The sequence below is a fragment of the Mycoplasma struthionis genome (assembly GCF_003855455.1).
Lineage (GTDB): Bacteria > Bacillota_I > Bacilli_A > Mycoplasmatales > Metamycoplasmataceae > Metamycoplasma > Metamycoplasma struthionis.
This window is the reverse complement of record NZ_CP034044.1, coordinates 461,372-576,714: the sequence shown is the minus strand read 5'-3', so window position 1 is coordinate 576,714 and position 115,343 is coordinate 461,372. Positions and strand designations below refer to the sequence as shown.

At 26.9% G+C, this 115,343-nt stretch carries 115 protein-coding genes, 10 tRNA genes, 2 rRNA genes and 1 other RNA gene (2 of these 128 running past the window's edge); 50 read left to right on the top strand and 78 right to left on the bottom strand.

The features are described 5' to 3' along the window. From EGN60_RS02555 to ruvA, 10 genes are all read right to left on the bottom strand, one after another. A protein-coding gene (locus tag EGN60_RS02555; protein ID WP_124724512.1) for a DUF2188 domain-containing protein crosses the window boundary here: on the bottom strand, positions 1-158 show its 5' portion. The gene continues 19 nt to the left of window position 1, outside the view; the window shows 158 of its 177 coding nt (coding positions 1-158); the start codon lies at positions 156-158; its stop codon lies beyond the left edge, outside the window. A 181-nt stretch (positions 159-339) separates the two neighbouring features. After that, positions 340-724: a transfer-messenger RNA gene (ssrA, locus tag EGN60_RS02550) on the bottom strand. Continuing rightward, on the bottom strand, positions 724-1,155 hold the full coding sequence (smpB, locus tag EGN60_RS02545) for an SsrA-binding protein SmpB (protein WP_140701213.1): 432 nt from the start codon (positions 1,153-1,155) through the stop codon (positions 724-726). Before smpB ends, ssrA begins: the two co-directional genes overlap by 1 nt. Positions 1,156-1,200: 45 nt before the next feature. Continuing rightward, complete coding sequence (rnr, locus tag EGN60_RS02540) at positions 1,201-3,357, bottom strand: ribonuclease R (RefSeq protein WP_124724511.1); 2,157 nt, start codon at positions 3,355-3,357, stop codon at positions 1,201-1,203. Beyond that, positions 3,358-3,609 (bottom strand): preprotein translocase subunit SecG, encoded by a 252-nt coding sequence (gene secG / locus EGN60_RS02535; protein WP_124724510.1) that lies wholly within the window; start codon positions 3,607-3,609, stop codon positions 3,358-3,360. Positions 3,610-3,612: 3 nt separating this feature from the next. Further along, a complete protein-coding gene (gene aspS / locus EGN60_RS02530; RefSeq protein WP_124724509.1) occupies positions 3,613-5,286 on the bottom strand; it encodes an aspartate--tRNA ligase in 1,674 nt (557 codons plus the stop codon). 10 nt (positions 5,287-5,296) lie between these two features. Then, on the bottom strand, positions 5,297-6,553 hold the full coding sequence (gene hisS / locus EGN60_RS02525) for a histidine--tRNA ligase (RefSeq protein WP_124724508.1): 1,257 nt from the start codon (positions 6,551-6,553) through the stop codon (positions 5,297-5,299). A gap of 15 nt (positions 6,554-6,568) precedes the next feature. Then, positions 6,569-9,211, bottom strand: a complete 2,643-nt coding sequence (gene secDF, locus EGN60_RS02520) for a protein translocase subunit SecDF (RefSeq protein WP_124724507.1) — start codon at positions 9,209-9,211, stop codon at positions 6,569-6,571. 71 nt (positions 9,212-9,282) lie between these two features. Beyond that, positions 9,283-10,230 (bottom strand): Holliday junction branch migration DNA helicase RuvB, encoded by a 948-nt coding sequence (gene ruvB / locus EGN60_RS02515; protein WP_124724506.1) that lies wholly within the window; start codon positions 10,228-10,230, stop codon positions 9,283-9,285. Continuing rightward, the gene (ruvA, locus tag EGN60_RS02510) at positions 10,214-10,825 is read right to left on the bottom strand and encodes a Holliday junction branch migration protein RuvA (RefSeq protein WP_124724505.1); all 612 of its coding nucleotides are present in this window, start codon (positions 10,823-10,825) and stop codon (positions 10,214-10,216) included. The genes ruvB and ruvA overlap by 17 nt, the downstream gene beginning before the upstream one ends. 97 nt (positions 10,826-10,922) lie before the next feature. Between ruvA and EGN60_RS02505 the strand changes: the two genes are divergently transcribed. Both EGN60_RS02505 and EGN60_RS02500 read left to right on the top strand, forming a co-directional pair. Beyond that, positions 10,923-11,471, top strand: coding sequence for an inorganic diphosphatase (locus EGN60_RS02505; protein ID WP_124724504.1), 549 nt, complete (start codon positions 10,923-10,925; stop codon positions 11,469-11,471). A 747-nt stretch (positions 11,472-12,218) separates the two neighbouring features. Next, positions 12,219-13,367: an MHO_1580 family protein gene (locus EGN60_RS02500; RefSeq protein ID WP_124724503.1), complete on the top strand. Its 1,149-nt coding sequence runs from the start codon at positions 12,219-12,221 to the stop codon at positions 13,365-13,367. A gap of 17 nt (positions 13,368-13,384) precedes the next feature. On the opposite strand, the gene nadE is transcribed toward EGN60_RS02500, so the two are convergent. Continuing rightward, the gene (nadE, locus tag EGN60_RS02495; protein WP_245979649.1) at positions 13,385-14,146 is read right to left on the bottom strand and encodes an NAD(+) synthase; all 762 of its coding nucleotides are present in this window, start codon (positions 14,144-14,146) and stop codon (positions 13,385-13,387) included. 103 nt (positions 14,147-14,249) lie between these two features. Here nadE and efp point away from each other — a divergent pair, with 103 nt between their 5' ends. From efp to EGN60_RS02480, 3 genes are read left to right on the top strand one after another with little or no spacing between them, the layout of a single operon-like run. Beyond that, on the top strand, positions 14,250-14,807 hold the full coding sequence (gene efp / locus EGN60_RS02490) for an elongation factor P (RefSeq protein ID WP_124724502.1): 558 nt from the start codon (positions 14,250-14,252) through the stop codon (positions 14,805-14,807). A 3-nt stretch (positions 14,808-14,810) separates the two neighbouring features. Beyond that, positions 14,811-15,125, top strand: a complete 315-nt coding sequence (locus EGN60_RS02485) for an MMB_0454 family protein (protein ID WP_124724501.1) — start codon at positions 14,811-14,813, stop codon at positions 15,123-15,125. Then, positions 15,112-16,938, top strand: a complete 1,827-nt coding sequence (locus EGN60_RS02480) for a transketolase family protein (RefSeq protein ID WP_124724500.1) — start codon at positions 15,112-15,114, stop codon at positions 16,936-16,938. Before EGN60_RS02485 ends, EGN60_RS02480 begins: the two co-directional genes overlap by 14 nt. Before the next feature lie 14 nt (positions 16,939-16,952). Here EGN60_RS02480 and EGN60_RS02475 read toward each other — a convergent pair whose 3' ends face one another. Then, the gene (locus EGN60_RS02475) at positions 16,953-17,651 is read right to left on the bottom strand and encodes a pseudouridine synthase (RefSeq protein ID WP_124724499.1); all 699 of its coding nucleotides are present in this window, start codon (positions 17,649-17,651) and stop codon (positions 16,953-16,955) included. A gap of 101 nt (positions 17,652-17,752) precedes the next feature. On the opposite strand from EGN60_RS02475, the gene EGN60_RS02470 reads away from it, so the two are divergent. The 5 genes from EGN60_RS02470 to EGN60_RS02450 all read left to right on the top strand — a co-directional run bounded on the left by EGN60_RS02470 (position 17,753) and on the right by EGN60_RS02450 (position 20,378). Then, positions 17,753-18,082: a hypothetical protein gene (locus EGN60_RS02470; protein ID WP_124724498.1), complete on the top strand. Its 330-nt coding sequence runs from the start codon at positions 17,753-17,755 to the stop codon at positions 18,080-18,082. Continuing rightward, positions 18,060-19,193: an MHO_1580 family protein gene (locus tag EGN60_RS02465; RefSeq protein ID WP_124724497.1), complete on the top strand. Its 1,134-nt coding sequence runs from the start codon at positions 18,060-18,062 to the stop codon at positions 19,191-19,193. Before EGN60_RS02470 ends, EGN60_RS02465 begins: the two co-directional genes overlap by 23 nt. Before the next feature lies 1 nt (position 19,194). After that, on the top strand, positions 19,195-20,043 hold the full coding sequence (locus EGN60_RS02460; protein WP_124724496.1) for an MHO_1590 family protein: 849 nt from the start codon (positions 19,195-19,197) through the stop codon (positions 20,041-20,043). 8 nt (positions 20,044-20,051) lie between these two features. Then, positions 20,052-20,276 carry an acyl carrier protein gene (locus EGN60_RS02455; protein ID WP_124724495.1) on the top strand — a complete coding sequence of 75 codons (225 nt, stop codon included), beginning with the start codon at positions 20,052-20,054 and terminating at the stop codon, positions 20,274-20,276. Positions 20,277-20,303: 27 nt separating this feature from the next. Continuing rightward, positions 20,304-20,378: transfer RNA gene (locus EGN60_RS02450), tRNA-Trp, on the top strand. A gap of 97 nt (positions 20,379-20,475) precedes the next feature. Here the strand turns inward: EGN60_RS02450 and EGN60_RS02445 are convergent. Then, positions 20,476-20,550 (bottom strand) — tRNA-Thr (locus EGN60_RS02445). Positions 20,551-20,634: 84 nt separating this feature from the next. Between EGN60_RS02445 and prfA the strand changes: the two genes are divergently transcribed. The 10 genes from prfA (at position 20,635) to EGN60_RS02395 (ending at position 30,340) form a co-directional block, all read left to right on the top strand. Continuing rightward, positions 20,635-21,714 (top strand): peptide chain release factor 1, encoded by a 1,080-nt coding sequence (prfA, locus tag EGN60_RS02440; RefSeq protein ID WP_124724494.1) that lies wholly within the window; start codon positions 20,635-20,637, stop codon positions 21,712-21,714. Beyond that, the gene (gene prmC / locus EGN60_RS02435; RefSeq protein WP_124724493.1) at positions 21,714-22,427 is read left to right on the top strand and encodes a peptide chain release factor N(5)-glutamine methyltransferase; all 714 of its coding nucleotides are present in this window, start codon (positions 21,714-21,716) and stop codon (positions 22,425-22,427) included. Before prfA ends, prmC begins: the two co-directional genes overlap by 1 nt. Before the next feature lie 35 nt (positions 22,428-22,462). After that, the gene (locus EGN60_RS02430) at positions 22,463-23,578 is read left to right on the top strand and encodes a DnaJ C-terminal domain-containing protein (protein WP_124724492.1); all 1,116 of its coding nucleotides are present in this window, start codon (positions 22,463-22,465) and stop codon (positions 23,576-23,578) included. An 80-nt stretch (positions 23,579-23,658) separates the two neighbouring features. Further along, complete coding sequence (gene topA, locus EGN60_RS02425) at positions 23,659-25,524, top strand: type I DNA topoisomerase (protein WP_170149954.1); 1,866 nt, start codon at positions 23,659-23,661, stop codon at positions 25,522-25,524. A 181-nt stretch (positions 25,525-25,705) separates the two neighbouring features. Beyond that, positions 25,706-26,695 (top strand): hypothetical protein, encoded by a 990-nt coding sequence (locus EGN60_RS02420; protein WP_124724491.1) that lies wholly within the window; start codon positions 25,706-25,708, stop codon positions 26,693-26,695. A gap of 4 nt (positions 26,696-26,699) precedes the next feature. Then, positions 26,700-27,053, top strand: a complete 354-nt coding sequence (locus EGN60_RS02415) for a hypothetical protein (RefSeq protein WP_124724490.1) — start codon at positions 26,700-26,702, stop codon at positions 27,051-27,053. A gap of 10 nt (positions 27,054-27,063) precedes the next feature. Next, positions 27,064-27,738 (top strand): (d)CMP kinase, encoded by a 675-nt coding sequence (gene cmk / locus EGN60_RS02410; RefSeq protein WP_124724489.1) that lies wholly within the window; start codon positions 27,064-27,066, stop codon positions 27,736-27,738. Beyond that, positions 27,731-29,050: a ribosome biogenesis GTPase Der gene (gene der, locus EGN60_RS02405; RefSeq protein ID WP_124724488.1), complete on the top strand. Its 1,320-nt coding sequence runs from the start codon at positions 27,731-27,733 to the stop codon at positions 29,048-29,050. The genes cmk and der overlap by 8 nt, the downstream gene beginning before the upstream one ends. Before the next feature lie 4 nt (positions 29,051-29,054). After that, entirely contained in the window at positions 29,055-30,044 is a 990-nt protein-coding gene (locus tag EGN60_RS02400) for an NAD(P)H-dependent glycerol-3-phosphate dehydrogenase (RefSeq protein WP_124724487.1), read from the top strand. Between the two features lie 20 nt (positions 30,045-30,064). Next, positions 30,065-30,340: an HU family DNA-binding protein gene (locus EGN60_RS02395; RefSeq protein WP_124724486.1), complete on the top strand. Its 276-nt coding sequence runs from the start codon at positions 30,065-30,067 to the stop codon at positions 30,338-30,340. A gap of 43 nt (positions 30,341-30,383) precedes the next feature. Here EGN60_RS02395 and recU read toward each other — a convergent pair whose 3' ends face one another. Genes recU through EGN60_RS02380 form a run of 4 tightly spaced genes read right to left on the bottom strand, consistent with a single transcriptional unit; the run spans position 30,384 to position 33,848 of the window. After that, positions 30,384-30,833 carry a Holliday junction resolvase RecU gene (gene recU / locus EGN60_RS02390; protein ID WP_245979647.1) on the bottom strand — a complete coding sequence of 150 codons (450 nt, stop codon included), beginning with the start codon at positions 30,831-30,833 and terminating at the stop codon, positions 30,384-30,386. A gap of 48 nt (positions 30,834-30,881) precedes the next feature. Continuing rightward, positions 30,882-33,038, bottom strand: coding sequence for a UU173 family protein (locus EGN60_RS02385; protein ID WP_124724485.1), 2,157 nt, complete (start codon positions 33,036-33,038; stop codon positions 30,882-30,884). Continuing rightward, a complete protein-coding gene (locus EGN60_RS03535) occupies positions 33,010-33,294 on the bottom strand; it encodes a hypothetical protein (RefSeq protein WP_245979645.1) in 285 nt (94 codons plus the stop codon). The genes EGN60_RS02385 and EGN60_RS03535 overlap by 29 nt, the downstream gene beginning before the upstream one ends. Then, positions 33,255-33,848, bottom strand: coding sequence for an MAGa7180 family putative nuclease (locus EGN60_RS02380; RefSeq protein ID WP_245979642.1), 594 nt, complete (start codon positions 33,846-33,848; stop codon positions 33,255-33,257). Before EGN60_RS02380 ends, EGN60_RS03535 begins: the two co-directional genes overlap by 40 nt. Before the next feature lie 128 nt (positions 33,849-33,976). Here EGN60_RS02380 and EGN60_RS02375 point away from each other — a divergent pair, with 128 nt between their 5' ends. The 4 genes from EGN60_RS02375 to EGN60_RS02360 are packed head-to-tail and all read left to right on the top strand — an operon-like array spanning position 33,977 to position 37,433. Next, entirely contained in the window at positions 33,977-34,726 is a 750-nt protein-coding gene (locus EGN60_RS02375; protein WP_124724484.1) for a variable surface lipoprotein, read from the top strand. 1 nt (position 34,727) lies between these two features. Then, positions 34,728-35,684 (top strand): ABC transporter permease subunit, encoded by a 957-nt coding sequence (locus tag EGN60_RS02370; protein ID WP_124724483.1) that lies wholly within the window; start codon positions 34,728-34,730, stop codon positions 35,682-35,684. After that, positions 35,677-36,846: an ABC transporter permease gene (locus EGN60_RS02365; protein WP_124724482.1), complete on the top strand. Its 1,170-nt coding sequence runs from the start codon at positions 35,677-35,679 to the stop codon at positions 36,844-36,846. The genes EGN60_RS02370 and EGN60_RS02365 overlap by 8 nt, the downstream gene beginning before the upstream one ends. A 44-nt stretch (positions 36,847-36,890) precedes the next feature. Continuing rightward, positions 36,891-37,433, top strand: a complete 543-nt coding sequence (locus EGN60_RS02360; protein WP_124724481.1) for a hypothetical protein — start codon at positions 36,891-36,893, stop codon at positions 37,431-37,433. An 83-nt stretch (positions 37,434-37,516) separates the two neighbouring features. On the opposite strand, the gene EGN60_RS02355 is transcribed toward EGN60_RS02360, so the two are convergent. Then, the gene (locus tag EGN60_RS02355) at positions 37,517-38,497 is read right to left on the bottom strand and encodes an HxHSH motif-containing lipoprotein (protein WP_124724480.1); all 981 of its coding nucleotides are present in this window, start codon (positions 38,495-38,497) and stop codon (positions 37,517-37,519) included. Between the two features lie 10 nt (positions 38,498-38,507). After that, on the bottom strand, positions 38,508-40,355 hold the full coding sequence (locus EGN60_RS02350) for an MAG3240 family lipoprotein (RefSeq protein WP_245979638.1): 1,848 nt from the start codon (positions 40,353-40,355) through the stop codon (positions 38,508-38,510). Between the two features lie 101 nt (positions 40,356-40,456). On the opposite strand from EGN60_RS02350, the gene EGN60_RS02345 reads away from it, so the two are divergent. From EGN60_RS02345 to EGN60_RS02330, 4 genes are all read left to right on the top strand, one after another. Continuing rightward, on the top strand, positions 40,457-41,380 hold the full coding sequence (locus EGN60_RS02345; protein ID WP_124724478.1) for a ZIP family metal transporter: 924 nt from the start codon (positions 40,457-40,459) through the stop codon (positions 41,378-41,380). 1 nt (position 41,381) lies between these two features. Then, complete coding sequence (locus tag EGN60_RS02340; RefSeq protein ID WP_124724477.1) at positions 41,382-43,724, top strand: OppA family ABC transporter substrate-binding lipoprotein; 2,343 nt, start codon at positions 41,382-41,384, stop codon at positions 43,722-43,724. A gap of 12 nt (positions 43,725-43,736) precedes the next feature. Then, positions 43,737-44,138, top strand: coding sequence for a hypothetical protein (locus EGN60_RS02335; protein WP_124724476.1), 402 nt, complete (start codon positions 43,737-43,739; stop codon positions 44,136-44,138). A gap of 105 nt (positions 44,139-44,243) precedes the next feature. Further along, entirely contained in the window at positions 44,244-44,774 is a 531-nt protein-coding gene (locus EGN60_RS02330; RefSeq protein ID WP_124724475.1) for a hypothetical protein, read from the top strand. Positions 44,775-44,803: 29 nt separating this feature from the next. Here EGN60_RS02330 and EGN60_RS02325 read toward each other — a convergent pair whose 3' ends face one another. The 5 genes from EGN60_RS02325 to EGN60_RS02305 all read right to left on the bottom strand — a co-directional run bounded on the left by EGN60_RS02325 (position 44,804) and on the right by EGN60_RS02305 (position 49,562). After that, positions 44,804-45,892, bottom strand: a complete 1,089-nt coding sequence (locus EGN60_RS02325) for an XRE family transcriptional regulator (RefSeq protein ID WP_124724474.1) — start codon at positions 45,890-45,892, stop codon at positions 44,804-44,806. 189 nt (positions 45,893-46,081) lie between these two features. After that, complete coding sequence (gene ftsZ, locus EGN60_RS02320) at positions 46,082-47,215, bottom strand: cell division protein FtsZ (protein ID WP_124724473.1); 1,134 nt, start codon at positions 47,213-47,215, stop codon at positions 46,082-46,084. Positions 47,216-47,226: 11 nt separating this feature from the next. Beyond that, complete coding sequence (locus EGN60_RS02315) at positions 47,227-48,210, bottom strand: hypothetical protein (RefSeq protein WP_124724472.1); 984 nt, start codon at positions 48,208-48,210, stop codon at positions 47,227-47,229. Between the two features lie 12 nt (positions 48,211-48,222). Next, positions 48,223-49,113, bottom strand: a complete 891-nt coding sequence (rsmH, locus tag EGN60_RS02310; protein ID WP_334198917.1) for a 16S rRNA (cytosine(1402)-N(4))-methyltransferase RsmH — start codon at positions 49,111-49,113, stop codon at positions 48,223-48,225. Positions 49,114-49,121: 8 nt separating this feature from the next. Further along, a complete protein-coding gene (locus EGN60_RS02305; RefSeq protein WP_124724470.1) occupies positions 49,122-49,562 on the bottom strand; it encodes a division/cell wall cluster transcriptional repressor MraZ in 441 nt (146 codons plus the stop codon). A 134-nt stretch (positions 49,563-49,696) separates the two neighbouring features. Between EGN60_RS02305 and EGN60_RS02300 the strand changes: the two genes are divergently transcribed. From EGN60_RS02300 to EGN60_RS02270, 7 genes are all read left to right on the top strand, one after another. After that, positions 49,697-49,772 (top strand) — tRNA-Thr (locus EGN60_RS02300). Positions 49,773-49,974: 202 nt separating this feature from the next. Then, positions 49,975-50,049, top strand: a tRNA-Asn gene (locus EGN60_RS02295). A 4-nt stretch (positions 50,050-50,053) separates the two neighbouring features. Then, a tRNA-Glu gene (locus EGN60_RS02290) sits at positions 50,054-50,129 on the top strand. A gap of 2 nt (positions 50,130-50,131) precedes the next feature. Further along, positions 50,132-50,207, top strand: a tRNA-Val gene (locus tag EGN60_RS02285). 1 nt (position 50,208) lies between these two features. Next, positions 50,209-51,681 (top strand): MnuA family membrane nuclease, encoded by a 1,473-nt coding sequence (locus tag EGN60_RS02280; RefSeq protein WP_124724469.1) that lies wholly within the window; start codon positions 50,209-50,211, stop codon positions 51,679-51,681. A gap of 145 nt (positions 51,682-51,826) precedes the next feature. Continuing rightward, positions 51,827-52,744, top strand: a complete 918-nt coding sequence (locus EGN60_RS02275; RefSeq protein ID WP_124724468.1) for an ABC transporter ATP-binding protein — start codon at positions 51,827-51,829, stop codon at positions 52,742-52,744. Continuing rightward, the gene (locus EGN60_RS02270; protein WP_124724467.1) at positions 52,744-53,889 is read left to right on the top strand and encodes an ABC transporter permease; all 1,146 of its coding nucleotides are present in this window, start codon (positions 52,744-52,746) and stop codon (positions 53,887-53,889) included. The genes EGN60_RS02275 and EGN60_RS02270 overlap by 1 nt, the downstream gene beginning before the upstream one ends. A gap of 15 nt (positions 53,890-53,904) precedes the next feature. Here EGN60_RS02270 and EGN60_RS02265 read toward each other — a convergent pair whose 3' ends face one another. After that, positions 53,905-54,282 (bottom strand): hypothetical protein, encoded by a 378-nt coding sequence (locus EGN60_RS02265; protein WP_124724466.1) that lies wholly within the window; start codon positions 54,280-54,282, stop codon positions 53,905-53,907. Positions 54,283-54,452: 170 nt separating this feature from the next. Between EGN60_RS02265 and EGN60_RS02260 the strand changes: the two genes are divergently transcribed. The 10 genes from EGN60_RS02260 to EGN60_RS02215 all read left to right on the top strand — a co-directional run bounded on the left by EGN60_RS02260 (position 54,453) and on the right by EGN60_RS02215 (position 64,265). Then, positions 54,453-54,737 carry a hypothetical protein gene (locus EGN60_RS02260; protein ID WP_124724465.1) on the top strand — a complete coding sequence of 95 codons (285 nt, stop codon included), beginning with the start codon at positions 54,453-54,455 and terminating at the stop codon, positions 54,735-54,737. A gap of 78 nt (positions 54,738-54,815) precedes the next feature. Beyond that, positions 54,816-54,891, top strand: a tRNA-Thr gene (locus EGN60_RS02255). Between the two features lie 3 nt (positions 54,892-54,894). Beyond that, positions 54,895-54,978: transfer RNA gene (locus EGN60_RS02250), tRNA-Leu, on the top strand. Between the two features lie 67 nt (positions 54,979-55,045). Then, positions 55,046-55,897: a tRNA pseudouridine(55) synthase TruB gene (gene truB, locus EGN60_RS02245; protein ID WP_124724464.1), complete on the top strand. Its 852-nt coding sequence runs from the start codon at positions 55,046-55,048 to the stop codon at positions 55,895-55,897. A gap of 10 nt (positions 55,898-55,907) precedes the next feature. Then, a complete protein-coding gene (locus EGN60_RS02240) occupies positions 55,908-56,714 on the top strand; it encodes a YcsE-related riboflavin metabolism phosphatase (protein ID WP_124724463.1) in 807 nt (268 codons plus the stop codon). Between the two features lie 55 nt (positions 56,715-56,769). After that, positions 56,770-57,531 carry a TrmH family RNA methyltransferase gene (locus tag EGN60_RS02235; protein ID WP_124724462.1) on the top strand — a complete coding sequence of 254 codons (762 nt, stop codon included), beginning with the start codon at positions 56,770-56,772 and terminating at the stop codon, positions 57,529-57,531. Further along, entirely contained in the window at positions 57,518-58,396 is an 879-nt protein-coding gene (locus EGN60_RS02230) for an FAD synthase (protein ID WP_245979636.1), read from the top strand. Before EGN60_RS02235 ends, EGN60_RS02230 begins: the two co-directional genes overlap by 14 nt. Before the next feature lie 142 nt (positions 58,397-58,538). Beyond that, positions 58,539-60,080 carry a transglutaminase-like domain-containing protein gene (locus EGN60_RS02225; protein WP_124724461.1) on the top strand — a complete coding sequence of 514 codons (1,542 nt, stop codon included), beginning with the start codon at positions 58,539-58,541 and terminating at the stop codon, positions 60,078-60,080. Between the two features lie 32 nt (positions 60,081-60,112). Further along, complete coding sequence (locus EGN60_RS02220; RefSeq protein ID WP_124724460.1) at positions 60,113-61,354, top strand: hypothetical protein; 1,242 nt, start codon at positions 60,113-60,115, stop codon at positions 61,352-61,354. Positions 61,355-61,451: 97 nt separating this feature from the next. Next, positions 61,452-64,265, top strand: a complete 2,814-nt coding sequence (locus EGN60_RS02215; RefSeq protein WP_124724459.1) for a hypothetical protein — start codon at positions 61,452-61,454, stop codon at positions 64,263-64,265. 37 nt (positions 64,266-64,302) lie between these two features. Here EGN60_RS02215 and EGN60_RS02210 read toward each other — a convergent pair whose 3' ends face one another. The 41 genes from EGN60_RS02210 to rpsJ form a co-directional block, all read right to left on the bottom strand. Further along, the gene (locus tag EGN60_RS02210) at positions 64,303-64,677 is read right to left on the bottom strand and encodes a hypothetical protein (protein WP_124724458.1); all 375 of its coding nucleotides are present in this window, start codon (positions 64,675-64,677) and stop codon (positions 64,303-64,305) included. After that, positions 64,677-65,402: a triose-phosphate isomerase gene (locus EGN60_RS02205; RefSeq protein WP_124724457.1), complete on the bottom strand. Its 726-nt coding sequence runs from the start codon at positions 65,400-65,402 to the stop codon at positions 64,677-64,679. Before EGN60_RS02205 ends, EGN60_RS02210 begins: the two co-directional genes overlap by 1 nt. Positions 65,403-65,411: 9 nt before the next feature. Next, positions 65,412-65,912, bottom strand: a complete 501-nt coding sequence (locus EGN60_RS02200; RefSeq protein ID WP_124724456.1) for a hypothetical protein — start codon at positions 65,910-65,912, stop codon at positions 65,412-65,414. 82 nt (positions 65,913-65,994) lie between these two features. After that, positions 65,995-68,502 carry an ATP-binding cassette domain-containing protein gene (locus EGN60_RS02195; RefSeq protein WP_124724455.1) on the bottom strand — a complete coding sequence of 836 codons (2,508 nt, stop codon included), beginning with the start codon at positions 68,500-68,502 and terminating at the stop codon, positions 65,995-65,997. Beyond that, complete coding sequence (locus EGN60_RS02190; protein ID WP_124724454.1) at positions 68,489-69,628, bottom strand: ABC transporter ATP-binding protein; 1,140 nt, start codon at positions 69,626-69,628, stop codon at positions 68,489-68,491. The genes EGN60_RS02195 and EGN60_RS02190 overlap by 14 nt, the downstream gene beginning before the upstream one ends. Continuing rightward, a complete protein-coding gene (locus EGN60_RS02185) occupies positions 69,628-70,938 on the bottom strand; it encodes an ABC transporter permease (RefSeq protein WP_211324453.1) in 1,311 nt (436 codons plus the stop codon). The genes EGN60_RS02190 and EGN60_RS02185 overlap by 1 nt, the downstream gene beginning before the upstream one ends. A 5-nt stretch (positions 70,939-70,943) precedes the next feature. Beyond that, a complete protein-coding gene (locus tag EGN60_RS02180; protein WP_245979634.1) occupies positions 70,944-72,002 on the bottom strand; it encodes an ABC transporter permease in 1,059 nt (352 codons plus the stop codon). A 92-nt stretch (positions 72,003-72,094) separates the two neighbouring features. Then, positions 72,095-74,923: an OppA family ABC transporter substrate-binding lipoprotein gene (locus tag EGN60_RS02175; protein WP_124724452.1), complete on the bottom strand. Its 2,829-nt coding sequence runs from the start codon at positions 74,921-74,923 to the stop codon at positions 72,095-72,097. 265 nt (positions 74,924-75,188) lie between these two features. Then, positions 75,189-75,380, bottom strand: a complete 192-nt coding sequence (locus EGN60_RS03435) for a hypothetical protein (protein WP_124724451.1) — start codon at positions 75,378-75,380, stop codon at positions 75,189-75,191. A gap of 169 nt (positions 75,381-75,549) precedes the next feature. Then, positions 75,550-78,445, bottom strand: a 23S ribosomal RNA gene (locus EGN60_RS02165). A 187-nt stretch (positions 78,446-78,632) separates the two neighbouring features. Beyond that, a 16S ribosomal RNA gene (locus EGN60_RS02160) occupies positions 78,633-80,152 on the bottom strand. Together the 16S and 23S rRNA genes form the textbook arrangement of a ribosomal RNA operon. Positions 80,153-80,344: 192 nt before the next feature. Further along, entirely contained in the window at positions 80,345-80,542 is a 198-nt protein-coding gene (gene rpmF / locus EGN60_RS02155; RefSeq protein ID WP_124724450.1) for a 50S ribosomal protein L32, read from the bottom strand. Positions 80,543-80,561: 19 nt separating this feature from the next. Beyond that, complete coding sequence (gene rplQ / locus EGN60_RS02150) at positions 80,562-80,927, bottom strand: 50S ribosomal protein L17 (RefSeq protein WP_124724449.1); 366 nt, start codon at positions 80,925-80,927, stop codon at positions 80,562-80,564. Continuing rightward, a complete protein-coding gene (locus EGN60_RS02145; RefSeq protein WP_124724448.1) occupies positions 80,927-81,973 on the bottom strand; it encodes a DNA-directed RNA polymerase subunit alpha in 1,047 nt (348 codons plus the stop codon). The genes rplQ and EGN60_RS02145 overlap by 1 nt, the downstream gene beginning before the upstream one ends. A gap of 30 nt (positions 81,974-82,003) precedes the next feature. Then, entirely contained in the window at positions 82,004-82,378 is a 375-nt protein-coding gene (gene rpsK, locus EGN60_RS02140) for a 30S ribosomal protein S11 (protein WP_124724447.1), read from the bottom strand. Between the two features lie 2 nt (positions 82,379-82,380). Beyond that, a complete protein-coding gene (rpsM, locus tag EGN60_RS02135) occupies positions 82,381-82,749 on the bottom strand; it encodes a 30S ribosomal protein S13 (protein WP_124724446.1) in 369 nt (122 codons plus the stop codon). 3 nt (positions 82,750-82,752) lie between these two features. Next, a complete protein-coding gene (rpmJ, locus tag EGN60_RS02130; protein WP_002881082.1) occupies positions 82,753-82,866 on the bottom strand; it encodes a 50S ribosomal protein L36 in 114 nt (37 codons plus the stop codon). 14 nt (positions 82,867-82,880) lie between these two features. After that, complete coding sequence (infA, locus tag EGN60_RS02125) at positions 82,881-83,096, bottom strand: translation initiation factor IF-1 (protein ID WP_124724445.1); 216 nt, start codon at positions 83,094-83,096, stop codon at positions 82,881-82,883. Beyond that, a complete protein-coding gene (gene map, locus EGN60_RS02120) occupies positions 83,096-83,848 on the bottom strand; it encodes a type I methionyl aminopeptidase (protein WP_124724444.1) in 753 nt (250 codons plus the stop codon). The genes infA and map overlap by 1 nt, the downstream gene beginning before the upstream one ends. Next, a complete protein-coding gene (locus EGN60_RS02115) occupies positions 83,836-84,546 on the bottom strand; it encodes an adenylate kinase (RefSeq protein ID WP_124724443.1) in 711 nt (236 codons plus the stop codon). The genes map and EGN60_RS02115 overlap by 13 nt, the downstream gene beginning before the upstream one ends. Positions 84,547-84,580: 34 nt before the next feature. Further along, complete coding sequence (gene secY, locus EGN60_RS02110) at positions 84,581-86,005, bottom strand: preprotein translocase subunit SecY (RefSeq protein WP_245979631.1); 1,425 nt, start codon at positions 86,003-86,005, stop codon at positions 84,581-84,583. Beyond that, positions 86,005-86,439 carry a 50S ribosomal protein L15 gene (rplO, locus tag EGN60_RS02105; protein WP_124724442.1) on the bottom strand — a complete coding sequence of 145 codons (435 nt, stop codon included), beginning with the start codon at positions 86,437-86,439 and terminating at the stop codon, positions 86,005-86,007. The genes secY and rplO overlap by 1 nt, the downstream gene beginning before the upstream one ends. Before the next feature lie 12 nt (positions 86,440-86,451). Further along, the gene (rpsE, locus tag EGN60_RS02100; protein WP_124724441.1) at positions 86,452-87,087 is read right to left on the bottom strand and encodes a 30S ribosomal protein S5; all 636 of its coding nucleotides are present in this window, start codon (positions 87,085-87,087) and stop codon (positions 86,452-86,454) included. After that, positions 87,087-87,437: a 50S ribosomal protein L18 gene (rplR, locus tag EGN60_RS02095; protein ID WP_124724440.1), complete on the bottom strand. Its 351-nt coding sequence runs from the start codon at positions 87,435-87,437 to the stop codon at positions 87,087-87,089. Before rplR ends, rpsE begins: the two co-directional genes overlap by 1 nt. Positions 87,438-87,458: 21 nt before the next feature. Further along, a complete protein-coding gene (rplF, locus tag EGN60_RS02090; RefSeq protein WP_124724439.1) occupies positions 87,459-87,998 on the bottom strand; it encodes a 50S ribosomal protein L6 in 540 nt (179 codons plus the stop codon). A 14-nt stretch (positions 87,999-88,012) separates the two neighbouring features. Beyond that, positions 88,013-88,420: a 30S ribosomal protein S8 gene (gene rpsH, locus EGN60_RS02085; RefSeq protein ID WP_334198914.1), complete on the bottom strand. Its 408-nt coding sequence runs from the start codon at positions 88,418-88,420 to the stop codon at positions 88,013-88,015. Positions 88,421-88,428: 8 nt separating this feature from the next. After that, positions 88,429-88,614: a type Z 30S ribosomal protein S14 gene (locus EGN60_RS02080; protein ID WP_124724437.1), complete on the bottom strand. Its 186-nt coding sequence runs from the start codon at positions 88,612-88,614 to the stop codon at positions 88,429-88,431. Positions 88,615-88,628: 14 nt separating this feature from the next. Beyond that, on the bottom strand, positions 88,629-89,183 hold the full coding sequence (rplE, locus tag EGN60_RS02075) for a 50S ribosomal protein L5 (RefSeq protein WP_124724436.1): 555 nt from the start codon (positions 89,181-89,183) through the stop codon (positions 88,629-88,631). Between the two features lie 11 nt (positions 89,184-89,194). Then, positions 89,195-89,530: a 50S ribosomal protein L24 gene (rplX, locus tag EGN60_RS02070; protein ID WP_124724435.1), complete on the bottom strand. Its 336-nt coding sequence runs from the start codon at positions 89,528-89,530 to the stop codon at positions 89,195-89,197. 1 nt (position 89,531) lies between these two features. Beyond that, complete coding sequence (gene rplN, locus EGN60_RS02065) at positions 89,532-89,900, bottom strand: 50S ribosomal protein L14 (protein WP_124724434.1); 369 nt, start codon at positions 89,898-89,900, stop codon at positions 89,532-89,534. Then, positions 89,893-90,177 carry a 30S ribosomal protein S17 gene (gene rpsQ, locus EGN60_RS02060; protein ID WP_124724433.1) on the bottom strand — a complete coding sequence of 95 codons (285 nt, stop codon included), beginning with the start codon at positions 90,175-90,177 and terminating at the stop codon, positions 89,893-89,895. The genes rplN and rpsQ overlap by 8 nt, the downstream gene beginning before the upstream one ends. Then, a complete protein-coding gene (gene rpmC, locus EGN60_RS02055; protein ID WP_124724432.1) occupies positions 90,177-90,380 on the bottom strand; it encodes a 50S ribosomal protein L29 in 204 nt (67 codons plus the stop codon). Before rpmC ends, rpsQ begins: the two co-directional genes overlap by 1 nt. Next, positions 90,380-90,820, bottom strand: coding sequence for a 50S ribosomal protein L16 (rplP, locus tag EGN60_RS02050; RefSeq protein WP_124724431.1), 441 nt, complete (start codon positions 90,818-90,820; stop codon positions 90,380-90,382). Before rplP ends, rpmC begins: the two co-directional genes overlap by 1 nt. After that, positions 90,798-91,532: a 30S ribosomal protein S3 gene (rpsC, locus tag EGN60_RS02045; protein WP_124724430.1), complete on the bottom strand. Its 735-nt coding sequence runs from the start codon at positions 91,530-91,532 to the stop codon at positions 90,798-90,800. The genes rplP and rpsC overlap by 23 nt, the downstream gene beginning before the upstream one ends. Then, positions 91,532-91,909: a 50S ribosomal protein L22 gene (gene rplV, locus EGN60_RS02040; protein ID WP_170149953.1), complete on the bottom strand. Its 378-nt coding sequence runs from the start codon at positions 91,907-91,909 to the stop codon at positions 91,532-91,534. Before rplV ends, rpsC begins: the two co-directional genes overlap by 1 nt. Before the next feature lie 2 nt (positions 91,910-91,911). Next, positions 91,912-92,187, bottom strand: a complete 276-nt coding sequence (gene rpsS / locus EGN60_RS02035; RefSeq protein ID WP_124724428.1) for a 30S ribosomal protein S19 — start codon at positions 92,185-92,187, stop codon at positions 91,912-91,914. Next, on the bottom strand, positions 92,187-93,032 hold the full coding sequence (rplB, locus tag EGN60_RS02030) for a 50S ribosomal protein L2 (RefSeq protein ID WP_124724427.1): 846 nt from the start codon (positions 93,030-93,032) through the stop codon (positions 92,187-92,189). The genes rpsS and rplB overlap by 1 nt, the downstream gene beginning before the upstream one ends. A 90-nt stretch (positions 93,033-93,122) precedes the next feature. Continuing rightward, entirely contained in the window at positions 93,123-93,548 is a 426-nt protein-coding gene (gene rplW, locus EGN60_RS02025) for a 50S ribosomal protein L23 (RefSeq protein ID WP_124724426.1), read from the bottom strand. Continuing rightward, a complete protein-coding gene (rplD, locus tag EGN60_RS02020) occupies positions 93,548-94,519 on the bottom strand; it encodes a 50S ribosomal protein L4 (RefSeq protein WP_124724425.1) in 972 nt (323 codons plus the stop codon). The genes rplW and rplD overlap by 1 nt, the downstream gene beginning before the upstream one ends. 2 nt (positions 94,520-94,521) lie before the next feature. Then, complete coding sequence (rplC, locus tag EGN60_RS02015; protein WP_124724424.1) at positions 94,522-95,322, bottom strand: 50S ribosomal protein L3; 801 nt, start codon at positions 95,320-95,322, stop codon at positions 94,522-94,524. A 34-nt stretch (positions 95,323-95,356) separates the two neighbouring features. Beyond that, on the bottom strand, positions 95,357-95,662 hold the full coding sequence (gene rpsJ, locus EGN60_RS02010) for a 30S ribosomal protein S10 (RefSeq protein WP_124724423.1): 306 nt from the start codon (positions 95,660-95,662) through the stop codon (positions 95,357-95,359). Positions 95,663-96,109: 447 nt separating this feature from the next. On the opposite strand from rpsJ, the gene EGN60_RS02005 reads away from it, so the two are divergent. After that, entirely contained in the window at positions 96,110-98,491 is a 2,382-nt protein-coding gene (locus EGN60_RS02005; protein ID WP_124724422.1) for a phosphoketolase family protein, read from the top strand. 69 nt (positions 98,492-98,560) lie between these two features. Then, on the top strand, positions 98,561-98,779 hold the full coding sequence (gene rpmE / locus EGN60_RS02000; RefSeq protein ID WP_124724421.1) for a 50S ribosomal protein L31: 219 nt from the start codon (positions 98,561-98,563) through the stop codon (positions 98,777-98,779). A gap of 28 nt (positions 98,780-98,807) precedes the next feature. Here rpmE and EGN60_RS01995 read toward each other — a convergent pair whose 3' ends face one another. After that, positions 98,808-99,056, bottom strand: coding sequence for a hypothetical protein (locus tag EGN60_RS01995; protein ID WP_124724420.1), 249 nt, complete (start codon positions 99,054-99,056; stop codon positions 98,808-98,810). Positions 99,057-99,214: 158 nt separating this feature from the next. Between EGN60_RS01995 and EGN60_RS01990 the strand changes: the two genes are divergently transcribed. From EGN60_RS01990 to EGN60_RS01980, 3 genes are all read left to right on the top strand, one after another. Further along, the gene (locus EGN60_RS01990) at positions 99,215-100,957 is read left to right on the top strand and encodes a hypothetical protein (RefSeq protein ID WP_124724419.1); all 1,743 of its coding nucleotides are present in this window, start codon (positions 99,215-99,217) and stop codon (positions 100,955-100,957) included. Between the two features lies 1 nt (position 100,958). Then, positions 100,959-101,366 carry a pyridoxamine 5'-phosphate oxidase family protein gene (locus EGN60_RS01985; RefSeq protein WP_124724418.1) on the top strand — a complete coding sequence of 136 codons (408 nt, stop codon included), beginning with the start codon at positions 100,959-100,961 and terminating at the stop codon, positions 101,364-101,366. A gap of 90 nt (positions 101,367-101,456) precedes the next feature. After that, entirely contained in the window at positions 101,457-101,858 is a 402-nt protein-coding gene (locus tag EGN60_RS01980; RefSeq protein WP_124724417.1) for a pyridoxamine 5'-phosphate oxidase family protein, read from the top strand. Between the two features lie 56 nt (positions 101,859-101,914). Here the strand turns inward: EGN60_RS01980 and EGN60_RS01975 are convergent, their stop codons facing one another. From EGN60_RS01975 to EGN60_RS01925, 11 genes are all read right to left on the bottom strand, one after another. Further along, on the bottom strand, positions 101,915-102,514 hold the full coding sequence (locus EGN60_RS01975) for an FMN-dependent NADH-azoreductase (RefSeq protein ID WP_124724416.1): 600 nt from the start codon (positions 102,512-102,514) through the stop codon (positions 101,915-101,917). A gap of 56 nt (positions 102,515-102,570) precedes the next feature. Beyond that, the gene (locus EGN60_RS01970; RefSeq protein WP_124724415.1) at positions 102,571-103,236 is read right to left on the bottom strand and encodes a signal peptidase II; all 666 of its coding nucleotides are present in this window, start codon (positions 103,234-103,236) and stop codon (positions 102,571-102,573) included. Beyond that, positions 103,229-105,895 (bottom strand): isoleucine--tRNA ligase, encoded by a 2,667-nt coding sequence (gene ileS / locus EGN60_RS01965; protein WP_124724414.1) that lies wholly within the window; start codon positions 105,893-105,895, stop codon positions 103,229-103,231. The genes EGN60_RS01970 and ileS overlap by 8 nt, the downstream gene beginning before the upstream one ends. An 8-nt stretch (positions 105,896-105,903) precedes the next feature. Continuing rightward, positions 105,904-108,285: a leucine--tRNA ligase gene (gene leuS / locus EGN60_RS01960; protein ID WP_408632029.1), complete on the bottom strand. Its 2,382-nt coding sequence runs from the start codon at positions 108,283-108,285 to the stop codon at positions 105,904-105,906. A gap of 120 nt (positions 108,286-108,405) precedes the next feature. Next, positions 108,406-108,480, bottom strand: a tRNA-Gln gene (locus EGN60_RS01955). Positions 108,481-108,483: 3 nt separating this feature from the next. Further along, positions 108,484-108,567, bottom strand: a tRNA-Tyr gene (locus EGN60_RS01950). 51 nt (positions 108,568-108,618) lie between these two features. Next, a complete protein-coding gene (locus EGN60_RS01945; protein ID WP_124724413.1) occupies positions 108,619-109,542 on the bottom strand; it encodes an NAD(P)/FAD-dependent oxidoreductase in 924 nt (307 codons plus the stop codon). A gap of 48 nt (positions 109,543-109,590) precedes the next feature. Further along, a complete protein-coding gene (lgt, locus tag EGN60_RS01940) occupies positions 109,591-110,523 on the bottom strand; it encodes a prolipoprotein diacylglyceryl transferase (RefSeq protein ID WP_124724412.1) in 933 nt (310 codons plus the stop codon). Between the two features lie 68 nt (positions 110,524-110,591). Continuing rightward, on the bottom strand, positions 110,592-113,411 hold the full coding sequence (gene uvrA, locus EGN60_RS01935; protein WP_211324452.1) for an excinuclease ABC subunit UvrA: 2,820 nt from the start codon (positions 113,409-113,411) through the stop codon (positions 110,592-110,594). A gap of 1 nt (position 113,412) precedes the next feature. After that, the gene (locus tag EGN60_RS01930) at positions 113,413-114,477 is read right to left on the bottom strand and encodes a hypothetical protein (protein WP_124724410.1); all 1,065 of its coding nucleotides are present in this window, start codon (positions 114,475-114,477) and stop codon (positions 113,413-113,415) included. 1 nt (position 114,478) lies between these two features. Continuing rightward, positions 114,479-115,343: the 3' portion of a Cof-type HAD-IIB family hydrolase gene (locus tag EGN60_RS01925; protein WP_124724409.1), read on the bottom strand. The gene runs 47 nt beyond the window's last position; only the last 865 of its 912 coding nucleotides appear in the window; its start codon lies beyond the right edge, outside the window — the gene reads right to left on this strand; its stop codon occupies positions 114,479-114,481.

The window sequence follows — 115,343 nt, the reverse complement described above, 5'->3', positions numbered from 1 at the left end:
CCTTCTTTGCTTTGAACAATAACTGATGTTGTATCACTTAATGATTTAGCATAGTCAATGGCTTCTTTTTGTGTTTTAACAACTCTTAATGCTTTTTTACCTTTTGGGTTTTTTACAGCTCATCCATCTGGATGATTAACAACGTATCTAACTGGCATAATAGCTCCTTAAATATATTTTTATAGTATAAGTAATTTACTTATTACTATTATTTTATATAATTTACCCTAATTTTAAACAATTTTTATATTTTTTTATTATCAAGGTTATAAGAAAATTAAGCTTTGATTTTATTAAAAGCAAACAAAAAGACGCATTTTTATTTGCGTCTTTTTGATATGGTGGAGATGCGGGGAGTCGAACCCCGGTCCACATACCCTTTTTATTATGCGTCTACAGTTTATTCATTTTTAGTTTTAAGAATCTAGATATATAAAATAACAAACTCAAAATAGATTCTTTAGGTTAAGATTTTCAAAGCAATAACAACCTAAAGTTATTTGCATCTAGCTCTCCGACGGATGATTGTAAACCGAGCTATTTACAGTCCGCAACTCGCTAAAATTAGTATGCGTAGTTGTATTGTGCTCTTGACATCATAAAGTTTGAGTCTAAAGCGATTTCATTGTTTTCTTCTGCATTTAAAGAAGCCTAGTAGCAATTATAGTCTGCCACACTACTGCAACATAATAAATTAGATATCTGTCAAAACCAGTACACCCCCTAGTATACAATTTTTAAATTACGTTTTATTTCTTCTTGTTTAATTTTTTCTCTTTTGTCATATTTACGTAATTTTTTAGCCAAGGCAATTTCTAATTTTATATGATTATTTAATCAATAAATTTGTAATGGAATAATTATTAGTCCTAAACTATCAGCTTTGTTTTTTAATCTTAATATTTCATATTTATGCATTAAAAGTTTTCTTGACCGATCGTTTTGTCCTTTTACAAGCATGTATTGAGAAATATATAAATTATTTAATCATAATTCATTTTTATTACTTATAGAACAAAAAGCATTTTCTAGTTTTGCATTCTTTGCTCTTAAACTTTTTACTTCTCAACCTAATAATGAAATTCCAACTTGATATGTGCTATGGATTTCATAATCAGACTTAGCAAATTTATTAATTATTATTGTCTTAGGCATAATTTAAATTATAATAAAAAACTAGTTTTTTAAACTAGTTTTAGATTATTTTGCAACAACAGCATTTATATTACCTTTATCATTTTCTATAGAGGTAATTTTTATTTTATATTTATTGCCTACTTTAAAGTAATTGTTTTGTCCTTTTGCTTCAAAGTCTGAAATTTTTAAAGTTCCATCTTCAAAATTTTCAAATCTAATTAAAACACTTGCTTGGTATTCTTCAATATTAAAAAATAAACCAAATTTTTGTATTGATACTAATGGGGCTAAAAATTCTTTATTTATTAAATTTTCAAAAAATTGAGCTTTTCTTATATCAACTATATCTCTTTCAATAGTCATAGCTTCTTTTTCAGATTCTGAATTTAGTTGAGCAATATGTTCTATTTTAGATTCTAAAGCTTCATATTCTTCATTTTTGAATTCTTTATTAGTTAATAAATACTTTTTAATTAATCTATGTAAAAGTAAGTCAGGATATCTTCTAATAGGACTTGTAAAATGAGAATAAGCTTTTGAAGCTAAACCAAAGTGGCCTATATTTTTAGCTGAGTATTTTGCTTTTTGCATTGTTTGAAGTAAAGTCATTTTTACAAAATCATCAAAGTTTTGTTCTTTAATTTTAGCTACTACTTTAGCAAATGAAAGTGGTTCATTGTCTAAAGGAACTGTGCAACCTTTTAAGTTTAAATAGTTTAAAAAAGTTTGTAAATTTTGTAATTTTTCTAAGCTAGGGCAATCATGAATTCTATAAATAGATGGAATTTGTTTTTCTTGCATTTTTTCAGCTACAACTTCGTTTGCTCTAACCATAAAATCTTCAATCATTTTTTCAGATATTCCATCTTCACTGATTTTAATATCTACGACTTTATTGCCTTCCATTATTACTTTAGATTCTTTTATTTCAAAATCAACATAACCTTCAGCTATTTTTTTATCTCTTATTAATTTAGTTAAAGATAAAGCACAATTTAACATATCTGAAATTCCTTTATTTAAAGAGAATTCCTTATTTTCAAATAGTTCATTTACTTGTTTATAAGTTAATCTTGCATCAGATTTAATAATTGAAGGATATATTTCAGAACTTATATTATTTCCTTTATTATCAATTTCTAATTCTAAAGTTAAACATGCTCTATTTACATTAGGATTTAATGAACAAATTCCGTTTGATAAACTAAATGGAAGCATAGGAATAACTCTATCAGGTAAATATATACTTGTACCTCTTTTTAGAGCTTCTAAATCAATTGCTGAGCCTTCTTTTACATAATATGAAACATCAGCTATGTGAATATATAATTTATAGTTATTATTTTCTAATTTAAAACAAGAAATGGCGTCGTCAAAATCTTTTGTATCTAATCCATCGATTGTTACAGTTAGTATATTTGTTAAATCTTTTCTATTTTCAAAATCCTCTTTTTGTATTTCTAAAGGCATATTCTTTGCTTCTATTAATACTTCTTCGGGAAAATCACTTTGTACATCGTTTGAGCTTAAAATATTTTTTATAGGCAACTCTTTATCATCTATTTTGGTTAAAAAATGAGAAAATTCTATAATAACAAATTTACTATTTGGTTCTTTTATATTAAATACTAATATATCTTTTTCTGTAAAATTTTCTAGAGTTTTAAAATCAGATATTATTCTATAATCAGCTGCATCTCTAGAATCGTATGCTTTAAAAAAGAAAATATTTTTATTTTTAGAAATTGTTCCAGATACTATTTGTTTTTTATGTTCAATAATCTTTTTTAAATTCGCTTTATATAAAGTTTCATTAGTTTTAGATAAATAACAAAAAATATCAGCTTCTACAATATCTTCATTCAAAGCTGCTTTTAATTGAAAAGGTGCTAAAAAAGCACTTTTTGGATTTTCTGTATCTTCATCAAAATCAATAAAACCTAATCTTTTAGGTGTTATTGATATTTTGGTTTGAAGTGTTTGAAGAAATTCTAATGCATAATATTCTTCATCTTTTGTGCTATCAATTTTATTTTGACTGCTTAAGTCTCTTAAAGTTTTTGAAACATCTTTGTTTAAAAAACCTGGAATTTTTAAAGTTTTAACTATATCAAGAAATTTCTTGTATGGGTTTTTTTGAATAAATTCAAGAATTTCAGCTTCATTTACAACTCTTTTATTTATTTTACTGTCTCTTAATTTGCTTTTGTTTTGATACATTTAACCCACCTGAATAACTACTCTTAAAGTAATTGAAAAAATAAATAACAATAAACCTAAACTTATCATTGACCATTTTAAGACTTTTTTAATTCCTCTTTCTTTAGAAACTTTAAATAAGTCAAGGTCATTACTTCCTACTAAAGCACCACTGAAACTGTTTGAATCTGGAGCCATCATAAATGAAATAAATATGATTGCTAGTGATACTATCATTAAAATTGTTATTAAAGCTATTGCTGCTGCATTCATATATTATTCCTTTGTTTTTAATTTTAATCCATATTCTTCTAATTGTTCAGTTGTAACAGTTGAAGGAGCTGAAGTTAATAAATCAGTTCCTTTTGCATTTTTAGGAAATGCTATAACGTCTCTTATAGACATTGATTCAGTTAAAATCATCATTATTCTTTCAATTCCAAAAGCTACACCATTGTGAGGAGGTAAACCATAGTTAAATGATTTTAAAAAGAAACCAAAACGATCTTGTTGTTGTTTTTCTGAAATGTTTAATATATCAAACATCATTTTTTGAGTTTCTAGATCATGAATTCTAATTGAACCAGAACCTAATTCAAAACCATTTAAAACTAAGTCATATGATTTTGCTCTAACTTTTGCATATTCTTTAGTTTTTAAAAATTCTAAAGTGCTTTCTTCGAATTGTGTAAATGCGTGGTGTGCTGGTGCGTAGCTTTGAGTTTCTTTATCATATTCAAACATAGGTCAATTTACTATTCATAAAAAGTTTAATTGTTTTGGATTTGCTAATTGATATAACTCATTTAATAATGTTCTAATTGCACCTAATGATTTTAATGCGTCTTCATTATCATCATTTGCTGAAATAATTGCTAAGTAATTATCTTTATTTTCTAATTTACCATTTAATAATTTAGCAACTTCTGAATCACTTTCTTTTATATTTATAATTTCTAAAATTTGACCATTATTTTTTCTAAATGTTTCTTTAATGATTGCTTCATTTTCTTTTATGTCTCTATCAAATAAAACTACTTTTACATATTCTTTATTATATTTAGAAGCTAGTAAATCTGAATAATCATTAATTAAATATTCATATCTTGTATCTGGTTTATCATTTCCATAGTGTTCTAATGAATAGAAATAATCCATTCTTTTAAAAGGGGCTTCAATTTTAAAACCTAATTTGCCTAAAACTTCAACTCACATTCTTTCACATAGTTCAAATAAAACTTCTTGATTTGCAAAAGATAATTCGATATCTAATTGTGTAAATTCAGGTTGACGGTCTTTTCTTAAGTCTTCATCTCTAAAAACTCTAGCTATTTGGAAATATTTTTCAAATCCAGCAGCCATTAATAATTGTTTAAATAATTGAGGTGATTGAGGTAAAGCAAAGAAGCTTCCTTTTTTTCTTGTAGGAACTAAATAGTCTCTTGCACCTTCTGGAGTTGATTTTCCTAAAATAGGTGTTTCAATTTCACTAAATCCTTCTTTATCAAAAAAGTTTCTAATTAATAATAGTAATTTACTTCTTAGTTTAATATTTTCAGCAAGTTTTTGTCTTCTTAAATCTAAAAAACGATATTCTAATCTTAAATCTTCATTTCCATTGTTATCGTTTTTTTCATTAATTTCAAAAGGTATTTGTTTTGAAGAATTTAATATTTTATAATCATTAACTAATACTTCTATTTCACCTGTTTTAATTTGTGAATTAGCTTCATGTCTTTTTTTAACTACACCTTTTATTTCTATACAGCTTTCTTTTGTTAATAAAGGATCACTTACATTTTCAAAAACTAGTTGAACAATTCCACTTGAATCTCTTAAGTCAATAAAAGTTTGTTTTTTCATTTTTCTTTTATTAGCTATTCAACCATATAAATGAACTTCTTTATTTTCATAAGCAATAGATAAATCATTGTTATATATTTTTTTCATATTATTTCCTTTATTTATTTTTTAATATTTCAAATAAATTATTGATATTTTCATAGTTAATGATTTTTTTGAAATCTTCATTTTTTACTTTAATTTCATATTTTTTTGAATTTAGTTCTTTAAATAATAAATATTTAGGTTTATATTTAAAGTTGTTTTTAAATAATTGTTTAATAGAAACTTTTTCATTTAATAAAATAACTGAAAAATGTTTTCTTAATTCATATGCTAATTTAATTATTTCGCTAGCTTCATCTTCATTTAAAAAACCGATTAATATATCAGTTTGATTTGAAATTTCTGGATAGTTTGAAATATTATAATTAATTATTTCACTTAATCTATCAACTCCAAAAGCAAAGCCTATTGAATTCAAATCAGGTCCGCCAAAAGATTTGATCATTCCATCATATCTTCCACCACCTAAAATTGTTGATTGAGAACCTAAGGCCTCTGATGTTGAAACAAATTCAAATACAACATCATTATAATAATCAAGTCCTCTAACTAAATTAGGATTAATTTTATATTCAATATTAAATTCTTTTAAAAGTTTTGTTAAATGCTCAAAATCTTCTTTTTCTTCTTTTGATAAATAATCTAATAATTTAGGAGCATTTTTAACAAAATCTTTTTGTATTTCTTCTTTATCATCTAAGATTCTTAATACATTTTTTTCTAAACGGGTTAATGAAATCTCAGTTAACTCATTTTTATAGTTTAAAAAGTATTCTTTTAAAACTTTTATGTAATTATTTCTTGTTTCAAAAGAACCAAGATTATTTATTTCTAAAACAAAATCTTTTATTTTTATTTCATTTAAAAAATCATATGCTAATTTTATTATTTCAAAATTGCTGTATACGCTTTTTTTATCAATCAATTCAATTCCACCTTGAATAAATTGTCTAAAACGTCCTTTTTGTGGTCTTTCATAGCGAAACATTGGACCAAAATAATAAAGTTTAGTAGATTCAAAATTATTAATTTTATTTTCTACTAAAGCTCTTATAGCTGAAGCAGTTCCTTCTGGTCTTAAAGCAATAGTTCTTCCACCGTTATCTTTAAAAACATACATCTCTTTTGAAACGATATCACTAGTCTCACCGACTGTTCTTATAAATAAATTTACATCTTCTATTATTGGAGTATTAATGCTATTGAAGCCATAATTTTTGGCTACTTTTATAAATTTTGATTGAATAAAATCTAAAATATTAGCTTCTAAGCCATAAATATCTTTAGTTCCTTTTAATCTATTAAACATAAATACTCCTTAAATTTATATAGCAAAATCGTTTATTCCGCTAAATGTTTCTTCTTCTATTTCTTCTGTTTTTCAGTAGTTGTTTTCAATTCTTTTTGCTTTAATTTGATATTTTCTAATTACTAATTCATTTCAAATATATGGAATAAAGAATAAATTAATTAAGCTTAATGAAATAATTGCAAAACCAAATCCTAAAACGAATGCTGAATCTAAATGTCTTATTAAATTTAATTCAAGTCAAATAAATACAATTGCTAAAACAATGTTAAATACTTGTTGTCCAAAAGTTTCCGCAAAGTGAAGTTTAAATATTCCTTGTATAGTTTCGTTATTGTAAACAAAGTTTTTGTAAATCAATTCTTTTTTAAATTCATCATAAACTTTTGCAGCATGTAAAGTTGTATCAATAATGTTAATTAATGTAATGAAAATTAATACTGTTAAAATTGCATTATTAAATCTTGCTCTAGTTATTAACATAAATGTAACTGTTAATGCAACTAAGAAAAATTCTTTTATAAATAATATTCCAGCTGTTATTAGTGAATATCTTATAGCTAAATAAATTGAAATTATTAGTAATGATGATACAGAGATAATAACTGAAAAAGCTACGTTTACTAAAGAATCTTTTGATGAAATAAATACTTCATTTAAATTAAATAATACTGTGTTATCTTTTAATAATTTTTGTGCACTTAATAATAAATCATTATTTATAAAGTCAGCTAAGTTTTTATCTGAAACTATTCCAATTACATAATCATTATTAGCTAATGAATTTTGATAAATTTCAGCTGAAATTATATTAGGTTGTTTTTGAATTATTTCAAGAAGTTTTTTAGCTGTTTTTAAATCAAAAGTAATATTTGTATTTGCAAATTCAGGTGTTATTATATAGTAATTTGAATTAACAAATTCTTTTCCTAAATTAATTCCTAATTTTGGTGTTTTATAAACTCCTGTATAAATTCCAAATAAAACTAAACCTAGAACAATAAATAAACCAAAACCAATAAAGAAGTATTTAGATTTTGTTATTAAATCAATTTTTTCTATTATTGTTTTCTCAACTTTATTACCTTGTGAAATTACTTTTTGATTTTTTTCAATTTCTTCAAGTTGAGCTCAAGAACGTAACATTAATACATTTAAAACTACAGGGATTATAGCTAAAGACAATGCTAATATGAAATTAAGTATGCTTATTGTGTTTAAGTAATTTCTAGCTATAAAAATACCTAAACAAGATAAAACTATGATTCCTACAGATACGTCTAGACCTGAAATTAAGCCTTGTTTTGTTAATTTATTTATAGCTCTTATATTTGTTGCTTCATCTAATTTTTCTTTTCTATAAATGTTTAATTGGTTGTAAAGCATGTTTATAACAATAAATAAAGCTGCTAGGATTGCAAATGAAATAATAGGATTCATTGCTAAATTAAATGCAGTTATAATTGCTAGATAAACAAATACAAAGAAACCTAGAGTTATAGAACTTATTGCACCGAATAGACGATGTCTTGCAATTAAAAATAAAGCAAATAGTGAAAATAGAATTAATAAAACAACTAAATAACGGTTTTGATTACTATTTTCTGAAATAGTATAAAAACTGTTTTGTTTTTTAAATGTAAAATCAGCTTGTGAAAAATTAACAGCTGCTTTAATTTCTTTATCAGTTAAACCACTGGCATTATTATTTAAAATATAAAAAGCTGATTCAGATTTAATTGGTGATAATAAACCGATTGGTGAAATTGCACTAATTAAATATTTTCTTGCATTTATTCCTTCAAGTTTTAAAACTGGGTTTTTTGAAGAAATAACATTATTTTGATTATCTCTTTTTACTTCAGGATTTGCTGAGTTATTTATGTATGCAAAGTTAACAGGGTTTTGTCCTGAAGCTTCTCATTCTTTTGGAAATCTAGTTTTAGCTTCATGAATAAATTGTTTTAGATTAATTCAGAAGTAAACTTGATTTTGAGGATTTACTGAGCCATCATTTGAACGATTGAATAAATTTAAAAAGTTGTATTCATTAGACATCTTAATAAATTCATTTCATCCTTGATTATCAACTTTAATTTTGATTCTATGTGGAACTGCATTTAGTTCTATTGAATCAGTTGGTTTTTTATCCAAACTAATTTCAAAGTCTTTCGGATCACCATTAATAAAATCTTGTAAAGTTTTTTTTCTATTTGGTGAAGTTTCATTTTTTGAAATATAAAAACCTTTGTAAAATAAAGGATTTCCTTTTTCGTCAGTCAATGTTAGATAAGGTTTGTTTTCTAAACCGAAAACTAATCTATCACGACTTTCATCATCTCTATCTTGAAGACTTTTTAATAAAATAGTATTATCATTTGCTAAACTTACATCATATGATGAAGCAGTAGCGTCTGCTTTATTTAATAAAAAATCTTTTGTTAATTTTAGAATTCTATTGCTTGATAAATTTTTAGGATCTTTATTATCAATTTTTAAAGTTACATTAGCTGCAACTATTTTAGAATTATCTTTTTTAATTAGTCTAGGCGCTAAATAAAAAATTGAACCTAAAATAATTGTTAATAGCATAACAATAACAACAAAAATATTAATAAATCATCTAAATTTATTTCCTATTAGTTTTGTCTTTTTCATAATTTCTATATTATACAATAAATTATTAGATTAGGGCAATAATTACTAATATTAGTAATAAATAAAGATAATTAATATTGAATAGTTTCTAAATACTTTATACCTTCTTGAGTTATTTTTCTTCCTCTTTGAGTTTTTTCAATTAATTTATGAATTAATAAAAGTGGTTCAATTTCATTGATAATTGTATATCTATCATCTTTAATTATTGAACTTATAGCTTCTAAAGAAGCTGTCTTTTTATTGAATGTTAAATTCAAAGTTTTTAAATATTCTATTTGAGGTATATAAAGCCCATATAAATAAATATCTAAATACTTGAATGTTTCTTTTACTGTTTTTAAATTAATAATTTTTTCATTAGAATAAATTGCAAAATCATTAACTCTTTTTAATAAATTATTAGCAATTCTAGGCGTTTGTCTTGAATGTTTTGCTATAAAATTTATTGCTTGATTATCTATATTAATTTTGTTTCTTAAAGCTGATTTTTCAATAATTTTTTCTATTTCATTTTCTTCATATGGAAGCAATTTTCCAACATAACCAAACCTATCTTTTAAAGGTTTAGAAATGTTTTGAAATTTAGTTGTAGCACCTATTAAACTGAAGTTTTTTAGTTGCATTCTCATTATTTTTTTATCTCCATCAACTCCCAAAACAACATCAATAACTTTATCTTCTAAAGCTGAATATAACATCTCTTCTATATTTTTATTAATGCCATGAATTTCATCAATAAAAATAATGTCATTTTCATTAATTGAAGAAAATAAAGTGAGAATATCACTTTTTTTCTCTAACATAGGGCCTTGAACATAAATTATTTTTGCATTAGTTTCATTTGCAATTATTTTAGCTAAACTTGTTTTTCCTAGACCAGGAGGACCATAAAAAAGAATATGATCTACTGGCTTTTTTTGAGCTTTAGCAGCATTTATCATTACTTTTAATGTTGAAGTAATTTTATTTTGACCAATAAAATCTTCAAAATTATCAACTCTAAACTCTTGTTTCATTTGCTCTTTGACTAATTAATTTAATAGCTTCTTCTACTGATTGCTCAATGTTTTCAGATATTTGCATTTTAGACATAGCATAAGAAATTTGTTGATTTTTAAATCCTAACATTTTCATTGTTTCTTCAAATTTTGAAATTAATGAATTTTTTGTATTTTTTTCTTTTATTTTAGTCATATCTTCATTATCCATTTTTGCTAAAAACTTATTATATTTTTCTTTATAAGCAAAAATGATATTATTAGCGATTTTAGTTGAAACATAAGGTATATTAGCAAGCGCTTCGCTATTTCCTTCAGCTATATAATTTAATACTAATTCTCAGCCTGCATTTAAAATAGAAATAGCTGTTTTAGGCCCTAAACCTTGAAGCATAATTAAATCTTCAAAAATTACTAATTCTTTAAAGTTTTCAAAACCGTAAGTTACTTTATTATATTCATTAATAAAATTAGATATAAATATTTTTTTATTTTCATCTTTTTTAAATCTTTGAATATTAGGCACATAAATTAAGTCGCCTTGACCGTGGTGTTCTAAAATTAAATAATTTGTATTAACGTGTACAATTTTTCCATAAATATATATTTTCATTTTTTTACCTCACAATAATTTTTATAAATATCTTTTTTTATTAAGTGAAATGATGAAAATATAAAGAAAAAGTAAAGAAATGATAAAATAAATAATTATGAAAAACATTGTAGTAAATATAGAAATATCAAAAGATTCAAAAATTAAATATGAATATGACAGAAAAACAAACAAAATTAAAGTAGATAGAATTTTAAGAGGAGATTTTAATTATCCTGCAAATTATGGATATATAGCAGAAGCATTAGACTGAGATGGAGATGAGTTAGACGTTTTAGTATATTCTCCAGAAGTGTTTATGCCTGGAACTTCTTTAGAAGCTAGAGTAATTGGAGCTATGAAAATGATTGATTCAGGTGAAACTGATACAAAATTAATTGCAGTTCATGCAGATGACTATCGTTTAGATCACATTAAAACTTTAGATGACTTAGATCAAATGTGACTTGTTTCAGTTAGAAACTTCTTTTCAACTTATAAAGAATTTAAAGGAAAAGATGCAACTTTAGTTACAGGTTTTGAAGATGTTAAATGAGCTGAAAAAGAATATGAAGAATGTGTTAAATTAATGCAAGAATATGGTTCTTTAGATAAAGAAGAGTTCATTAACAAAATGAAAAAAGAACATCCTGAAAAATATATGTAATGTGAAAAAAGTAATTGAAAATTCCCAAAATGGGAATTTTTTTATGTAATTTGTGTTAAGTTTTACAAATGGGATTTGTAAGCCCTGGATGAAGGTCTTTTTTTCAAAAAAATGCCTTAATTTATGATAATTTTTTAGATGAGAGTTCCATTTAAAACACTACAAAATATAAAGGATACTCAATGTTTTTTTGAAATAGAAAATCTAAAAAACGTTGTCAATATAAAAATTGATAAAAAAATATAAACCCAAAGAAAATCAAAGGGATAAGTAACATAGAAGCTTTGCTAAAATTAAGAAAATTATACTTAAATGTAAAAAATGAACTTATGAAACTATTCTATAATTCAATTTCTGAACAACTTCAGATAATATTTGATCATTTTATGAAATATAGAACTTTTAAAAATTTTGATTATAAGTCATTATACATATCTAAATCGACTTTTTATAGAAGAGTTTCTTCATTGGTTTGTATATTAAGTTGATTATTTTGATAATAAAAATTAATTTTATTTATTAAATAAATAAGAAAAATTGGAATTCTCAAAAAATAAAAAAATTTAAAATTTATTATCAAATTATTATGCACGGTCAGTTATCCGTGCAGATTGGAAATTATGAAATCAAAATTAGCAATTTCTAAAATTAAATTGTATCTTTGAATGTTCACAAACTATTTTTATACTAAATTATATTTAACCAAATCAGTCAATAATTTGGAATTAATGAGTTTAAATATACCTGATGTTAACTAACGATCCTCAAGTTGTAAACGTTGTTAAAGAAGAACAAGTTTTTAAAGATGATTTTGATGCCCAACTCGAACCTGTAGAATATATTTTACATAGAGGTGGTGTCGCAACTACTAGGGACATTGAAAGAAAGAGTACTGATAATGCTATTTTAGATAAATATCCAGTTAAAATAAAAATAACTAGAGACTTTATAAATGATGATGCAATAATTGAATTAACTTTTCATGACTTATTATTAGAAAATAGAACAAGACACGAAATTTTAATAAATGAAAAACAGTTAGACATGAATATTAGAAGAAGAAGTTCTAATGGTGAAAGTACATATTTTATTACTAGATATATAGACGGAACAAAAATTTCTTTTTCTGAACTCGAAGTTTTTAAAATGACTGCTTTTACTTCAATTAGAAATTACACAAACTACTTAGTTGGCTTTGAATTATTCTTTAATCATACATCAAATAAACCCTCACAAAAATTCGATCTAATCAACAACAATATTAAATTTTCATACGTCCGAAGTGTAGAATTCAATATTACTAGAAGAAGTTTTGAAGAAATATTAAGTGAATCAAATGTCTCTTTTAAAAAAGAAGTTATCGAAACTGAATTAAATATGAACGAACCAAATTTGGGACAAGGTTATCGTCATATTGCAACTTCAACTCATCAAATTAAATCAACAAGAGATGAGGAACCTAAATTTTATTTAACTAATGTACCAGAGAATTTGTTTGACAGTATTAATATTGAAAACTCTTTTAAGTATAAATCTTACTATATAACATCCGAAAAAATTAGACTATCAAACGATAAGTTTAAAATAAATTATTACATTAATGAAAGACATACATATAATAAAAAAACAAAAGAATTTGACAAAGTTTATGATGGTAGCCAAGGGCTTTATTTACCTTTAAATTTCAAAGGAGAATTTAGCTTTAATTTCAGCGTAAAACAGAACATTTTTAAAAATATGGATAATTTACGTCTAACTAAAATCATTAATCAACCATTTTTTAATAAAGAAGAAGGCAAAATTCGTTTGCGCATGTCATATGAAAGTTATTCTGAACAAGAATCAAATAAATTTTTCAAGGTTTGAAAACCAGCAGTAGTAGTTAACAATAACTAGCTTCTGCTGGTTTTTTATTATTTTATTTTTGGTCCTTTTGGTAAAGGATCTCTTTTATGATTAGAAATTTTATGAAAATGTTCAATTTTTGCTTTTATTTCATTATTAACGCTTGTTTTATCTCTTAAATAACTTTCAAATTCATAATAACTAAAGCCTAATTCTTTTTCATCAGTTTGATCTTCATATAAATTAGCACTTGGATCTTTATCAATTATTTCGTCTGGAACACCTAAAATTTGAGCTAAAGCATAAACATCAGATTTTAATATATTAGCAAAAGGTAATAAATCACATCCACCATCACCATATTTAGTAAAATAACCTAAATAAAATTCATCAAAGTTATCAGTTCCTAAAACTAAAGTATTTAAATCTTGACTCAATGAATAAATTGAAGTCATAAATAAACGTGATTTTAAATTTGCTTGACTGCCTTTTTTTTGAATATCTAAAGTTTTAATTAAATCATTGTATTGTTTTTCTAAATCAATAAATTTAATTTCACTTCCTAATTTTTTTTCTAATTTTTTAACATGATCTTCTGTATATTTATCATTTCTAGTTTTAAAATAGAAAAAATGTGCATTTTCATTAAAAGCTTTTTTAGAAATAAAAGCCAATGTAGCGCTATCAATTCCTCCTGAAATTCCTAAAGCAACACCACTTGCATTAGCAGCTTTTACTTTTTGTTTTAATCAAGATACTATTTTATTTAAATAAATTTCATAAATTTTTAATTCTTTTTTTGTTAATTCTTTACGATTAATTTTCATCATATTATTATTTTAACCTTTTATAAAAAGAAAGTAAAAATAAATCGATATAGTATATAATAAAAATAATTAATGAATTAAATAATATAAAAAGGAGTTAATTATAATGATTAATGTTAATGATTTAAAACCTGGAGTAACTTTCCAATTAGAAAATAGTATTTATGTAGTTTTAGAAGCTCAACACTCAAAACAAGGACGTGGACAAGCTAACGTTAAAGTAAAAGTAAAAGATTTAAGAACTGGTTCAACAACAATTAAATCATTTACTGGTGGAGATAAAGTTGAAAAAGCTATGATTGATAAAGCCAATATGGATTATTTATATAATGCAGGCGATAATGTAATTTTAATGGATCAAGAAACTTTTGAACAAATTGAAATTCCAGTAAATAATATTGCTTGAGAATTAAACTTTTTAAAAGAAGGACAAAAAGTTGTAGTTAGAAAATTTGAAAGCGAAGTTTTAGATATTGAATTACCATCAAACGTTGCTTTAAAGGTTACAGAAGCTCCAGAAGCTGTTAGAGGAAATACAGCTCAAGCTGCACAAAAAAAAGTTACTTTAGAAACAGGTTTTGTTATCGAAACACCTTTATTTATTAAAGAAGGTGAAGAAGTTTTAGTTTCAACAGAAACTGGAAAATATGTCGGAAGAGCATAAATTATGGAACACGTTTCAGTTAACACAAAAATGAACTTTAGTTTTAATGTAGAACTAAAGGTAATAAGAGAAGCAATTTTAAGCATTCAAAAGAAAATAAATACAATTAAATTTGATAAAAACTTTTTATTGCTTTTAAATTCTCCTAAAACAAATGTTTCAATTTCTATGAATTACAAAATCAAAAATATTAAAGATTTTGCATTTGAAACTAAAAGATTAATTTTTTTAATAGAACAAAAAGTTTTTTCTTTAATTAATACTAAACCAATCAATATAAACCTTGTTTTTGAAGGTATAATCAATGAAAATCAATAAAAAATTCAATGAAAGAGCGATAGATAATTTAAAAGTTAATGCATTAGCTTTAGCAAAAGAATTGATAAACGATGCTCCAAATAGCATTATAAGTTCTGCTAAAATTTTTCATAGCTTATATTTTTATCATTTAAATTATGATTTTCAAAATCCTAATTGAATGAATAGAGATCGCCTAATTTTAAGTTCAGCTGATAGTATATTTTTACATTATTCAATTTTAAATTTTTTAGGTTATTTAGATTTAAAAGACGGTAAACAAGAAACAAAAAAATTACGTTATTTAGCTTCTAAAGACTCTAATTTATTTATAGAAAAAACAATGCTAGGTAATAGCCAAGGTATCGCTTATGCAGTAGGTGAAGCGATAGCTGAAAAGCATTTATCTGAAAAGTTTCCAGAAATATCTCATTATATTTATGTTATAACAACTCATGAAGATTTACAAGACGGTTTAAGTCAAGAAGCTTTAGAATATGCAGCAACTAATAAATTAAATAATTTAATAATTTTAGTTGATTCAAATTCTTCAGAAGTTGAAGCATTTTCTAGAGAATCTTTAAAAACTAATTTTGCTAAAAAATATTCAGCAATGAACATAGATTATAAACAATTAAAAGACGCTAGTCCAGAAGCAATTATTAAAGCAATTGCTAATGCTAAAAAAAGTTCTAGATTGTCAATTATTGATATAGAATCAACTATTAAAGAAAACAGCATTAAAAAATGAAAATATGAAAATCCTGATACTTATTTATCAGATGATTATTTTGAAGCTATAAAAGAAAAATCTTTATTTAATAAACTTGATAATTTTGAAATTTATGAAGAAGTAAAAACAGAATATCGCAATAAATTTTTAGAAAATCATGAAAAAGCAGAAAGATGAACTTATTCAGATAGATTAGATCAATTTATAAGCGATAATGTTAAAGAAAATATTAATGATGCAAAAATATCAGATTTTAATAAATTAGAAGATAAAATAGCTGTCTTTTTAAACAACTTAGCTGATAAATACGAAAATATTTTAGTCGCTTCATTAGACCAAAAATGATTAAGAAAATTAAAAACATATAATGGTGTTTTTGCTAATAATAATTTATCAGGTAGGTTAATTTATTCGAGTCAAAAAGCATTTTCAGTTGCTTCAATTGCTAGTGGTTTATCAGCACATAGTAACTATAGACCAATAGTTTTAGCACCTATTTCATCACTTGATTATGTATTACCTGCTATAAAAAACGCAGCAGCTGATAATACTAAAATTTTATATATTTTTGATTACAGCGAAATTTATTATGCTTCTTTAGAAAACCAAAATACATTAATGTCTGCTATAAAAATGGCTAGAGATTTTGCTGGTTTTCAAACATTTATAGTAAACGATGAAAGCGAATTAAAAGCCTCATTTGAATATTATTTAAATGAAGCTAGCAAACCTGTTATTATATTTTTAAATTTAGAAAACAAAATTAAATCAAATTTCAACAGTAAATTAGAAATTAAAAGTGGTTTATATTACTTAAATAATCAAAAATCAGATTATACATTAATTTCTTCAGGTGAAAATCTAAATTTAGCAGCTAAAATCGCTCAAAAATTTAATTTTTCTTTAATTAGTATTTCAAACAATTCAAATATTGCTGATTTAAATAAAAATAAAACTAAAAAAATCTTATTAGATTTTGCTTTTTCAGAAAAAATTGCTAAATATGTTCAATATCAAATAATTTTAGAACCAAAAGCAACTATTAAAAATGAGATTTTTGACTCTGTTTGTGAAAAACTGAATAAAATAATGAAAAAATAGCGAATTTAATTTCGCTATTTTTTTAGTTCATTAACTTCATCTTCACTTAAGGCTCTAAACATGCCTATTTTTAAATTTTTATCAGTAATTGAACCATATGCTTTTCTATGAAGTGAAGTTACATAATTATTAACTAATAAAAATAAATTTTTAACGTGATGATTTCTTCCTTCTCATAAAGTTACTGAATATTTTAAAGGAGCTATTGGTTTTACAATTTGTTTACTATATTTTCCATTTAATTTCACAAAATTTGAATTTAAATATCTTAAATTTTTCTCATCTAATTCTTTTTCTAAATTAACTATATATTCTCTTTTTAAGTTATTAGATGGATGCTCTAATTTATTTTTAAATTCACCATCATTGGTAATAATTATTACTCCAGTAGTATTAAAATCTAATCTACCAACAGAAAAATAATGTCCTTTTAAATTCATTACTTGATAAATAGTTTTACGATTTTCTGGGTCTTTTAAAGTACAAATACAATTTCTAGGTTTATTTAAAACATAATATTCATGTTTTATTTTTTTTATTTCTACTTTTTTTCCATTTATTTCAATTAAATCATTTCTTGAGCATCTATCACCTAATAAAACGACTTGTTTATTTACTTTTATAAGTCCTTTTTCAATAAGCTTTTCGCCCTCGCGTCTTGAACAAATTCCTAACTCACTTAATAACTTTTGTACTTTAATTTTTTCTTCCATTTGAAACTCCATTAATAACTTATATTATATATAAAAATTTTCATAGTTTCATATTAACAAAACAAATGCAAAAATAATATTTAATAAAGATGCGAGGAAAAATGGAAAAAATTAAAATAGAAAATTTAGAAAATCAAAGTCTTCAATTTAAAAGAGACTTTATTGCCAAATATTGCATGTATTCGCGGTTGCAAAAACATGCAGGCTCGCTAAAACAAAAAAATGTTATTCAAACCAAAAGTGATTTAGAGATTTTTATAGAATCTTTAAGTGCTGATTATAAAAAGATTTTTGTTGAAACTTTTGTATTAAACAACTCTGATAGTAGTTGATATTTAAGATACTTTTCAAAAAATGATTACTATCGCAAACTTAATTTTGTAGTAAATCTATTTATAAGATTTATTCATGCTACCAACAATAGTAAATAATGAAGTTATAAAAGCTAAACCTAGTGAAATATGACTTGAAAACTTTTATATTCAAAGTAATAGGCATTTATATTTATTAAATTGAAATAATGCAAATCAAATATCAAATCTAACTTTAAGGCGTTTAATTGATGATAATAAATTTATTTTAGAATTTGACTATGCAAATTTTGATCAAGCAATAAGTGATATTAAAATTGATGCATTAATTAATAATAATGAAATAAAAATAGAAAAGAAACTAACAAGTCAAAAAAATAGATTTATTTTTTCAGTAATAAGTGAAAAAACTAAAGATCTTAGTTCAATGACTTTTGATAAAATAAAAAGCATTAATTTTGAAATAAGTTATTTAGTTAAAAATAAATGATATCAAGTTGAGCGTTTTGAATATAGAATTAACGCAATAAAAGAAAATAAAGTAATCAAAACAAATTTAAATGGCACTTTTATTAATTTAATGACTACTTTAAATGTTAAAAGTATTCCAGTATATAATAAACCAACTTTAATAAGACATCATGAATCTAGAGAATATATTAGTTTTTATTTTAAACCTAAAAAGTTTTTAATCGGTTTACCTATTAAAGAAATTTTTGAATTTAATATTTTTAAAGTAAATAGCAACGGACAAAAAGATTTAGTAGTAAATCAAAGTGATGTTTTTGGACTTAATATAGAAGCCAAAATTCCAACTGAACAAGTTAATGGAACAATTAGCGTTTTATATAATCCTTGAGAAACTAATAATAAAAATATTTTAATAGATTCATATTCATATTATGACAGAAAACAAGGTATCACTTTTATAACACCAAATCATTATGAAGCTAAAAAAGGTTTAATGATACCATTAAAATTTCAAGGTAATTTTTTTATTCAAATTAACATAAGTTTTGGATCAAAATTAAAAGATTTTTCAGTAATTTATAATGAAGAATTAGCTAAACCTTTTTTTAATTTATCTAATGGTTTAATTCAATTAAAAACTCAGCAAATAAATGGATATTTAACTGAAGAAAAATACAACGTGATCAAATTAAAAAACATTCAAAAAATTATTTCAAATGCAAACTCAATAAATGACATTAATTATTTAGGAAAAGAGTAAAATGACAAAAAAACATAAAATAATAATATCAGCAAGTTTAGGAATGCTAGCAGCAATTTCAATTGCGTCTACTGTTTTAGTTTATAAATTTCTAGGTAAAAAAGATATAAATAAACAAATAGATAATAGAAATTCTGAATTAATTGAAAATCCTGAATTATCAAATGAAGAAGAAAATGATAATAGTGATGAACTAAATTCAGAATTACTAAATGAAGAAAATACAGCAGCTGATTCAGTAGATGATGAATTAGCAGAACATCTTACAATGATAAGGTCAACTGATAAAGAAATAGAAAAACTAAAAGAAGATGAAAATTTAGCTAGAGAAGTTTTAAAAAATGAAAGAGAGAATCAAGAAAATTCAGAAACTAGTGAAGAAAGTTCTGAACCTAACTCTACTCCAATTTCTAGAAATGAGGCTACTTCTTCAAATAATACACCTACTCCTTCACAACCACCTAGACCTTCAAATTCATCTACTTCAGCACCAAGAAATAGGACAAATACAACTAATACAAGAAGACCTGCTACTACCTTTCAACCTTCTGATCCTCCAAAACCCAAACCCAAACCAATTACAAATATTCCTTGACAAAATATTTTTCCTAGAATAAGTAGTTCTGATTATTATGATCAATTGAATTTTAAAGATGGACAAGCTTGAATTGATGAAGACATGATTGCTTATATAGTAAAAGATGTTTTAAATAGAGTTACTGCAATTGATGGGTCAATTGAATATGCTCATAAAATAATTGATGATCAAACAGTTTTAATTTCTTTTAGATGAAGGAATAAAACACAGAAAACACAAATAACGTATAAAATTAGCGCAAATAAGATATAATCTTATATATGAACGCAAAAGATATTATATTTAGTGAAATTAAAAAATTAACAAAAGTTAAGTTTGATATGGATTCAGATATCAAAACTTTAAACATCGATAGTTTAGATTTGGTAATTTTAGTTAGCGACATTGAAAGCAAATATAAAATAAGCGTAACCGATGAAGAATTACTAAGTATAAAATTTGTAGGTGATATTGTAAAAATATTTGAACAAAAATTTAATAAATAAGGTAAAATATAATCGTATTTATTATTTACGGGTATAGTTCAATGGTAGAACAACGGGCTTCAACCCCGTGTGTTGTGAGTTCGAGTCTTGCTACCCGTGCCATATCAAGACCAAAGGCAGCTTAATGGCTGTCTTTTTGTTTTTTATTTTTTAAAAAACAAAAAAAAGACCAAAAGGTCTTAATGGGCATTTCTGCATATGGTGCCGTCAATTGGATTTGAACCAACGACCCCTTCCTTACCATGGAAGTGCTCTGCCCCTGAGCTATGACGGCAATTACATAAATTATTATAACAATTTTTTCAATTTTTAATTAAAAACTTTTATTTTATTATAAATAAATTATAATATTAATATTATGGAAAAAACAATGTATGAATCACTGAAATCAATTTCAGATAAATATTTAGAACAAGAAAAAGAATTGTCAAACCCTGACATTTTTAACGATATAAAAAAATATACAAAAATACAAAAAGAAATGGCTGATATTCAAGAAATTCATGAGAAATTTCAAGAAATTATAAAATTAGAAGAAAATCTTTTACAAGCTAAAGAACTACTTTCATTAGAAAAAGATGAAGATTTAATAAAAATGGCTAAAGAAGACATAGCTGCATCTGAAGATCAAATTGTAATTCTTGAAGAAAAATTAAAAGAATTATTATTACCTCAAGATGAAAATGATAAAAGAAACGTAATAGTAGAAATCCGTGGAGCAGCTGGTGGAGATGAAGCTAATATCTTTTCAGGCGATTTATTTAAGATGTATCAAAAATATTGCGAAAAAAATGATTTTAAAATTAAAATAATTGATTCAACTTATGGTGCCATGGGTGGATATAGTCAAATTGTTTTTTCAATAAAAGGTGAAAAAGTTTTCTCTAAAATGAAATTTGAAAGAGGGGTTCATAGAGTTCAAAGAGTTCCTCAAACTGAAACCCAAGGACGTGTTCATACTTCAACTGCAACTGTCACAGTTTTACCAGAAGTTGATGATGATGTTAAAATAGTCGTTAAACCAGAAGATATTGAAGTTGATGTATTTAGATCTTCAGGAGCTGGTGGTCAATCAGTTAACACAACAGACTCAGCTGTTAGAATAACACACAAGCCAACTGGTATAGTAGTTACTTCTCAAGATGAAAGAAGCCAAATTCAAAACCGTGAAACAGCAATGAAAGTTTTAAAAAGTCGTTTGTATGAAATGGAAATGCAAAAAAGAGACCAAGAAGAAAGAGGGCTTAGAAAACTTGCAGGAACAGGTGATAGAAGTGAAAAAATTAGAACTTATAATTACCCACAAGATAGAGTAACTGATCATAGAATAGGTTTTTCTACTTCTTTAAAAGTAACAATGGAAGGTGATCTTGATAAAATTCTAGAAGCTTTAATTGCTGAAGAAAAATCAAGAATGATAAGAGAAGCAGGATTTTAATGATAGATAAAACAGTTTTATTACGTGAAAAAGAACGTTATGACTTGCCTTTAACTATTTCAAAAAAAGAATTGAAGTTGCTAAAAAAAGATTTTCCAGTTCAAAAAATAATTGGATATCAAGAAATGCAAAATGTTTGAATTAATCTAAAATATAAAGTTTTAATTCCCAGATATGAAACTGAAGAACTGATTTTAGAAAGTTATAAATATATAAATAAAAATTCAAAAGTTTTAGATTTAGGCTGTGGTTCAGGTTTTATTGGTTTAGCTATTAAAAAAAATACAGATGCTTTAGTTACTTTAGTTGACATAGATAATCAAGCAATTAAACAAACCAAATATAATGCTAAAATTAATAATTTAAATGTTAGGATAATAAAATCTAATTGATTTAAAAAACTTAATGAAAAATATGATGTTATAGTCTCTAATCCACCTTATTTATTTATAAAAAATAAGTTTGATAAATCATTAAAATATGAACCAAAAAGAGCTTTATTTGCAAAAGAAAAAGGTCTTAGAGAATATAAAAATATTTTACAAAAAGCTTATGATTATCTAAACGATAACGGAACTATATTATTTGAAATAGATGAATATTCAGCTTTATGATTTAAAAATAATTATTCAAAAATTCAGATTTTAAAAGATATTAATAATAAAAATAGAATTGCTATATTAAAAAAAGAGGATTTGCTAAACAAAAATTAGCACTCTTTTTATTTTTGTGCTAAAATTAAATAACTATGGATAAAAAAAGAGATTATTATGAAGTATTAGGCGTTTCTAAAAACGCAACTGAAAAAGAAATTAAGTCAGCTTATAGAAAACTAGCAATGCAATATCACCCTGATAGAAATAAAGAGCCAGGGGCAGAAGAAAAATTTAAAGAAGCTACTGAGGCATATGAAGTTTTATCTGACCCTGATAAAAGAAAAAAATATGACCAATTCGGGTTTGCAGATTTCAATGCGGGTTCATTTAATGCTCAAGATATTTTTGATTCTATTTTTGGTGCATTCGGTGGCGGTAGATCTAAACAATCAGGCGGCAGTTTTTTTGATAGTTTTTTTGATTTTGGTTCAAGCCATAAAACTAAAAAAACTCAAAAAAGAAAAGGCGACGATATTCAAATGAGACTTAACATTCAGTTTGAAAACGCAATAAATGGTAAAAAAGCAAATGTTAAAATCAATAAATATGATACATGTTCTAACTGTAAAGGAACAAAAGCACAAACTGAAAGTGATATAGTAACTTGTGAAACTTGTCATGGTTCAGGTCAAGTTCAACAAAATTTAGGTTTCTTTTCAGCTCTTACTACATGTAACACTTGTTCTGGAACAGGTCAAAGAATTAAAAATTATTGTAAACAATGTAGCGGAAATGGTTATATAAAAAATGTTGTTATTCAAGAAATTGATATTCCAGCAGGAATTTTATCAAGTGAATACATTATTTTAAAAGGTTTTGGTATGCCTTCTCCAAACGGTGGAAGCAATGGAGATTTAATTGTTTTTGTTTCAGTTTTAGCCCACAAACATTTTAAATTAACAGCAAATAATGATTTAGTTTTAGATATACCAATTTCAATTAAATCAATTATTTTAGAAGAAACAATTGATGTTCCTACACCTTATGGAATTCATAAATTGAAACTAAATAAAAACATGCCTTTAAATGAAAGTATCAAATTAGACAATTTAGGTTATCCATACAAAAATAGCAAAAAAAGAAGTAAATTGATTTTAAATATTACTCCTTATATTCCAGAATTTGATAAAAATGATAAACAAAAAATAGAAGATATATTTAACAATTCAAATGACAAAACATATAAAAATTGATTAGAAAAATTCTAATCTTTTTTTATTTTGGCATAATATAAATAAAATTTTTTTAAGTGTGTTATTATTAAATAATGTTAAAAACGGAGGACAGTATGTCAATTGCAAATAAAGTTATGATAGTCGAATCACCTAATAAAGTAAAAACAATTCAAAAATATGTAGGTGATGATATTAATGTAATTTCATGTGTTGGACACATCTTAAAAATGTCAACTAGTGGTCCTGAAAAATTAGGTATTGACTTTGAAAAGTGAGAACCTAAAATGGTTCAAGACCCAACTAAGAAAAAAATAATAGAAGAACTAAAATCTGCTGTTAAAAACGCAAATGAAGTATTAATTGCAACTGACCCGGACCGTGAAGGTGAAGCTATTGCTAACAATTTAGTAAACACTTTAAAAATTGAAAATATATATAAAAGAATAAAATACAACGAAATAACAGCCGAAGCTATTGATTATTCTTTAAAAAATCCTTTAAAAATTGATGAAAATTTAGTTAAAGCTCAAAAAGCAAGAAGAATGTTAGATAGAATAATTGGTTTTAAATTATCTAATTTAGTTAAAAATAAAATTAAAAATTCTCCTGTTAAACCTTCAGCAGGAAGAGTTCAATCTATTGCCTTAAAATTAGTAGTTGATAAAGAAAAAGAAATTGAAAAATTTGTTCCTATTTTATATTCAAAAATAGATGCAAAATTAGTAAACGGACTTGAAGCAAGTTTCTTTTATAAAAAAAATCAAGATTTTGAAGGTGAAAATACTTGAATTAGTAGAGAAAAATCTCAATTAATTTTTGACACTTTAAACAAAAATAAAACTTTAAAAGTAAAAGATTTTAAAGTAAGTTCAAGAAAAGAAGCTGCCGTTACTCCTTTTAAACAATCAATTTTATATAAAGAATCAAAACACAGTTCAGAAACTGTTCAAGGAAGTGCACAAAGACTTTTTGAAAATGGGCTTATTTCATATCCTAGAACTGATTCAACCAGATTAAGTGATTCATTTATTCAAAAAGCAAGAAAATATATAAAAAATACATACGGCGAAGAATATGTAGCTAAAGAAATCAAAGGTGTAAGTGGAGCGCAAGATGCTCACGAAGCTATTAGACCAACGGATGTTACATTAAGACCGGAAGATGCTAAAAATAAATATGATTTATCACCAGTTGATGCTTATACTTATGAATTAATTTACAAAAAGACTTTATCAGCATTGATGAATGTTCCTAAAAGAGAAATTTATACTTATGAATTAGAAAATCAAGGATACTTTTTTAGAATTTCAGCTTCAAAAGTAATTTTTGATGGATATTATGCTTTAACAGGTTATGATAATGCTTTTAATTTACCAAAATATAAAATTGGTGATGTTTTAGATGTTGAAGATTTTATACTATCAGATAAACAAACTCAACCACCTGCAAGATATACAGAAGGTTCTTTAATTAAAATGTTAGATGATATAAAAGTAGGAAGACCTTCAACATTTGCCACAACTGTTAAAATAATTAAACAAAGATTATTTGTTGAAAATAAAAATAATGCACTTGTTCCAACAGCGTTTGGAATAGCTGTTTTAGAAAAATTAATTGCTAATTTCCCTACTACAATAAATGAAGAATATACCGCTATTGTAGAAGAACAATTAGATTTAATTTCAGAAGGACAAGCTAACTATAAAGAGTTAATGCAAACATTTTGAGATATATTTAATGATAAATATTTAAACGTTAAAGATACAGTTGAAGTTACTGTTTTAGCACCTGAAAAATTAGATGAAATTTGTCCAAATTGCGGTTCTCCATTAGTGTATAGATATGCCAAAATAAGCAAGGCAAAATTCATTGGTTGCAGCAATTTTCCTAAATGTAAATTTGTAAAAAGTGCAGGAGAAGATCAACCTAAAAAACGCTTTTGAAGATTTAAAAAATTAAGCAAAAATAAAGCTGATTAATTAAAAATTAATTAATAACGAAACTTAAAGAGGCTAATTTTGTTAGCAAAAAATTAAGTTTCGTTATTTTTTTATTTAAAAAATTATTAAAAAAAGTTAAATTTTTTGTTTTTTAACTTAATTTAAATTCTTTTTTATTATTATCTAATTATTTTTTAATCTTTAGTTTAAAATTCTTAATATGTTAAATAAAAAGAAAAGTATTAAACAAAGGGTTGCAACGACTTTCGGTTATTTAATTTTAGGAACTGCAATTGTAGGCTCAATTAGCGGTTCTATTTACTATGTTTATAAAAACAGTTTAAATATCGAAAAAACTTATTGAAGTCCTCAGAAATTTTTAGAAGCCGCTAATAAAGTTAAAGTTTCTGATAAATTGCAAACTTCACAAAGCGCAAGTGATTTATATAATTCTTTTATTTCACAAAAAAAATTGAGCGATCAAAAAATGGAAAATTTTGTTAAAGCTCACCCTGAGTTTGTTAGTGAAAATATTTCTACTAAGAAACTTAATGAATTAAAAAAGATAGCACCTAAAGAGTTTGATGTTAATGCTTTTTTATCTCAAAGATTTAGCAAAACTTCGAATTATGAAAATGTTAAATTTTTAGATTTTAAATATACAAATTTAGAATTAGGACAAAACGATAATGAATTACTTTTAAGCTATGAAATTTATTTAAATTATGAATACGCTAGTGGTAATTATGAGTCATCTAAAGTAAGAAAAACACCTCAGTCAAGATATTTTTTAAAAGGTGAACAGGTCGTTAAAATACTTAGTCAAAATGAAAAATGAATGCCTAATTCAGAATTTGATAAAAACTCTGATAAAATTTCAAAACAATTTGCTGATGTTCTTTTAAAAAGTGTTGAATACAAAAAAAGGACAAATAAAGATAATTGATTTGATACCGATGAATTTCGAAATGAAATATTTAGCATCTTTTCAAAAAGTATGGAAGATTACAATGCTTTTCCAGATATTTATCCAAAAGATGAATTTAAAGTAGTTCCGTATATAGATAAAGAAAACCCTGAACCGATAGTTACTTGAAATCCTGTTAAAAAGTTAAACATTTTATCAATTAATTATCGTTATATAAATAAAACAAATGAAAATGTAAAATCCGAAGGAAGAAAAAAACAATTTAATATATTAGGCATTTAATTTAATGAAAAATCAAAAAAATACAGTTAACTTTACAAATCAAAAAAAACAACTTAAAAAAGAAGCAATTGAATTTATTAAAGCTCAAAACAAAATTTATAGTTTTTTTAAAATTGAAAATAATAGAATTAATGATTTAAATTCTTTGAGTTTATCTGAAATTCTAAAAATTATTTTTAATAAAGATTTATTTAAAAATTCTTTAGAATCAAAAAACATTAAAAATCAAATAGAAAGTTTTAAAAACAGTTTAAAAGAAATTCAAAACCTTTATCAAATATATGAAAATGTAGAAGAATTTGATGAATTTAAAAAAGAACTAGAAGATTTTGAAAATGATATAAAAAATTTAAAATAAAAGGAGAAATATGAAAAAACGTGTAAATATCGCAATAGATGGACCGTCTGGCGTAGGGAAAACTGTTATGTCTACAATGCTAGCTAAAAAGCTAGGTTTTAAATTCCTAAGTAGTGGAACATTTTATAGAGCAATAGCTTATAATGCAATTCAAAATAACATTAATTTAGAAGATGAACAAGCTATAAATGATGCTTGACATATAGATGATTTACATGTTACAGAAGACGATCGAATTTTATTAAAAAATGATGATATCACAACAAAAATAAGAGAAGACATAGTTTCAAGAGCCGCTTCTTCAATTGCTAAATTTCCTTCAATTAGGCATAAAGTTAATAAGTTTATTCAAAACTTCGGAAAAAAATATAAAGGAATAATAGTTGATGGTAGAGATGCAACATATCGTATTTTACCAGATGCTGAAGTTAAATTCTTTTTATGAGCTACAGCTGAAGTTAGAGCTCATAGAAGAGTTAAACAGGATAAAGAAATGGGTATTGATTCAAACTATGAAGAGGTTTTAGAATCAATGAAAATTAGAGATTATAACGATATGAATAGAGATATTGATCCTCTAAAAGTTAGTGAAGGCAGTATAGAAATTGACACATCAAATATGAGTGTTGAAGAAAATTTTGATGTAATGTATCAAGAAGTCTTAAAAAGGATAAACAATGCCTAAAAACGTTATAGCAATTATTGGAAAACCAAATGTAGGTAAAAGTACATTATTTAACAAAATTATTAATAAAAGAAAATCAATAGTTTACGATACACCTGGTGTTACTAGAGATAGATTATATGAAGATGCTGCCTGAGCTGGTAAGAATTTTAAAATAATCGATACTGGTGGAATTACTATTGAAAATGAAGACTTCAAATCTCAAATTAAAATACAAGCCCAAATAGCTATAGATGAAGCAAATGCCATTATTTTTATGGTTGATGGAAAAGAACCATTAACTACTGAAGATTTATATGTAGCTAATATTTTAAGAAAAACTAACAAACCTGTTTTATTAGCAGTAAATAAATTAGAAGGATCTAAAGTTAACTATTTCGATAACTCAATTTATTCACTAGGTTTTGATGAAATTTATGCAATTTCAGCAATTCATGGTGATGGAATGGGAAACCTTTTAGATGCTACTTTAAGTCATCTAGATTTTAATAATAAAGATGAAAATAAGAATTTTAAACTTGCGCTTCTAGGAAAACCAAACGTTGGAAAAAGTACACTTTTAAATACATTATCAAACGAAAATAGATCAATAGTTAGTGAAATTGCTGGAACAACTAGAGATTCAGTTTCTTCAATAATTAAATTAAAAAATGAAGAATTTGAAATTGTAGATACTGCCGGAATTAAAAGAAAAAGTAAATTAACCGATAGTATTGAGCATTATTCATTAATGAGAGCAAATCAATCAATAGAAGAAGCAGATTTATGTCTTCTTTTATTAGATGCTGAAGATGAAGTTAGTCATTTCCATCAAAATATAATTGGAATAGCATATGAACTTAAAAAGCCTTTAATAATAATCGTTAATAAGTGAGATTTAATTGAAAAAGATACAAATACAATGGATCAGTATAAAAAGAATCTTGCTAAAAAATTAAAATTCGTTGATTGAGCCCCTGTGGTCTTTATTTCAGCTAAAAATAAAAACCGTGTTCATAAATTAATTGACGAAATAATAAGAGTAAAAAATAACATTTCAAGAAAAATTAACACAAACCAGTTAAACAATGTAATAATGACAGCCCAGATGATAAGGCCTGCATCTTCTATAAAAGGTAGGAGACTTTCAATTACATTTGCAAAACAAATTGAAGCAAAGATTCCAACATTTGTTTTATTTGTTAATAACACAGATCTAGCTCATTTTACATATATGAGATATATTGAAAATCAAATCAGAGAAAACTATGATTTTTCTGGAACTCCAATCGAATTGATTTTAAGAAATAAAAATAAAAAAGACAAGGAGTAAATTTATGAAAACTAAAATTGCTATTTTAGGAAGCGGGGCAATGGGCTCTGCATGCGCATCAGTTTTATCTAAAAATGGCCATAACGTATGAATTTATGGAATAGATAAAAATGAATTAACAGACTTAAAAAATGGTTATAACAAGAAATATTTTGAAGACATTTATTTAGGTAAATTTTCAGTAACTCTTTCTTTAGAAGAGGCTGTAAATGACGCAGATTACATTCTAATAGCAATTCCAAGTAAATTTATTCCTGAAGTTTTTGAAAAATGTATAAAACTTTTGCAAAAAAGGGTTATCATTATAAACGTTGCAAAGGGATTTTGACCTGATACAGTAGAATTTGTTCATGAAAGAATGGAAAAATTATCTAAGAAAAACGAAATGATTTCAGGCGTTGTTTCGTTAATTGGACCTTCTTTTGCAATTGACATTGTCAATGAAAATATAACTTTGGTTGACGCAGTTTCAAAAAGTGTAGCTCAAAATATAAAAGTTCAAAAATTATTCTCAAATAGTTTTTTTAGAGTTTATTCACAAATAGATGTTAAGGGAGCTGAAGCTGGAGCAGTTTTTAAAAATATGATTGCTATAGCTACAGGATTAGCAGCTGGACTTGGATATAGTACAAATACTCAAGCAGCTATTATTACAAGAGCATTTATTGAAATTGAAACTTATACTAAATTTATAAAAGGAAACAAAAAGACATTATTAGGCCTAAGTTGCTTAGGTGATTTAATTCTAACTGCTTTATCAGATAAGTCAAGAAATTATAAATTTGGCTTAAACTTTTTCAATCAAAAAGTTAATAGTGATCATCTTACAGTCGAAGGTTTAAAAACCATCGAGATTTTTTATGAAAGGTATATAAAAACAGACATATTAAAACTGCCTATCATAGAAGCTTTATATCAAATAATATATCTAAAAAAGAATCCAAAAGAAATAATTACTAAGATGATGAATTCGCCTTTGAAATCTGAAAATTAGTAATTTAGAAAAGGGGTGACATGAACAAAAAAGAGCTGATTATAAAAACTAGTCAAATCTCTGGTTATCAACAAACTACAGTTGAAGCAGTGCTTGACGAAGTTATTACAATTATAACTGATGAAATTAAAAGTGGTAATACCGTTTCTATTTCAGGTTGAGGCTTATTTAGTTCAAAACAAGTTGAGGGAAGAACGAGAACCCATAACATTACAAAAAAAACAATACAAACTGATCCCAGAATAGAACCTAGATTTAAATTTTCAAAAGCTTATAAAACAAAAGTAAATAATTAATCACAAACTTTTAAATAATCTAATATTCCTGGAAATTCTAATTTTAAAACAACTCCTTTTTGAAAAGCTTTTTCAAATGAGAGTGTTTTTTATTTTTTGTTATTTCTAAAAAATCACAATGTTTTAAAAATATAAATTCGTTTTGATATTTAAAATATATTATTCAAAAAGCTAATCCATAAAAACTTTCAATTAAGTTAAGATACTCAACTTGATGTTTTTTAACATTAGCTAAAGAAAAATTTTTTTCTTCAGTACTTTTTGCTTCAAAAGCAATAAATTTGCCTTTATAAACTCCGTAATAATCAACTGTACTTTTAGATTTTATAGTTGCATCTTTTAGTTTTAATTTATTTTTTTCAAGAGCAACACCTTTAAAATTTATGTCTAAATTTTTTTTATGAATTAAGGCGATTTTATTAGTTAAATAAAAAATATTAGTTTGATTTATTATAGATTCAAGTAGCATTCCTCTGTTTTTTTGTAATTCCATAATATAAATTAAACTACAAAAAGTAGGGAATTATTTCCCTACTTTTTCTTATATTTTTCTTTTATAATCTTTTAGTTTATGATAATAATTTTCTGATCTTGATTTATTTAAAATATATTGAACTAAATCTTTTACCATTATCATGGCCATAACGTCATTTTCACAATATTCACATAAAAATTGAATTTTTTCATCTCATTCTTTTTGACCTATAGCTCCTAAAACATATAAAGTAGTTTCAGATAAAGCCATCATACCATTTTTAATTTCTAAAGATGAGTATGGTTTTATTTTATGTTTCAATTCAATATTGTTTTCAGTTACATAATGTTCTAATTTTTTAATTGAATATTTAGCTTTTATATCAGATATACTAATTAATTGATTATAAGGATCAATATCACGAGAGTTTTTAGTTTTATAAAAATCAGCTATATCAATTAAATTATCAATAATATAATTAGCACTTTCTTTAGCTTTATTAAGTTCTGCTTCAGTTAATAAATTTTTTGATTTATAAATTTCTAAAATCTCAATCATTTCTTGAATTCTTGGTTTTTCATATCCTTTATTAAAAACAACAAAAGATGTTCCTTTTAATTCTTCTTTATGTTCATGTCCACCATATTTAATGTCTTCAATAATATCTAAAAATGTTTTGTAAGTATAGTTTTCATAATTTTTCATATAAAATTCATTGCTATTATGAATTACTTCATCATTTTTAGTAGTTATAAAAGAAGTTTGTGAAACAACTTGATTTCATGCTCTTACATAATCCATAATTGGAGTTGCTTTAGTAACTCCTTCAAAATCAAATCAAACAATTGTTTCATTAGGGTCATTTAATTTTTTTCAGCCTTCATTATTTTTAATTCTTTCTTCATCTCATAAAATAGCTTTTCTTTCATAAAATGCTAAAAAGGCTTTTTCTTTTAAATCTAAAGGTTTATATTCATCATTAACATAAGGATTTACTTGGCGAACTTTTAATTTAGCTACAGATTTTAAAGAAATTTTATAATTAGGTATTTTTTTAGCAATTAAATCATTAAAAAAAGGCAATGCTAAATTTAATGGATCTTCAAAATCGTCTAAATTAATATCTAAATCATTTCCTCTTTGATCTTTAAATAATTCTCTAACTTCAATAAAAGAAAACGGATCTTTGCAATATGCTAAAAATTTATTAAAACTGCAACGATATCCTAGTTGTTTATTATCAGTCAACTTATCAAATTTAAATTTAATATTTTCTGAAGTTAATTCGCCGTCAACATATTTCATAATAACAGGATTTCTTTTATTTTTAGATTCAACAATTCCTAATTTTCTTTCAATAATCTCTTTTTGAGAATATTTTTCTTTTGTAGTAGATTGAGAAGGAGTTTTTGAAGTTCTACAATATTCTGAAAAAAGAAAGTTTAATTTACCCCTTTTAACATCTTTTTTGTCTTCATATTTAGGAACAATTAAAACAATTTTCGATACAGGTTCATCAAAAATATTTTTTAAAGCATCTCTAATTACTTTTGTATCATAATAACTTCTAAATAAATGTTTAAATTTAGTAGATGAACTGTATAATAGAATACCTAAAACGTTTTCTTTACAATCATAAAAATAAGGACTTGAAACAATATTTTCATTAATTATAAAAGTTGGATTGATAATTAAATTTTTTTTATTTAAACTTTCTAATGTTTGTTTTGCTTGAAGTTCTTTATTTACTTTTTTATTAATAAAAACTATATTTCTATTTTTTTCTTTTTTATAATAATCAGTTACAAAATCCTCAGCTTGTTTTTCTAATTCTTCTAGCATTGATGAAGAAGGTCTAAAAACATTATCAATACTTAAAAGTTCTTGTAAGGCAGCAAAATTTTTATCATCATATGATAAGTTTTTTGTTCTTTTTTTAATTAAAGAAGCTTTTTCATATTCGCTAAGTTCTTCAAGTTCTTGTTGAGTTAATAAATCTTTAAAATTCTTTTCAATTAAATTATTAATTTTTTCAAATCCAAAATCTACTAATAAATTTCTATCAAATTCTTGATCTTTTTCTAAAACTATATCATTGATTGTATCAATCATATTTTCTTCTAGAATATTATTAAAAGCATAATAAGGTCTTGCAGAATTTAAAATTGCAAAAGTCTTTCAATTGTAATATTTTTTATTGTTCACTTGATTTTCTTTTTTCATCTTCAACTCACTTTAAATATAATTCTTTTCATTCTTGTTCATTTGTGCAAGCTAAATATTTAATTAAGTCCATATCTACTTTTTCATCTCATTGAGGACTAACTCCTAGTGATGTATATTTGTCAAAAAAGTCTTTACATTTTTTCATATCATCTAAAACTTGAGCTTCATTTAATTCATAGTTTCAGTTTTTAATTTTTCTAAATCTAACGTCAACTAATTCAGGATGATCATAATCTTCTTTTTTAGAAAACAACCAACTATAGTGAATTTTTTAGCTCCCATTAAATATGTATAAAGTTGAGCTTGTTTTATATAACCTGGAGTCACACCATTTGTAGTTCATTTTTCAAGGTTTTTTTCTCCTACAGTTTTAATTTCAATAATTAACTTTTGATTTTCAACATAACCATCGGGCAAACCACCAAAAAGTTCATTACTTTTAAAATAGTCATAATTGTATTGTTCTGCTTCAAATCTTTGAATTACTTCATCAAATTTAGATTGAATTCTTTCAATAACTTTAGGTTCAACTGCCTTACCAGCATCTACATACATTGTATTAATAATAGGCATATCAAAACGACATATGTTAACAAAACCTTTAAATTGGCTATCAAATGATGTTAATTTTAAAATATTTGATAAAGCTGAACCTGTTATTTTTTTAAAACCCTTAAAAGTTCCAGGTTTATTTGACTGCATCTCTTTTAAAATATTTTCTTCTACACGCAAAACTTTGTTTTCATAATCTAAAAAATAGTGTTTATTGTTATAGAATCTTCTTGAAGGTATTTTTATATCTTCCATTTACTTTACTCCTAATTTTAATAACACTTTTTATATAATTATTTGTATATAAAAAATGATAATAATTTTTTTATAATATTTATTTTTTGCTATAATTATATATTATATAATTAATTACAGGAGAAAATATGAAAACGAGAAAATTAATAAGCTTTTTGTCAATTTCAGCAATTGTAACAATGCCTTTAGTTGCAATTTCATGTAAAAAAGAAGAAAAAAAAGTAATTAAACAACAAGAAAATGTTGAGATGTCAACTAACTTAGGACTTTCAATTGCTAAAAAAGCCTTAAATCAAGAAAATGTTAATGCTAATAAAGTAGTTGAAGAATTAAAAGCAGCTTCAACTTTAAAAAACATTACAGATATTTTTAATAAATATAATATTAAATATGACATTTCAGAAATACCTGAAAATGCAACTTATTCAGTGGAACCTTCAACACATGCGCACGCCAACATTGGTCAAATACATTTAGATATTAAACAAACAATATCTTCAACCAGTTCTTCAAGAGTTGCTAGATTCGATATTATAGGTTTTTTAAATGAACAAGCTAAACAAGTTAAAATAGGTAATTATATTTTAAATACAACTTCAAAAATAAAAGCAAATCCAGAAACATTAAAACAAGAAATTAAAAAAGCGCAAGATCAAGGTTTTGAAAGTTTAATAAACACTTTAAAAAAATATGTTGACATAACAGAAGAAAATAATCTTGAAAATGAAGGCTTAGAATTTAAATTCAATTTAGATAAAACAAGAATTGATGATGCTAATAAAATAACATTTTTAGAAATATTAAGTTACAAAAAAAGCAACCCAAATGATGTAAATAAAATAAATGCTGAATTTTATATTACAAATCTAGCTGAATAAAATGTATTTCGATTATAAAAATCTATTTAAAAGAATTGCAATTTATTTATTAATATTTTTTATAGTTTTATCAATAACTTATTTTGCAATCAATGTTTTAATAGAACCACAAGTCAAAAAAAATTTGGCCGTTAGTGAAAATATTGAAAAAAATCTTTTTATAAGATATTTAAATTATTTAAGAGATTTAATAACTTTTAAAAGACAGAAAATATTTTCAAATGAATTAAAAAATACTAATCTATCAATATCGATTTTATTTTTTAGTCAATTTAAATGAACATTTTTATTTACAATTTTAATTTTCTTTTTAAGTTTAATTATAGGAAATCTATTAGGCATATTTAGTGCATATAAATATAATAAAACAGCTGATTTTATTATTAATATTATTATTGGATTTATAGCTGTTATTCCTTTAATAATCATTGCAGTTTTAGCTTTAGGATTTTCTGAAACTTTTGGTTATCCTTCTCAGTTTTTAATTAATAATTCTTTAACCTTTGCATCTTTATTAGTTCCAATAACTTTTACTTCTTTTGGAACAATATCTTTAATACATGCAAGAGCTAGAAAAGTTGTTAAAGAAATCTTAAACTCTGAATATTATTTATTTGCTCTTTCTTTAGGACAAGATAAAAAAAGATTATTTTTAAAGCAAGTTTTAAAAAATCTAATTATTTCAGAGCTTCAAGTATTAATTCCTTATTATTTATTATTGTTTTCAATTTCATTAGTTGTTGAAAGAATTTTTTCAATACCTGGACAAAGTATATTTATTGCTTATGCTTTTTCAAAAGCTGAAATAAATTTAATAATGTTTTATTTTTGATTTAGTTTTATAACAATTTTAATATCAAGATTTATTTTTTCAATTGTTTTAGATATTCTAAATCCAGTTCAAAAAGTAAATAAATCTTTATTTTTTATTAAAAGAAAGGGTGTAAAACATGCCTAAAAATTTATACTCTTTTGTAAAAAAACAAAAACAATTACAAGATTATGTAATTCATCAAAAAGAAAGCAAATTATTTTGAAAAAGATTTTTTAGAAAAAAAAGTAATATTGCAATTTTTAGTTTGTTTTTAATAACTTTATTTACTTTAATTTTTGCTTTATTATTTATAAAAAATTCTCCTGTTATATCAATAAATTCTGATAGTATTTATGTAAATAATTTACCTCCATATTTTGCTCCGATTGTTACAAAAAATTTTGTTAGAGGACAAGAATTAGATTTTATTAGAAATATTGCAACTTTAGAAGAAAAAAGAGCTTTTGAAGCAAATCAAAACCCTGTTTTTAAAATTTTATACGATTCTGCATTTGAAACAGGTGGACCTTTAACAGTTCACACAGATATAGTAATACTGCAATATAATGCATATGATCTATTAAAAGCAATAAATTTAAATTCAATTTCTTTAAATAATAATATTAACTTTAGCAATATTTATTTAGGTACAAATTCAAATGGAATTGATTTATATTCAAGAACATTAAGCTCTATATTTGTATCAATATTAATTGTTTTAGTTGCTGTTTTCATAAATATTTTCACAGGTTTTATTTTAGCTTCTATTTATGTTTTTAATAAAAACAAATGATATGCAAAAATAATAGATCAAGTTGCAACTATTTTAAATAGTATTCCAGAAATTATTTGAATATTTCTTTTATGCATATTTTTAAGTAGTAATTGATATGGAATAATCATTTCTTTTTCTTTAATATCTTGAATTTCTTATTATGAAATTTCAAAAAATGAACTTTTAAGCTTACAAAATTCTGATTTTATATTAGCTTATAAAGCAATAGGTTTAAATAAAAGCCAAATTATTTTTAAACATATGCTAAAAAGAATTTTTCCAAGTTTATTAGTTTCAGTAGTTGAAAGATTTGCAATTAATATAATAATTATTTCATCACTTGCTTTTTTAAATATGATAAAACAAGATAATGATTTAAATCTAGGAGTTATTTTAAAAGAAAGTATTGATATTGTAACATCAAATCCATTGCCTTTAATAATAATTACAATTTATTTACTAACTTTTTTAATAGAACTAAAATTGTTAAATTTATCATTTTCTGCAACATTATTTCCAAACTTAAAATAAGCAATTTTATTTGCTTATTTTATTTTTTTTTATATAATTTTTATATGCAATTAGAAAAGAGTAATGAAGCAATAACTCCAGTTAGATTATATTTAGAAGCCAAATACAGCCAAGTAACACATGAGTTTTGATTTTTTATTTTAACTATCGTATTACTTTTAATTGGTTCATTAATTTCAATTGGATCATTAGCAGGAATAACAAAAACATTTAGAAAAAACGGAGGGGGATTAATTAGAAGAATATTAAGACTAGTTTTTAGCTTAGTATTCTTAGCACTTGGTCTATTTATAATTTCAGTTGGTGCAATTTATTTAAACCGTTTTATAAAAGATTACAATGCTTACAACGCTTTCAGAGAAAAAGCTGGACAAGCCAAATTGTCAATTAAAGAGTTTACAGTCGAGTATCATGCTATGCAAGAAATAAAATTGAAAGCAATTGATATATCAGGCTTAGCAACTAAAGCTGAAATTATTAAAAATGCACTACCATTTGCTATTGAAAAATTCACCGGGGAATATACACCTATTGTAAATAGTGTAACTGACTTATTTAACAAAATCCCTAAACCAGCAAGAAACTAGAGCTCAATCTCTAGTTTTTTTATAAAAAAAATAATGAAACGTAGTTCATTATTTTAAAAATTAATCAAAATTAATATTCAAACCTATTCTTTAGCAATATTTAATAAAACTTTTTTAATTTCATCCATTACTTTTTTAGCTTTATTTCTATATGTTTCATCAATGATATTATAATCACCTTTCAAATTTCCATCTAAATTTAAAACTCTATATAAATTATTAAAATTACTATCTATTTCAATATGATCATAATTATCAATAATATGTTTTTTTGCTTCTAAATATTCTTGTCTAAATTCTGTTATTTCAGGTTTGATATTTTCAAAAAGTGAATTATGTCATAAACCTAACTCATAAACTAAATTTATAATAGCGTGTGAATGGCTGTGTGAGTTTTTATCTGCTGATAAATTAACTGAATTTATTTTTGAAGGACCAGTTAAAGCATTTTCATTAAATAAATGTGATTTTAAAAATTCTCACATTGCTTCTAAAGCATTTTGACTTTTGGCTAAATTAATATCAAAACCATTTAATCTTTGATCAATAATCTTTAAATTTTCTAAAAATTCATTACTTTCAAAAACCAAATTAGTATCAACTAAAACTGCATCAACATCTTGAAAAATCAATGAATATTTAAACAATTTCAATGCTAAAGCTTTATTTTTTAAATCTTCTTCTTTTTCTGATAGATATTTTTTATAAAAATCTAACAACAAATCTCTGTCTTCTTTTAGACCTTGTTCATTAGCAACTTTAAAAATTTTGTTTCTTAAAATATCTAAATTTCTTTTGATTGAACTAAAAATTCCGCGGTAATTACGATAAGAATTTTTTAAATCATTAAAAATTTTAACAACGTCATTTTCATAAAAATTATTAACTTTTTTTACTTCTTCATTTTTGAAATCAAAGCTTTCAGTTTTTAAATTAGAAGAAACACTTGATCTTAATTTTAAATTATCTTCTTTATCTTCATTATCATGATTAACAGCACATGAATTTAAAAACAAAGGAATAAAAGGAGTAGCTAAAAATAAAAATTTTAATCTTTTTTTCATATTTGCCTCCTTATTTAATTACCTCAAATGGTTCTAAATTAGTATCTGAACCTTTAAAGCCATTTCATAAAACTGTAATTTCTTTAATTAATGGATCTTCTTTATTTATAAAATTAAAATCATTATTATCTTTATAACCCATAAATTTTAGTTTTAGCTTTAATTGACCTATATTTTGATCATCTTTAATTACTTCTAAATCAATTCTTTTAACACCAGATCTTATTTCATTTACTTTATTTTCAAGTTCATAAGCTAATAAATAATTATTTATATAAGCACCTAAAAGTTTAATTTGAAATGAATCACTATTTAAGTTAGAAGCTTCAAAATTTGCTCTGTAATCATTATTTCAATATCCAAAATTATTTTGAAGCTTTTCGAACGCAACTTTTAATAAAATCATAAAAGCTGATTCTTTATTTAAAGAAATAAAATCATCTAATGAAATTCCAGATGGTAAAGGATCATTAGGAACTTTATAACTATAAATATCACTTACTAATAAATCTTGTGGTTTTTTATTTTTTAAAATCATTCCTTTCAATCTATGACCATGATCGTCAAAATTAGAACTTATTAAACTATAATCTTTAAAAGAATTGTCTTTTTTAATTACTCTTACTGTTGCAACTAATAGCTGATTAGTTTTTAAATAATCTGTGTAATGAAAATCAATGATTTTATATTCTTTATCTTCATCTTTTTTATAATCCGGAACATCAATATAGAAAAATTTATCTTTAAAATTTTGAAATAAATACATTAAACCTTTTGTATTTCAAAAATCAATTGAGGTAGCTGATTTAACAAAATAGTTTATATTATCTACAATGTTTAAAATATTTCCACCATTTATATACAATAGCGGGTTAGGAATATAATCATTAAATAAAGGTAATTTTTCTTTTAAACCTTCTAAACCAACTCCAAATTTTTGAGCTGTTTTATAAGTTCTAAATCCATTTATATAAAAAGTTTTTTCTTTATTTTCATTTGAAAGAATAGATTGATTATCTCAATTTTTTATGTCTTTAAATTTGAAAGCAACATAATCAGAAGCTCCTGAAAATGAATGAAGAATTTTTAAATTATCTCAATCAATTTCAACTGATTTTATATCAACATTAAATTTATTTAAATATAAAGCCAATAAACTTTCAAAAATTTTTCTTTGTTCAATATGATCTTTAGAAATTCAAGACTCAGCTTGAATAAACTGAGGTTGAAAAATATTATTGTATAAAACTTTTTTATTATCTTTATTAACCATGAATCTATCATTCATTAAAGAATAATTTGATGCAATATCACTAAAAATTCTAAATATAATTGTTTGAATATCAGCAAAATATGGATCACCAACTCTTGTAAAATCATGCTTAAATTTTTCATTTAAGACGCTAAATCATTCATCATTAAAACCGTTTGCTGAATCAACTTCATCAAAAGTATAAGAATTAAAAAAGTCATTTACATCAGCTTTTTTTAATCCGTCTAGTATATTAACATTATTAAATTCACTAATTGATTGAACTCATTGACTTCTAATAGGAAAATCTATTTTATATTCATATTCTCTATTTGGGGCTATCAAAATTAATTTATTATTTTTTATTTTAGCTTCGTCATAATATTGCTTTTTATTATTTGAATCATAGTAATTAAATATCTTTTGATAATTGTGTAATGATGCTATTTGATTTAAACTTAAACGATTCAAATATCTTCTTGAAATTTTATTAATATCAATAAAACTTTTTTGTTGATTTATTTGTTGACAAGATACTAAAAAAGATCCTGCTATTGCAGAAGTTGACAAAGAAAATAAAAGTTTTAAAACATTCTTTTTTTCCATAATTATTTAAAATTTTACCATTTTTTTTAAAGCATAAGTTAAAAAATAATGTATAATTTCATAATATATTTGTCTTAAAAGATTGAAGAAAAGGAATAATTATGTTTGTTAGTGAAAGTGAAAATTTGACTTTTTACCCTGCTTTAGCAATTAATGTATTGATATATATTTGTATATTGTTAGGTGGACCTTTAATTTTATTATTCATTCTATCTTTATTCAAATTTAAAATCACTAAAAAATCAAACATTTATTTATATGCTTTTTCAACAGGTATGTTTTTAATGATTGGAGCTGTAGGTTTTTTACAAGAATCCTATAGAATCTCAAGTTACTTTTTACATCAGATTAGAGTTGCTGAAAAAGAAATTCCTGGTTGAACTGCATTGATAATTGGTTTAGGGGCATTTATTGGACTTTCAATTGTTATAATAGGTCGTTATATATTTGTTAAAAGCAAAAAAAATCACTTTCATGCAAATCATGAAGAACACTCACACTCAGATCACTTAATTTCTTTTAAAGATATAGATAACCCTAAAGCTGGATGACTTGCAATAATAATGATTATGAGTCATAGAATTATTGATGGTTTATTTTTAGGATACAGTGTTTATTCATTATTAACATCTTACACTGACTATACAGTAAGTATTCCTTTAATCATTACTTTCAACATTCACATATTATTAGAAGTAGTTATTATTTATTATCGTCAACTTCAATATGGTGAAAAAAAATGAAAGGCTATTTTATATAACTTTTTAACATTTCTATTAATAATTCCATTTTTATTAATAGGAGCTTTTACCGGAAAACTAATTGATAAATTTGGCTTTGTATTGCCTTCATTAATGGCAGCTGGAGGAGCAATAATTGTCTTTATGGCTGTTTTTGAATTAATACCAGAATTTATCCACGTTATAAATCAAAATGCTAAAGTTCTTTATTCAACATTCGCTTTATTTGCTTTTGCAATATTGTTTACAATAGTTTTATTATCATTCCACAGTCACGGGTTTTAATATGAAAAAAAAGTTTTTAGCACTTTTTGGTTTAATTTCTTTTAGCCCCTTTTTAGTAGTGGCTTGCCAAAAAAATGATTTTATAAAAGATAAAAGAACTTTTGTATTTAAAAATAATTTTGCTAATGATTGAGGATCATTAGGCTTTTTATTACCTAATTATTTATCAGAAAACATAAATAAAATAAATCTAGCAACATCAGCAAAATTATTTAGAATTGAATCTAACAACCAACCTGAAATAGATTTTAGAGATAATATTATTTTAAAACCAACTGAATTAAATTACAGCTTTGAAAATGCATCAAGTATTTCAGTAATAAAAGATAATAATTTAATCGCTTATGATAATGATGAAATTAATTTAGTAGATTATGACACTCAAAGCAGTAATAATCCAGAGATTTTTAGCCCTAAAAAAGATAAAGGAAATGGATTTAATAATCCTTATATTTTTATTCCTTCATCAAATGAAAAATCCATTAATAATAAAAGTTTTTTTAATGATTTAAAATCTTCTAAAGGTTTTAGTGTTTCATTAAGTGAAAATGAAAATTTTTGAATTGATAATAACTTTAATAAAAAAAGAATGCTAAAAATAAATGATTTTAGATTAGGAATTTTTAGAAATCTTTTAAAATCACCAAGATTTAGAAAAGATTTCAATATAGATATTAAAACAACCAATAATGCTTTACTTTTTGATGATGATAGTTTATATTTTCTATTAAAACAAAATGAAATAGATATTAATAAACTTTTAGATTTTAATTCAGATACTTTAGATATAAAAACTTTAAATAATAAAACTCTTGATTTAGAAAATTTATTCTTACGTTTGTTTATTCAAACTAATTTTTCAGATGCTTTGGCTAACAATATTGAACTAAAAAATAAATCATTAATAAATATAGCAAATGAGTTAATTAAATTAGATCAAAACCAACTAAATTGATTTGCTTCTTATTATGTAATTAAACAAAATAAACCTGAATTAATTTCACTACAAAAAAATCCTTTTTATAAATATAAAGATACATTTAATGATTTAGAAAAAATTGATTTTCAATATTCAACTATTCCTTTACCAAATGAAGCTTTTGCAAATCAAATTTTTTATGCTTTTAAACAAAACATTATAAGCGAGTTAGCTTTTAATAAACTAAGTTTGATTGAAAAAGAACAAATTTTAAATGATTATGAAAAATATAATATAAGTTATGAAAGAGAAGTTAATAGAACTTTTTTAAATAATAAAATCATTTTAAATTTATTGCCCGATTTTGAAAATGGTTTTTTTAATGAAAACTTTGCTATTTTATATTACGGACTTAAATATAAAAGTGATAATCAATTAGATTGAAACAACTTATATAATAAAAAGGCTTTAGCATTTCAAAGTTTATTTAATAATGTAGCAAATTTAGCTTTTTTAAACGAAGATAAAGCTCTTTGATTATCCCAAGCACCAAAAGATATTTATTTAAAAAATAATCAAAACAGATTAAATTACAATACCTTAAAAGACGCTTATGAAAACGTTTTTAAAAAGAATTATTTAACAATTGAAAATAATGAAATTAGTATAAAAACAAAACATAATAAAAAAATAGAAGCAAGCTTAAAGGAAAATTTAAAAGCTGCTGATTTTGAGGATATTAAAAATAATTTAAATGCTTTAATAAATGATTTTTATAATCAAAGCAATTCAAAAGATGATATAAAAGTAACAATTCCTGTTTTTCTTTTTGAAGCAACTAATCAACAAATTCAAAAATTAGATATTATAAAAAATCTATTTTTAGAAATAAACCCTAAATTAAAAGTTGATTTTAAAATAGTTAAAAATTATGAAGAATTTAATTTATATTTTAAACAAAACAAAAGCATTTATAAATTTAATGATTTTTCATTAAATAGTCCAGACACTTTTGATTTTATAAAAAATGAAATTCTTTTAGAAAATTCAAATATTTTTACACTAATTTCATTAAAACAAAATGATGAGAATTTTCAAAGAATTTTCCCATCTTTAATAGCCTTAATTAAATCATTGCAATTAGAAATCCCAAATGAGCAAAAAAATGAACCGAAAAGTTATAAAAATTATCTTTTTTCAAATAAATTTGAATTAGAAAATAAAATATTAACATATTTAAAAAACTCTTCAGTTGAAAAACAATTATCTTTAATAAAAGAAATTAATCAACTGATTTCGCAAATTTATAGCTTTGATAACTTTATAAATTTAAATTCTTTTGATAAAGTAGTTTATCAAAATCATTTTATTAAGCCAATAAGTTATGATGGCTTGTACTATTTGCAAGATATAAAAATAAAATAAATAGGAGTAATTATGAAATTATCTAAATCAATGCTAATAAAATCTTCAGTTTTAGTTTCAGTATTAGTAACTCCTTTAGTGGCTATTTCTTGTAATTTTAATGCACAGCAAAAATCACCAAATGAAAATAAAAGTTTAATAGGAAGAGGAAGCTTATCTAAAGGTTCAGGAATATTACTAACTCCTTCTCAACTTGATCAAATAAAAAAACAATTTTCATTTTCATTAACTGAATCTGGTGCAGAAATGCCTATGAAAGAAATTAATAAAGTTGTAACTAAATTAATTAATCAATACGGTTCTAATGAAAAAAACTCAGTTTATTCAATGACTAGAAATAAAGAATTTAAAAAGTATTTTTCTTTAGCTTTACCAGAAATTAAAAAATCAGTTCATCTCATAATCTTGATCTAGGAATTAAAGTTGACAGTGATAAAAAAATCCCAGTTATTTTTTATAGAGTGGTTTGTTTAGATAGACCTGGTTTTCCAACTGAAGCAGAAGGAGAGGTATTATTAGATGTCTCTTAAAAGAAAATTTAAATATCTAGCAATTGCACCAGCCTTAATGGTCCCAGCTATTTTGGTAGTAAGTTGTCATAATAAAAATACTAAAGCAGTTTCTTTAAATGCAAATCATTTTATAAATAATCAAAATTTAGTTTCATGTCCTTGCCACAGTTATCAATTTGCTGCAGGTTCAAAAGATAATTTATATTTATCAAACACTCAAATTCAGAACTTTCAAAAACAAGGTTATTTTGGTTTAAAAAATAACCAAAATTATGATTTTATGAAACTAAGAGATCTAGTTGATAAATTAAATAAAAAATATAATCATGATTTTTTAAAAATTACAAAAGATGATGAATTTAAAGCTTATTTTGATTTACAAATTCCTAATCTAAATTCAGATAGTCATGCAATTGATTATGCATTAGGTTATGATAATGATAAAGTATTTATTCACTATAATATATTATGCCTTGCACGCTATGCAAATGGACAACATTTAGTTGAAGCTCAAGGTTTATGAAATTTAGAGATATAAAAATCGCCAAACTAAGTTGGCGATTTTTATTATTCTGCTTTAGTAAAAAAGTCATCTGTTTCTTCAGTAAAACTTACCATAGGATATTTTTGTTCTATAGCGCTTCATATATATGAAGTATCAACATCTTTATTTCTATCTAAAACAATTCTACTTTGTTGATATGCATTTATTGCATCATATATTGCTTTATAACCTGATGAGTTATTTTTACTTTCTCATTGTTGATATTCTAAAGCAACTAAGTCATCAATAGTTTTTTCATCACTATCAGGGTTATAGCAGTGAGCTATTTCATGAAGCAATGAATAAAATATATGACTTTCAGATTTATACATATCTGATAAAAATATATATCTTTTAGCACCTTTTTTTAGAGTTACTGCTTTTATTGCACTGTCTTCAATAAAAGGTATTGTAATTAAAATAATTCCTTTATTTAATAAACTCTTTTTAAGTGATGCGATTTTTTCTTGAAATGTAAATGACTCATTAGCCATTAAATTCAACACTTTTTTAAATGTTGATTGGAACATTGAAGTTCTAAAAACACTTAAATCTTCACTGTTTATTAAATTAGCAGCTGATAATTCACAGAATCTAATTCAAACTTTACTATTTGGATTTTCATATAATTTTTCATCAGCTAATACTGTTGACTTTAAGTAGTTATCGTATATTGCAAAATCCGTTACACCATAAAACCTCTTTAACATCATATAGCGAATATAAAGAGGAGATTGATCATAAATGGTGATCTTAGCAGCTAATGCAAGTTCTGGATGTTTAATTAAAAAATTAATTCCATACTTTGATAAAACTTGTGCAACTTCAGGATGAGTTTCTGCATATTTTATGTTGCTATATAATTGATAAACTTCAGATAATGTTCCTGTTTCTAAGTGAAATGCATATTCCATTCCTTCTATTATAGAAACACTTATATCTAAAATCTCATCATTCATAATCGAATTAATGTGTTTTATACTTAAACCTAAACGCATTGCGAGCTCTTTTTGAGTCATTGAGAATTTTTTTAGATAATACTCAATTTCTTCTATAAAATTTGTACCGTGCGTCACAATGTGCTTCATATCGCAAATATGTTGTTCAATCATGTTTACGCTCCTATTTTTTTTATATATATACATATAATTATAACTTTTATGTTAAAAAAATTATTAGAAAAGTGAACTTTTTTAACATTTATTATATCTTTTTTTTCCATAAAAGTTGTTTATTAAAAAAAAGAGGTCGCCCTCTTTTTTTCTATTTAACTATTTAAATAAAAGATTTATTACTTCATCTTATTTATTTTTTAAATGGTCAATAGTATATTTTGGATTTGAAAAAATATCATCTTTTTCAGAATTTTGTTTTTCTGAATAATAGCCGTAGCTACTTTCTTTTGAAAAACTTTCTGAATTAGTTTTTATATTTTCAGATCTAGTTTCATCGGTGAAATTACTTTTAGATTCTTCTAGTGTTTGTAAACTAGGATCTGCTAAATCAGTTGCAATAACTGAAATATACAAATCACCTAAAGCTTCACTACTTTCATTTTCGTTTGTAGAAACACCTAAAATAATATTAATATCATTGCCAACATTTGCTTCTAAAGTCTTAATAGCTATATCGAATTCTTGTAATGTTACTTGTGCTGAAGCAAAAATTGTAACTAGAGCATTCTTTGCACCATTAATTTTTGATTGTAGAATTGGAGATGAAATTGCATTTATCATTGCTTTTTCAGCTCTTTTTTCTCCGTTTGCTTTGCCAATTCCAACAACAGCTTCACCTTTATTTTGTAAAATAGTTTTTAAATCTGCAAAATCTACATTTATTTGACAAGGTTTTGCTATAACGTCTACTAAAGTTCTTATAACTTGTTGTAGAACTTTGTTTGATTTTTCAAAAGCAGCTTTATGAGCTAAATTACCAAAGACATTTAATAATTTTTGGTTTGAAATTACTATATATGAATCAACATATTTTCTTAGTGTTTCAATTCCTTCTTCGGCAACTCTTTGTCTCATTTTGCCTTCCATATTAAATGGAGTTGTAACTACTGCAACTACTAAAGCTCCTGCTTTTTTTGCTTCTTCTGCAAACACAGGAGATGCTCCAGTTCCAGTACCTCCACCCATACCAGCTGTTATTACAACTAAATCTGTATCTTTTACTAAATTTGCAATTTCTTCACGGCTTTTATTGGCTTGATTATAACCAACTTCTGGTTTAGCACCAGCTCCGATTCCTTGCTTTCCACCTATATTTAAAGTTTTATGTTCTTCAAATGAGGCTAAGGCTTGTTTATCGGTATTAACAAAAATCATTTCTACATTGTCAACATTTAAGTTAGCCATTGATTTTAAACTGTTATTACCACAACCACCTATTCCAAATATTTTAATTTTTGCAACTGAAACTAATTCTGACATTTATTCTCTCCTTAATTAATTAAATTATAATCATTTTTAAATGTATAAGTATCAATAATAAATAATTCATTTGTTAAAGAAAGTTCGCTACTGCTTTCTTGAACAGAAGTTAATAAATGATTTAGACCTAAAAATTCTTCGCTAATTAAATTTTTTGAGTCATTTATAGTAATTTCTTTAGCTACTGAAAAACCACTATATTTTTTTAAATCATTAAATAAAAAGTTAAATTCTTTATTAAAGCCTAAATTTAAATTTGATAAATTAAGGTTAAATTCTTTTAAAAACTTATATAAGTCATCTGATAATTTTTCAAAAAAGTTTGTTAAATAATTTTTGTTTTGAATATTTTTAGCTAGCAACACTAAAACATTTTCATAATTGTTTATATTTAGTTTAAATTCTTTAGTTTTAATAATATCTGTATTTTTTATAAGAGAGAATTTTAGGGTATTATTTTCTAAGTTAATTAAAAGATTTAAAAACTTGCTTTCATTTTTAAATGCATTTAAAGCATTTATTGAATCAAAATCTAAGATTTTAGCTATTTTTAGATTTTGAGATTCAAAAATGTTTTTTAAACTAATATAATCTTTTTTATTTAAATACTCAACTGTAGCTATTTTTTCATTTTCTTTGCTATGAGAAAAATCAATATTAGTTACAATTAAATCTCTTTTTGAATAATCATTTTGAATAAGCTTAGTTAAGTTTTTATAATTTAAATTATTTTCAGATTTTTTATATTCTTTAAAAATTGGGAAATCACCATTTTTTTGGCTAAGTAAAACAATTTCTGAAATTTGACCTTCTATAATTGTTTCAATATTAGATTTGGTTTTTTTAATGAAAGTTTGAAAGTCGTGCTTTGAAAAAAACTGATATTCTTTTTTATCTATATATATAGGAAAAACATTACCATTGAATTTTTCAACAGCTTCTACTTCGTAAAAATTATTTTTCAGTTTATACAAGACAATAACAGTTTTTTTCATTTTTTCCTTTTTTTAATTTAATTTAGTAATTATTCTTAGTTTTGCGCTTCGAGAATGTTTATTTTCTAAACATTCTTTTTCACTAGGAAAGACAATTTTTTGCTTTCATTTTTTATTTACTTGAATTGGCAATTTGTATAAAACAGGATCTACATAATTAAGGTCTTGAAAATGTTTTTTTACAATTGCATCTTCTTTACTATGAAATGTAATAATTGCAGCTTTTGCATTTACATTCATAATTGAATCTAAATTTTTTAAAAAATCTTTTAAAGCATTTAGTTCATCATTTACATAAATTCTTAAAGCTTGAAAAACGGCTTTTGAAGGATTTTTTTCACGTACAACTTTAGCTGGCAAACAAGCTTTTAAAATTTCATTTAACTCAAATGAAGTATTAATTGGTCGATTTTTAACAATTGCTTTAGCAATTTGCACCGCAAATTTTACATCAGCGTTCTTTATTAAAATCTCTGATATTAATTTTTCATCATAGTTATTTAAAATCTCATTAGCATTTAGAGTTTGATCTAAATCCATACGCATATCTAATGAAGTATTTTGTGAGTAGCTAAATCCTCTTTTAGCATCATCTAATTGAGGACTACTTACTCCTAAATCAGCTAATATTCCATCTACTTTATATATATTGCGTTTATTTAGTTCTTCTTTAAAGAATCTAAAATCACTTTTTATTAAAGTAAAATTAGAACTTATTTTATTTAGCTTTTCTTTACTTTCATTAATCGCTTCTATATCTTTGTCAAAGCAAAATAAATGACCGTTTTTTAATCTTTTTAAAATTTCTTGGCTATGTCCAGCTCTGCCTAAAGTTAAATCAACATAAATTCCATCAGGTTTTATTTCTAAAGCATCTAAAACTTCATTTAATAAAACAGGAATGTGCTTTTCTATAATTTAACTCCTTGGTCTAAAAGTTTTTGAGCTAGAGCATCGATATTTTCTTCGTTTTCAAAGAAGCTTTCACAATTGTCATATTCTTCTTTTGCAAAAACCTCACAGGTATTTCCTACACCCACGAAAACAACTTCTTTTTTGATAGCGACTTTGTCAGTTAAATGTTTAGATAAAACTACACGACCTAATTTATCTGGTTCTAATAGTTCTGTATTACCGAAAATATATCTTGTTAAATTTCTAAAATCTTTATTTAAAGCATTGTTTTCTTCTAAACGTGCTTTAAATTTTTCAAACTCACTTGGAGTTCTTAAAACTAAAGATTTATCGAAACCTGCAGTAATGTAAAACTCATGTCCCAATTCACTTAGAATTTTCGCTGGAATTACAATTCTGTTTTTAGAATCTATTTGGCGGTAATATTTTCCATACATTTCCACTTTCCTCCACTATCACCTATATTCTAACAATAAAAACCAGGTTTTTTTAAAAAAAAGTAAAAATTTTTTATTTTTCTATCGATTTTTTTAAAATTTGTTAAATATAATAATAAATATAAATAAAAAAAGCTAGTTTAGCTCAGTTGGCAGAGCAACTGATTCGTAATCAGTGGGTCGGGGGTTCGATCCCTCTAACTAGCACCATATGAAATTTCAAAAAAGCACCTTTTTTATTAAAAGGCGCATTTTTTTAAAAAATTTTTGGAAATTTTAGGTATTATTATTTTGTACTGGTTAAAACAGACTTTAATAAATTTGATTAAACGCGAAAAAAAATAAAAAATTTTTACAAAAGTCAGTTTTTTTCATGTATAATAATATCGTAATCTTTAAAACGTGCCGATGTGCCGACTTAGCTCAGCGGTAGAGCAGCTGGCTGTTAACCAGTTGGTCGTTGGTTCAATCCCAATAGTCGGCGCCATTATGGCCCTATGGTGAAGTGGTTAACACATATGGTTTTCATCCATACATGCGTGGGTTCGAGTCCCGCTAGGGTCACCATTGGAGAATTAGCTCAGTTGGGAGAGCATCGCCCTTACAAGGCGAGGGTCGTGGGTTCGAGCCCCTCATTCTCCACCATTTGTCAAAGCACCAAACAAGCCTAGCTTGTTTTTTTTATTTTCATTTTATTTTATATAATATTAATAAGGTAGTTTTTAGTGAGGTAAAAGTAAAAAAAAGTTTATTTTTTAATGGTCTAGTAGTTTCTGGTTTAGTAGTTGCAGCCGGTGTTGGAGCTTACTTTGCTTATAAAGAAATTAAAAAAAGAGATTTAGAAATTGAAAAACTAAAAAATGAAAATGAAAAATTAAAAAGATCAATTTCAAATATTAAACCAGCAAATTCAGGTTCTGAAAACACTAATATAAATAATGGTTCAGAAACTAATAATAATAATAATAATAACGGTAGTGGCAATCAAAATGATGCAAACGTAACTACTGAAAGCTCAAATTCAAATTTTACAAATACAACTCCAGTAAGTTTTTCTGAAAACGATAAATATATAAAACCCAAAAATCATTTAAGAATCGGTCACTGAAATATAGAAAATTTTGGAAAATCTAATGGAAAAGCAGAAAATGAATATAAAGTACAAAAATTGGCTGAAGTTATATATAAAACAAAATTTGACATTATTGGTTTAACAGAAGTTAATTTTAGAAATTTAGATAGAGTTAAATTAATAGTAGATGCTTTAAATACTTATTCAAATTCAGCAGTTTATGGATATATAGGACAAAATAATGTATCTTCAGATATTTCAACAACTTCTTCAGCAGAAGATATTGCAATAGTTTATAGAAAAGATATAGCAACTCCTATTGCTTTTAAAGATGGTTCAGTTGGAGCTTCTTTTAAAGGACATATTCCCAATGGAATAAGTGAAACTGAATATGTAAGACCTCCTTATGGTGCTTTATTTAAAATAAAAGACTTTCAAAGTCCAGTAGTTACATTTTTTGCTCATTTTGATAGTCCAGGTGCTAAAAATGGTGGAAGTTTTAATGATAGTTCAGTTAGAAGCTTTGATAATTTGCCTATTGCTTCAGGTCAAGGAAGACAAGAAGTTTCTGAAGCATTTGGTTTGCCAAAAGCTTTTGAATTCTTTAAAGAAAAAGCAGGCAATGAAGCTGCTATATTATTTGGTGGGGACACTAATATTAAAAAAGGAAATCATGATATTTTTACAAAAATAGCTAAAGAAAATGATTTTGAAAATTACTATAAAGTAGCTGAAGATAAATACAAAAGTTCATTAGGGAATTCAAGAAATTATTCAGAACCTTATGACAAAATTTTATTTAAAGAAAATAATGAATATAATTTCTTAAATGCAACTGAAGCTAAAAGTTTTGAAACATTTAAAAATGTACCATTTGTAGTAGATACAGTTAATGGATTTGACAATAAATTATTTAATAAAGAAGAGTCAATTAAATTATGAAAGAAAAGTAATCCTAATAAAGCAAGTGATTCAATAACTAATTTAGTATTAGCAAAATCTATATCAGATCATGCCCCTGTTTTTGTTGATATTATTAAAAAATAAATTTTTTATTAAAGATGATCAATTTTTAAACTTAAAAAATCCTATAAAATGCAAAAATATTTGCATTTTATTTTTTTGCTATTAAAATTTACTAATGATACACTTTTTTTGTGTAGAATTTAGTAAATTTATAAAGGGAGGTTGGATGGAAAACATTATCGAAGTCAAAGAATTACGCAAATCATATGGTAATTTTGAGGCTGTTAAAGGTATAAGTTTTACTGTTAAAAAAGGTTCATTATTTGCCTTTTTAGGAACAAACGGTGCCGGAAAATCAACTACTATTGATATTTTATGTACACTTAATAAATTTAATAGTGGTGAAGTTAAAATTTCAGGCATAGATTTAAAAACTAATGTTTTTGAAATTAAAAATAAAATTGGTGTTGTATTCCAAGACAGTTTGCTAGATAAAAATTTAACAATATATGACAATTTATTAATAAGAGCTGGTTTTTATTATAAAAATAAAAAAGATATAAAAGCTGCCTTAGATAGAGTTATTGAAAATGTTTCAATAAAAGACATTTTAAAGAAAAAATATGGTTCTTTATCAGGTGGTCAAAGAAGAAAAGTTGATATTGCAAGAGCTTTAATAAATAATCCAGAAATCTTATTTTTAGATGAACCAACAACTGGATTAGATCCACAAAATAGAAAACATATTTGAGAAATTATTAAAAACTTACAAAGTCAAAATAATATGACAATCTTTTTAACAACTCATTATATGGAAGAAGCTGAAAAAGTTGATGATGTTGTAATAATTGATCATGGGCAAATTATAGCTACAGGTACACCTTTTGAATTAAGAAAAAAATACAGTTCTGAACACATTAAAATTAAATATCCAAAAGAATTTGAAGAAAATTTAAAAATATATTTTGATCAACATAAATTAGAATATGAAATTAAAGCTGATTATTTTGATGTGAATATTAATTCAACAAAAGATTCATTAACACTTTTAAAACCAATAGAAAACTATATTGATAGTTTTGAAGTGCTTTATGGAACAATGGATGATGTATTTTTAAATATTACAGGAAGGATGATTGAATAATGGCTACTTTATTAAAAAGAAATTTAAAAGTTTATTTTAAAAACATTAGCAATATTTTCTTTTCTTTAATTGGTGTTTTAGTTATCTTTGTACTGTTTGTTTTATTTATTGGAAATAGAATAACATCAGAAGTTGGAAAATATAAACCAGAAGGTGTTTCTTTAGATGGAGCTATGGCTTATTGAATGGTAGCAGGTATGTTAGCATCTTCAGCTATTACAACTTCTTTAGGTGCATATTCAATAATGGTTGCTGATAAAGAAAATAAATTATTAAAAGATATTTATGTTTCACCTGTTAAAAAGAGTGCGATGGTTGCATGTTACATGATAACAGGTATGATAGTAAGTTTAATTATTGCAATTATTACATTAATTTTTGGTGAAATTTATGCTTTAGCAAAAGGTGGAAAAGCTGTTTCAGCAATACCTGCATTAAAAGTTTTAGGAGTTATTTTACTTTCTTCATTTGCTTCTAATGCCTTAATGTGTTTTATAGTTTCATTTATTAAATCAAACAGTATTTTTACAATAATTAGTATTATTATTGGAACATTAATTGGTTTTTTAGTTGGAGCTTATGTAAACATTGGAGTTTTACCAAGCGCAGTTCAATGAATAATTAAATTATTCCCTAATGCTCATGCAGCTGCTTTATTTAGACAATTTTTAATGGAAGATAGCATTAAAAGTATACGTGATAGCTATGATGGAAATATAAACTTTTCAGAAGCTATTAAAAACATTAATGAAAATACAGCTTATGCTGCTGATTCAATTAAAAGCTTACAAGGTTATTTAGATAAATTAATTGAATATTCAAAAACTGTTGATATTGCTGATGCTACTAGAACTGATTTTATTACTAAACTTTCAGAATACAAAGGTCAATTAGCAAATCCAGCTATTTATATTGAAACATTTAGAAATGAAATTATTAATTATTTAACTGAACAAAAAGCAATTTTTACTAAAGTTGAAATGGATGTTTGAATCAATTCATTTAATATTCAATTAGGCAATGTTTATGAATATAATAAAACACAAGCACCTATTTATGCACATGTTTTAGTTTTAGTATTTACAGGTGTAATTTTCTATGGATTATCAATTTTTAGTTTATCAAGAAAACCTAAAAAAATGTAGTTTAAAAAAGTGAAACTAATTTATGTTTCACTTTTTATTTATTTCTAGTTTTATTTGTTCTAATTCACTATCTAAAAAAATATTATCATTAATAAATATCTCTAAATAACTTGGATTTAATAAAATACATTTAAAAATTTCTGATTTAGTTAAATATGAAACTGGAATAAAAATAAAATTATTAATATCAGTTTCTAAAATATCTGCTAATTCATCATCAACTAAAGATCTAATTTCTAAATAATATTTTTTTAAATCTTTTAAATTTTCAGGCATTTTATTTGCAAGTTCATAAACTAAATCATAAGATATATGTTTTTTATCTATTAAATCTAATGAAGTAATTTTATTTTTAATTCATTTATTTAAATACTTATTTTTAAAAAATTTCATATAAAAATTTTAATCTATTTATTTTTTAAATAATTGTTTTTTAAAAACAAAAAAAATTGAACTTTTTGTTTTTTTGTTAGCAAAAAAGCACCTTTTTACAATTTTTTTACCTTTTTTTTTTTATAAACCTATATAATTATTTATAAATAAATAAAAAGTAAAGAAAAAAAATGAAATTAAATAAAAAATTATTATTGATAGCATCAGCAGCACCAGTTGCTCTTTCTATGGTTGCTATTTCATGTGCTAAAAAATCTAGAGTTTTTGAATTATTAGACAAATTAGAAAAAAAAGGAATTCCAACCGACGCAATTTTAAATGGTAAAAATAGAAAACAATTAGAAAAAGAATTAAAAAACAACAAAGAAGCTGAAAAACAACTAATAGCCGCATTAGAAAGTGCTTTAAAAACTGCTGAAGAATTAGAAAAATTAGGAAGAGGAACTTCTAGATAATAAATTGGCTCATGCCAATTTTTATTTTTTTTAAAAAATCTAAAAAAAATAGTATATAATAATATACGTAATTAATAAGCCGTTTTAGCTCAGTTGGCAGAGCAACTGACTTGTAATCAGTAGGTCGTAGGTTCAAGTCCTATAAACGGCACCATATGCGCGAGTGGTGAAATTGGCAGACACGTTAGTTTTAGGCACTAATGCTTTTGGCGTGAGGGTTCAAGTCCCTCCTCGCGTACCATATCACGTAATTGTGAAAGCTCTTGTTGGGCTTTTTTATTTGACTTTTTTATACAAAGGAAAAGAATATGTTTTATAGTTTAAATAAACCAAGAGGAATTTCGAGTTTTAAAGCAATAAAAGATTTTGCTAAAGAAAATAATATAAAAAAAATAGGCCATGCAGGAACTTTAGATCCTTTAGCCGAAGGCCTTTTAATTGTAGCTACTGATGATGACACTAAATTATTAGATTTCATTTTAGGTCAAGATAAAGAATATTATGTTAAAGCAACTTTACATAAAAGTTCAGCCAGTTATGATGAAGGTGAAGAAGTTAAAGATCTAAATTATTTTAAAAAAATAACAAAATCTGAACTTAAAAAAGTTTTAAAAGAAATTAAAAAACAAACTCTTCAAATTCCACCCATTTTTTCAGCTAAAAAAATTAATGGGCAAAGAGCATACGATTTAGCAAGACAAAATAAAAAAGTTGAATTAAAAGCTAACGAAATTAAAATTTATTCAATAAAATTAATTTCTTTTGATTATCAAAACCAAAGTTTTATTTTTAAAACAAAAGTATCAAAAGGAACTTATATTAGATCAATGGTTCATGATATAGGAATACTATTAAAAACAGATGCAGTAACTAATATTTTAAAAAGAATTTCTATTAGCTCAATAAAACTAAATGAAAAGGTTAATTTTAATAAAATTAAAGTAAAAAATGGTCTTTTTAATGTATCATTATATAGGTTAAAAAAAGATGAATTACTTTCTCTTATTAAAGGAGGCAGTATAAATAAAAAACTGGCTTCAGACTTTAATAATAAGATGATCTTTAAATATAATAAAAAAATAGTAGGTTACGGCGTTTTTGAAAATGGAAAGCTTCTTAAAAGAAGATTATTTATTTCGCGCTTAAATTCACTTGTATAGGAGTTGAAATATGCAAAACAATAAATATAAAATGATTGTTTTTGACATTGATGGTACATTATTACCTTTCGGTGTCGATGAATTAACACCAAGAATGAAAGAAATGTTTGTTAACCTTAAAGAAAAAGGTTACATAAACGTTTTATGTTCAGGAAGAGATATATTTACAGTTGGAAAAATGATTAAAAATCCTTATGTAGATTATTTCGTTGGCGCAAATGGTACATTTATTTTAGATTTAAAAACAAATGAATATATTTTTGAAAAAACAATTAAAAATGAAGACTTTTTAGAATTTAGAAAATATGCAGAAGAAAACAATTTAGCTTTCTCATTTGTTGGAAATAAATGAGGATATTATAATGAACTATTTGATATAGATCATTGATTCTATCGTCCATTTAAAGATAAATTTATTTCAGAAAAAGAATTTTTAGAAAAAAATGATAAGAACTACTTAATTACAGTTAGCTCAAAAACACCACAAAAATTAGGTGATGATTTAGCAAAATTCTTTAAAGAAAAGAAATTAGATATGTGAGTTTTAGCTGTTTGAGCTGGTGGTGTATTTTTATCAGCAAATGGTATTACAAAAGCAAAAGGTTTAAAAATTTTAGGTGATTTATTAGAAGTTAGTCTAGATGAAATGGTAGCTTTTGGTGATGCTGAAAATGATATTGAAATGCTTGAAGAAGTTGGTCTAGGAATTGCTATGGGTAATGGAGAAGATGAAACAAAAGAAGCAGCAAATGAAATTTGTTTACCTGTTACAGAAGATGGACCATATTTCAAATTAAAAGAAAAAGGATTTTATTAATAAAAAGCCAAATAATGGCTTTTTTTATATAAAATTAATATAAAAGAAGGTGCGAATGTTTATATCAAGCTCAAGTAATGAAAAAATAAAACAATATAAAAAGCTAAAGGATTCAAAATATCGAACACAATTTAAACAATTTATTATTGAAGGCTATCACATGGTTGAAGAAGCTAAAAAAATTTCTAATTTAATAATAGAAATTTTTGAAGCTTCAGAAAACCCAGTATATTATGAATCAATTAAAACAACAAATGCAATAATAAAAGAATTAGCTAACACAATAACACCTCAAAAAATTGTAGCAATATGTGATCAAAATGTTTTTTGAGATTATCAAGCTAAAATAAATTTAAAAACTAAAAATAATTTTTCATTAGCTTTAGATTCATTACAAGATCCTGGTAATATAGGAACGATAATAAGATTAGCAAATGCTTTTAATATAAAAGAATTAATTATAAACAACGTCGATATATTCAATGATAAAATTTTGCGTTCTTCTCAAGGTGCTATATTTAAAACTAAAATTACTTTAGTCAATAATTTATATGAATTTTTAGAAACTAAAAAACAAAATAATTATTTAATTTATACGACTGAACTTAATAAAAACGCAATTGAATTAAATACTTTTAAATTTAATAAAAAAGAAAATTCAATAATTGTAATGGGCAATGAAGGCAATGGCATTAGTAAAAAAATTAGTTCTTTAGCTAATAAAAAACTTTATATAAAAATTTTCTTTGAAAGTTTAAATGTTGCTTGTGCAACTGCAATAGTATTAAATCATGCAATAAATAATGAAAGTGAATAAAATGAAAGTATATAATTGAGATTCAAAAAGTTCATTATATTTAAAAAAAGAAGAAGAGCTAGTTATTTGTTTAGGTTCATTTGAAACATTGCATTTAGGTCATTATCAACTTTTTAAAAAGGCTGATGAATTTATATTAAATAATCCTGGATATAAAAAAGCCATAATAATTTTTAAAAATCCAATCAAAAATGGCCAAATTATTTCAAAAAAAGCATTTCAAGCTAAAACAAAATTATATACATTAGAAAAACTGAACTTCGATTATGTTTTTTTTATAGAAACTTCACAACAAACAATCAATTTACATTATGAAGATTTTATTAAAGCATTAAAAATTAATAATGTAAAAACTGTAATATGTGGCTTAGATTATCATTTTGGTTTTAGAAGAGAAGGCAATATAAATCATTTAGAAAAAAACTTTAATGTTATTAAAGTTGATTTATTTAAAAATAAAAATATAAAAGTTTCTTCAAGTATTTTAAATACTTTAATTTCAGAAGGACATATTAAAGATTTAAATAAACTTCTAATTGATAAATATTCTTTTATAAGTTATTTAGATAAATTGAATTTTAAATACCCAGAAAATTTAATTAAATTAAAAAGTGGGCTTTATATAGTAAATGCTGTAATTAAAGACATCGAATATCACGGGCTTTGCCATATAGATTTAAATAATGAAGAAGATAAAAATGTTTTATATTTATTAGACTTAGATAGAATAGCATTGCCTAATGAAGAAGTATTTATCGAATTTTTAGAAGAAATAAGACTAATAACTGACGAAAAATATAATAATATTGATAATTTAGATATAGAAAAAGCTAAAAAATATTTTTTAGCTAATCTAGATATTTAAAAAAATAAAGATGTTAATTTAATTTTTTTATAAATTAAATTAACATTTTTTTTAAATTTAAGTAATTTAATATATATTATTAAATTAAAAATGATAAAATATTACATTACATAAATAAAGATGCCTAATTAAAGGAGTATATATGAAAATTAAAAAACACCTTTTATTATTAACACCTACGATTTTATTAGCACCAACTTTAGTTTTATCTTGCGAAAATAACGCTAAAAATTTCTTACCTAAATTGATTGATAGTAATAAAATCAATTTAAATAATGAAAATAAAACTAGTGAAGAAAAAATAAATAAAGACTCTAATAAATTAGCTGAAAAAGATAATAAAGAAGTTCCTAAAGAAACTACAAATACAGATAAAAATGTTAATGATTCAAAAGAAGTTGAGAATAAAAATCCTGAAATTAATTCAGAAACTACAATTCCTCAACCTGCAGGCAATAGAAAATCAACATCAAATAATTCTATTTCAAATCAACCTGAACAATTATATGATGCTAGTTTTAAAATTAATGATAAAGGTGTATATACAAATCCGGCATTGTTTAAAGTTGAACCATCAGAAGCAGAAGTGCCCGGCTTTGATTATGGAGACGCTCCTTTAATTAAAAAGAAAACTAAAAATCTAACAGAAGATGATTTAGTAGATATGTTTGATTTTATTATTGGAAGTCAATTATCTAAAAATTTTAATTTTGGGAAAAGAGAAATTTCGCCCGATTTAATGGCAAGTGCTTACACAAAATGAATTACTAAAAATTGAATTAAATTTCCATACTTTTCATTAGCACACACAACTATTTATTTTATTTTAAATGAAGATAAAACAGCTGTAAAAACAATATGAAGCCCAAAATATGCTTCTTCTTGATGAACTTTTAATAGCTGACAAGAATCATACGTTAACTTTGTAAGTGGTGCTTTGAGCAAAATCAAAGAAGGTATGACTGATTATGAAAAAGCTTATGCAATATGATTGTATGTATCAGAGTTTTTTAAATATGATTCAAATAAACTTCTTTCAGCTCTTGACAGAGACATCTTTGAACAAAGAGCCGTTTGTGCTGTTTATGCGGCCATTTATGGATATCTTTTAAATCTTGTTGGTATTGAAGCATTAGTCAACTTAACAGGTACTTCTATAAATTCAGAAACACACGAAGTAGTTTATGTAAAACTTCAACTTCCTGGCCAAGAAAAAGCTAAATGATATTTGAGTGATGCAACTTGAGCATTTTCACTTGGAAATAAAGGCGAACTCGCAAATGATTTATCAACAATAGATTTTAATGGCCAAATTAATTTCTCCGAATTTCTTTCTCCAATTGGAAAAGACCCTGATAATTGAATAGTAGAAACACAATTTGGATATAGTCAATTTTGAAAATTGCCTTGAAAAGAATTTAGAACAGATAATTGATATTATGGAGATGCAAAATCAAACCCAGATAATAAAAATTTTATTTTCGGATATGTTATTAACAAAGAAAAATGATTAACTAAAAGAAGTAGATACGAATATTACAAAAAAGACTGATATACTTTAATTCAAAATCCAGATAATAGTGGCAAAAAGCTTTATAAAAGACCGTTTTATTCAAGTAGTGAAGAAGTTATCTCGCTACACGATGTAGACTTGAACGATCTCCTCAAAAAAATAAAGAATTAATATCTGGAATTGAGGGATTTTCAGGCCAGCCAATGTTAGCAAGTTACCATAAAAACTTTATTTTTATTGGTAAAAATCAAGGACAAAATGCTTACTTTGCTGTTGTAAACATGGATAACAATGAATCTATTAAAATTGATATTCCAAATTCTCAAAACGCAAATATTTATAGATTTTATGTTAAAGACAAAAACTTATACTATACAAGAACTGAAGCTAAAGAAACCCCTATAAAAGTAGATTTAACAGAACAACAAAGAGAGTTTTTATTTGAAAAACAAACAGTAACAAAATTTGACTTTGAAATGTTATCACTTGAACTTAAAAATAGAATCAATTTATTAATCGTAGGTGATGATGTAGGTATGATCAATTATTCTAAAAAATTAGAATTTTTCAAATATTTAGATGATTTAATATCAAGTAACTCAGACCAAAATTTAAAAGCTAAATATGCTGAAATTAATAAAAGATTTGATGAACTTTTAAATTCAATTAAAAGCACACATAAAAAAATATTATTTAATATCACATTACCTAATGTCGTGCATTTATCACATAACCAAATTGAAAAATATGGATACAATTTTGAAGGTCTTGAAGGTGTAATTAAATTTACTGATTTAGTAACTAGAAATGATAGTATGAGATATGATTTACTATTTTCTAAAACAAAAGATGGCAATTATCAAACAAAAATTTCAAATGTTGAAAGAGATAATTTAAAACTTAAAGCTCATTCAAACATTGAACCAGGTTTTTATAAAATCAAAGTTTATCTTGACGGTGATAAAGAAAATTTTGCTGAAACAAATCCTTTAGAAATAAAAATATCACAACAAGACAAAATTAAAGCTATAAATTCAGGATTAATCGAGCTTGGCAGTTCAAGATATGTAAATATTGATTCAGAGGGTAAATTAATTAAAAATAATTTAACATTAGAAGCAAACATAGCACGTGAAGATTGAGCTAACGTAAGTGCTGATTTATACTTTATAAGTTATAAAACTGGTCAAATTGAAAAAATAAAAAGTTATCCTAATATTTCTTCTACAGAAAGAATCAATTATTCAATCCCTTCAGTTACTGAAGATAATGCAGGTATTTATTATGTTAGAATAAAAAGAGTTGATACATCATCAAATGAATCATCTTATGATTATTTAAAACTTTATTATGTTCTTAGCCAACAAGAATACAATAATATGTACAATCAAGATGCAAATGATAAATTTCAAGAACTTCTTAAAAAAATTCAAAATCATGTATAAATATTTATAAAAAATTTGTTTTAAAAAAATAACCCCACATTGTAAAGATTAAATTACTTTATCTAATAAATAAACATACTTAATTAAAGGACTATATATGAAAATAAAAAAATTATTTTTATTATTAACACCAGCAGTTTTATCAACTCCTATTTTTGCTTTATCTTGTGAAAAAAACAACCAAAACTTTTTACCTAAATTAATTGACAATAATAAAATTAATTTGAATGATGATAAGGTAAGAAAAAATAGTGAAGTAGAAAAACCTAATAAAGATTCAGAAAAATTAACAAATGAAAACCCAAAAAATCTAAATAAAGAAAATAAAAATGATGAAGTAACTAATTTAAACAAAGAAACAAGTAATCAAGAATCTCCAAACAGTGAAAATAATGTTTCTAGTGTAAATTCTGAAATAAATGAAAGAAATAATACATCGAATGAAAATTTTAATTCAAATGAACCAATAAAATTGTTTGATAAAAGTTTTAAAATAAATGAAAATGGAATATACACTAACCCTGCATTTTTTAAAGTTGAACCTTCAGAAGCAGAAGAACCCGGCTTTAATTATGGAACTGCTCCTTTAATTAAGAAAAAAACAAGAGCATTAAAAGTTGATGATTTAGTAGATATGTTTAACTATATAGTTGGAAATAATATACTTAGTGATTACACTTTTGGTAATAGAAATATACCTTCAGATTTAATGGCTCAAGCTTATATAAAATGAGTAGATGAAAATTGAGTTTACTTTCCATACTTTTCATTTGGTAGCGGAACAATTACTTTTGCAAGAACTCCAAATGAACAATTTGTTACAAGGATGTACACCGCTAAATATACAAGTGATTTTCGTGCTATAAATTCTGCATTCCAAAAATATAGAGATTTTATTAAAAATGGCCTTAACAAAATCAAAGAAGGAATGACAGATTATGAAAAAGCTTATGCTTTGTGATTATATGTACTAGAATTTTTTAGATATGATTTGGCTAATTTAGTTGCAACTGTTGAAGAAGATATTTTAAAACAACAAGCAGTTTGTGCAGTTTATTCAACTGTTTATGGATATTTATTAAATTTAGCTGGATTGCATTCTTTAACCAATATGGCTGGTCGTTCAAAACAAGGAATGGTTCATGCTGTTACATATGTTAAATTACAACTGCCAGGTGAAAGAATGGCTAAATGATATTTAACTGATCCAACATGAGGTGATGGTTTAGAAGGTGGAGAAATGCCTATTGATGACTATCCTTCAATGTCTAAAGAAATAGATTTTGTTGAATTTCTTTCACCAATTGGAAAAAGTTTCTCTGAAGCTATTATGCCAGTTCAATTTGGTTTTGGACAATTTTGACAACTTAATTATGATGATTTTCAAACAACTGAATGATTTTATGGTCCTGCAAAAAAAATAGAATTTGATAACCATACTATTTATTCAAATATGTTAGGAAATCCAAGTAAGTATAAATCAAGAAGTAGATATGAATTTTATAATAAAGAGTGATATACACTTGTAAAAGATGAAAACAAAAATAAATTATTTAAAAGACCATTTTATTCAGAATCTCAAGATCAAGACTCAGCGCTTGTAAATGTTACATTAAATTCCTTGTTTAATAATTCAAATTCAGATGTAGTAGCTGGCATAGAAAATGCAAATGGTGAACCCATGCTTGCAAGTATTAATAATAATTTAATATTTTATGGAAAAGAAAATGGCAAAAAAGCGTTTTTTGCTATAAAAAACATGAAATCATCTAATACTTTAAAAGTTGAAGTTCCTGATACCGAAAATAAAGAAATAACTAGATATTTTGTTAAAAATGATAATATATATTATCAATTGGGCAAAGGCACACCTATTTTAGAGCTTAAATTAGATGAAAATCAAAGAAAATTTATTTTTGAAAAAGAAGATATCACTTATTTTGATTTAGATAAATTAGTTAGTGAATTAAAAAATAATATAAATATGTTAATAGTTGGAAATCAAATTGGGCAAATTCCTTATTTAAAGAAAAAAGAATTTTTTAACTACTTAAATGAAATAATAAAAAATAAAAGTAGTGATTCAGACACTTTAAAGAAAAACTTTAAAGAAGCAAATAAAAAGTTTGATGATCTAATTAAGTCATTAAACACAACAAATAGAAAGCTTCTTTGAAATACCCAATTGCCTGATAAGGTTGAAGTAACACAAAATTATATTAATCAATATGGCTATAATTTTGAAGGAATAGAAGCTTTTGTAAACTTTAATGATCTAAAAAACACAAATACAAATATTAGATATGATTTACTATTTTCTTCAAACAACACAAATTATGAAAAAATTATAACAGGAGCTGAAAGATCTAATATTAGACTGTTAGGTTCACTATTTAAAGGAAAAGGATATTATAAAATAAAAGCATATCTAGTAGGAAATGAAGCAAATTATATTGAAACAAAACCTACACAGGTGATAATTACTGATAATAGTAAAATTACTCCTATAAACTACGGTTTAGTAGATCAATATTCAAGCAGTATCAATATTGATTTTAGAAATAATGAATTAACAAAAAACAATATTATGCTAGAGGCAAATGTTGCAAAAGAATCGGATTATAACATTACAGCTGAAATAGGTTTTATTAATAAAAATAATGAAATTAAAATTCTAAAAACTGCTGATGCAACTCAAAACTCTGTTCATTTAACTCACACAATAAATGAAGTAAATGAACAAACTACAGGTATTTATTTTGTTAAAATAACTAAAACAAATAAAACAAATGCTAGTGATAAAATAACATTGTATTTAAAAAATTATTTTGTTTTAAATGAAGCTGATTTTAAAAACAGAAACAATGATAATGCTAATGACAAATTAAGAGTAATGCTTGAAAAAATATAATCAATTAAAAACAACACGGGTTTATTTCCGTGTTGTTTTAGTTTAATAAATTTTCTAATTTATTATTTTGAGTTTTTAAAAATGTAATATATGATTTGATTATTTCGTTGCTTGGATTATTTAAAAACGTGACAGATTGTAAATTTAAATTAAATATAGCATTTGGTAAAGATAATCTAATATCTTCATTATTTTTATTTACTATAGCTTGATTTGTTTTATTTTTTAATAAAAGAGATGATGTTAGCTCTTGATTTTTTGAATAAGCTCTAATTAATTCTAATTTTAGTTTATTAAATTCGTCTTCTTTTGTAGTTTTAGATCTTAAAGTAAAATAAGTTCCTAAACCCATAGCAAGCATTACTGAGCCTATACCAACCGTGATTAATAAATTACGAATTGTTTTATTCATTATTTATTAACCTCTTTAGCTAATTCAAGAAATTTTTCAGCGTCTATTGCAGCTCCACCTACTAGAAAACCGGATAAATTTTTTACTTCTTTTAGTTCATGAATGTTTTTTAGACTTACTGAGCCACCATATAAAATGGGAACTTGATTATTTGTTAATTTAGCTATTAAATCAATAGCTTTTTGGATATGGCATATTTCTGGTATTATTCCATTTCCAATGCAATAAATAGGTTCATAAGATATAATTAATCTACCTAAAATATCTATATCCTTTAAAGCTGATTTAATTTGATTTTCAATTACTTCAGGCATTTTTTTAGCTTCGAATTGTTCTTTATTTTCACCGATACATAAAACGGGAATTATATCGGTATTTTCAATTCGTTTAATTTTTTGATTAATTAGTTCATCTGTTTCATTAAACATCATACGTCTTTCAGAGTGACCTATCAAAACAAAATCCATATTAAGTTCAACTGCAGAACGAAATGAAACTTCACCTGTAAAAGCACCTTTTTCAGTGTGAAAGATATTTTGAGCACCTAATAAAAAGTCTCTATTTTTAAAAGCTAAAGATAAAGACATAGCATCATGAGATAAAGCAATGCCTAATTTTAAATTATTTAAATTTGAATCATTAATTTTTGAATTAAGTGTATTTAGATAGTTTAAACTATCAAAATAAGAAAGATTCATTTTTAAGTTACCTAATAAATATTTCATTTTCACTCCTTAAAAACTAATATGTAAGGCAAAGAAAGGAACTAAAGCTAGTAAAACTACTAATGAAATTAAACATAATAAATAGAAAACTAAGTTATTAGTACCATTTTTTTCTTTTTCTATGGCTTTTTTATTTTGTTCCATTTCATATTCTCGTCTTGTTTGGTTAAGAATTTGATCCTTTTTTTGTTGAGACATAGAGCGTTCTATTTTTTCTTTTGCTTTAGAATGTATTTTTCTACTGTGATGAAGATCAATTAAAGGGTGAAATAAACCGCGCCCTAAACCTTTTTTGACTAATACAACCATGGCATTAATACATAAACAACTTATAAATGAAATTGATATAGCTGTTTGCCAGTTTTTTTGATTTTGTCCTTTAAAAGCATATCTAATAATTAAGACTAATAAAACATAAATAACTAAGCTTATAAAAAAATAAAGAGTAGTACTTAGGTTTCATGCTCTTTTTCAATATTGATTTTTTTGATTGTAATACTGTTTTGCCATATTAATATAATTTTACTTTAAAACTAAAAAATAAAATGAAAATTGCAAGTCTTGTACTAAGACTTGCAACCCTTATATAATACTATTGTTCTTTTGCTTCACTTATTCACTTTTCGACTTGTTTATCAGTTCCATACACATAATGGTCTTCTTGAACCTTATGAGTTTCGGGCACATTAGGAAATTGTTGATCAAGTAAATAATCTGAGACGAAAGAGACACTTTGGAATTTTTCATTAGCGTTAGAGATTTTAGGTATAGCTTTGAACAAATTGATCGTATAAGGATGCACTGGTTTTTTGTAAATTGCTGTGGTGTCTCCACTTTCAACAATTTTACCAAGGTGCATAATTTCTACTTTATCAGCTACATATTCAATCATACTTAAATCGTGAGCTATAAAAATTAAACCTATTTTTTTATTTAAACATAATTCTTTAAGAAGGTTAACTACTTGAGCTTGAATTGAAATATCTAAAGAAGCAATTGGCTCATCGGCAACGATTATTTTAGGCTCTGTTATTAAGGCTCTTGCTATAACAATTCTTTGAAGTTGACCACCACTAAATTCATGAGGGTAACGGTATGCGAATTGTTTTAAAAGCCCAACATCTTCTAAAGCTTTATATATTATAATCTTGCTTAAAAGTTCGCCAATTTTGAATTTTGCGATTTGTTGTCCCACTATATTATCGTAAATGCTAAAACGATTTGTTCATGTAGCATTTTGGTCTGCTTCTGATAGTTGAAGGTTTTGAATAACTCATTTGTGATTTACACCAAGTAAGATGTAAATATTAGCAATATCTTTTAGTAGATATTTTTTCTCAATATCAAAAGATTTTAAAGTTTCTTCTTTTAAAGAGGTATCAGATTTAAATATCTTAATAGAACCTTGCAATTCGTTTTTAATCAATTTAATTTTTCTTTTAACGTCTTCAATTTCTTCTTTAACTTCTTTTGTTTGTTCTTTAACTTTTAATTCAGCTAAAAGTTGTTCTTGTACTAAAAGTCTTTCATTTGCATTATTTGTTAAAAATTCTCAAAATTTATTTTTATATTCTTCGTATTTTAAATTGCAGTTTGTTTGTAAGGCTACTAAACTGTTATATACCTTTTTAGCTTCTTGAACTTGGTGATATAAATCTACTATTTGTTTTCTATATCCGGTTAAGAAATCATTTTTTTCTTTTTCGTATGTTTCTTTTGATTTTGCTAACAATTCTTTTTCATCTTCCAATTTTGTTTTGTCTGAATATTCTGGGGTTGAATTTTCAGAAATTATTTTGTTAAGTGACGCTATAACATCATTAATATCACTTATTTTTTTATTATATGATTCTAAATTTTTGTTTGATAACTCAACATATTCATCAAAGTTAAATTTAAACTCATTAGATAGGATAGATTCAATTTGTTTTTTAAGTCCGGAGGTGAACTTTATTTTATATAAATTTTTTTCAAAGAATTGTTTAATATATTCATCAAGACGAGTTATAAGATCTTTAATTGAGCTAAATCCCAAATATTTAGCTTGTTTTTTCACTTCACTCAATACTTGAGCTCTTTTGGTAAATAACATTATGTTTTTAAAATAGTAAACATATAAATCTAAATCAGTAGAAGTTAATCTTGCGATATTAATTAAACTTCTTTCATTTTTTGACTCAATAATGTAGTTATTAAAAGTATTTAATGTTTCTGATTTTAAATGGTGCAATTCTTTTTTAACATTTTCTAAATTTTGTTTTTGAATTGCTAATTCTTTTTTAGTTTCGTATGCAATTTTTGATTGTTTTGTTAATGCTACTTGATATTCATATTTTTCTTTAGCTTCGCGATAATCTAGTTGAGGTTTTTCTAGTTCATCACGACGATATTTTTGTTGATATTCATAGTAGAAATTAATCAATTTTTCTGTATTTGCATACATGTTGTTTATTATTAATGTTTCAATGTGTTGTTTTTCTTCTAAATAACTATAGAATTTAGCGAAGTTATCTACGTTATTTAATCCTTTTTCAAATTCTAAATCAGCAAATTTTTTATTTCAAGTGTGAAACAAGTTATCAGCTAATGAATTTATTACATTATAATTATCTAATTCTAATTCCAAAGCTTTATATTGGAATGTATATTTGAAGACTTTTTTAACTTCTTGTCAGTCTTTAAATAAGTCTTTTAGTTTACTCTTCATTATCCCATTAACAATTAATGGTTCTTTTAAAATCGAATAAATGTTTTGCTGTGAATTTAATGATGCATGTGGATCTTGAAAGATCATTTGTACATTTTTACGTAAAAAGCGGTTTAATGATGAGCTTATTTTTTTACCAGAGATTATTTTATCTTCTAATCTAATGAAACCATTATAATCATCAAATAATCTTAAAATTGTTTTACCTACAGTTGTTTTACCTGAACCAGATTCACCTATTAGACCAACTATTTCACCTTCATGAACATCAAAAGAAACTCCATCAACGGCTTTATTTATTTCACCTTGATTTACGAAATATTTCTTTAGATTATCAATAGATAAAATAACTTTTTGATTTTTTAATTGTTCTTTTCTATTATTTTTGTTCATGATTAAAAGCCTTTTTAAATAGTTCTAGTCGTTTTTTAAGGTCATCTGATTTCTCGATTTTCGGTGCCTCTGGACTTAATAGTCATGTTGCCGCCGCATGAGTTTGCGTAATTGGAATTAAAGGCGGTTCTTTTATAAAATCAATTTCCAGAGCATAATCACTTCTTACCGCAAATGGATCTCCTATAGGTAAATTTGCCATGTCAGGCGGTGTCCCTTTTATATTGTACAATTTTTCTTCTTTTGATTCTGGTATAGCAGAAATTAAAGCTCATGTATAAGGATGGGCAGGATCGGTGAAAATTTCTTGTTTGGTACCTCGTTCTACGATTCTGCCCGCGTACATTACGTAAATATAATCACAGAATTTAGCTATAACTGAAATGTTATGGCTTATTAAAATTATTGAAATACCCATTTTTTGTCTAATATCTTCAAAAAGGGCTAAAACACTTGCTTGAACAGTTGGATCTAATGCTGTTGTAGGTTCGTCAGCTATTATAACGTCAGGTTTTAATGCTACAACCATTGTAATAACAATTCTTTGTTTCATACCACCAGATAATGTGTGTGGATATGACATAAAGATTTTTTCTACATTTCTTAAACCAAAAGTTTTTAATAAATCTAGTAGATAATTTTTCTTTTCAGAATATGTTTTATCTTTTCAATCTTCATTATTATTTAATGCATCTAATAATTGTTTTCCAATAGTTCTAGTAGGGTTTAAACTTGTTAAAGGGTCTTGTGGAATATATCCAATTTTTTGGCCTCTAATAAATTCTCAGTGTTTATTTTTTTTGATTTTAGTTAATTCATAATCGCCAATTTGAATTTTATCGGCTGTTATAATCCCATTTTCGTTTACATTAATAAGTGTTTTTGATGTTACTGATTTACCTGAACCTGATTCACCAACAAGTCCAACTATTTCACCTCTTTTAACATCTAAATCAACACCTCTTACTATATGTATATTTTTTTTCTTTGTTTGAGCAAAGCTTACGTGTAAATTTCTAACTTCTAAAACTTTATCATCTTGTAATGGAGAAACTTTAATATCTTCTAAAACTTTTTCTCTAATTTTAGCTTTTAAAGATTTTTTTACTTCTTTTTGTTCAGACATTATTTTCTCTTTCCTTTGCTCATAACTTTAGGATCTAAAGCGTCATGAATTCCTAGAGCTATGAAGTTTAATGATAATGATAAAGCTAACAATATTAATGCAGGTAATAATAATATTCAAATATTTCCACCTGCTTGACCTGAGGCTTCAATTAATAATTGTCCTAAGTTTGTGTCTTCTTTTTCTTTAAAGAAACCAAGGAACGCTAATGAAGCTATTCATAAAATGATGCCAGGTATTGTTCTAACAAAGCTGTTTGCAATTTTACCAATTATTGCTGGTAAAGCGTGAACAAACACTTGTCTTTTTGTAGAAGCTCCGATCGCTTTTGCAGCTGTAATATATTCTTCATTTTTAACAGTTATAATAAACATTCTAGTTAATCCAACAAAACCTGGTCATCCAACTATTGAAAGGGAAATAATTAGTGATCTTTCTGTTGAACCAAATATAGAAACGAATATTAAAATTCATATCATTGTAGGAGGTGATAAGAAAATACTTATAATTCTCATTACAATTGTATCAATTAATTTACCAGCATGGAAACCTAAATAAGCTCCTATTGCTATACCAATAACCGCTTGAATTACTGCAACTATTAAAGCAATTTTAATAGCTCTTCATGTTGCATATCAGGTTGTAATTCAAATATCGTAACCTTGAGGTGAAGTACCTAAATAAGTTTTAAGATTTGGAATTTGAGCTAATGTAGCAGCAATTTCTGCATCAGTGATAGGTGTTCTACCGGCGGCTGTGTTTAGTTTTATAATATCAGATAATTTTTCATTTAATACAGCTGCTTTAAATAATGCATATGCATCATATTGAATTTGGAACAAGCTACCAATTATTGGACGTTGTCCCCTTTTTCAAGTGCTTGTGAAAAATGCAAAAGCTTCTTTTAATTTAGGATTTTCGTTTCCTTTTTCAACTATATTATTATAAAACTGTCAAATATTATCATCTGGTCTTAAGGTTTTTGTAACTATTGGTGCGTATAATGGTGGCAAATTATTTATAAATGAATAATCGTTTATTCTTCTGTTAGGTTTATATGAAGCTATACCAGGAGCTGGCACAATTAAAGAAAATAAAATAATTAATATAAATACAGATAATGCTGCAACAACGACTGGGTTAGTAAAAAATCTTTTAATAACCTCAACAGCAAGTTTTTTAGGTTTACCTGCGACTGAAACAAAAGAAATTTTATCTTTTTCAGAAATCAACTTAAATTTTGTTGATAACTCAGAATTAATTTTATATTGACTGTTAAATTCTTTAACGTCATTTGGTTTTAATTCCATAAGTATTAAACTCCTTTCGTTTCTAAATTTTGGTTATTTTTTGATAATAAATCTTTAGCTAATTTTCTTCTTTCTAAATAAGCTTTAAAGAATAATCAGTAATTTTTCTTGCTTCTTGCAGCATAAGTTATTTTTGGATCTAAAATAGCAAATGATAAATCAACTATTATTTCTGCTATTAAACCAATGAATGTAAAGAATAAAGTTGAGAACATAACAACATTAAATTCACCAGTTGGGAATGAGTTTGCGATTATTTGTGATGTCCCTTGTACATTCCAGTATCTTTCAATAACGATTGATCCAGATAATAAACCTAGGAATGAACCGAAAATTAAACTAAATAATGGAATAGAAATATTTCTTAATACATATTTAAAGAAAATTTGAGTTGAACTTAAACCTTTAGTTTTAGCTATTAAAACATAATTTGATGTTAAAACAGTAATAACTTGGTTTCTTGTATATGTAACATATCCAGCTAAAGAACCTAAAGACATAACAATAATAGGTGGTAAATATGCTACAAATAAAACACTAAATGGTGCGTTTTCACTAGCCCTTGGAATCTGAACAGGAACTCCAATACGTAATGAAAGGGATATAACCATCGGTGCAATAATAAATGATGGTACACCAATGAATATTAAAACAAAAATGTTAGAGCTTGAATCAAATCATTTACCTCTATTGTAACCTGCAAAAATACCAATGGTAATTCCTACTATACTACTGAAGATAAATGATGGTACAGTAATTAATAATGAGTATTTTAATGGATTGAAGAATAATTGTGACATAGTTTTATAAGCTGCAGGGTTTGGATTGTTTTTTGAATCAATTAAAAATCCAAACGTATGATCTACAAAGATACCTTTAAGATATCTAAAATATAAAACTAAGACAGGAATTTTTTCACCAGGTTCTGCTACGGTTCCATATCTTAAACCGTTTTGAACTTCTAGTGAGCTAATAATTTGTTCTAGTGGTTTTGTATTCTTTGGATCAGAGAATTTTTGTTCTGCTAATGCATGAATTGGACTCGGTCCAAAAGAATAAATCATTACAAAAACAAATATTGAGATAATAAACAACGCAAGAATAGCAAACACTATTCTTTGGCGTATATATCTAAACATGAGATTTTTTTAGTTTATTATTTATTGATTCTTCAATCAACATACATGTCAACACTATTATTTACTGTGTAAGGTGCTACATAACCTTTTTGTACTAAAACGTTAACAAATGAATCTTTTGCTTTTGTTATAGTTGCTGATGAATATTCAATACCTAAAAATGTTGTTAATTCTTCCATTAATTCAGTTAAATAATCATTTGTTTTGTCTGCTACATATTGGTTTCAGAAAACCGCTGAGTATTGATAAATATCAGTTACTTGCTTATTACCTTGTGGTTTATAAGGTATTGGTCTATTTTTTTCTGTTAAAACAAGCTCATATTTATCTGTTACAGAATTTTTTGTAACTTTTGAAGCTAATAGAGTAGGCAATACTGTGTATCTTCTTGGTTCTACTTTGTATAATTCTTTAAATGGTACTGAAGATACAAATTCGTGACCTGGTTGTTCTTGATAAGCTAATAAATCTTCTGCTAATTTAGCGATTCTTGGAAATGCAGTAGCAAATTCTGGATGACTATCTTTTTCAACACCAATTTTAATTAGAGTTGGGAATAATGGTCAATTTCATGATAAACCATCATAACCTGAACCTATTGAGTTATAGTCATAACCTCAACTAACTTTTCTTGTTCCATTTGCTCCTTGGTTTCTATATGCAACATAATTAGGATCTTTATTATCAGTAAAGAATACTAAATCTAATTGAATTCTAGAATCTAATCCTTCTATAGCCTCTTTAACAAATTTTAATGATTCACCAAATTCTTTTGATTGATCAATAAATGGATAGAATGAAGTGAATCTATATTTACCATCTGCCGGTCTAACATTTTGATGTGTTCTTTCAAACTCATCTAATAATGCTTTTACAGCTTCTTTAATTTTTTCATAACCAGCTGATTTTATTTTGTCGTTGACATTAGATCTGTCTCTAACAGCAGCATCGTTTTCTGATGGATTCAAATCTGTACCTAAATTATTGCCAAAATCTACTAATTGTTTATCTTTATTTACAGCTTTTAATGCATTAATTTTATCTTTTACATCAAATGGTGTCTTTTCTTCTGATGTTCCTTGGTCTTTTCCGCCAATATTACCACCATCAGCTAATTTTGCTAATCAAGCTTCTGAAACACCGTTTGTTCTTACATCTGCTACTGTATTTCAGTTAATTGCAGCTTGTAATAAAGTTCTAAAGCTTAAACCTGTACCATAGATATAAGCATCCCCATTACCTTTACCGGCTTTCAATTCTGCTATTGTTTTACCATACATTAATTGAGCATAAGCATCGTTAAATGAGTAATCTGAAGCAACTTTGTTAAACACAAATGGAGTTTGGATTATATCATAAGGAGCTGAATTAGTATTTTCTCTTTTGAATAATCTAATACCAAATCCTTGTGGGTCTTGGTTAACAATTTGTTTTTGAGCTTCAGTTAATGATGAATATGGGGTAGTTGATGTAGTACCTTGTCTATATAAGTTAAAGATGTTTGTATTAAATTCTTCAGGGCTTAAATTTTTTTGTTGATAGTTTGTAATAATTTCATTAACTGTATTTTTAGATTCTGCAAAGGCTTTTTCTGCAAAGTGAGTATTCTTTTTAAATATTTCTGATTGTCCACTTACAAAACCTTGTGCATAGTATGGTCCTGAATATAATGTACTATTTGCTGTTACACCATATCAGTAAACACCTAATTTAGCAGTTAATTTACTTTTATCCATTGCTTTTAATTTAGTTTCTAATGCAGAAACTTTATCAGTTACATCACCTTGGTAATTAGTTAATTTGTAACCATTTGTTGCATTCATATCATCAATATATTGTGATGGAGCTGGATAGAATGTATAGTCGTGCATTAATTGATCAAAAAATTGATTCATTTGAACTTTAGCACCTTCACCTGTTAATCCTTGGAAGGTTACAGCTGTTACATCTCCTAAATTTGCACTTGGATCAACTTTTTTAACAAATTCACTTTCTTCATTTAATTTTGCTGTATCTAAACCAAAGATTTTTAAAACATATTCATCTGAGTATTCACTTGTATCTGTAAACACACGGCTGTTAGGTCTTGCTAATGCATCTCTAACTTCATTGTCTAATTGTTCTGAACCTCCACTTTTTTCTTCATCATGACGAACATTACCAATTGTTTGATTTGTTCTTAGTCATGAATAATAGAAATCTTTAGGAACAATTTGATATTTAGTTTCTTCACCTTTTGAATTCACTCATTTTAAATTGTCTTTAAGTACATATTGTAATGTTTTAGCTTTTTTCAAGTTTTCTGCAAATTCTTGACTATTAATTGATTTTGAATTTGCTGAGCTTAATCTTTGATATGCTGATGAATAAGCTTTTTTAGTTTCACCTGCTGCATCTACATAAGTTAAATCTGGTGCAGGAACAACTTCAGCATCATCATTATCGTAAACTACAACTGTACCATCTGTTAAAGTTAAAACTACAGCTTTTGCTAATGATAATGTATATTTTGAGAAAGCTGGTTTAGTAATATAGTTTGAAACTTTTCCAGTGTCTGAGGTTACTGTATCAGTTTGAATTTCATTAACACCTTGTTCTCTAACTAGCATACCTGATGTGTGTTGGTAGCTAGCATTTGAAGAATATCCACCATATGAAGCTGAACTATCATATGTATAAGCATCAAATGTTGGTGTTGCGTTTATTTCAGTAACGAACTGCTGTTTAGCTAAAGCAGTGTTCTGCGAAGGGGCTGATTTACTATTACATGCCGCAGCAACTAATGGAGCTGCTAAGGCTGCTAATGGTAAAGCACCTAATAATAAAAGTCTTGCGCTTTTTTTCATTTTTTTCTCCTAATGTGTGTATGTTATAAATTAAATAATTTATAAACCGATAATACACTAATATAAATTTTACTATATTCTGTGTATTTTATTTCTTTAAAGCCTTAATTTGGCTAACAATTCGATTTTAAATTTCGTTGTAATTAATATTATTAAATTAGTTTCTTTTATCTAGATTTATGAACAAAAAATTACTTTTATTCAAAGCCTTCTATAAAACTATAAAAATGATTAATTATTTTTTAAATACTAGTTAGAATAAAAACTAGCTTAATCAGACAAGATTATTATTAGCTCCAAAGAAGGTCTTAATTTCGTTTTTCTTATAATTATTAATAATATTAATGCAACGAATGTTCTTCTTAATGAAGTTAATAATTTCGATAGTGAAAAAGCCAGCCATTGCAGCTGTTGTAAAGAACATGTTTAAGTTTTTGCTTAATAAATTTCTGTTCATACTTTTTTCCTATTTACTTTTACAACTATAATTATACACAATTTTTTAAAAATTACAAATTTTTTATCTTTTTTCGAAAAAAAAATAAAAAGTGCTTAATTTAAGCACTTTTTTAATCGTTCTCTGAAAACTGAATACGACAATTTTAAATCTCGCTATAAAATTTATCACTATTAAACCAATCAATTTATTAGTACTGGTCAGCTGAATATATTGCTATACTTACACCTCCAGCCTATCAACCTCATAGTCTATAAGGAATTTAAAGGGAATACTCATCTTTGAGGGGGCTTCCCGCTTAGATGCTTTCAGCGGTTATCCCTGCCGCACTTGGCTACCCAGCTATGCTTTTGGCAAAACAACTGGCACACCATCGGTGCGTCCACTCCGGTCCTCTCGTACTAAGAGTAGCTCTCATCAATATTCCAACGCCCACATCAGATAGGAACCAAACTGTCTCACGACGTTTTGAACCCAGCTCGCGTACCGCTTTAATGGGCGAACAGCCCAACCCTTGGAACCGACTCCAGCTCCAGGATGCGATGAGCCGACATCGAGGTGCCAAACCTTCCCGTCGATGTGATCTCTTGGGAAAGATAAGCCTGTTATCCCCGGGGTAGCTTTTATCCGTTGAGCGACGGCCTTTCCACGAAGAACCGCCGGATCACTAAGTCCTGCTTTCGCACCTGCTCGACTTGTAGGTCTCACAGTCAATCACACTTCTACCTTTATGCTCTAAGATACGGTTTCTGACCGTATTGAGTGTAACTTTGAACGCCTCCGTTACCCTTTAGGAGGCGACCGCCCCAGTCAAACTACCCACCACACACTGTCCTCTTCCCGGATGACGGGAACAAGTTAGAAGTTCAACGTAACAAGGGTGGTATTTCAACGGTGACTCCGCTTGAACTGGCGTCCAAGCCTCATAGTCTCCCACCTATCCTACACATGTTAAATCAAACTCCAATATGAAGTTATAGTAAAGCTCCACGGGGTCTTTTCGTCTAGATGCGGGTCTCCGGCGTCTTCGCCGGAACCATAATTTCACCGAGTCTATTGTCGAGACAGTTAAGAGATAATTACTCCTTTCGTGCAGGTCAGTATTTAGCCGACAAGGAATTTCGCTACCTTAGGACCGTTATAGTTACGGCCGCCGTTCACCCGGGCTTCACATCAATGCTTCGCAAATGCTAACACCTTTGCTTAACCTTCGGGCACTGGGCAGGAGTCACCCCATATACATCGTCTTACGACTTAGCATAGAGCTGTGTTTTTGATAAACAGTTCCCCCTTACTATTCACTGCGGCCCACTTTTTAGGGTGGGCATCCCTTCTTGCGAACTTACGGGATGAATTTGCAGAGTTCCTTGACAATAGTTTTCTCGCTCGCCTTAGAATACTCATCTTGGGGACGTGTGTTCGTTCTCGGTACGGGTTTCAATAAACTTAAGTTAGAAGCTTTTTTAAGAGGTATGGAATCATCCAATTCGCTACTTTGTCGCCATTTCACTATGCATCATAACTCCCGGTTAAGCCATGCGGATTTGCCTACATGACCCAGTCATTATTTACCCCACAATCCAGTAAGTGGTAGTACTATCCTCCCCCGTCACTCCATCACATTTAAAGAAAGTACAGGAATATTAACCTGTTGTCCATCGGCTACGCCTTTCGGCCTCGTCTTAGGACCCGACTAACCCTGGGTGGACGAACCTTGCCCAGGAAACCTTCCCCAATAGGCGTCAGAGATTCTCACTCTGAATCGTTACTCATACCGGCATTCTCACTTGTAAGCGCTCCAGTAGTCTTCACAGTCTACCTTCAATGCCCTTACAACGCTCTCCTAACGCATTTCTGCCCGTAGCTTCGGTATTGTGTTTTAGTCCCGTTGAATTATCGGCACAGAGTCTCTCGACTAGTGAGCTATTACGCACTCTTTAAACGGTGGCTGCTTCTAAGCCAACATCCTAGCTGTTTAAGAAACTCCACAACCTTTCTCACTTAACACAATTTTGGGACCTTAGCTGACGATCTGGGTTGTTCCCCTCGCGTGCATCGACGTTATCACCGATGTACCGACTGCATAGTAATACATGATAGTATTCGGAGTTTGATTATAGTCAGTACGGCTAGGCGCCGCCATTCCATATTCAGTGCTCTACCCCCATCACTTAACACTACACGCTAGCCCTAAAGCTATTTCGGAGAGAACCAGCTATCTCCAAGTTCGATTGGAATTTCACCCCTACCCACAAGTCATCCGGGCACTTTTTAGCGTACTACGGTTCGGCCCTCCACTTAGTGTTACCTAAGTTTCAGCCTGCTCATGGGTAGATCACCTGGTTTCGGGTCTATATCAACATACTAAAGCGCCCTATTAAGACTCGATTTCTCTACGGCTTCGCTTTAATCCACTTAACCTCGCATGTTGACATAACTCGCCGGTCCATTCTGCAAGATGTACGCCATCACCCATTAACGGGCTCTGACTAACTGTAAGTAATTGGTTTCAGAATCTATTTCACTCCCCTCCCGGGGTTCTTTTCACCTTTCCCTCACGGTACTAGTTCACTATCGGTGTCTGGTTAGTATTTAGCCTTACCGGGTGGTCCCGGCAGATTCAGACAGGGTTTCACGTGCCCCGCCCTACTCAGGATACTACAAGAAGATTTAGCCATTTCGCTTACGGGAATTTCACCCTCTATGTTTAAGCATTCCAACTTATTCTGCTATAACTAAATTTTGTAACTTCATAATGTAGTCCTACAACCCCAACAACATGTGTTGGTTTGGGCTTTTCCCCGTTCGCTCGCCACTACTGAGGGAATCATTCTTTATTTTCTCTTCCTGCTGCTACTGAGATGTTTCAATTCACAGCGTGTCTCTTCATTCGACTATGAATTCATCGATATGATAATTGAGGATTAGCTCAATTAGGTTTCCCCATTCGGAAATCCCCGGATCGTAGCTTATTTCCAGCTAACCGAGGCTTATCGCAGGTAATCACGTCCTTCATCGACTTCCAGACCCAAGGCATCCACCAAAAACTCTTATCTTGTTTAATAGTTGTTTTGTTATATTTGTTGTATGACCTATTGTTTGTCTATAATTTTGTATTCTATAGGTTGATCTAAACTTTGAAATATTAATTAATATATCAATGTCGTTATTCAGTTTTCAAAGAACAAAATTGAGAGATTGTTCTCTCAAAACTGGATACAAATATTACTCCATAACTAGTGTATTCCGTAGAAAGGAGGTGATCCATCCCCACGTTCTCGTAGGGATACCTTGTTACGACTTCACCCCAGTCACCAGTCCTACCTTAGGCGGTCGCCTCCGAGGTTAGCAAACCGACTTTGGGTATTACCAGCTCCCATGGTGTGACGGGCGGTGTGTACAAGACCCGAGAACGTATTCACCGCAGCATAGCTGATCTGCGATTACTAGCGATTCCGACTTCATGGAGTCGAATTGCAGACTCCAATCCGAACTGAGATCGGCTTTTTGAGATTTGCTCCATGTCGCCATATTGCTTCTCTTTGTACCGACCATTGTAGCACGTGTGTGGCCCCACTCGTAAGAGGCATGATGATTTGACGTCATCCCCACCTTCCTCCCGGTTACCCAGGCAGTATCTCTAGAGTCCTCGACTTAACTCGTTAGTAACTAAAGATAGGGGTTGCGCTCGTTGCAGGACTTGACCAAACATCTCACGACACGAGCTGACGACAACCATGCACCATCTGTCATTCTGTTAACCTCCACTATATCTCTATAGCTTTGCAGAAGATGTCAAGAGTGGGTAAGGTTCTCCGTGTATCTTCAAATTAAACCACATGCTCCACCGCTTGTGCGGGTCCCCGTCAATTCCTTTAAGTTTCACTCTTGCGAGCATACTACTCAGGCGGATCATTTAATGCGTTAGCTGCGTCAGTGAGTTCCCCACCGACTAATGATCATCGTTTACAGCGTGGACTACCAGGGTATCTAATCCTGTTTGCTCCCCACGCTTTCGTCCCTCAGCGTCAGTATAGACCCAGTAAGCTGCCTTCGCCTTTGGTGTTCTTCCATATATCTACGCATTTCACCGCTTCACATGGAATTCCGCTTACCTCTATCCAACTCTAGTTTGCCAGTATCCAAAGCGAGCCGGGGTTGAGCCCCGGGATTTGACTCCAGACTTAACAAACAGCCTACGAACGCTTTACGCCCAATAATTCCGGATAACGCTTGCGACCTATGTATTACCGCGGCTGCTGGCACATAGTTAGCCATCGCTTTCTGATAAGGTACCGTCAGTTCAAAAGCATTTCCTCTTCTGAATGTTCTTCCCTTATAACAGCACTTTACAATCCGAAGACCTTCATCGTGCACGCTGTGTCGCTCCATCAAGCTTTCGCTCATTGTGGAATATTCCCTACTGCTGCCTCCCGTAGGAGTTTGGGCCGTATCTCAGTCCCAATGTGGCCGTTCAGTCTCTCGACCCGGCTAAACATCATAGTCTTGGTAGGCCATTACCCTACCAACTAACTAATGTTCCGCACCCTCATCTCTTAGTGGGGCTTTGAGGCCCCTTTCACAACGGAATCATGCGATTCCATGCGTATCCGGCATTAACTAATGTTTCCATCAGGTATTCCAATCTAAAAGGTAGATTAAGCACGTGTTACTCACCCATTCGCCGCTAGGTTTAAAAAACCCCGCTCGACATGCATGTATTAGGCACACAGCCAGCGTTCATCCTGAGCCAGGATCAAACTCTTAAAAAATGTTATCTATATTATTGAAAATAAATTGACGTTATGGTATTTGTATCCAGTTTTCAAAGAACTATCTAAGTACTTATTAAATAATAAATACAATAACATTATATACTTTTTTTTGCGATTTGTTTGAAAATAATTATTTTTTTAAAAGTACAAAAAACAAGGTCTAAATTAAGACCTTGTTTTAAAGATAAATTATTTGATTTTGTCGTTTAAAGCTTTTTTAATAACTTTTACACCTTTGTAAAAACCACAGTATTTACATGCTTCATGTGGAATAATTTGTTGATTACATTGTTTACATTCTACTAATGTTAATGCTTCTAATGCATGGTGACTTCTTCTTAAATGTTTTCTTTGTTTAGAAGTTTTTCTCTTTGGTACAACTGCCATTTTTTCTCCTTACATTTAATTAAACTAATTTGATAATCGCCATTTTAGCATTATCGCCAGCACGATTAGCAATTTTTATTATTCTTGTATATCCACCATTACGAGTAGCATATTTAGGAGCTAAAACATCAAATAGATATTGAACTGAATCTTTATTTGCCACTTGTGAAGGAATTAATCTTAAAAATTTTAAAGCTTGTCTACGAGTTGCTAAAGTATTTTTCTTACCTAAAGTAATCATTTTTTCAGCGTTTGATCTAATTCTTTTAGCTCTTTCTAAAGTAGTTTTAACTTGGCCATTAACTAGTAAATCAGTAACTAAACTTCTCTCAACATGATTTCATCATTCAGTATTTCTACGAAATAGTTGTTTTGGATTTGCCATTATTCGTTTTCTCCTTCGTCTGCATTAGTATCTAAATCATCTTTATAGTCGTCATGAGCATAATCATTATTACTTAATCATTCGTTTCTTCTATCAATAATATCTTGAACAGATTTTTTTCCTAAATTTTTAATGTTTGAAAGTTCTTCATCTGTTAATTTAACAATTTCTTCAACTGTGTGATATCCAGCTCTTTTTAAAGCATTTAATGATCTTATTGTTAAATTTAATTTTTTAATTGCAATTGAAGCTTTAGGAATTTTATTTGATTTATCTTTAATTTCTTCAAATAATTCAGTTGCTTCTAATAAGTTAACGTTTCCAATTATTTGGAAATGTGCAACTATTATTCTAGCAACTTGTTCCATAGCATCTTTAGCTTCTAAAGTACCATCTGTTTCGATTTGAATTTTTAATCTTTCTTCTATTGTTTTTGATGAACTATTTAGATCTTCATAACTAAAGCCAACTTTTTTAATTGGGCTAAAGTCACTATCCATAGCAATAAATTGTCCTCTTTTGATTTTACTTTCTAATTCAGGACCTAATTCTGAAATTAAGTTTTTGTTTTCTTCAAAGTCAACAAAACCTCTACCTGAACGCAAGAATAAATCAAATTCTAAAGCACCATCTTTTGCTAATGTAGCTATATATTGATCTTTATTAACAATTTCCATTCCTGGAACACATTCTATTTCTGAAGCTAGAACTTCTCCATCATGTGTTGATCTAAATGAAACTTTAATAATATCATCAAAAATAAACATATCTGGATCATATGTGAAACGAATTTTTCTTATATTAGCGATTAATGTTATTGCGTCCTCTTTAATTCCTGAAATGGTTTGGAATTCATGCTCAACATTATTAATTTTAATTGCAAATGGAGCAACTGATGTAACAGAAGATAATAAAGTTCTTCTTATTACAGTTCCTAAAGTATTACCATATCCTCTTAATAAAGGTTCGATAACAAAAGTTGTTTTAAAATCGCTAACTTTTTCTTGAATTAATTCTTTATAAGTAATTTTTTGTATTTTTTCCATAATAAACTGACTCCTATTTTTCTTTAATACCTATGCTCTTTTTAAAATTTTCTTTGGAGGACGAGTACCATTATGAGGAGTTGGGGTAACGTCTTTTACTTCTTTAACAATAAAACCGCTGTTTTCTACTTGTTTTCTAGCTGTTGATTTTCCAGGTCCAACACCTTTAACTAAAATACTTACTTCTTTTAAACCAAATTCTTTAGCTTTTTCAGCTGCAGCTGCAGCTGCTAAACCGGCTGCATAAGGAGTTTTTTTCTTGGTTCCTTTATATCCAATAGCTCCTGATGAGCTTCATGCAAAAACATTTCCTTTTAAATCTGAAAATGAAACAATAGTATTTTGATATGTAGAATGAATGTGAGCTACACCTTGGGTAATAACTTTTTTATTTTTCTTAGCCATTATTATTTACCTTTCTTTCCTGCTATTGTTTTTCTTGGACCTTTTCTAGTTCTTGCATTTTTCTTTGTAGATTGACCACGAACTGGTAAACCTTTTCTGTGTCTTAAACCACGGTATGATTTAATTTCCATTAATCTTTTAACATTTAAATTAATTTCACGTTTTAAATCACCTTCAGTAGGGTATTTTTTAGCTTCATCTCTGATACGAGTTAATTCTTCTTCGCTTAATTCTTTAACTCTTTTTTCTCCATCAACATTAGCATTTACTAAAATTCTTTTTGCTAATGATTGACCAATTCCAAAGATGTAGGTTAAAGAAATACGAACTTTTTTATTATTTGGAATTTCTATATTTAAAATTCTAGCCATCTTTTATCCTTGTCTTTGTTTATGTTTAGGGTTAATGCAAATTACACGATTAACTCCATGTCTTTTTATTATTTTGCAATCTTTGCAGATACGTTTAATTGAAGCTCTAACTTTCATTTAGTCCTCCTTAATTATTTATGTCTAAATACAATTCTACCCTTAGTCATATCATAAGGGCTAATTTCAACATCTACGTGATCCCCTGGGATCATTTTTATATTGTGAAATGACATTTTTCCAGAAATAAATGCTTTAATTTCTAAACCATTTTCTAATAAAACATCATAGTCTTTTGTTGAATGCATTTTTGTAATTTTACCAGACATTTTGATTGCGTCTTTTGCCATTAAATGTTATCTCCTGATAAGATATAAGCTTGATCATTTTCAATCAAGACAGTTTGTTCATAATGAGATGTATTATATCCTAGTGGGTCATAAACTGTTCAGTTATCATCTTTTACTAAAACCAATTTAGACTTTTGTAAAATCATAGGTTCAATACATATTACCATACCATTTCTTATAATAGGTCCTGTATTGGCTATACCATCATTATAAACATATGGATCTTCATGAAGACTTCTTCCTATACCATGTCCACAATAATCATCGGGTGTAAAATAACCTCTTTTTTTAATTAATGTTCCAATAGCTTCAGAAATGTCTCCAATTCTTTTGCCTACTTTTATTGCATTAAAGCCGGCATAAAAAGCGTCTTTTGCTACTTGAATTAATTTTTTATCACTTTCTTTTATGTTTCCTACTCCTTTTGTAAAAGCAGAATCTGAATAAAATCCTTGATATTTAACTCCTGTGTCTATTTTAACTATATCGCCATCTTTAACTTTATAGTCACTTGGAATTCCATGAATTAATTCTTCATTTACAGAGATACAGCATGTTCCTGTAAAACCATATTGCCCTAGAAATGCTGGCTCTCCACCTCTTTTTTTAATTTCTTTAAAAGCGACGCTATCTATTTCTTTTAAAGAAACTCCTGGTCTTATGAAGTTATAAATAATTGTTTTTACTTCTGCCAGGATAGCGCAGGCTTTTTTTATCTTTTGGATTTCAAGATCATTTTTTATGATGATCATCCTAAAGCCTTTTTAACGTCTGCATATACTTTTGGAAACTCTTGAAAACTATCGATTTCTATGAGATTGCCGATTTTTTTGTAATAATCGATTAGAATTTGAGTTTCTTTTTCATACACTGACAAACGCTTTTCTATTACTTGTGGTTCATCATCAGGGCGTTTAATTACTTCTGAACCACACTTTGTGCAGTATTTGTTTTCTCTAGGAGGATGAGATTCTAGATGAAAAATTGTTTTGCAATTTGGACAAATACGACGTTTTGATAAACGATCAATAACTTGATCTTTAGTAATTTTTAAAAAAATAACTTTATCTATCTTTATATTTTTTTGTTCTAATGTACGCAAGAAGTCAGCTTGTTCAATTGTTCTTGGATAGCCATCTAAAATAAATGCTTGTTCTTGTTCAACTAAAGATGTTAATCTTTGCTCTACTAATTTATTTGTTAGTGAATTATCAACATAACCTCCAGAATCTAAAACTGCTTTTATTTGCAGCCCTAATTCTGTTTGGTTTTTGATTTCTGAACGGAACATATCACCTGTAGAAAGTTGAAAATATTCATATTCTTTTACAAGTACAGAAGCAATTGAACCTTTGCCAGCCCCTGGAGCACCTAAAAATATTAGGTTAGGTTTTGTATTATTCTTATCATGTGAGCACGAAGCATTACATGACTTACTATCTACTATCATATTAAATCTTCTTCTTCCTCTCCGTACATTTCTTTTAATTCTCTAATTGTTCTTCTTTTCTTGCTAATTCTTGTGATTTATAACGAGCTTTAATTTGTTGAATTGTTTCATAAGCCGTTGAAACTAAAATCATAACTGTAGTACCACCAAAAGCAATTGAAGCAGGCATACCTATCATTTGTTGAACAAATTGTAGAGAGCCTAAAACAATTAAGAATCCTGAAGAGAAAAATGATAATCTTAGAACAACATTTAATAAATATGTTTCTGTTTGTTCTCCAGGTCTTATTCCAGGAATATAAGTACTACTTTTAGCAAAATCTTCACTAATTTTATCAATTTTAGATTGTTGTATACCCATTAAAATAGTTAAACCAAATGTAATTAGTATAAATAAGAAAAATCCTAAAGGTTGAGTAAATTGAAGATTTGCATAAACTCATTGATAGTATCTGCTTGTATTAGGATTAAGCATATTTGCAATCATTGTGGGAACACCAAGTATCATCATTGAAAAAATAACACTCATTATTCCGGCAGGATTTGCTTTTAAAGGTAAATAGCTTAATTCCTCAGCATTTTTTGAAAGACCAGCTCCAACTTGTTGAATTGGAATTCTTCTTTCTGCAATAGTAAATATAACAACTATAAATATAGTTAGTAAATAAACTAATATATAAACAGCATAATTAATTATTTCTTGTAAAACTAGATTTGTTTGTTTTGCTGAAGGTATATAGTATTGAAAAGCACTTTTGAAACTTGGAATTAAACCAGAGGCAATTCCAACAAAAATCATAACACTTGTTCCATTACCAACACCTTTATTAGTTATTTGTTCACTTAAAAATAGTGAGAAAAATGAACCAGCAACTAATATCATAGGCAAAATGAAATATTGATATACTTTTTGACCAGATGGTCCTAAAACCTTTAATAATGCTGGTGAAAAAGTAATTCCAAAACCTTGTCTTGGGTTAATTAATGCTATTGTAATTAATAAAGCTTGAACAATTGCAAATACTAATGTAGCAAGATAAGTTATAAAATTAATTTTTATACGCCCTTGTGGGCCTGATTGACTTAACCGATAAATTGCCGGAAAGGCTTTAGTTTGCAATATCATCATAACTAAACTTGATGATATAAATGGTCCGATTCCTAAGGCAACTATTGAAAATTGTCTTAGTCCACCACCACCTACTAAATTTAGAATTCCAAAGAAATCTCCTTGACTAAGTCTATCTGGGTTGGCTAAATTTACACCCGGAATGGTTAATGTTCCGGCCGCTAAAAAAAGTGTCATGATAAACAAAGTGAAAATGATTTTTTTAAACAAATCATGATTTTTTCATCAATCAGATCATGCTCCTTTTCTAGAATTTAGAAATTTATCAAGCGCTATTTTTCTTTCGATTTTAGCGTTTTTAAGTTCCTTTTCTAATTGTTTTTTAGCCATTATTTAACCTCGATTTTTCCTCCGTTTTTTTCAATAGCTACTTTAGCAGCTGCTGAAAGAGTAGGAACTTCAACTATTAATTTTTTAGTTAATTTTCCATTAGCTAAAATTTTAACAGGCATAGCACGTTTAATTAAATTTTTTGATGCTAAGCTTTCGTATGAAACAACTTCGCCATCTTGGTAAGTTCTTTCTAAATCAACTAGATTAACTACTTGATATTCAACATGGTTTACATTATTAAAACCACGTTTTGGGATTCTTCTAAATAATGGAAGTTGTCCCCCTTCAAAACCTAATCTTACTGTACTTCTTTTAGTTTGACCACTTTGTCCTCTACCTGCTTGTTTACCTTTACCAGCAGCGTGTCCACGACCAACACGGTGTTTTGCTTTACGTGCTCCTGGAGTTGCTTTTAAATTATGTAATTCCATTTCTGCCTCCTATTATTTAGATGTTAAGTGTTTTATATCAATGTCACGTAATTTTGCTATTTCTTCTACTGTTCTAACTTTTTTAAGAGCTTTTATAGCAGCTTGGACAATGTTTTGTTTAGCTCTTGAACCATAAGTTTTAGTTGAAATATCAGTATAACCTGCTAATTCAACAACAGCACGTACAGTGTTTGAAGCGATAATTCCAGCCCCTTTAGGTGCAGGACGTAATTGAATTCTTGAAGCCAAGAATTTTTCTTGAATTTCGTGAGGAATTGTTCCGTTTACTACAGGAACTGAAAATACGTTTTTAGTTGCATCTTTAACTGCTTTTTTAATAGCGTCTTGAACTTCGTTAGCTTTTCCGTGTCCAAATCCAACTTTACCTTTTTTATCCCCAACAACTACATAAGCTGAGAATGAAAATCTACGTCCACCTTTAACAACTGTGGTAACACGAGCAATATCAATAACTTTTTCTTCGTATTGTTTTGTAGGTAATTCTTTTTTAGGTGAAAATTGTCTTGGTCTTCTTTCTGTGTTTTCTTTATTATTGTGTGATTTTTCTTTAACTTCTTTTTTAACTGAAGCAACAACTTGTGTACCTTGTGATTGTTCTTCAGTATTTTTCTTTAATTCTTCAGCCATTAGAATTTAATCCCTTCTTCTCTTAAAATATCACAGAAAGCAGCTAATCTTCCATGGTAAATGTAACCTGAACGGTCAAATACTATTTCAGAAATTTTTGCAGTTTTTAATTTAGTTGCAAAATCTTTAGCAACTAATTTAACACCTTCAATATTATTTTTTGAACTTAAGTTTAATGATAAAGTTGATGAAGATACTAAAGTTGTATGAGTTGAATCATTAACTGCTTGAGCATAAAAGTTTTTTAGTGATTTAAATACTGTTACACGTGGACGTGATGCTGTACCTTTAGATAACTTGTTTGTTATTTTTAAGTGTTTTGCAACTCTACGATCATTTCTTGATAACATTTTATCTCCTTTTAACTTCTGCTATTTAGCAGCAGTTTTTCCTTCTTTACGTCTAATAACTTCATCTTTATACATAATTCCTTTTCCAGAATATGGACTTGGTCTTCTAATATCTCTTAAGTTCGCAGCGAATTCACCAACAGCTTGTTTGTCAATTCCACTGATAATAATATTTGTAGGTTTTGGAACTTCTACTTTTAAATTAGATGGTAATGTTTTTAAAACTGGGTGTGAATATCCAGCGATAATTTCAATTTCATTTCCCTTGATGGTTGCTTTATAACCAACCCCTTTAATTTCAATTTCTTTTTTGTAACCTTCAGAAACACCAATTAACATGTTTTTAATATTTGCGTTTGTTGTTCCATGTAATTGTTTTGTAGTTTTTTCTTCGTTTGTTCTTAGAGTAGTTATTTCATTATTTTCAATCACAACATTGATAAGTGGTGAAAAAGTATATTCTAGTTGTCCTAATTTACCTTTAACAGTAATATGGTTATTGTTTAATGTAACTTCAACTCCAGCAGGAATTGTTAAAATTCTTTTTCCAATTCTAGACATTTTTAAATCCTAAATTATCAAATGAAAGCAACAACTTCGCCACCTAAGTTTTGATTTCTTGCTTCTTTATCAGTTAATAATCCTTTAGAAGTTGAAATAATTGCTGTACCATAACCACTTAAAACTCTTGGTAATTTATCAGCTGAAGAATAAACTTTTAAACCAGGTTTTGAAACTCTTTTAATTCCAGAAATAGCAGATTGATTTTGATTTAAACCTTTATATTTTAATGTAATTTTAATTTGTTTAAATCCTTTGCCTTCAGGTTCAACTACTGCAAAGTCAGTAATATATCCTTCTGCTTTTATAATTTCTAAAATTTTTGTTTTCTTAACTGAATGAGGAATCACTACTTCATGATATTTTCTTGAAATAGCATTTTTCATTCTTACAAACATATCTGCAATTGGGTCAATAATAATAGCCATAATTATCAGCTCGCTTTCTTTACACCTGGAATTTTTCCTTCGTGTGCTAACTCTCTAAAACAAATTCTACAAATTTTATATTTACGTAAAACAGCGTGAACTCTACCACATAATTGGCAACGTGTGTATTTTCTAACACCAAATTTTGGTTGACGTTCTGCTTTTACCATTAAAGCTTTTCTTGCCATAATGTCTCTCCTTGTTAATTGTTACCTTTTGCAAAAGGCATTCCTAAATGTTTTAATAATGCAAATGCGTCTTTATCGTTTTTTGCATCGGTTACAATGATAACGTCCATACCTTTTAATTTACGGATTTTATCAAATGAAATTTCTGGGAAAATGATTTCTTCTTTTACACCTAAAGCGTAATTTCCGCGACCATCAAAACTTTTTGTTGAAACTCCATTAAAGTCTCTAACACGAGGTAATGCAACGTTAATTAATTTTGTTAGGAAAGATCACATTCTATCACGTCTTAATGTTACTTTTCCTCCCATTGGCATTCCTTCACGTAATTTTCATGATGCTAATGATTTTTTAGCAACTGTTTGATAAGGTTTTTGACCTGTAATTTGTTCTAATTCGGTCATAACTTCTTCGATAGCTTTTGAGTTTGAAACTTCATTTCCGGCAGTCATGTTAATAACAATTTTCTTAAGTCTAGGAGCTTGCATAATGTTTGAATATCCTAATTCTTTAACTAATGCTGGACGAATTTCATTTAAATATTTTTGTTCTAATGCTAATTTTGTCATACTTTCTCCTATTAAATTGCCTTGTTAAGTTTCTTTAAGAATCTTTGTTTTTTGCCAGTTTTGCTATCAACTTTAAATCCAATTTTTGTTCCTACTGAATGTTGTCCTTCAGCACCTTTTTTAGCTAAATAAGCTACGTTTGAAACATGAACTGGAAATTCTTTTCTTTCAATTTTTCCTTCTGTATTTTCTTGAGAAGGTTTGTGGTGTTTTGTTTTTATATTAATTTCTTTTAATAGAACAGTGTTGTTTTTTCTGTTTGTTGCTAATACTGAAGCAAATTTACCTTTGTCTTTACCTGAAATAACTAAAACTGTATCATTTTTTCTAATTTTAGCTTGAGACATATTATAAAACCTCCGGAGCTAATGAAATTATTTTTAAGTAACCTTTATCACGTAATTCTCTTGCCACAGGGCCAAATACCCGTGTTCCTCTTAATGTACCATCATCTTTAATTAACACAACTGCGTTATCATCGAATCTGATCTTTGATCCGTTATCACGCATAACACCTCTTTTTGTTCTAACGATAACAGCTTTTAAAACTTGCCCTTCTTTAACAACACCATTTGGAATAGCTTTTTTAACTGTAACAACAACTACATCACCGATATTTGTTGATCTAACAATTGAACCACCTAAGTTTTTAATAATCATTACTTCTTTAGCGCCTGAATTGTCAGCTACATTACATCTAGAAAATTCACTAAGCATTTTCTTGTCCTCCAATAGCGTGTGATCTTATTTCAACTAATCTAAAGTGTTTTGTTTTTGAAAGAGGTCTTGTTTCTTGAATTTTAACAACATCACCTAGTTTTGCTTCATTTTTTTCATCATGAACAGCAAATCTTTTTGACTTTTTAAAACGTTTTGAGTATAATGGGTGTTTTTCATATGTTTCAACTACAACAATAATTGTTTTGTCGTTTTTTGTAGAAACTACTGTTCCCACAAGAGTTTTACGACGGTTTTCTCTAATTTGTGCTTCCATTATTTTTTATCTCCTTCAGCTAGTTTTGTTTGTAATGCTGTTAATGCTCTAGCGATATCTTTTCTAACAAGTTGAATTTTGTGTGTTTGATCTAATTGACGGGTACCATTTTTAAAACGTAGAGAAAATAATTCTGCTCTTAAATCTTTTAATAAATCTTTTAATTCTTGTGTTGATTTATTTTTTAATTCTTTATAAGACATTATTTAGCCTCCACTTTATTTTCTTCGGTTACTTCTTTTGATACTATTTTTCAAGTAACAGGTAGTTTGTGACCACCTAATCTTAAGGCATCTTTCATTGTTTCAGTTGTATTACCTAAAACTTCAAACATAACTGTTCCTTCTTTAACAACAGCAAATCATTGATCTGGGCTACCTTTACCAGAACCCATACGAACACCAATAGGTTTGCTTGTTTTTGACATGTGAGGGAATATTTTAATAATAACTTTACCTTCACGACCCATACGACGGGTAATAGCAATACGAGTTGCCTCAATTTGACGTGCACTAATTCATGCTGATGAAGTAGCTTTTAAACCATACTCACCAAAAACTACAGTATTGTTTCTATGTGCTTTAACTTTGTCATGACGAATACGGAACATTTTTCTATGTTTAGTTCTTTTTGGTTGAAGCATGTCTTTCTCCGTCCTTTCTTAAAGGTCTTCTAGCACGTGGTTTTTCTTCTAAAGGTTTTCTTGAATCTTTTGAATTTAAGATTTCTCCTAAAGATACTCAAACTTTAATTCCTAAGATACCATATGTAGTTTTAGCTGTTGTAACAGCATAGTCAACGTCTTGTCTTAAAGTATGAAGTTTCATTTCACCTTCAGTATAACCTTCAGTTCTAGCCATATCAACACCATTTAGACGGCCTGAAACTGATGTTTTAATACCTTTAGCTCCAGCTTTCATTGCAGATCTAATTGCAAATTTTTGAGCAATTCTGAAACTTCTACGGTTTTCTAATTTAACTGCAATGCCTTCAGCTAATAATCTTGCATTTAAATCAGGGTTTTTTAGTTCTACTACATTAATAGTAAAATTGTCTTTTCTTGTTCTTAGTTCTCTTTTTAGAGCTTGTGTTAATGCTTTAACATTTTCTCCATTTGTTCCTAAGAATGCTGCTGGTTTAGCAGTATGAATATATACTATAACATGACCAGATTGATCTCTTTTTATTTGTACATTACCTATTAAATATTCACGAACCTTTTTATCAAAGAAATCGTAAATTTTTTGATCTTCTAATAAAAGAGATGCAAATTTGTCTTTATCAGCGTATCAAACTGTGTTGTGGTTTTTTGTAATACCATAACGAAAACCATTTGGATTAACTTTTTGACCCATTATTTATCTCCTTTTTTTAGATTTTCAGTTCCAATTTCTGAAACTTCAATATAGAAATGACTTGTTCTTTTTAAAATAGCGAATGCTCTTCCACGTCCGTGTGGTTGGAATCTTTTTAATGTAGGTCCATCGTTAACTAGAATTTTTGAAACATATAACTTAGTTGCATCTAATCCAGCATTATTTGTTGCGTTAGCAATTGCTGAGTTAAGTAATTTTAAAATTATTTTAGAAGCTTTTTTATGTGTTGTTTGTAAAATCACTATTGCTTGTGCAGCTGATTTATAACGAACTAAATCTGCTACTAATCTTGCTTTTCTTGGGCTAATTCTTTGCATGTTCACTGATGCGTGAACTGTTTTATTTAATAATTCCATAATTATTTTTTACCCTTATCTGCACCATGACCGTTGAATGTTCTTGTAGGTGCGAATTCTCCTAATTTATGTCCAACCATATCATTTGTAACGAATACATCTAAAAATGCATGACCGTTGTGAACTTGGAATGTTAATCCAATAAATTCAGGATAAATTGTTGAACGTCTTGATCAAGTTTTAATAGGACGTTTAGGTGCTTTATTTTCAAGAATAGCTTGTACTTTTTTCATTAAGTGATCATCAACAAAAGGTGCTTTTTTTAATGAACGTGCCATTATTTAGTTTCCTTTCTTCTTCTAATAATAAATTGATTTGATGCTTTCTTAGTTGCTCTAGTTTTAACACCAAGAGCTTTTTTACCTCAAGGAGTCATAGGACTTTTTCTACCGATAGGTTGTCTACCTTCCCCACCACCATGAGGGTGATCATTAGGGTTCATAGCTGAACCACGAACTGTAGGTCTAATTCCTCTTAATCTGTTTCTTCCAGCTTTACCGATGTTTACAAGTGAGTGTTCTTCGTTTCCAACTTCACCGATTGTTGCACGACAGATACCTAAAACTTTTCTTACTTCACCAGATTTAAGTCTTAGAATAACATATCTTCCTGATTCATCTTTACCTAAAATTTGAGCAGATGAACCAGCTGAACGAGCGATAATTCCACCTTGTTTTGGTTGTAATTCTATATTGTGAACAAATGTACCTTCTGGCATGTTTTCAAGAGGCATGTTGTTACCAACTTGGATATCAACATTTGATCCTGAAACAATAACTTGTCCAACTTTAATACCTTTTGGACTAATAATATATCTTTTTTCACCGTCTCTATATACAACTAATGAGATGTTTGCTGATCTATTTGGATCATATTCAATAGTTCTTACAGTAGCAGGAATTCCATCTTTTTGACGTTTAAAGTCAATAATACGATAGAATCTTTTCAATCTACCACCGTGGTGACGAGTTGTGATTTTACCTTGATTGTTTCTTCCTGAATGTGTTGGAAGAGCTACAAGCAATGATTTTTCAGGAGCATGTCCTGTTAAATTTGCTTGATAATCAAGAGAAGACATATTACGGCGACCATTTGTATATGCTTTAAATTTTTTAATTGCCATAACTTCTCTCTTTCTTAAAAATATTGATTTCTTTTAAGATTATTTATCTTTTTTAATGTGAATTAATCTTATGTTTAGCAAGATTAATTATTATTTTTCTTCTTTTTTAGTTTTTGCACTTGAAGCTTTTTTAATTTTTTCAGCTGCTTTTTTCTCAGCATCTGATAATTCTTTTACTTTTGGTTCTTCAGCTTGTTTAGTTTCTTTTACTTCTTTTTCAGCTGTTTTAGCTTCTTCAGCGAATAATACTATTTTTGATTTTTCATCTAAGTAAACAACTGCTTTTTTAACAGCATTTTTGAATCCAACAAATCTTCCTAATTTAGCAGGTTTTTTATCGTAGTTCATGATATTTACTTTTAAAACTTTAACGTCAAAAATAAATTCAACTGCTTTTTTAACTGTTATTTTGTTAGCTCTTTTATCAACTGCAAATGTATAAACGTTTTGTGATGTTCTAGCGATTTCTGATTTTTCAGTTAAAATTGGATATTTAATAACTTCATTTATATTCATTATTTTAAGATCCCTTCTAGATATGCGATATCTTCTTTGCTAATTACTAATACATCAGTAGCCACTAAAGCTTCGATTGATAAACTTGTTACTCTTGTTACATTTACATTTGGTAAGTTTCTTGCTGACATAAATACTTTTTCGTCAGATGAAACTAATAAAGTTCTTCTTACGTTTAGTAATTCATCTTTAGCAAGTTCAACTAATAATGATTTTGTTGAAATTTTGTCTAATTTATATTCTTTTACTAAAACTGCTTGATCTTGAGCTAATAATGTTAAAGCTGATTTTAAAGCGTTTTTACGGGCTTTTTTATTTACTTTTAATGTGTAGTTTCTTTCTACAGTAGGACCAAATACTCTACCACCACCTACAAATATTGGTGATCTTAATGATCCAGCACGAGCATTTCCTGTGTGTTTTTGGTCTCAAGGTTTTTTACCAGTTCCACTTACTTCTGCACGTGTTTTTGTTTTGTGAGTTGCAAATCTTTTTGATGCTCTTTCTGATAATATTGCATCAAATACAGCTTGACTGTAAACTTTTTCTAATCCAAAAATTTCTTTTGGTAATGAGGCATTACTAAATAATGGGTGCTTTGCTTTTACGTCTTTTGAAACTTTAACTGTTTTTGTCTTTTTAGGTTCTGCTTTATCAACTAAATTTTCTTTTTCAATAAAAGTAATAGCTTCATGGTTTTGAACCTTAGCTTCGCTTACTTTTGAAACAATAATTCTAGCTTTTTCGATTTCAACTGAACCACGGTAAGCACCGTCTCTATGGAATCAAACTCTTGAATTATTTTTGCTTTTTTCAGCAACTTCAATAAAGTGTTCAACAGCTTCTACAAAATTAGGAAAGTTTCCTGAAATTTTCTTGTTTGCTTGTTTAAAGTTAAATGTAATATTTCTTTCATCATCAAATTTTTCAGAGATGTAGTATTTATCTAGCATTTTTTTCTTAGTAGCCATAATTAATTTTCTCCTTCTGATGATTTAGCAATAGCTTCGTCTAAAGCAGCTTTCATTTCTTTTAATGACATTTCCATATTTAACTCTAAATTGTATTTTTTAGCATGTTCAAAAATTTCGTTTTTAGCAAGTGCTTCTTTTAAGTTTACAAGCTTAATTGGAGTTGTTTCTTTAACTGATTTCTTAGCACTTTTAACAACAACAAGTGCTCCTTTAGCTCCTGGAAGACTTCCTTTAATAATTAAGATATTGTTTTCAGTGTCTTCTTTAACAACTTCTAGATTTTGAACTGTAACTTGTTCAGTTCCTAAATGTCCAGGCATTGTCATACCTTTTCAAACTCTATTTCCAGAAATGTCCCCTAAAGAACCAGTTTGTCTAATAGGTTGTGAACCACCACCACCACCGTGAGATTTAGGACCAATGTGTTGGTTTCATCTCTTAATAGTACCAGCGAATCCTTTACCTTTTGATATAGCAGTAACATCAACTAGGTCACCAGCTTTAAATAATGAAGCATCTACAGTATCACCTAAGTTATATCCTGACATATCACGGATTTCTTTAACGAAGCGCTTAGGTGTTGTGTTTGCTTGTTTGAAATAGTTAATTTCAGGATTTTTAATTTGTGATTTTTTCTTATCTTCTACAGATAGTTGTGTTGCAACATATCCATTTTTTTCTGAAGTAAGAACTTTAGTAACAACATTTGGTTTAACTTCAACAACTGTAACTGGAACTAATTTTCCATCTGCAGTAAATAGTTGAGTCATTCCAACTTTTCTTCCTAAGATTCCTTTCATGATTTTCCTTTCTAAATTTTTAATCTACATTTAATTATGCAGATTTAACACTAATTTGAACTCCGGCAGGTAGTTCTAATCTTTTTGCTTTGTCAACTAATACGTCACTGTAATTAGTTAAAACTATTAAACGTTTGTGAGTTCTACTTTCGAATTGTTCACGAGATTTTTTATTAACGTGAACTGATCTTAAAATAGTCACTATTTCTTTATGTGTTGGTAAAGGAATAGGTCCACTCACTGTTGCTTTTTCAGCTTTTGCTAATAAAACAACTTTTTTAGCAGCATCTTCTACTAATTGAGCATCAAATGCCTTAATTTTTATTTCTAATTTTTTCATGTTGTTTCTTTCCCTTCATTTTTGAAGTAACTCCACATAAGTTCTCAAAACCCAGTAGAACAACTAAGCTTGGTGTTTTGTAATCTTACGCTTCTTTGTCGTAGTTGCTTTTTAATTATAACAAAAAAAATAAAATATATATTTATTTATATAGAAAAAAAATTAGTAAATTCAAAAAATAAATTTCGCTTTATTAAACCTCTTTTAATAAAAAATAAAAATTGTTCTTATTTTAAATACTTTTTTTAAAAATTAATAAAAAATTGAAAAATAGACATCAAAATTTAAAATTTATTTTTTAAATATTAAAAAATGAAGGAAAAAATTTGTTTTTTTATAAGTTAAATAAAAAAATATAAAAAGATAGTACAATTAAAATGCTATATAAGAGTAATAGCCCATTTATAGCCAAAAAATATAAATGTCATATTTTATAAGGAGAAAAAAATGAAATCAAATATTTTTGATGAAGTAAAATATTTTGAAAAAATGGATAAATGATTCCGTGCAGCTAATTATATTAGTGTCGGACAAATGTATCTAAGAAACAACCCTTTGTTAAGAAAACCTTTAACAAAAGATGATGTTAAATTATACCCAATCGGTCACTGAGGAACAATTCCTGGACAAAACTTTATTTATGCTCACTTAAATAGAGTAATTAATAAATATGATTTAGAAATGTTTTATATTGAAGGACCTGGACACGGTGGACAAGTTATGATTTCAAACTCATATTTAGATGGATCATATACAGAAATCTACCCACAAATAAGTCAAGATGAAGCTGGGCTTCAAAAAATGTTTAAACGTTTCTCATTCCCTGGTGGAACAGCTAGTCATGCCGCTCCTGAAACACCTGGTTCAATTCATGAAGGTGGAGAATTAGGTTATTCATTAAGTCACGCAACTGGAGCTATTTTAGATAACCCAGATTTAATAGCAGCTACAGTTGTAGGTGATGGAGAAGCTGAAACTGGGCCTCTAGCAGCTGGATGATTCTCAAACGTATTTATTAACCCAGTAAACGATGGAGCTGTATTACCTATTGTTCACTTAAATGGTGGAAAAATTTCAAACCCTACAATGCTATCCAGAAAACCTAAAAACGAAGTTGAAATGTATTTTAAAGGTATGGGTTGAAATCCTATTTTTGTTGAATGATCAGAAGAAAAATCTGATTTAGATATGCATAAAGAAATGGCTAAAGCATTAGATCAAGCTATTGAAAGCATTAAATCAATTCAAGCAGAAGCTCGTAAAAAACCTGCTAGTCAAGCAACAAGACCTACATGACCAATGTTAGTTGTTAGAACTCCTAAAGGTTGAACAGGACCTAAACAATGAAATAATGAAGCTGTTGAAGGAAGCTTTAGAGCTCACCAAGTTCCTATTCCAGTTTCAGCATTTAAAATGGATAATGTAGATCATTTAGAAAAATGATTAAGATCATACAAACCTGAAGAATTATTCGATGAAAATGGAAAAGTTTTAGATGAAATTACTGAAATCGCTCCTAAAGGTTTAAAAAGAATGGCAGTTCATCCAGTTACAAATGGTGGAATTAATGCTCGTACATTAAACATGGGAAATTGAGAAAAATTTGCCCTAGACATCAAAAAACCTGGTGAAACTAAAGCTCAAGATATGATCGAAATGGGTAAATACATGGCTGAGTTAGTTACTCTAAACAAAGATAATTTTAGAATCTTTGGCCCAGATGAAACAAAATCAAATAGATTAACCGCTTTATTTAATGTTACACAACGTCAATGATTAGAATATGCTTCACCTGAATTAGATGAATGAGTAGGACCAGAAGGAAGAATTATTGATTCACAATTAAGTGAACACCAAGCTGAAGGTTTCTTAGAAGCATATGTATTAACAGGACGTCACGGATTTTTTGCTTCATATGAATCATTCTTAAGAGTTGTTGACTCAATGTTAACACAACACATGAAATGAGTTAAAAAATCATTAGAATTACCTTGAAGAAAAGATTATCCATCATTAAACGTTATTGCTACATCAACAGCATTCCAACAAGACCACAACGGTTATACACACCAAGATCCAGGTATTTTAGGACACTTAGCAGATAAAAGACCTGAATTAATAAGAGAATACTTACCTGCTGATGCTAACACTTTATTAGCAGTTATGAATAAAGCATTAACTGAAAGAAATGTAATTAACTTAATTGTTGCTTCAAAACAACCAAGAGATCAATTCTTTACAGTAGAAGAAGCTAAAGAATTAGTAGAAAAAGGTTACAAAGTTATTGATTGAGCATCAAATGTTAGTGAAAATGAAGAACCAGATATCGTTTTTGCAGCAAGTGGTGTTGAACCTCATATTGAAACTTTAGCAGCTATTTCAATTATGCATAAAGCATTCCCTAAATTAAAAATTAGATATGTAAACGTAGTTGATTTATTAAGATTAAGATCACCAAAATTAGACCCTAGAGGAATTAGTGATGAAGAATTTGATAAAGTATTCACTAAAAATAAACCAGTTATGTTTGCGTTCCATGGTTTTGAAGGTTTAATAAGAGATATTTTCTTTGAAAGACACAATCACAATTTAATGACTCATGGTTACCGTGAAAATGGTGACATTACAACAAGTTTTGACATCCGTCAATTAAGTCAAATGGATCGTTTCCACATTGCTAAAGATGCAGCTGAAAGAGTATTTGGAAGCGACGGAAAAGAATTCATGGCTGAAATGGATAAAAAACTTGCTCAACATACTGCATACATTCAAGAATATGGTTACGACATGCCTGAAGTTGTTGAATGAAAATGAGAAAACATTAAATAATGAAAAAAAATCATATTTGTGTTAAAATAGAAAATAGTTAATTAACATATATTTTTATAGGAGCACATTATGAAAAAAGAAATTCATCCAAATTATGGAAATATAAAAGCTACATGTTCATCATGTAACTCAGAATTTGAATTCGGCTCAACAGCTGAAAAAGTAGCTTTAGATGTTTGCTCTAATTGTCATCCATTCTACACAGGAAACAGAACTGATGTTAAAGCTCGTGGTCGTGTAGAAAGATTTAACAAGATATTAGAAAAATCACAAAAAGCTTCTAATTAAAAACCAGATTACTCTGGTTTTTATTTTTTTATATACAATAATGGAAACCAACATTGTAACCTATATTTCCATTATTTTTGTTTTCTCATTTAGAAGTAAAGTCTTTTGTTTTAATTTCTCCACTTTCAGCCTGACTTGCTTTTATTAGACCGACAGTAGAACTTATAACAGTAAAGGCAGCTGGTAAAATAGCTAAAATGGAAGTAATAATTGAACTTATTGCAAATCCAGCTGACATATCTTTACTTTTTTCTATATTCATTTCTTTAAATCCCATATTTTTCCTTTCACCTCAATTTAAACAAATAAACTAATTTAATTTTAAAAATAGAGAAAAAGGAAAGAAAAAAGTAAGAAATTATCAATTTTTATTATTTTTAACAAAATAATATTTATTTTTACTATAATTTATTATTACTTTAAAAGGAGCATATTATGAGAAAATTTAAAAAAGCTTTATTAACACTAGCAACCGTTTCTGCTGTAGCAATTGTGCCTGCTACAGTTGTCTCTTGTGACCTTTTAGGTGATGTAAAACAATACATTTCTGACATTATAGATTCTGAAAAAGAAAAAATTAAAAAAGATACCGAAGTCGAATCTAAAAAAATAACAGATAATATAGTTAAATCAATTAAAGATAATATTCCTGCAATAGGAGATTTAAATAAATTAACTCCTCCTTCAGACAATCCAAATGATAAAAGAAGCACAAAAAAACCAAATGAAGAAGAAGTAGTAATTCCTGATAGTGGAATAGTTCCTGCACCAAAACCAGTTGATCCATCTACACAACCTCCTGCTTCAACAACCGATGGAAATGATACACACGAAGATGCAACATCAGAAGAAGGTGCTTCATCAACTCCAGAGGAATCAAATAGAAATACAGAAAGTACAACATTAAGTCACGAAGCTCCAGCTGAAGAAGTTGACAACAATCCTAATTTAGCATTTCTAGATGACCCTTCAACTTCATATGATACTTCTACTTTACAAGGTTTAGCAAATACATATCTAAAAGAAGCTAGAACTAAACTATCAACTAAATCAGAAAGACTTCAACCTTATAAAATTAACGTTCCAGATAGTCAAGATAGACATAGTGTAGTTCACATTGATGATGGTACTTTAAAAGATTTAAATCATTATAATTTGAGTAAGTTTATTCCAAAAGAGGAAACAGAGGAATATTTAAGAACGCATTCAGATAGAAAAGACGACAAAGTATATATAAATAGTAGACTAGCATCATATCCAAAATGAACAAACATATTTAATTATTATGATGCTAATAGTTCAAAATATGCTTTTACAACCCAAGCTAAAGATTTGGGATTAGTAACTTTAGGTATAGCAAAAATCGGTTCTGGAAGTATATTAACAATTAAACCTTATGTGTCTTTAACAGGTAGAATTATTTACCATTTATATTTATTAACAAATCACCACGTAGCAAGTTCAAATTTATTTAAAAAATATAAATATTTAGAGTTAGCTGTCTTTCATGATAATCTTTTAGCTAAAATTTATGGAACATTTAACTATACACCTGATCCTGAACTAGCAAAAAATGATATGGCTGTTATGGAATTTATATTTGAAGATGACAGCACAATGGAAAAAATGCCTATATTAAAACAATATATTAATAATTATCCTTTAATTCAACATGTAAATACCGAACTAAATGAACAAAATACTGCTATAGCAACAAGAGTTATTACACGTGGAAGAACTAGAGATTTTGGTGGTTCTTCAATTGATTATAATGGAGTTTCTCAAACCGTGTTTGTAAATCCATTTAAACCAGCGAATAGCGAATTAAGTGATACAGTATCAGCAACAATAAATGATTCTTTACCAGGTATAAGTGGAACAGGTGTTTGACTTTTAACAAAACAAGGTGATAAAATTGTTCCTGTTTTATATGGCGTTCTAAGCGGTGGCTTTATAAGTGAAGAAGATCGTAAAAAAATAAATAAGGGTCAAAGATACTATTTAGACTTTAGTTGAAAAGTTGATAAGAATTATGTTGGAATAAGTTTCATTCACGTTAAAACAGATGCTTTAAAACCTGTATTGCAAAAAATTGATGAAGATTACATTAACTATTTAATTGAATTAAAAAATCAAGCAAATAATTTAGGATTTTTAAGAAACTTAAGAATTGGTTAATATGGGAGATTTAGTCAAATATCTTTTAGAAAATAGGGTTCAAATTTTATCTAGAATTGGAAGAGATAAAAAAGTTAAAAGTAGCCCATTTATGTTTATTTTAGAACATGATAAAAAACTATGATATTGCACTAACAATACAAAAGAAATATATAAAGATTTACAAAATGATCCTAATTTAGAGTTAACTATTTTTTCAAAAGATTACTCTTCTTGAATTAGAATAGAAGCACAAGCTGTTTTTGAAAATAATAAAGAAGTAAAAATAAGAACATTAGAAGAAAATAAAGGTATTTTAGAAATCTATAAAAGTTGAGATAATCCTATTTTTGAAGTATTTTATTTATCTAATGTACATGCAGTAATTGGAAACTTTGCAGGAAAAATAATTAAAGAATTTAATTTATAAAACAAAAAAACTATTGTTAAAAAGACAATAGTTTTTTTAAGTTAAAAATTTAGTAGTATAATAAAAAGGTAAAAAACGAAAGGAGAAATTATGAACGAAGTTGTTCAATTTCTAAAAGAAAACCCAGTTCAACTTTTAGCTAGAGTTGGACGTGACGGAAAAGCTAAAAACAGTCCATTTATGTTTAGTTTTGAAAAAGACGGAAAATTATGATTCTGTACAAACAATACAAAAGACGTTTATAAAGACTTACAAGCTAATCCTTATGTTGAATTATCAATTTTCAGCAAAGATTTTGCTTGAATCAGAGTAAGTGGAAAAGCAACCTTTGAAAACAATAAAGAAGTTAAAGAATTCACATTACAAAATCCTTTAGTTGCCAACCTTTACAAATCCGCAGATAATCCAATTTTTGAAGTGTTCTATCTAGCAGATGCACACGCTGTAATTGCTGATTTTTCAGGTAGACCTCCAAGAGAATATAACTTATAGAAAAATAAAAGAAATCTCGCTACAAAGCGAGATTTTATTATACAAAGTTTATTAAATTAAAACTCTTTAGCTTTAGAAACTATTTCTTTTTCAAAAGTTTTTAAAACTTTTTCAGGACTTAATTGATTTAATGGAGGAACTTTAGTTCCAGTTATAAAAATACTTTCAACTTCTTTAACTCCCAAGAATTTTCAAGAACCTTCAAGTCATGATAAATGATTAGCTCATGTATATCATGTTTTAGGTGCACCTTGAGTTGCAATAATCATAACTTTTAAATGACCTAACATACCAATGGCTTGTCCATCTGGTGAATTTTTATATGTAAAAGTTTCATTTGGAACACATATTGAATCAATAAAATTTTTAATAGTAGCAGATGGTCCAAAATTTATCATAGGTAAAGCAATAACAACTTTACTTGCTTCTTTTAACATATCTATTCATTTTTGACTATTAACGTCTTTAAAATAAGTTGAAAAATTGTTTTTATTCATAAAAACATTAGCATGTTCTGTTAGATTTAAATCTAAAGTTATAATTTCGTCTGCGCCATGATTATTTTGATAAGTTTCTAAAAATAAAGTAGCTACCATATTTGAAACTGAATTGACTGATTCAAATACGTTTCCTTTAATATAAATTAATTTAGACATATTAACTCCTTATATTTTTATAAATTATACAAAAAAAATATTGCCAATTGGCAATATTATGAATTTATATTTTCGCTACTATTTTCTTGATTTCCTAAACTTACAGCGTCGATAACTTCTTTATCTGAATTGCTGTATTCATTTTCAAGTTCGCGATTTTTTGCTTCTTTTTTAGATTTAATTACCGATATTAAAACAAATATAGCAACTAATAAAACAGCTAATATAGAACCTATAACTAATCAAAGATCAGCAAAGTTAAATGTTCCTCTATTTGATCAAGGTAAATTAATTATATCTCTAACACCACCAAATGCAAAACGGTCATACATGTTTCCAAATGAACCACCTGCTATGAATGCTAAAGCTGCAATAACAAAACGATATTTTTTATCTTCTATAAATAAAGAAGCAATTAAAGTGGCTAAAATAATTACAATACTTACGACATGAAGCATAGCATTATTTAAACCTAAATTTATAGTTGTACCCGCATGAAATACAGATCAAATTCTAACAAATGAACTTACATAATAAGGATCACTTGGAATTTCTTTTCTATATCCTTTTATAAATCAAGCATTTTTGGTTAATAAATCTATTAACACTGTTGCAATAAATATTAAAGCATAAATTGAAAAGTTAATTAATGCAGATTTTCAATGTGCTTTTCAATATTCTTTACCAAACATACGGGTAAAAAAGTTTTTGTTTTTATCCATTAATAACTCCTTCACATCTACGGCAAAGTTCTAATTCTTCATTAAAATCTTTTTCGTCGATATGATTTCAACATCTTAAACACTTAGGTGCGTTTGCATTTTGCACTTTAAGTTCGTCGCCAAATGAAACTTTTGCTACCATTAATAATTTTTCTAATGGTAAGCTTTTTATAAAATCACTAGCATTAGAAATTATAACATAAGCTTCATTTTGTCTTTTCATTGATTGATTTTTTATATTTTCTTCAATTAAACGATAAACTTCGTCTTTTAAATCAAAGAATTCTTTTCATTGATTTTCTAATTTGTCACTTTCTTGTTTTTTAGTTATAAAGTCTAATAAGTGAACAGATTCAAGTTTATTTTTTAAAGGTAAGTGTTCATATATTTCTTCACAAGTTGTAGGCATTATTGGACTAAATGCTTTTAATAATAATTCTAAAAATTTATAGAATACATATTGCACTTGTCTTCTTTCAATTGAATCTTGTTTTTCTAAATATAAAATATCTTTAGTAATTGAAATATAATATCCACTAAAATCAATAATAAAATTATTTACATCTTTAATAACGTTTACAAAACGATAAGTTTCATAGTTATTATAAATTTTGTTACCTAAATTGTTTAATCTTTCTAGCATTAAGGCATGTATTGAATTTAAATTATATTCTTTAAAATCAAAGTCACTTAAAGCACCTAACATAAATCTAACTGTATTTCTAAATTTACGGTATATTTCAACAGTTTGTTGCAATATTTTATCATCTATTGTAACATCTCCTGTATATTCTGAATTAGCTGCTCAAAGTCTTAGAATGTCTGCTCCGTATTTTTCACACACTGCTAAAGGATCTACTACATTTCCTTTAGATTTAGACATTTTTTCACCTTTACCATCTAAAACAAAACCATGAGATAGTAAAGCTTTAAATGGACTTTGTTTTCTTCACGCTACTGAGTTAATTAAAGAACTATTAAATCAGCCACGATATTGATCTGAACCTTCTAAATACAAATCAAAAGGAGCTTCTAAGTTTCCTGGTTTTACACTAATAGAAGTAGAACCTGAATCAAATCAAACGTCCATTATGTCAGTTTCTTTACTAAAACCTTTATTTTGATATTTTTGTGGTAATAATTCATCAGCACTTTTTTCATATCAGATATCTGATCCATTTCCTTCAACTAATTTAATTACATGATCAAAAATTTCATCTTCTAAAACTGGTTGTTTATTTTGATCATAAAAAACTATAATAGGAACACCTCAAGTTCTTTGACGTGAAATACATCATGTTTCACGGTTTTCTAACATTAATGATAATCTCTTTTTAGATCAATCATTATATGTTTCTACTTTAGCTAAAGCTTCTTGTATTTGATTTTTTATTGGTTTTAATGAAACAAATCATTGAGGTGTGGCTCTATACATTATTGGTAAGTGAGTTCTTCAATCATGTGGATATGAGTGTTTAATTTTCTTAAATGCAATTAATAATTGGTTTTCTTCTAAAAATTTACCAACGCCAATATTTGCATCGTCATAAAACATTCCTTTAAATTGTAATCCATAATCATTTAATGTACCGTCGTCTTCAACGTGCATTATTTTTTCTAGATTATTTTTATTTCCAATTATAAAGTCATCTTCACCAAATAAAGGTGCCATATGAACTAAACCAGTACCAGATTCTAAACTAACATGATGTCCTTCAACAACCGGACATAATAAATTGTTTATTGGACTTAAATATTTTAAATCTAATAGATCTTGAGAATTTAATTCACATAAAACTTTGTATTCTTCTCATTTAGAAACTGAAGCAACTGATTCTAATAAATCTTTAGCAATAACTAATTTTTTGCTATTGCTTTCTACTAAAACGTATTTAAATTTTGAATTAATAGCTACACCACTATTTGCAATTAATGTTCATGGTGTTGTAGTTCAAATTAATAAATAAGCATCTTTTAATAATTCATTTTTAGTTTCTTTAATTTTAAAAGCTACATATAGAGAAGGTGATATATGATCAGCATATTCAACTTCTGCCTCTGCTAATGCTGATTGAGATGAGGGAGATCAATAAATTGGTTTTAAATCTTTATAAATAAGACCTTCTTGAACCATTTTTTTAAATAGTCTTAATTGATCAGCTTCTATTTTTTTATCTAAAGTTACATAAATGTCTTTAAAATCAGCTAAAAGTCCTAATTTTTTAAATTGTGCTTTTTGTTTTTCAACTTGTGAAAGCGCATACTCTTGAGCATTTTTTCTTAATTCTAAAGCTGAAAAATCTTTTGCATTTTTCTTTGCTTCTGAAAGCATTTTATGTTCAATTGGAAGCCCGTGGGTATCTCATCCTGGAACAAAAGGACTAAAAAATCCTTGCATACTTTTATATCTAACAATAATATCTTTTAGAATTTTATTTAATGCATGACCTACGTGAATGTTTCCATTTGCATAAGGTGGGCCATCATGTAAAACAAAAGTATTATTGTTTTTATTTTTATTTAGAACTTTTTGATAAATTTTGTCGTTTTCTCATTTTTCAAAATATTGTTTTTCTTTTTCAACTAAATTTGCCTTCATAGAAAAATCTGTTTGAGGCATTAGAAGCGTATTTTTATAGTCTTTTTTATTTTCTTCCATTTTGTCTCCTATTTTACAATCAGGTTTAATATTTTACCCTCTTTATAAATAACTTTTACAATTTTTTGATCTTTTGTTCATTTTTTAACATTTTCTATATTCAAAACTTCATTTACTAATTCATCTTCACTTCATTCAGGATTAATTTCAATTTGTGCTCTTACTTTTCCATTTATTTGAACACCAATGCTAATTTTGTCTTGAATAATTTTATTATGATCTACAAAAGGTCAGTGCATTTGTTTTAAATCTTTTTGTCCTAGCATAGATAATAATTCTTCTGAAATATGTGGGGCAAAAGGACTTAATAAAATAGCAAAAATTTCTAAAGCATAAAAACTTGAAACTTTTTGTAAAGTAGATAAATAATTAATAAATACCATCATTTTACTAATAGCAATATTAAATTTATATTTATTAATGTTTTCTTCTACTTCTAAAATTAATTTATTTATTTTAGAATCTAATTCTTTATTTTCTTCTAAATCGATTTTGTTATTGTTTATTAAATTTTCAAAAATGTTGTAAATTTTTTCTAATCATTTTTTCATTCCATTAAGTGAATCAGTATTTCAGGCTTTTGAGTCAGTTAAAGGACCCATAAACATTTCATATACTCTTAAAGCATCAGCACCATATTCATCTACTAACTCATCAGGATTAATAACATTACCTAAAGATTTAGACATTTTTTGACCATCAGGACCTAAAATTAAACCTTGATTAATTAATTTAGCAAATGGTTCTTTTGTTGGAACTATTCCTAAATCATATAAAAATCTATGTCAGAAACGTGCATACAATAAATGTAAAACTGCATGTTCTTGACCACCTATATATAAATCTACAGGAAGTCAGTTATCAAAACGTTTTTTTGCTTCATCGCTATTTAAAGGACAATAACTGCCATCTGGATTTTTTAGAATATAAGCTAAGTAATATCAACTTGAGCCTGCTCATTGAGGCATTACATTATTGTCATGACGATATTTTTTACCATCAATAATAACATTATTTCATGATTCTATATTTGCTAAAGGTCCTTCGGTTGAGCCTGATGGTTTGATATTATTTGTTTCAGGCAGTTCAACCAATTCTTTAACTAAATAAATATTTTCTTTTTCATCAAATAAAACAGGAAAAGGTTCTCCTCAATATCTTTGACGTGAAAAAATTCAATCTCTTAATTTAAATGATATTTTTTTAGATGCTAAATTTTTTTGTTCTAAATGTTCATATATTTTTTCTTTAGCTTCTAAAATATTTAACCCATTTGCAAAATCTGAATTTATATGTTTAGAATCAGAGGTAATTGGTAATGAATTTTTATCACCTTCTAAAACTTGAATGATGTTTAAAGAATATTTTTGAGCAAATAAATAATCTCTTTCATCATGCGCTGGAACACTCATTACAGCACCTGAACCATAAGACATTAAAACATAATCAGCAATTCAAACAGGAATTTTTGCATTTGTTATTGGATGTTTTAAATAAGAACCTAAAAATACTCCAGTTTTGTCTTTATTTAGTTGAGTTCTTTCTAGTTCATTTTTTAATTTAGTTTTTTTAATATATTCTTCAACATCTTCTTTATTCTCTTTTGTAGTAAGTTTTTTTACTAAAGGATGTTCAGGACTTAAAACAATAGCTGAAACACCAAAAATTGTATCAAGTCTAGTTGTAAATGTTTCTATATATTCATTTTCAGAAATTAATCATTTAACATTATGACCTTCACTTTTTCCAATTCAATTTTTTTGTAATAGTTTTAAACTCTCAGGTCAGTCTAAATTATCAAGTTCTTCTAATAATTTATTTGCATAAGCAGTTATTTTTAAAACTCATTGTTTCATAGGTTTTTTAATAACTGGAAAGTTTCCTCTCTCACTTACTTTTTGACCATCTTTTTCAATAATTTCTTCATTTGCTAAAACAGTTCCTAAACCTTCACATCAGTTAACATCGACTGTTTCGATTGAAGCTAGACCTTGTTTATATAATTCTTTAAAAATTCATTGAGTTCAAACATAAAATTTAGGATCAGTTGTATTTACTTCTTTATCATAGTCATATGAAAAACCCACTTTTTTAAGTTGTTTTCTAAAATTATCAATATTTTTTAAAGTAAAAGTAGCTGGATGATTTCCAGTTTTTAAAGCGTATTGTTCTGCAGGTAAACCAAAAGCATCTCAACCGATAGGGTGTAAAACATTATAACCTTTTAATCTTTTATAACGACTTATTATATCAGTTGCAGTATATCCTTCTAAATGTCCAACATGAAGTCCTGCTCCAGATGGGTAAGGAAACATGTCTAAAATATATGCTTTTTTGATGCTATTTTCTTCAGTAACAAAACTTTTATTTTTTCTCAATAATTTTGTCATTTTTCTTCTATTTTTTTGTGATTATACATGTCTTAAATTATACATAATTTAAGAAAAAATAAGGCGAAAAGGCCAACAAAAAAACTAGACAATGTCTAGTTTTTGTTACGCAATGCGATATGGCTGCCCTTGTTAGATTCGAACTAACGGATGGCGGTACCAAAAACCGCTGCCTTTCCACTTGGCTAAAGGGCAAAATGGTGGAGGGGGAGGGATTCGAACCCCCGAACCGTGAGGAAGTGGGTTACAGCCACCCGCGTTTGGCCGCTTCGCTACCCCTCCAATTTCATTACGTTTTTTATTATAATACTTTTTTGAAATTTTTTTAAAAATTTATTTTTTTGATAAACGCGAGTTAATTACTTTAGCTGCTATTGTTCCATCGTTTGTCGCGGTTGTAATTTGACGGACACTTTTAACAGTAACATCTCCTATTGCAAAAATGTTATTTTCTAAAGTTTCCATTTCATCATTAACAATAATAAAACCTCTTTCATTTAAAAGATTTTTATTGTTTAAAAATTCAGTTGCAGGTTTAAAACCTATATATGGGAAAACTGCTTTGATTTCTTTGAATTCTTTTTCTTCGTTATTAACTTTAGCTTTTAAACCATCTAATTCATTTTCTCCATATAGTTCTAAAATTTCTGAATTTTCTAAAATTTCAACATTATCTAACTTTTTAAGATCTTCAACTAATCTTTTTTCTGCAATAATTCCATCTCTTATAAAAACATAAACTTTAGAAGCCATAGATGCTAAATAAGCTCCTTCTTCAAAAGCAGAGTTTCCTCCTCCTATAATAGCACATTCTTTATTTTTATATAATGCGCCATCACATAAAACGCAATATGAAACTCCTTTGTTTCTGAATTTTTCAATATTAATAACTGTTTTAGGTACTAGGTTTTTCATACCTGTTGCAATAATTACAAATTTTGAATAATAAATATTTCCATTATTTAAAGTTATTTTTTTAAGTTCATTTTCAGTTTCTATATTATTTACAAAACCGTAAATAAATTGAGCTCCATTTTCTTTAGCTTGATTTAGCATTCTTGTTGAAAGTTCAATACCTGAAACTAAATTAAAACCTGGATAATTTTCAATTTTTGATTGTTCGGCCATTTTACCACCAGGCATATAACCTTCAATAAAAGCAACATCTGTTCCATTTCTTGATAAATAAACTGCTGCAGTTAACCCAGCCGGTCCTGCACCAATAATTAAAACATCATAAATTTTATTTTCTTGCATATAAACTCCTATTTTTGTAATAAAAACAAAATTGGAACACCAATTTTGTTAATTAGCGCTTTGTGAAACAGCAGCGGCTCTCATTTTACTATTAATTCTTAATCTTCTTTCTCTTGGTTCATAAACAATGAAATAGAAGTATTTTTGACTTCATTCAGATTTGTATGATGGTATTTTATAAACATTGTAATTTAGTTTTATAACAAATTCAAATACTATTACTAATATTAAACCTAATGCAATCATTGAACCTGAAATTACTTTATAAATTGTATAACTTCCTTCTCTTAAAGGTTCCATTCCGAAACGAATAATTCCGTAGTATAGAATATATAAAGCACCAGTTGTTCCAGGTTTTAATCAATTTCATTTATTTAAAATTCAAACAATAATTATATAAGCAACTAAGTTTGCTATTGATTCATATAAGAATAATGGTAAACGATATTTTCCATCAATAAACATATGATCTCTAATAACTGCTGGTAATAATCTGAATGCTAATGAAGTTTGTTCCATAACACCACCATAAACCTCATGGTTAGCGAAGTTACCTCAACGTCCAATTGCTTGTCCGATTAAAACTGCAGGTAAAATTATTGAAAAAGCTTTTTTAATATCAATTCTTTTTGGGTGTTTTGAAAAAACTGCATAAATGATAACACAAATAGTAGCAGTAATAACTCCCCCATGAATAGAAAGACCACCACGTCAAATGAAGAACGCATTATACCATGGCCCATCATTTCAGCCTTTATACTGAATTAATTGTTGAATAACGAAAACAAATCTTGCTCCGATAATAGCTGTTGGTAAAGCTATAAATATTATTATTGATAGCTGCTCAAATGAATATTTTTCTCTTTTTCAGAAATAATAAACTGTAAGAATTGAAGCTAGCATTCCAAGCATCATAGTTAATGAATAAATATGAAGTGGACCTATTGCAAGTTGAATTCCTGCTCAATCTTTAGGTTGCATTATTCCTCCTTTATAATAATATGATATTATACCATTTTTTTAATTTTGTTAAAATTTAGAACTTTTATTTATAATATCTTTCTTAAAAATTCTGCAGTATAAGATATTTCATTTTCTGCAACTTGTTCAGGAGTACCTGTAGCAATAATTCTTCCACCACCAACTCCTCCATCAGGACCTAAATCAATAATATGATCAGCACACTTAATCACATCTAAATTATGTTCTATAACTATTACAGTATCTCCATTATCTACAATTCTATTTAAAACATTTAAAAGATTTTGAACATCATAGCTATGAAGACCTGTTGTTGGTTCATCTAAAATATATAAAGATTTTCCGGTAGGTTTTTTTTGTAAATAAGTAGCTAACTTAACTCTTTGTGCTTCTCCACCACTTAATGTTGTGGCGTTTTGACCTAATTGAATATAACCCAAACCCACATCTAATAAAATTTGAAGTTTTTCTCTAATAGAAGAACGATTTATAAAAAATGCATAAGCTTGTTCAATAGTCATATCCAATACATCACTTATACTTTTACCATGATATTTAATTTCTAAAGTTTCAAGTTTATATCTCTTGCCATCACAGTGATCACATTTTACATAAACATCAGGTAAAAAATGCATTTCGATTTTGATTAATCCATCACCTTGACACTTATCGCATCTCCCTTCGGCAACATTAAAAGAAAATCTTGATTTTGTATAACCACGTATTTTTGATTCTTCAACATTAGCAAAAATATCTCTAATATCATCAAAAACACCTGTGTAAGTTGCAGGATTTGAACGTGGTGTTCTTCCTATAGGATTTTGATTAACTTCAATTAATTTATCAATATTAACTTGACCCACTAATTTTTCATCATGTCTTAAATCATAAGTGTTTGAATTTAAATAAGAATTTAAATGAACTACTAATTCTTCATTTAATAAACTTGATTTTCCAGAACCACTAACTCCAGTTACAGCAATAAATTTACCAAGTGGAAATGTTGCTGTAACGTTTTTTAAATTATTAGTTTTAGCATTTTTTAAAGTTAAAACTTTTCCATTACCTGAACGTCTTTTTTTAGGTACTTCTATTTTTAAAGCACCCGATAAATATTGGCCAGTAATACTATTTAAATTATTTTTAATGTCTTCTGGTTTACCAATAGCAACAACTTCTCCGCCATGTTCACCAGCTTTAGGACCAATATCGACAATAAAATCAGCTTGTCTAATTGTATCTTCGTCATGTTCGACAACAATTAAACTATTACCTATATCAACCATTTTTCTTAAAGAAGCTAAAAGCTTTTCATTGTCTTTTTGATGTAAACCAATTGAAGGTTCATCTAAAACATATAAAACTCCAGTTAAATTAGCTCCTATTTGAGTTGCTAATCTAATTCTTTGTGCTTCTCCACCACTTAATGTTTCAGCTTTTCTATTTAAAGTTAGATATTGTAAACCTACATTTATTAAAAATTCAATTCTATGTTTAATTTCATTTAAAATTAGACCACTGATTTCTTTTTCTATATCCGAAAGTTCCATAGATTGAAAAATTAAGTTCAGTTCTTCAATTGATTTATTGCACATTTCATATATATCTAAATTAGAAATTTTAGTAGCTAAAGCATATTTATTTAATCTTTTTCCATGGCATAGATTACATGGTAAATCAGCCATATATTTTGATAAATAAATTCTTGAATCATTTGAATTAGTTTCTAAATATTTTCTTTCTATTTTATCAACTAAACCTTCAATATATTTAGTTCTTTCGTATCTGTTTCCGCTTTCAGAAACCATAATATATGAAATTTCTTGATCAGAACCATATTTAATATAGTTAATTTGTTGATCAGTTAATTCTCTAATTGGTTTGTCTTTATCAATTTTATAAAATTTTAAAAGCTTATCAAACTCTTGCCATTCAAGATTTGGAGTATTTAAAAAGTTTTTATAGTATAAAAGTGCGCCTTGATTTATTGAAAGTTTATCATCTGGACAAACTAAATCAAAATCAACTCTTTGTAAAACTCCTAGTCCTTTACATTGTTCACACATTCCATTGGGTGAATTAAATGAAAAAAGTCTAGGTTCAATTTTAGGCATATCAAAATCGCCTTTATCGCAACTATGAAAAATTGAAAAAGTATTTTTTTCTTTGCCAACTGCCTCAATAGTTACTAAACCATTTGATTCTTTTAAAGCAATTTCAATTGCTTCAGCAACTCTTGAATGCATATCTTCATCTAGAATAATTCTATCTACAACTAAATCGATATTTCAACGTTTGTTTTTATCTAAATTAATTTCTGTTTCTTGTAAATGCACAATTTCATCATTAATTTTTACTCTAACATAGGCATCTCTTTTTAATCTCGCTAATAAAGTTTGATGAGAACCTTTTGCATTAGAAACTAAAGGAGCCAAAATATAAATTTTTTCTCCTTTAGGATATTTAAAAACGCTATTAATTATATCTCTTGATTTTTGAGCTGTAATTTCTTGTTTATGATTAGGACAAAATGGTTTTCCAATTCTTGCATAAAGTAAACGTAAATAATCATAAATCTCAGTAACAGTTCCCACAATACTTCTTGGATTATTGTGAACTGTTTTTTGTTCAATTGAAATTGCAGGACTTAAACCTTCAATACTTTCAACATCTGGTTTTTTAGTTCCACCTAAAAATTGTTTAGCATAGTTTGATAAACTATCTACGTATCTTCTTCTTCCTTCTTCATAAATTGTGTCAAAAGCTAACGAACTTTTTCCAGAACCACTTAAACCTGTAAAAACAACAAATTTATTTCTAGGAATTTCTAAACTAATATTTTTTAAATTGTTTTCTTTAGCACCTTTAATTATTATTTTTTCATTCATATTAATTTACTTCCCCTGGATCAGGATTTTCTTTTTTTGGTTTAGGTTTAACTTCAAATTTTTTGCTATTATGTTTCTTTTCAATTGTCTTTTTTAAATATTCTTCAAGCATTTCTCTGATTTCTTGTTTGTTTTCTGAATCATCTATTCCTAAATTATCAAATTCGTCAAAAGTTTTTCTAATAAAGTCTTCTATTTTGTCTTCGTCAAGACCCATATCTTTTGCTGCATTATATAATTCATCAAACATTTTTTCAGGTGAAATTTCAAAAGGATTATTTCATTCAGGAAATTCAATGTCTTCTGGTTGTAATTTTGGTTTTTCTTTACTTTGATTATCTTTATTTAAATGAGCTTGTTGGTTTTTTTCTATTGCTTCAGAACTTCAAACATCTTCTTCATAATTTGCTCTTAATTCACAAGGAAAAGTCAAATCACCAGCGCCTTTTTCTTTAGCTCTTTTTAAAAAATTTAAATAACCTGAATAGGCATTTATTTTATATATAAAAGCACCTTTTTTATAATTTAAATTTTTTTCAATTTTTTTAAGTTCATTTTCAGGATAAACAGCAAATTTTTCAGCATCTAATTCAAATTTTATTTGTTTAATTTTTTCAATATTATTTTGTTTTATTATTTCACCTTTTGAATAATTGCTTTTTGCAAATATATCAAAAGATAATAAATAGTTATTTTTTAAAAGAATATTTAATTTAAAATTTGTTTCTTTTTTGGACTCTAAAATTCTAAAAATACTTATTAAAGCGGTTGAATTGTCTATTGCATTATTTGAAAAAAATTGTTCATCGTTTAAAGGCAAATTAAATACTGTTCATTTTTTATTTATAGTAAATCATCAAGAATTAGTTATTTCTTTTAAATTTAAAACATCAGAAAAGAAATCTCAAAAATCTTGATAATTTAAACTGCTACTAATTGTCTGATTTATTTCAGAAAAATTAAAAGGAGTATTAGTTTTAAATTCTTTATATTCATAAGGATCTAATAAAACATCAGATTCTTTAATTGTTATATCATAATTTCAACCATAAATATCATTAACCATTTTATTTCCTTTCTATATTTTCAAATTCATGTAACATATATTTTTTTACTATATTTTTTAATCTATATAAATAATCTAATACAGCTTCACCAAGACCATTTTGTTCAACTGAACTAGTGAAATAATTAGCAGATTTTAAGGCTTGTTTTGAAGAGTTAGCCATAGCATAAGAATAACCAACTATTTGAAGCATAGGAACATCATTATTACTATCACCAATAGCCATAACGTCTTCTAATTTTAGATCATATTGATTATATATATTTTCTATCATTCATTTAATAGCTGAACCTTTATCAATACCTTTTGGAGATATTTCTAAACCATAATTAGTAATAATGATTGTTAAATCGTTTTCTAAATGTTTAAATAATTCAAACATTTGATTTGAATATCTTTCATCTTCAGCAACATCATTATTATATAGTTCTATTTTAACAGCTTCAAAATCATCTTTTATAAAAAGTTGAGGATAGTTTTGGCGAGTTATGTCATCTAAAAAATGATATTCAAAAACTTCATTTTTAATTTTTTTTTCTTCAAGTAAATAAAAATATTGATTATCATCTCATAAAAAACCTTGAATATTGTTTTCTTTAGCAATTTTAACTACTTCATTAACTAAAGATTTATTAATATGTCATGATTTAACTATTTTTGAATTTTTACAGTCATAAATTTGTGCACCAGATGATCCTATTAAATAATTTGCTTTTAGTTCATCAATTAATCAAAACATTCTTTGCTGAACTGGATTTCCTGTACAAATATTAAAATCAGCTCCTTGAGATAAAGCAAATTCAACATCTTTAATAACTTCTTTTTTTAAATCAAATAAGCGATAAATAGTACCATCAACGTCTGAA